Raw genomic sequence first — 113,630 nt, 5'->3', positions numbered from 1 at the left:
ACGCCGTATCCGGCGATCACCAACTCCAGTTCGGACGCCGAAGCATGCAATGAGTTGTCGATGCTCGGCAGCGCGACGTTGGTGATGAAGAAGTCCATGATCGGCAAGAACGCGCCGGCGAGGAGGATGAACACCATCTCGACTCCAACTGATTATGACTTGATAACTACTTGGCCAAAATCAGTATGCGTCCATAACTATGTCTCGACAACCATCTATGCTGGCGGTGTGACGAAGAACCCAAAGCGGGCGGACGAGGAACGCTGGGCCGACCTCGCCGATCTGGTCCTGATCATCAGCCGGGAGATCCAGTACCGCGGCTACACCGACGATCGGGCCATCTCATTGACCCAGTCCGAGGGCATCGTGACGCGGTACCTGCTCCAGAACGACCCGGCCGCCCCCAGCCAGATCGCCGCGGCCACCGGACTCCAGCGCACCAACCTCTCCACCACCCTGCGCGGCCTTGAACAGAAGGGCCTCGTCGAACGGCAGGCCAACCCCGCCGACGGCCGCGGCGTCACCGTCAGCCTGACCGAACTCAGCCGCAGCAACCGCGATCTCGTCATGCACGAATGGGCAACGACCGTCAGCGAGGCCGCCGAGCACGACACCACCAACCTCGACGCGACCCTCACCCTGCTCACCGCCATCAAGGACGGCCTGGCGAAGACGCGGCCCCCGACGCCATCCGGGCACCCACCGGCGTGATCAGCGGTTCGCAGTCAGGAACTTCTCCAGGTCGGCGGCGAGTTCGTCGGGGTACTCGCCGTTGATCGCGTGCGACGCATCGGGGTAGACCTTGACGGTTTTGTTGCGCAGGGCACGTTCCGCGGTCTCGGTCGCGGTCTTCGGGTCGTGCATCACGGAGCGCCCGGCGATGAACGCGAGCACGGGCATCCGCAGCGCCGACAGTCGCTCCTCGCTGATCCGGGTCGGCTGCGACTTGCGCAGCGTGTAGTTCTTCATCCCGGACTCGATCATGTCCGCGATCGGTTCGTCCTCCACCGGCGCGCCGCCCGCCGTACAGGAGTTGAAGCTGTCCCGCCAGGACTTCGGCAACCACTTGATCGCCGCCGAAATGGACCGGACGATCGTGCCGAACGGCATGTTGTCGTACACATAGACCGGGTCGATCGTGGTCAGGGTGGCGACGTGGCCGGGCTGCCGCACCGCGAGATTGGCCGCGGTCCAGCCGCCGATCGACAGGCCGACGACGTGGAACCGCTCCTCAGGCAGGGCATCCAGCGTCTGGTGCAACCAGCGGGCGTGGTCGTCGTCGGACACGATCGGCTTGTTCTGAATGCTCATACCGGGCTCGCCGAGCAGATCGATGGTGTAGACGTCAGCGACCTTGAGCAGCGACGGCAGGTTGCCGGCCCACACGGGCGAGGCCGACGAAGTACCGGGAAGCAGCACCAACGGCTCGGCCCGCTTGCTCGGCCCGTCGAACTTGTAGACCCGCACATAGCCGTACTCCGTCCGCACGTCGCGGGTCTCGGCGGGCTCGGGCATGCCAACTTCACGATCCAGGCCGACCCTGACCGAGCAGGCCCGGCGCGCGCAGCTGATCGACGTGACGGTCGAGCTCGTCGCCGAGCATGGGTACGGCGGGACGTCACTCGCCCGGATCGCGGAAGGCGCGGGTATCACCAAGGCGGCGGTGCTCTACCACTTCCCGTCCAAGGACGCGGTGATCGAGGCGGCCCACAAACACGTCCTCGACGCCCTTGTCGGCACGGTCGGCGCAGCCGTCGAAGCGGCCGGTCCGGCGGATCGTCCGGCCGCCTACATCCGCTCGATGGTCAGCCACGTGCGCGACCATCCCCGGCACACCAGGATGATCACCGAGGCGATGATCCACACCGGGCAGCCGACGAATCCGGCGGAGCGCTGGGGTCCACTCGCCCAGCTCCTCGCCGACGCCCGCGAGGCCCGCGGATCCACGTCCGACGTGGACCTGCGCACCCTCGCCATCCTCACCGGCGGCGCCATCGACGCCATCATCAGGGAACGCCTGGCCGACCCCGGCTACGACACCACAGCCGCCGCCGACGCCCTCGTCACCCTGATCGAGCAGGCTACTTGACCGCGCCGCCGGTGATGCCGGCGATGATGCGTCGCTGTGCGATCACGAAGACGACCAGCAGCGGAATGCTCATCAGCACCACGTAGGCGAAGATGAGGTTCCAGTTGTTCAGGTACACGCCGGCGCTGGCTACCTGGAACAGGTTCAGCGGCAGCGTGTCCATCCGCCCGCCGATGACGAAGAACGCGAAGAACACGTCGTTCCAGATGTAGAGGCAGATCAGGATGGTCGCGGTCGCGAGCACCGGACGGAGCAACGGCAGCACGATCGTGAAGAAGATCCGGACGGGGCCGGCGCCGTCGACGCGGGCCGCTTCCTCCAGTTCGTGCGGGATGGTGCGGATGAAGCCGGTGATGAAGAAGATGGCCGTTGACATGTAGATGCCGACGTACACCAGGACCATGCCGGTGAGTGTGCCGGCCAGGCTGATCTGTCGCAGCAGGAGGACGAGGGTGATCACCGCCGGCGGGATGACGATGCCGCTGATCGCGACGGCGTACACGGTCGACAGCCAGACACTCGAGCGCCGGGCCAGCACCCATGCGGCCATGGATCCGAACAGGAGCACGAGAATCACGGCCGGCACAACGATCGAGGCGCTGCCCAGAAACGCTTGAACAACCCGCCCTTCGCTGAAGGCTCTCGCGTAGTTCTCAGCGAAGTGCCATCCGTCGGCGGGCAGCGCCATGGAGGGATTCAGCGCATCGCCCTGGGACTTGGCCGAGGTCACGACGACCAGCCAGAGCGGGACTCCGATGACGACGGCGACCAGCGCCAGCGCCGCGGCGGGCTGGATCAGGCTGAGCGGTTTTCTCACAGGACACGCTCCCGGCGGCGCAGCAGGACGATCGTCGGGAAGGCCATCAGCGAGATGACGATCACCAGGACCAGGCTCATGGTGGTGGCCTGGGCGAACAGCCCCTGCCCGAACGTGCGGTAGATGAAGATGTTGAGGATCTCGGTGGTCTGGCCGGGACCGCCGCCGGTGGTGGCCTGAGCGATGTCGAAGCTGTTCATGGATCCGAGCAGGGCCGTCGCCACGTTGAAGGTGGCCGCCGGGGCCAGGAACGGGAACTTGACGTGACGGAAGGTCTGCCACCGGTTGACCCCGTCGATCCGTGCCGCCTCGAGCACCTCGGAGCTGATGGTCTTCAACCCGGCCAGATAGATGAGCATCGCCAGGCCCATCCACTTCCAGGCGTGGATGAGGGTCAGCCACACGAGGGTCCAACTGGGATCGTTCAGCCAGGCATAGGTGACCTCTTGCCCGGTGACGAACGACAGGACGGCATTGACCGAACCGTCCGGCTTGAGCAGGGCCTGGAAGGTGTATCCGACGGCGAGGGCCGACATGAGTACCGGGATGAAGATCATCGTGCGGGCGAAGCGGTTGATCCTGGTGTCGGCCTCCAGCAGCAGAGCCAGGCCGAGACCGAAGAGGTTCTGGAAGATGGCGACCAGTACGGCGTAGATGATGTTCACCTTCAGGTCACCGAGCAGCACGCCGTTGCTCAGCACGTTGCTGAAGTTGCGCAGCCCGACGAAGTTGATGGAGCTCTTGAAGCTCGACCAGTCGGTGAAGGCGTAGACCAGGTTGTAGACGCTGGGCACGAAGAAGAACACGAGCATGATCGCCATGGCCGGCACCAGGAAGGCCAGGGGCTGCGACGGTTTCTGGACTCGTCCGGTCCTCGGGGGTGCGCTGGCGCGCCGGGGCGGGCTCGGCGCGCCAACGCTCTCGGCAGACGTCCAAGTCTTCGTGGACATGCTGTTCATCCCTTCAGTTCCTTGGTCGCTGCCGTCCGGCTCAGAAGCCGGCTGCCCCGATGGCCTGGGCGAGCTGATCGAACTGCGCCTGGGTCGTCTCGGCCACCTTCTCGGGCGTGGCCTGTCCGGCCAGCATGTTGGCCAGGTTGAGGTAGAGGTCCGGGTTGACGATCGCGAGCACCTGCATCGAGCCGACGGACTCGCCGATCGAGTCGGCATTGGCCTTCAGCGCGTCCGGAACATCCGCGGGCGTCTCGACGCCGGTCTGGATCGAGACGGTGTTCAGGTCCTTGACGAACTCCGGGTAGGCGGTGCCCAGCCAGTAGGACAGGAACTGACGGGCGGCGCCCTCACGCTTGGCGTCTCCGGTCTTGAACGCGATCAGCGCGTTGGACTGGTCGGGGATGTTGGTCCCGATGTTGCCCGCCGGCGAGATGGGGAAGAAGCCGATCTTCTTGTTCAGCTCGGCGGTGTTCGACTGGGCCTGCATCTGGCTGAAGAACGTGTTGACCTGGATCGCCATCGCCGCCTCACCGGACAGTAGGGCCTTGCCCTGGTCGACGAAGGTGGCGGACGTGATGTTCTTGTTGAACAGCCCCTCGTCGACCAGACTCTTGTACTTCTTGATCGCGTCGAGGATGGTCGGGTCGGTGAACTTCTCCTCGTTCTTGTTCACCTTGTCCCACAGCCCCTGCTTCGCGGCGTCGGCGAGCTGGACCTGGACCCACCACTGGGTGGCCCACTTCTCGCCGCCCATCTCGTAGAACGGCACGCCGCCCGCGGCCTTGATCTTGCGGCCGGCGGCCACCATCTCGTCGAAGTTCTTCGGCGTGGAAGCAATGCCGTACTTCGCGAAAACCTCCTTGTTGTACCAAACACCTTCCACCGCGGGTACGGTCACCAAGGCCGCATAGCGAGTGCCATCCAGGATGCCCGTGGCGTCCTTCAAAGCCGGGGTGTACTTGTCGATGAACGGCGCTCCATCGAGGGACTGCAGGTTCTGCTTGGCGTTGATGGCGGTCAGCTGCGACGCGGTCGGCTGCCAGAAGGCCAGATCCGGTTTGTCGCCCGAGGCAACCTTCGTCTGAACGCTCTGCTCGTACGGGTCCGGGACCGTGAGGATGTTGATCTTGGCGCCGGTGGCGGCACCGAAGTCCTCGGCGACCTTCTTGGCCACGGTGTTGCTGTTCTGGGCGGCCCAGATGGTGAGGTTCACCCCATCGAGCTTCGTCGTCTCCGCCGGCCACGAGGCGGGCGCACTCGAGCCGGTGTCGCCCGAGCCGGCGCCCGGGTCACTGCAGCCCGCGGTCAGCAGCACGACCGCCGCTGCGGCGATCAAAGGTTTGCGGAGTCTGGTCATCGATCGTTTTCCTTACCCTGATGCGCTGGTTGAGCTCTCCGGTGCCGGCGGCCCGGAGGTACTGCGGTCATGTCCTTGGCGCGGGCCCGGTGCTCTCCCGGACGATGAGTGTCGGCTCCGTCAGCGGGGCGTCTTCCGGTGACACAAGCAACTCGAAGGCGCGGCGCCCGAGCGCTGCGAAGTCGAATCTGACCGTGGTCAGGGCCGGGGTGTAGAAGGCAGCTGTCGGTACGTCGTCGAAACCGACCACGCTGACGTCCTCCGGGATCCGTACGCCGCGATCGTGGGCGGCGCGTATGACACCGAGCGCCTGCTCGTCGTTTCCGCAGAGGATCGCGGTCACCGCGGGGTCCATCAGCAGCGACAGCGCTGCCTCATGTGCTCCGGCCGCACGCCAACTCCGCGGACGAATGACCTCGGGAACGGGCGCTCCTGCTGCCGACAGGGCCCGCTTCCAACCGCGTTCCCGGTCGCCGACGTTCGTCGTGGACGGGATGGCCAGGTGGTGAACGGTGCGGTGTCCAAGTTCCAGGAGGTGCTCGGTCGCGCGCTGTGCCGCGAGCGTGTCGTCGAACCAGACCCACCGAGCGCTCTCCGACTTCTGCGCACGCCGACCCAGATACGACTCGGCCGCCGCGGACGAACTCACGTTCGCTGGGAGTGCCCGGAGAGCGCGGGCCCCGGCACGATCGAAGGCCAGCACGATCACCGCGCCGGCGCGCGGGTCGCTGACTCCCTCGACAGCTGCCGCGACATCCTGATCACGATCCGACTCCAGCACCCTGATGGCGACCTGGACGCCGGCCGACCTGGCCGCCTCCTCGATCCCGCCGAGGGTCTCCGCGTATCCGTACAGGCTCGTGTTCGACGTCAGGACGGTCACCGCGCGGTCCACACCACTGGCCAGCGCTCTCGCTGCGCGGCTGGGTCGATACCCCAGTTCAGCGATGGCGCTGTTGACCTTCTCCCTGGCCTTCTGACTGACGTTCGGGTGGTCGTTGATGACCCGCGAGACCGTCTGGTAGGACACCCCGGCGGCGCGTGCGACGTCGCGGATGGAGACCGTCGCAGCGGCCGAGTTGTCTTGCTCAGAAGGATTGTGACCGGTCACAAACATGGCTAGAGTGTTGCGACAACAGAGCCAGAGCGCAAGACCCCGCCGAAAATTCGCCCCGTCCACCGCGGGCGTCCCCGCCGCTTGGAGCCCGATGCCCCCGCATGAGATTCACTGGTCCCCCGGCCCTTTCTCGCTGGTCCTCTCCCTCGCTGACGGCACCGCTCGCCTGAGCCGCGCCTCGATCAGAGGTCAGGACGTCATCCGCCCTTCGGAACCGCTTCCCCTGGTCGAGCTGGGCGTCGCCGGCTCCGGCAGGTCGTGGTCCGCGCGCCGGTACGCCGACTCAGTGGCCGGCGGGCAGCTGACCTATCGGCAGCACACGATGGAGGCCGAGACGCTCAGCATCACGAGCGTTGACGAAGGCTGCGGACTCACGGTGATCACCACGCTGTCCGCAGTACCAGGCGTTGGTGCGATCCGGACCCAGTCCAGCATCGTCAACGGCGGCGCCCAGGACATCGACCTGGAATGGGTCACCTCCGCGGTCTGGGCCGGCACCTTGGCGGGCTCGCCGCTCGAGTCTCTGCGACTGTGGTGGGCGGACAACGACTGGCTCGCCGAGAACCGCTGGCAGTCGGCGACGACCCGTGAGTTTCTCCCGGACCTCCACCGGGCGGTGCACGAGCACGACCCGCGCGGCAACTTCTCGCGGACGGCGTTGGGCGCTTGGTCCTCCGACGGCAGCCTGCCGCTCGGCGTGATCGTCGACGAGTCCACCAACACCGCCGTCGGCTGGCAGCTCGAGCACAACGGCGGCTGGCACTGGCAGGCCGGCGAGCGCTCAGATGGTCTGTACGTCAGTCTGCTCGGCCCAACCGAGACCGAGCACGACTGGTACGCGAGGCTGGCGCCCGGCGAGGAGTTCACCACTGTTCCCGCGACCATCGCGCTCTCAGCGGACGGCTTCGACGGCGTTGTCGCGGCTCTGACGACAGCTCGGCGCCTCGGCCGGCGGCCACACCACGACCACACGCGCCTGCCAGTGATTTTCAACGACTACATGAACACCCTGATGGGTGATCCGACGACGGCCAAACTGCTGCCCCTGATCGACGCCGCGGCGGACGCGGGCGCCGAAACGTTCTGCATCGACGCCGGCTGGTACGACGACGACTCCGATGGCTGGTGGGACAGCGTCGGCGCCTGGGAGCCGGCGACGAATCGGTTCCCGGGCGGCCTGGCGCAGGTCATCCAGCACATCCGGGACCGGGGCATGGTTCCCGGCTTGTGGCTGGAGCCCGAGGTCGTCGGAGTACGCAGCGCCGTCGCGGAACTCCTGCCGGACGAGGCGTTCTTCCAGCGTCACGGCCGCCGGGTCGTCGAGCACGGCCGGTTCCACCTCGACCTGCGCCACCCGTTGGCCCGCAAGCATCTGGACGAGGTGATCGACCGGCTGGTCGACGGCCTGGGAATCGGCTACCTCAAGCTGGACCACAACATCAACATCGGTGTCGGCACCGACCACGACGCTATTACTGCCGGGGCTGGAATGCTGGGCCACAACCGGGCCCTCCTGCAGTGGCTCGACAGCGTGCTCGACAACCACCCGGACCTCACCCTCGAGAACTGCGCGTCGGGCGGTATGCGCGTGGACTACGCCATGCTGTCCCGGCTGCAACTGCAGTCGACCAGCGACCAGCAGGACTTCCGCCGGTACCCACCCATCGCGGCCGCGGCGGCCGCGGCAGTCGCACCAGAGCAGGCCGCCAGCTGGGCTTACCCCCAGCCTTCGTTCACCGACGAAGAGATCGTGTTCACCATGACCGCCGGGCTGCTCGGCCGGCTGCATCTGTCGGGCCATCTGGACAAGATGAGCGCGGCCCAGCTGGCCCTCGTCACCGAGGCAGTCGACGCCTATCGGGCCTACCGTCAGTTCATCGCCACCGCCGTACCGTTCTGGCCACTCGGCCTGCCCCGGTGGGAGGACGAATGGATTGCTCACGGACTGCGCGACGACCAGCAGGCATTGGTGGCCGTCTGGCGGCGCGGCGGCGACACGGACACCTGCACGCTACGTCTGCCTGAGGCCTTCACTCGGTCTCGTGTCGACGTGGTCTACCCGGCGGAGACGGACGCGGCCTTCGAACTGGTCGAAACCGATGGCGCCCCGGCTCTGCGGATCACCCTTCCCAACTCCCATCAGGCACTGATCCTTTCCGTCAGAAGTTCAGGTCGAAGGAGCAACGAATGAAGAAAGTCGTCAAGGTAGTGGCCACCTCGGTCATCTCCGCGATCGTGATGGGCAGCCTGTCGCTGCCCGTCGCGGCCAGGGAGACGGCCACCGACACACTGAGCGTCGACTTCTCGCGGAGCACTGGTGCGTTCCGCGGCGGTGCGACCGGCACGTTGTACGGGTTCGGCGACGAAGGTGCGCCGACGCAGGCCCTGATCAACGGGGCTGCCATCACCAACACCTCGCAGAAGGCGCCGTACGGCACCCAGCATCCGAGCGGTGACTCCCTCAAGGTCGAGGACGGATTCTTCGCCAAGCACGGCAAGGACATGTACATCTATGTCCAGGACTACTACCCCGACTGGTCGTACCACGGCGGCGTACTCCCGGGCGACACCCGCACGTACGACCAAGCGACCGGCTCGTACACCAACGCACCCAACGGCATCTGGGACTACCTCGAGGTCGTCGAGTTCGTGACCGAGGCGGTCGCGACCAAGTCAGCCCACGCCAAGGACTACGTCTTCATCCCGTTCAACGAACCGGACGGCGGCAACTGGTACGCCAACTGGTCAACCATGAAGTCGACCTTCCTCGATGACTGGAAGGCCACGTACACCAAGATCCAGGAGGTGTACGCCCGCCACGGTCTTGGGCACGCCCGGATCGGCGGCCCTGGCGACACCCGCTGGCAGCCGGCCCGCTCCGCCGACATCCTCAACTTCGCCAAAGCCAACTCGGTGCTGCCCGACATCTTCATCTGGCACGAACTGGGCATCGACAACCTCAGAACCTTCCGGTCCAACGTCGCCGCCTACCGCCAGCTCGAGACGACCGTCGGTGTCGGCCCCATCCCGATCAACATCACCGAGTACGGCATGCTCCGCGACATGGGCACTCCCGGGCAGCTCATCCAATGGCTGTCGATCATGGAGGACCTGAAGGTCGACGGGCAGACCGCCTACTGGAACTACGCCGGCAACTTCAACGACAACAGCGCGCGGACCAACTCCGCCAACGCCGGCTGGTGGATGTACAAGTGGTACGGCGATCTCGCGGGAAGCCAGACCGTCAACGTCACGCCGCCCGCACTGAACACCGTCGACACGCTCCAAGGCATCGGTGCCATCGACGCCACGAACAAGCGAGCCACAGTCCTCTACGGCGGCGGCAGCAACAACGTCTCGCTGAACCTGTCGGGTCTCGACGCAGCCGTCTTCGGTAAGAAGGTCGACATCGAGGTCCGCGAGAACACCCTCTCCGGGGCCGAAGGAGTCGCCGGAACCCCACGGGTGATCAAGGTGCTCGACGGCATCGCCCTGGCCAACGGCGCTGTCTCGCTCGAGGTGCCCACCTACGACCGCTACGCCGCCTACCAGGTGGTCATCACCCCCGAGCAGGACCGCACGCCCGAGGTCGACAAGGTGTGGACAGCCGGCATCGAAGCGGAGAACACGAACCTCACCGCCGCCACGGTCTACACCCAGGACCCGCTGCAGGGCGGTGGCTGGAAGTTCCTCGCATCCGGCGGACGCGACGTCGGCTCCTTCAATCAGCCGACCTCCAAAGCGGACTGGACCGTCACCGTTCCGCGAACCGGCAAGTACCGCTTCCAGGTCATCGGCGCAACCCCCGGGACCCCCGGACGCCATGCTCTCTTCGTCGACGGCACCCAGGCCGCTCCGGTCCAATACACCGCCGACCTCGCGCTGACGACGTACCAGAAGTGGCAGTACCGGGGCAGCACCGAGGTGACGATCCCGCTGACCGCCGGGCAGCACACCCTGTCGCTGCGGTCCAGTGAGGATGGCACCACCGTGCTGCCGAACTCCGACATCACGCTGGACAAGTTCCTGCTGACCGACGTCACCGACGGCGAACCGACCGTCTACCCAGCCTCCACGCTGCGGTACGCCGGCGGTGCCCGGGTCACGTACGGCACGGCCAAGGCACGCGGATACGGTGCTGTCCGCGGCGCCGGTCAGCGCGCAGAGGTGTACGCCAATGCCTGGGAATCCGGGTACTACGACCTCAGCGTCGACTACCGAACGACGGACGCGGCGGACATCGACATCCGGGTGAACGGCCGCTCGGTCACGAAGCTCACGGCGGCGCGTGCGGGCGCATGGCGTTCCACGGCACGGGTCCACCTGGCCCAGGGCATCAACGAAGTGGAACTGAGTTCGGCCAAGGAGATCCTGCTCAAGCAGGTCACCACGACTCGGGCCGCGGCGTCCGACAGCGCCGCAGTCACCATCGAGGGCGAGAACACCGTCCGACACGGCACGACGGTGGTGAACACCTACTCGTCGGCCTCGGGCAGCAACGCCTCCGGCCTGAAGGGAATCGGCTTCATCGGCAACGGTGCCGCCAACACCTTCGAGGTGCCGCGCGGACCAGGATTCGACAAGGCCGGCGACTACGACATCGCCGTCAGTTACGCGAATGCTGAGCTCAGCGGCGCCCACGCCTACAACCCCCAGGTGGTCGACCGACGGCTCGACGTCACGGAGACCGGGGGCACCGCGAGCGCCGGCCACGCGTACTTCCGCTACACGTACGCCTGGAACAGCTTCCTGGAGCGCACGATCCCGGTGACTCTCAGCACGTCCGGTGGCTCACTGGTGTTCGGCAACGCGAGCGCATATGCACCCGACATCGACAAGATCACCATCGCCCCCGTCACGGTCGGAACACCCACCACGATCGCCACCAGCAAGTAAGCGCCGCAAAGACTGTGAACGCTAACATCGCCATCTTGACCGCTGGCTTGTTAGCGTTCACAGTATCCAGGTAGCCGAATGGAGGTGGTCATGAGCAAGAACGCGTTCCGGCCACCGGTGATGGCCGATGTGGCTCAGCGCGCCGGGGTGTCACACCAGACCGTCTCCCGGGTCCTGAACGAGCTGCCCAATGTTCGCCAGAGCACCAAGGACCGGGTCCTGCAGGCGATCGAGGAGCTCGGCTACCGTCGCAATCTCACCGCTCGCGCCCTCGTCACCCGCCACTCGCGGGTGCTCGGCGTGGTCAGTTTCGACACCACCCTGTACGGTCCCGCGAGCACCCTGCACGGCATCGAGCAGGCAGCCCGCGGCGCCGGGTACTTCGTCAGTATCGTCAGCCTCAAGGCGATCACCCACGACAGCGTCCGCGAGGCGATCGGCTACCTCGCGAGCCAGGGGGTCGACGGAATCGTCTTGGTCGCCCCACAGCGCCAGGCGGCGCAGGCGTTGTCGAGCGTGCCCGATGACATCCCCGCAGTCGCCGTCGAGGGCGGCCGCGCCCGCAAGGTGCCCGTCGTCAGCGTGGATCAGGTCGGCGGCGCCCGGCTCGCCGTCGAGCACCTGCTCGAGCTCGGCCATCGAACCGTCTGGCACATCGCCGGACCGGCTGACTGGCTCGAAGCGGAAGGCCGGATCAAGGGCTGGCAGGCGGCGCTGACCGCAGCGGACCGGGAGCTGCCTGAAATGCTCACCGGCGACTGGAGTCCACGGTCGGGCTACGAGGCCGGCCTGGAGCTGCCGGCCGACGCCACTGCCGTCTTCGTGGCCAACGACCAGATGGCGCTCGGCCTCCTCCGGGCCCTCGCCGAGCGGCGGATCAAAGTGCCGAAGCAGGTCAGCGTGGTCGGTTTCGACGACGTCCCCGAAGCCGAGTTCTTCGGCCCGCCCCTGACCACCGTCCGGCAGGACTTCAGCCTGGTCGGCCGGCACAGCATCGACCTCCTGCTCGAACAGCTCGACACCGATGGGCCGATCCGGCGACGACGGGTAATCGTCCCGGCGGAGTTGATCACCCGCTCCAGTACGGCTCCCCCACGTTCCACCTGACCTGTCCACCGATTCGACCGACCATCCCAGACCGCCCAGCGGAGCAAATTGTGAGCGCTAACAACCAAGCCGACCTCGACCGGCAGTACGCCGTAGGCATCGACTTCGGCACCCTGTCCGGGCGTGCCGTCGTGGTGCGAGTGTCCGACGGCGAAGAGCTCGGCAGCGCGGTGCACACCTACGCCCATGGCGTGATCGAGCGCGCCTTGCCGGGGACCGGGGTCTCGCTCGGCCCCAGTTGGGCACTGCAGTCGCCGGACGACTGGCGCGACGTACTGCGCCACGCAGTTCCCGGAGCGCTGGCCGCAGCCGGAGTCGACGCGGCCGACGTCATCGGTGTCGCGACCGACTTCACCGCCTGCACGGTGCTGCCGACTCTCACCGACGGCACCCCGCTTTGCGAGCTCGACGAGTTCGCAGACCGTCCGCACTCGTGGCCGAAGCTCTGGAAACACCATGCCGCTCAGCCGCATGCCGATCGCATCAACGAGATCGCCGGCCGCCGCCGGGAGGCGTGGCTGGGGCGGTACGGCGGCAAGATCTCGTCCGAGTGGGAGTTCGCGAAGGGTCTGCAGGTCCTGCAGGAGGATCCGCTGGTGTACGCGCGGACCGACCGGTGGATCGAGGCGGCGGACTGGATCGTCTGGGAGCTGACCGGTACCGAGTCGCGGAACGTCTGTACGGCCGGCTACAAGGGGATCCGGACCGAGGACGGCTACCCCTCCCCGGCGTACCTGGGTGAGCTCGACGCGGGATTCGTGACCTTCACCGACAAGCTGGCGACCGAACTGCTGCCGCTCGGAGCCCTGGCCGGTGGGCTGACCGAGCGGGCCGCCAAATGGACCGGACTGCCCGTCGGCACTGCGGTTGCCGCCGGCAACGTAGATGCCCACGTCACGGCCGCCGCCGCGGATGCGACGCGACCGGGACAGATGGTCGCGATCATGGGTACGTCGACCTGTCACGTCATGTCCTCGGACCAGCTCGCCGAGGTGCCCGGAATGTGCGGCGTCGTCCAGGGCGGCATCGTCGAAGGGCTGTGGGGCTACGAGGCCGGGCAGTCGGCAGTGGGCGACATCTTCGGCTGGTTCGTGGACACCTGCGTCCCCGCCGCCTACGAGGCGGAGGCCCAGCGACGCGGGCTCTCGGTCCACAGCTATCTCGAACTGCTCGCCGCCGACCAGCCGGTCGGAGCTCATGGTCTGGTTGCCCTTGACTGGCACAACGGCAACCGCTCGATCCTGGTCGACCACGATCTCTCCGCGGTCGTGGTCGGCCAGACCCTCGGCACCCGTCCGGAGGACACCTACCGGGCCCTGATCGAATCCACCGCCTTCGGTGCCCGCCGCATTGTCGAGGCCTTCGAGAAGGCGGGCGTCCCGGTCGAGGAGTTCATCGTCGCCGGTGGGCTGCTGAAGAACCGGCTGCTCATGCAGATCTACGCCGATGTGCTCCGCCTGCCGATCTCCACGGTCACGTCGGACCAGGGCCCGGCGCTCGGATCCGCGATCCACGCCGCCGTCGCGGCGGGCGCGTATCCCGACGTAACCACAGCCTCTGCGGCGATGGGCCGGCGGATCACTTCCGCCTACGTGCCGGACTCCGCACGCGCCGACGTCTACGACCGGCTGTACGCCGAGTACCACGAACTGCACGACCACTTCGCAGGCGAGGCCCACGGCGGTACCGGCGTACTCCACCGGCTTCGCGAACTCAGGAACGAGGTAATCGGATGAGCGACCTGAATGTCGATGAACTCCGACGGCAGGTGTGCACGTTGCACGCGGAGCTGGTGAGGAACGACCTGGTCGCCTGGACCGCCGGGAACGTGTCCGCCCGGGTCCCCGGCGAGGACCTGTTCGTCATCAAGCCCAGCGGCATCTCGTACGACGACCTGACGCCCGAATCCATTGTCGTGTGTGACCTCGACGGCACTTTGGTCGAGGGAGACCTGATGCCGTCGAGCGACACGGCAGCGCATGCGTATGTTTACCGGGCGATGCCCGAGGTCGGTGGTGTCGTGCACACGCACTCGGCGTACGCGACTGCCTGGGCTGCCCGCAACGAACCGATTCCTTGTGTGCTGACCGCGATGGCCGACGAGTTCGGCGGCGAGATCCCGGTCGGTCCGTTCGCGCTGATCGGCGACGACTCGATCGGCAAAGGCATCGTCGCCACCCTGACGAGTCACCGATCCCCCGCGGTACTGATGCGCAACCACGGCGTCTTCACCATCGGCAAGGACGCCCGGGCAGCCGTCAAAGCCGCCGTGATGTGCGAGGACGTCGCCCGGACCGTCCACATCGCCCGGACCGGCGGTCCGCTGCAGCCGATCCACCCCGACGACATCGATCACCTGTACCGCCGCTACCAGACCGCCTACGGCCAACGCTGACCCCCAGGAGCCGGAATGAAGACCCCGCGCAAATCCCAGATCTGGTTCCTCACCGGAAGCCAGGGCCTGTACGGCCTCGAAACCCTGAACCAGGTCGCGGCGCAGTCCCAGCGTGTCGTCACGGCGCTCGGCAATTCGCCCGACCTGGACGCAGAGGTGGTCTGGCTGCCGGTCCTGACCGACGCCGACGGAATCAAGGCCGTCTGCCTGAAGGCGAACGCGAGCCAGGACTGCATCGGCGTGATGGCCTGGATGCACACCTTCTCGCCGGCCAAGATGTGGATCGCCGGCCTGGAGGCCCTCCAACTGCCGTTGCTGCACCTGCACACCCAGGCCGACGCGGGACTGCCGTGGTCCGAGATCGACATGGACTTCATGAACCTGAACCAGGCCGCCCACGGCGACCGGGAGTTCGGGTACATCCAGACTCGGCTCGGTATTCCGCGCACCACTGTCGCCGGTCACGTCAGCGATCCGTCCGTCACCGCGCGGATCGGCGCCTGGGCACGAGCCGCCACCGGCCTGGCTGCCCTCCGATCCATGAAGGTCGCCCGCTTCGGTGACAACATGCGCGACGTCGCCGTGACCGAAGGCGACAAGGTCGAGGCCCAGCGCCGGTTCGGGGTCTCGGTCAACACCTATGCGGTCAACGATCTGGTCGCCGCGGTCGACGCCGTACAGGAGTCCGATCTGGACAGTTTGGTCAAGGAGTACGAGGACGCCTACCAGGTCGCACCCGAACTTCGGGCCGGCGGGGATCGGCACGATTCACTGCGGTACGCCGCCCGGCTGGAAGCGGGCCTCCGGAGCTTCCTCGACGCCGGTGACTTCACCGCGTTCACGACCAACTTCGAGGACCTCGGCGGACTCCGGCAGCTGCCCGGCCTGGCCGTTCAGAGGCTGATGGCCGACGGCTACGGCTTCGGTGGCGAGGGCGACTGGAAGACCAGCGTCCTGCTGCGCACCCTCAAGGTGATCGGCGGGGACCGCCCGGGCGGGACGTCCTTCATGGAGGACTACACCTACAACCTCATCCCTGGCGAGGAACGCATCCTCGGCGCCCACATGCTCGAGGTCTGCCCCACGATCGCCACCGGTACGCCGTCGGTCGAGATCCACCCCCTCGGCATCGGCAACCGAGAGGACCCGGTCCGGATGGTCTTCGACTCCGCCCCCGGCCCCGGCCTCGTCACCGGCCTGGCCGATCTCGGTGACCGGTTCCGCCTGGTCACCAACGAGATCGACATCGTGCCGCCCGACGAGCCGCTGCCGAACCTCCCGGTCGCCCGCGCCGTCTGGAAGCCCCGCCCCGATTTCCGCACCTCGGCCGAGGCCTGGCTCACCACCGGCGCTCCGCACCACACGGTCCTGTCCACCGCGGTGACGTTGGAAGAACTGCGCGATCTCGCCACCATGCTCCGCACCGAGCTCATCACGATCGACGCCAACACCCAGCTCCACCAACTCCAGAACGAGCTCCGCTGGAACGCGGCCTACCACCGCCTCGCCCTTGGCCTCGGCTGACGGGGTTAGGCGGCGAAGACCTGGGAGTCGTCGGCGAACGCCTTGAACTCCAGGGCGTTGCCGGCCGGGTCGAGGAGGAACATCGTCCACTGCTCGCCGGTCTGGCCCTCGAAACGGACGTAGGGCTCGATGACGAATTCGGTGTTCGCAGCGCGCAGCCGGTCGGCCAGCTTGTGGAACTCCGGGACCGTCAGGATCAGGCCGAAGTGCGGTACCGGGACGTCGTGGCCGTCAACGGGATTGTGGATCCGCTCGGCTCGGGCAGGCGCCAGGTGGGTGACGAACTGATGGCCGTGCAGGCTCCAGTCCACCCAGGTGTCGGCACTGCGGCCCTGCTCCAGGCCGAGCACCTCGCCGTAGAAGTGGCGAGCAGCGGCGAGATCGTCGACCGGCATCGCCAGATGAAACCGCGGAATCGGGGAGTCGAGAACAGTCATGCCGCAATGTTAGGTCGCGGCCCGGTGCGCGAGGCCCTGTTCCGGTTGGAGCGCGAGGGCCTGGTCCGCAGCGCATGGCATCGCGGCGCCACGGTGATGACGTTGTCCCCCCAGGACGTCGCAGAGCTCGACAGTCTGCGCGGCGCACTGGAGCAACTCGCCGTACAGCAGGTGGTCGCTCATGCCTCCGTCGATGACCTCGACGCCGTCGAAAAGGCTGTGGCCCGGATGGAACGGGCCGACGACGTACACGAGATGGTCAGCTGCGACATCGCCTTCCACGACAGCGTGTACGCCGCTGCCCGGCACCAGCGCCTACTGCAGGCCTGGGAGTCCATCCGCTCGCAGGTCCACTTGTTCCTGCTGACCCGGATCGGCCTCAACTCCCAGGACTACCTCACGCACATCCCGGCCGAGCACCGCGAACTCGTCGCCGCCCTGCGCGCCCGCGACGCCGACGCCGCCCTCGAACTCTTCGCCGCCCACCGACGAACCGCCTTCGACATCCTCGACGGCAGCGACCAACCCACCCCAGCGACCGGCCCGCCGCCGCAAACCCCGTAACGGTCACCAAGGGTCTGGCAACACGTCTCAGTCCGGGGAGGCGCCTGTACTACTGGGCGCGGGGTCGAGCATGGTGATCGCGTGCACCGGGCAGTCCAGGAGGGCGCGGCGGACTCCAGCCTCGTCCTCCTCGGCCACCTCCCCTGTGCCGATCAGCGACACATAGCCCCAGTCGTCGAGGGAGAAGGTTTTCGGCGCGTGTAGCGCGCAGGTGCCGAAACCGTCGCACAGCGTCCGGTCGAGCTTGATTCTCATGTCCGATCACTCCTCGGTCGGCAGCGTCACGGCGAAGGGTGGATCGGCGGGGTGGCGCCCGCCGTCGCAACTGTCGCAGCGGCCGTGCAGGTGAGTGGCGACGAGGTCGGGGAACTCTCGGAGCAGGCTCGCCGCGACATTGGTCGCACCGTCAAGAGTCCCGCAGGCCCCGCGACCCCGGAGCCGGACCGACCAGTCGCGCAGTCGCTCCACATCGGACTCCTCGGCCCTGTGGTCCCGGAGGGCTTCCGTGACTGCGCTCATAGCGACAGTTCCGTTGAAGCATGACCCGCACTGGCCGGCGTTCTCCCGCGCGAAGTAGGTCATGACCCCCGCCGAGACCGCCACCGGGCAGGTGTCTCGGCCGATGACCACCACAGCACCACACCCCAGGCCGCTCCCGGCTGCCGCGAAGGAGTCGTAGTCCAGCGGCAGGTCCAACGCATGCGGCCCGATCACCCCGGCGAAGTAGCCACCCATCAAGAAGCCCTTGACCGCGGAGACGTCCTCCCCGACCCAGGTCAACACGTCCCGCAAGGTCGACCCGAACGGCACCTCGTACAGACCGGACCGTGCACCGGAGAGCGTCATCAAGAACGTCCCCGGCGCCGCCCCCGTCCCGACTTCCCGGTACGCCGCCGCGCCGCGCCGCTGAACGAACGGCAGATTGGCGAGTGTCTCCACGTTGTTGATCAATGTCGGCCGGCCCGCGACCCCCGCCTCGAAGGGCCGCGGCGGTTTGTCAGTCGGCAGCGCCGCCCCGCCGTTGATCGCCTGCACCGCCGCGGTCTCCTCACCGGCAACGTACGTCGGGTCGACCCGAGTGACGGTCACGCGAAGGTCCAAGGAGCCGGACAGTTCCGCCAACGCGCGCTCGATGGCCGACGCGCTCAAAGGATCCGAGACGTACACGTACGCGTCTTTCGTCCCGACCGCGAGCGCGGCCAGCCGCAGACCGTCGAGTACCAGGTGCGGTCGGCAGCGCAGCAGCCACCGGTCCTTGACCGAAGCCGGCTCCCCCTCCTCGCCGTTGGCCACAACGACGGGGAAACCCGTCCCCGACCGGACGGTCCGTAGCTTCCGTCCGGTCGGGAAGGCGGCGCCACCACGGCCGCGGAGACCCGATTCCTCGACGGCGGCGAGAAACTGCTCCACGTCCGCCACCAGCGCGTACCCTCCGCCGGCCCGGTACGCGGCAAGGCCCTCAAGCCCGTCAGTCGCCAGCCGGGGATCGATCCCTGGATAGGCCAGACCGAGGTTGGGCACACCGGTTGTCAGGCTCATCAATGGACTCCCATCTCACGCGGTCACGATCACGTTGCGGCCCTCGACCCGGACCGGGTAGGTCCGGATCGACCATTCCGGTTTCACCGCCGTCGTCCCGGTGGCGAGCTCGAAACCCCACTGGTGCCAGGGGCAGTAGATGAACTCGCCCTCCCGGGCCTCTGCCGCGCCGCCCGGCCGCTCCGGGTCGACGACGCTCTGCCCGTGGGTCCGGCCGACACAGAGCGGGCCGCCCTCGTGTGGGCAGTAGTTGGCGATGGCATAGAACTTCCCGTTGACGTTGTAGACGCCGACCCCGTGGCGACCGATCGGCACGACCTTGGACTCGCCGGGTGCGATCTCGTCGACGGTCGCCACGACGTGCTCGCGGCCGCGAGCCAGCCGGTGCATCAGAACGCTCGCACCTGTCCCGGCAGCGCCGGCACAGTACTGGGCAGATTGAACACGTCGATCGAGTTCTGGAACATGATCCGCTCCCGCATCCGCTCCGGGATGTGCTTGGCCACCCAGCGCGGCTCGTCGAACGTCCAGTGCGGGTAGTCGGAGGAGAACAACAGGATCTTGTCCGCCTCCATCCACTCCAGCGCGTTGGTCAACTCCAGCTTGTCCTCGGGAAAGTCCAGCGGCTGGGTGGTGAACCAGATGTGGTCCTTGACGTACTCCGACGGTTTGCGCTTCAGCCCGTTCTCCGGACCGCGCGCGGCGTAGATCGCGTCCATCCGCCACATCAGCGGCAGGATCCAGGAGTAGGCGTGCTCGATGAACACGATCCTCAGGGTCGGGAACCGGTCGAACACCCCGTCGAAGACCAGGCTCATCACCTGGTTCGCCGCGAGCAGCGAGTAGGTGACCATGAAGTCGTGGTTGTACGACAGGAAGCCGACCGGTGACATCGGCAGTTCGTTGTGCTGCCCACGACCCAGGTGACAGGCCACCGGAAGGTTGTGCCGGGTGGCCGCCTCCCACACCGGGTTGTACCGCGGGTCGCCCCAGGCCGGCCGCATCTCGGCGTTGATCAGCACCTGCGCCATGTACGGATGCCCGGCCCACTGCTCGATCTCCCGAGCGGCCAGGTCGGGAGCGTCGATCGCGGCCACGATCGAGCCGCGGTAGCGCTGGTGCCAGTTGTTCTCGCTGTCCAGCCAGCAGTTGTCCTGCCACAGGTTCGTCGCGACCGCGAGCGCGTGCGTCTCCTCCTCGGTCTGGCCACCCGAACTGTTCAGCGGGCCGAGGATCGCGATGTCCGATCCCGACTCCATGATCAACTGCCGGAAGGTGAGGTGCGGGTCGGTGCCCGCGAACTCGCCGTCGGCCGGGAAGCTGTCGACCCGCATGGCGGAGGCGTGGGCGTAGTCCGGCGGGTCGTAGAAGACACTGTTGCCCACTCCCTCCCCGCGGGCCGCGAACAACTTCCGGAACTTCCCCGGGATGAACGGCGCCAGTTCTCCTCTGCGCGGGTAAGGGTGGACGTCGCTGTCCACCACTCGCACCTGCACCTGCTCGGTGCCGAGCTTGCGTTCGTCGATCAAGGTCTGGGACATGGTGGTTCTCCTCTCAGGCTCAGGCTCAGGCGGGCACGGCCGCCGGGAGTCCGTACAGACCGGCGGCGGTGCGCCACAGGACCTTCTCGCGCTGTTCGTCGGTCCATGCCGACGGCAACTTCTCGGGCGAGGCCAGCTGCCAGTCCGGGTAGCTCGACCCGAACAGGAGCATGTCCTCCTTACCCGTCATCCGCAGCCACTCGGACGCGAACTCGACGTCACCGGGACCGTCGAGCGCACCCTGGACGAAGTACACGTGCTCGGGCAGGTAGGCGCTCGGGATCCTCGGCGCCCACGGAGTCTGCTCGAGGTGCGGCCGGCCGAAGGTGTCCATCCGCCAGATCATCGGCGTCAGATGGTCGGCGGCCCCGTCGGCCCAGACCACCTTCAACTCGGGGAACTCCTCGAACACGCCCTCGGTGATCATGTTCATCAGGTGGTACAGATAGCTGATCGGCTGGAAGCTCACGTGCTGCGAGTACGTCCGGGCGATCCCGGACGGCGTCGGCGGATGAGTGATGCCCGCCCCCATCTCCAGGTGCACCGCGACCGGAAGGCTCGCGTCACACGCAGCACGCCACAATGGCTTGAAGTGCGGCCGCCCGTACGGCTCCTGTGTCTGCAGTGGCAGCCCGATCTGCACGATCCGCGGGTGATCCCGCCACCGCTTGATCTCCCGTACTGCGTTGTCGACGTCGTTCGGATCGATCCGGATCGTCCCGCGGAACCTGTCGGCATACACGCCGGTGTCCAGCCAGCGCTCGGCCATCATCTCGTTGGTGGCGGTCAGAATCGCCGCCCCCAGATGCCGGTCGGGCATCACGCCACCCGACATCGGGTGCAGGATGGCGAAGTCGAATCCGCGCTCGGCGAAGATCGCGCGACCGACCGTCTCCGGATCGGAGGCCTGGTGCGATCCGTCCGGGTTCGCCGTACCGGGTGCGTACTTCTTCCCCGGTGGGGCGAACCAGGCGACGTCCGGCTCCGGGAACCCACGGCTCGCGAACGGCTCGTGCATGTGACCGCGCAGATCCGCGTCGGACTTGAAGAAGATGTGCACACTCGCGTCGATCAGCGGATGCGGTGCAGAACTCATCAGCGTTCCTTCTCCGAGAGCTTCGGGCTGCTCCCTGTCTCGGTGCGAAGCAAATCATTGCTCCGCACGACCAACGTAACCATTCCCTTGCCCACCAACAAGACCCCGCGGCCGCCAGGCCGTTTCGCCGTGCCGTGGGATGAACCACGCCAGCACACACGCGATCAGCGCGGCCGCCGCACAGAGTACGAACGCGGTGTGGCTCGTCTGCGCCGACGGGTAGGCGCGGCCGTTCACGATCACGGACGTCGATGCGGTCAGCGCCGCGATCCCCGCCGTGGAGACGGAGGTCCCGATCATCCGGCACAGCGAGTTGACGCCGTTGGCCGAAGCCGTATGGCCCGGCGGGACTGCCGACATGATGATCATCGGCATGGCCGAGAAGGCGAGGCTCGTCCCCAGACCGACAAGGACCGCACCGATCACCACCTCGAGCACTGACCGATCGAGGAAGACCCGGGCCACGTAACTCGTGGACATCACCAGCGCACCAAGGACCAGCACCCGGCGTCCGCCGTACCGGCCGAGCAGACGACCGACAGCCGGAGCGGCGAGGACCAGGATCCCTGCCGGTGCGGCCATCACGAGACCTGTCGCCCCCGCCGATAGGCCGAACCCGCCGTCGACGAAGTCCGGTGATCCCAGCTGCTGCGAGGCGATCAGGAGATTCGCCAGCATGCCAAGCGCGATCACCGTGCCCGCGACGTTCGTCAGTACGACGCGCCGGCGCGCGGCGAGTCGCGGGTTGATCAGCGGATGGTCGGTGTGCAACTCCCACGGAATCCACGCCGCGAGTGCGACGACGGAGACAGTAGTCAGCACGCCGATCTGAAGGCTCAGCCAGCCCCATTCGCTGCCCTGCGCGATCACCAGCAGCAGCGGAGTCAACGCCAGCAGCAGGAGCAGCGCACCCAACCAGTCGAAGCGTTGCCGGGGAGAGGTCGGCGGCGAAGCAGGCAGGATCCACCATGCAGCAACCGCCACCACCACCCCGAGCGCGCCCGTCATCCAGAATAACGAGTTCCAGCCCAAGGCGCCGTACATCAACCCCGCCGTCGGCAGGCCGATCGCGGAGCCGATGCCCAAGGTCGCCGAGACCAACGCGATCCCGGAGCCGACGCGCTGCGGCGGCAGGATCTCCTTCATGATGCTCAGCGCGACCGGGAGCAGCGCCGCCGCGAAACCCTGCAGGGCGCGGCCCGCCACCGCCACGGCGTACTGCTCGATCGTTGCCAGCAGCAATGATCCCAGCACCATCACGGCCACGGTGATCAGGACCAGCCGACGCTTGCCGAACATGTCCGCCAGCCGCGCGATGATCGGTGTTGCCAGCGCGCCGGCCAGTAGCGTGCTTGTGATGATCCACGAAGCCTTGACCGGGCTCACGTGGTAGATCTCGGGCAGCTGCGACACCAGCGGCAGGAGCAGAGTGCCCTGCAGGGCGACCAGCACTCCGACCAGGGCGAGGACCCCGACCACGGCCCAGTGCGGAGCGCCGGCCGGCCTCATCAGGCCGCGGAGATCTCGTCGGGTTCATTCATGAAGTCCAGCAGTACCGGCGCGGCTTGTACCCAGGGATCGAAGATGTTGCCCGTCCCCGCATCGCGCGCGGCCGAGGAGCTTTCCCAGGCGTCCTCCGGCCACGGCGGCTCGATCAGCCTTGAACCATTGATCAGGCAGTGCACCTCCATCGACGTCCGCTTGGGGTGATCGAAGTCCCCCACTCCACCGCGGATGATCAGCGTGGGCACCCGGATCCCTTCGAACTCCCAGTCGCTCACTCCCGGGATCGGCTCGTTCGGCTTCGGGACGAACGCGTCCAGCCAGCGGTTCATCACCCGCTCGAACTCCCCGGCGCCGATCGCCAGCAGCCGATCCTTGTTCCGAGGGTTCGCGGCGATCAGATCCGGCCAGCTCCCAGCCAGGCCCGGCATCTCCATGATTCCCTCGATGCCCTTGCTCCGGACGGTCCGCAGCTCCGACAGGATGTAGACACTCGCCAGGCTCATCGTGCTGTAGACCCCGCCGACGATCGACCACACCGCCAGCCGGGTGGCGAGTTCGGGGTACATCATCGTGAAGATGATCGAGTCCCGCGCGCCACCCGATCCGCCGGTCACGACGACCGGTCCGGTGTCCAGCTCCTTGAGCATCAGCCCCAGCGTCTCGGCCCGCATGTGCGACTCCGAGCGGCCGAAGAGCTGGATGTCCGAGGCACCGCAGTTCGGCCGGTCCCACAGCAGTACCCGCTTGCCGCCGGCGGCAAGCGCCTCGGCGAGTGGACGAACGCCCGGGTAGTCCTTGCTGAATCGCCCCCCGGGCGTCAGTACGACGACCTGGCCGTCCTCGGGGCCGACGAACTCGTACACCACGCGCCCGCCGTTGACTTCGATCTCCGCCATCTCAGCTCCATCTCCTGCTTTCCTGGTCCTGGGTCATACCGGCACCGCTTCGGTGGGCCGAGCGACCGCGATCGGCTCCTCCAGCGGGAAGTGACAGGCTGCGAACCGGCCCGGCCGTACCTCGCGGATCTGCGGCTCCTCGGTCGCACAGATGTCCTGCGCAAGCGGGCACCTGGTCCGGAACCGGCAACCGCTCGGTGGGTTCAGCGGCGACGGCAGGTCTCCGGACAGCGCCGCCTCCTGGATCGGTGCGTCGGGATCCGGCTCGGGGATCGACTGCACCAAGGCCCGGGTGTAGGGATGCGCGGGCGCCGCGAACAAGTCGTCCGAGTTCGCTACCTCGCACACCTTACCGAGGTACATCACCACGATCCGGTCGCTCAGGTTCTTCACCACAGCGAGGTCGTGCGCGATGAAGACCATGGTCAGCCGGTAGCGCTGCTTCATCTCCGCGAGCAGGTTCATGATCTGCGCCTGGACCGAGACGTCGAGGGCGGAGACCGGTTCGTCGCAGATCACCAGCTCCGGATCGAGGACCATCGCGCGGGCGATGGAGATCCGCTGGCATTGGCCGCCGGAGAACTCGTGCGGGCGGTGGTCCGCGGCCGAGTCGGGATCCAGGCCGACCCGCTCGATCATCGTCCGGGTCCGGGTGCCTACCTCCTCGCTGGTCAGCCCACCATGCACTCGCAGTCCCTCGGCGATGATGTCCTTCACCTTCCGGAGCGGGTTCAGTGACGAGATCGGATCCTGGAAGATCATCTGCAGCTTCCGCCGTTGCCGCCGTAGGGCCGCACCCTTGAGCTCGGTGAGCTCGATCCCGTCCAGTACGACGGAACCCTTGGTCGGTGGCGGCAGTTGCATGATCGCCCGCGCCACACTCGACTTGCCGCACCCCGATTCACCGACCAGGCCGATGGTCTCGCCGCGTCGTGCGTCGAAGCTGACGTCGGACACGGCGAAGACCCGCTCGCCCCGGCGGCCGGCGTACTCGACGGTCAGATTGCGCACGCTGAACACGACGTCGGGGTCGTCACGCAAGTGTGCGGTTCCGCTGCCGGCCATCAGCTCACCTCCTGAGCGACTCGGGTGCCTGCCGCGGTGACGCCTGCTTCGGCGTTACTGCGACGCGCGGCGTCTCCCGCCGGCGTACCGATCGGGAAGAAGCAGGCCGCTGTGTGGTCCGGGGCATCCGCGGTGATCTGCAACGCCGGAGTCTCGTGCAGGCAGCGCTCCTGGGCGGACGGACAACGCGGCGCGAAGCTGCATCCCGGTGGTGGGTCGACGATGACGGCCGGGCGACCGGGGATCGATGCGAGACGGGTGTGGCTCGGATCGGTGAGCCGAGGGATCGCGTCGATCAGAGCTCGGGTGTACGGGTGCCTCATGTGGGAGAACAGCCGTCGAGTGGGCGCTCGCTCGACCACGCGGCCGGCGTACATCACCGCGATGGAATCGGTGCGCCCGGCAACCACCCCGAGGTCGTGGGTGATCAGGATCATCCCCATGCCCGACTTGGCCTGGAGCTCCTGGAGCAGGTTGAGGATCTGGTGCTGGACGGTGACGTCGAGGGCCGTCGTCGGCTCGTCTGCGATCAGCAGTTTGGGCGAGCAGGAGATCGCGAGCGCGATGGTGACCCGTTGCCGCATCCCGCCGGAGAGGTTGTGCGGGTACTGGTGGAAGCGCTTGGCCGGCTCGGGGATGCCGACCAGGGTGAGCAGCCTTATCGCCTCGGCCTTGGCCTGCTCGCGATCGAGGCCGAGGTGGAAGCGCAGAGTCTCGGTCAGCTGCTTCCCGATCGTCACCACCGGGGTCAGCGATGTCATCGGGTCCTGGAACACCATCGCCAGGTCGACGCCCCAGAGGTGCTTGTTCTGCTTGGGGGACACAGTGGAGAGGTCGATGCCGTTCAGCCGGATCTCGCTGCCCCGCAGGACCCGGGCAGAGGGTGCCAGGATCTTCATGATCGCGCGGGAGAGTACGGACTTGCCCGAACCCGATTCGCCCACCACACCGAGCGTTTCCCCGGGTCGCAGCGACAGATCGACACCGTCGACCGCGCGGACCATGCCACGGGACGTGTCGAACCACACCTTCAGCTCGCGAACCTCCAGCAGCGTGGCCGGCGGAGACGATTCAGCCATGCCGTTCACCCGATCGACCCGCATTCCGACACTCATAGCGACGACTCCCTCCCTACCCGGCCGCGCGCCCAGTCGCCGAGCCGGTTGAACGAGAACACGGTCAGGAAGAAGAACAGCGCCGGGACGAACATCAGGTGCGGGTGTTCGCTCAGCGACTCACGGCCGGCGGCGAGCATGCCGCCCCAGCTGGGCGTCGGCGGCGGTACGCCGAGTCCCAGGAAACTCAGGCTGCCTTCGGCGACCACCAGGGTGGCCATCACGACGAGGGCCAGCGACATCACCGGCAGCATCACGTTGACGAGCAGTTCACGGGTCAGGATCCGCACCGGCCTGGCCCCGAGCGCCTTGGCCGCGGTGACGAACTCGCGCTCGGCGAAGGCGATCGTGGTGGCGCGGGCGACCCGGGCGAAGTTCGGGATGCCGAGCAGTGCCAGGCCGAAGACCAGGGTGCTCAGGTTGGGCCGCAGCGCGGCGACCAGCGCGATCAGGAAGATGAGCGGCGGGAAGGCGAGCAGGAAGTTGATCAGCAGCGAGATCGCGCCGTCCTTCGCGCCGCGGAAGTAGCCGGCGATCATCCCGAGGGCGACCCCGATGACCAGCGACATCGCCGTCCCGCCGATCGCCACCGCCATCGAGACCCGAGCGCCGAAGATACAGCGGGACAACGTGTCCCGCCCGAGGCTGTCGGTGCCGAGCAGGTGCGATCCCCAGCTGGGCGGTTTGCTGAAGGTGTCGGTGACCTCGTTGGGATCAGGCAGCGGGAGCCAGTTCGCCGTGATGGCGGCGATCACGACCACACCGATCCAGGCCGCGCCGAGCATGGCGCCGTAGTCGCGGCGCCGCCGCCGGGTGGGCTTGAAGACCGGCGCTGTCTCCTCGGGCGGTGGAGCGGCCGCCTCGTCGCTGTCAGGGCGCTCGATCAGATCGGTCATGAGGTGGCCTTTCTCACCCGGGGATCGAGGAGCGGATAGGTCAGATCGACGAGCGTGTTCATCAGCAGGTAGATCAGCGCGGTCAGCAGGACCACCGACTGCACCACGATGAAGTCCCGCGAGATGATTGCGTTGACCACGAGCGAGCCCATTCCGGGCAGCGAGAAGATCGACTCGACGATGACGGTGCCGCCGATCAGCCGGCCGATCACCACGCCGGACACGGTGACGAGCGAGAACGACGACTGGCGGAGCGCGTGCCGGGCCAGGATGCGCCAGGTCGGCAAGCCGCGCGCCCTGGCCGACAACACGTGGTCCTGCTGCAGGGTGGCGAGCATGTCGCCTCTGAGCAGCCGGGTGAACAGCACGCACTCCCCCGCCGCCAGCGTCAGCACCGGAAGGACAAGATGGCTGAAGTGCTGGACCGGATCCTGCGAGAACGGTACCCAGCCCAGGATAGGCAAGACCTTGAGCTGGACGCCGAACACGTACACGAGCAGGATGCCGAGCACGAACGATGGTGTGGCCAGCGTCGCCGACGTCACCAGCGTCGCGACCCGGTCCACCCAGCCGCCCGGCCGGTACGCCGACCAGACGCCGACCGGTACCGAGATCGCCAGTGCCACCACCATCGCGAGCACGGCCAGTTCCAGCGAGACCGGGGCCCGTTCCGCGATTGCCTCGGCCACCGGCAGCCGGGTCTGGAACGAGCGGCCGAAGTCACCCTGGAGCACGCCTCCCAGCCACGACGCGTACCGCTGCAACAGTGGATCGTTCAGCCCGTACAGCTCCCGGACCTGCTCGCGCATCTCCGGCGTCGCGCCCTCGGGCACCAGGGCGTCGACGGGATCCCCGGGGATCAGCTCCAGCAGCATGAACACCGCGATACTCACCAGCAGGAGCAGCAGCAGGAACCTCGCCACCGAGAGCCACCTGCTGCGGCCAAAACCTCTGCGCACGGCCTTCTCCCTCTATCAGTCAGTTCCCTCGGGCGATCAGTTGTCGATCCAGACGCCTTCGATGAAAGTCGCCGAGAGCGCCGACATCTTGACGCCCTTGACGTACTTCGGCGTGTAGAGATGACCTGTCTGGTAGCGCCAGAACCGCATCGGCGCGTCCTTGGAGATCTCGCCGTTCACCACCTGGTAGGCGTCCGCGACCGTCTTCTCGTCCTTGGCGGACCGGGTGATCTCGAGCGCCTTGTCGACCTTCGGGTTGGCATAGCCCGAGTAGTTGAGGGTGCCGTCGCTGTGGAACACGTCGTAGATGTAGTCGGCCTGCTGGGACAGCACCCCGCTCATCGCCAGCTGGAAGGTGCCCGAGGACAACGACTTCTGCAGGGTCGGCGAATCCGTGGCCTTGATGTCGATCGTCAGGCCCTTGATCTTCTGCAACTGTGACTGCAGCAGTTGCGCGACCTGCTCCAGCAGCGGCACCCCGGCGTACGAGCCGAAGGTCAAGCTCAGGCTCGACTTGCCGGTCTTGGCCAGGTAGGAGTCGAACAACTTCTGCGCGCCCTCGAGGTCCTTCTTCGGATACGTGCCGACGGTGTCGTCCCGGTAGGCGTGGTCCGGTGGGAAGAACGCGTCCGCGGCCCGGTCGCCGGGGTAGACGGCGGCGTTGATCTGCTCGCTGTCGACGGCCTTGAGGATCGCCTGGCGCAGGTCGGGATCCTTCAGATCCGCGTCCTTGAAGTTGATCCGCAGGCCGGTTCCGCCGACCAGGGGCTCCTTGTAGACGTTGAAACCCTCGGCCGCCATCTTCTTGGCGTCCTTGGTCAGCAGGGACCAGTCCACATTGATCTCGCCGGCCCGCAACGCGTTCAGCCGCTGATCGTCCTGCAGGATGGTCTTGGTGACCAGGCGGTCGGCGTACGGCTTGCCCTCTTCCCAGTAGCCGTTGTTGCGCTCGTAGGTGATCTGGGTGTTGCGGGTCCAGTCCTTGAACACGAACGGGCCCGCGCCGACCGGGGCGTTGCCGAAGTCCGGTCCGGCCTTCTGGATCGCGGCCGGCGAGCCGATCATGCTCAGCGACAAGACCAGCGCCCACGGCAACTGGTAGTTGGTTTGGGCCACGGTCACCTTGACGGTCAGCGGATCGACCACGGACCACGTCATCTTCTTCGCGATACTCGCGGCCGGAGAGAGGGTCTTGGGGTCCTTGATCCGGTCCCAGTTGAAGACCACCGCCGCCGCGTCGAAGGGCGTGCCGTCGGTGAACTTCAGACCGCTCCGGAGCTTCAGGGTCCACGTCTTACCGTCCGCCGACTCGAACGACTCGGCCATCCCGGGCTCGAAGACGGCCATGTCCTGGTCGTAGCGCAGCAGCGTGCCGAAGATCGGCTCGCACCGCTCCCATCCGTACGTCGCGCAGGTCGCCGGGTCCAGCGTGGCCGGCTCGGTATTGGTGGCGAGGATCAGCTGACCGCCACGCTTCGGGGAGCCAGATCCGCCTTCGCTTCCGGTGGCGGTCCCGCCACTGCAGCCGGCGACCAGTGCCGCGGTCACCAGGCCCGCGACCAGAGGCCGTAGTCGGCATCTCATCCTCATGTGCTGCTCCTGTCTCGATGTCGGGTGGCCATGGCAGCTCTGATCGGGCGGCTGGTCGGGTGGCGGCGGCGATTGCGATCCAGCATGTTGCGCATCGGGCGCTTCCTCCAGACGCACGGTGTCAGGCGGTACGGCGTCTTGCTGACAAACTGTCAACGGGCGGCGAGGGCGTTGCCCGGTCCGCGCCGAGGCCACCGGGATCACCGGTCCGGTCGGCGCGCGGAAGGGCTTCGACCACCATGATTGCCGCGTACAACGATGTGCTCGACTCGGGATCGTCGAGATCCACCTGGAGCAGTCGCTGGATCCGCGCGAGCCGCTCGTACAAGGTCGGGCGGGAGATCCCCAGCTCCTGCGCCGCGAGCGATTTGTTGCCACGGAACTTGAAGTAGACGGCGACTGTGCGCACCCAGTCGCCGCCGTCGCGAGTGTCGCGGACCAGCAACGGTCCGAGGGTGCGCCCGACGAAAGCCTGCAGCCGCGGATCGTTGCGCATCGTGTAGAGCAGACCACGGAGCTGGATGTCGTGGATGGAGTAGCAGGTGCGCGGCCTCGTCAACCGCTCACCGGCCCGTGCCGCCTGACCGACCTCGATCGCCTCGGCGAAAGACCGGCGGACCTCGGCAATGTCGGTCACCTCGCCGCCCATGGCGAGCGTCGGCCGGCGTCCGGGAGTGCGTTGGCACAGCTCGTGCACCCGGGCGGCGAAGGGCTCGACGTGGCGCTCGAGCTGGTTCGCCCGCAACAGCAGGACGCCGAATCGATCGTCGTCGAGCCGGGCCGAAATGGCGTCGAGATTGGTGTGTACGAGCGCGTTCCGGACGATCTCGGCCAGGTCGGGGCGGTCGGAGATCACGACCATGGGCACGAGCCGGCGGTTGCGGGTCGGGTGGCCGAGCGCCAACGTTCGCGCGTGCATGGCGTCGGCGCTCGAGTACCGTCCGGAAATGATGTCCGACAGCACCGTACGCCGTGCGTTGGCGACCAGCACATCGTCGGTCTCGAGCAGCAGGCGAATCGTCAGCGCGGCGGCGGCGCGTTCGACCACCATCACCTGGGCCGCTGTCGGCGCGGTGGCGGCGAACAGGGTCAGCCGGCCCCGTTGCTGCCCGTGAACTTCAACCGGGGTGGTCACCGACCCCTCAGTCTCGTCCAGGACCGTCCCGAAGCCGGGGCTCATAGAGAACGCCATCCGCCGCCACCGGCCGAGCAGCTGCTCGGCCGGTGCGTCCCGGGCGTCCAGGGCGATCACCTGGTGCAGCAGGTTGGAGAAGATGATCTGCCCGTCCGCGAGGTCGCCGGTCGCGGCGATCAGCTCGTCCACCGACGCATCGGCCAGGCTCAGCTCGGTGAACCGCTCGTGAGCAGCCGCTGTCACCTGCAGCAGCTGCCGTTGCCCGCCGATGATCGCCGAGTGCGCCGCCTCGGTCATCATCACGAACTGCACTTCGCGCCGCAGTACGACCAGCGGCAGATCGCGACGCTCGCAGGCGCGGACCATCGCCGGGGGCGGCGCAGCGAACCGGCGGCCCAGCTCGAGCACGAGGCCGACCACGCCCTGATCGGCGAGGGCATCGATGTAGCGGGCCAGCTCCGTCTGAGACTGCGGCAACGCGATCCCCGTGGTGAGGATCAGCTCACCGCCCTGCAGGAGACCTTGGGTGTCCGCCAGCTCGGTGACATGAAGCCATCGGATCCTGCGGCCGAGCTCCCACTCCCCGGTCACGACCTCCGGTACTCCCTGGACTGTGGCCGGCATCCGCAGGAAGTCGGCAATGGTCAGCGTGCTGAGCGTGCCAATTCCGTGCCCCATCCATCAGCTCCTTCTCCCCCGAGGTGAGCAGGGCGCGGCCGGCCGCCACACCGCCGGCAGCGAGTCGCCCTCGTGTGATCCGGGTCCTGTCCCTGAGTATGCAGGCTTTCCGGCCCGCCCGTAAGAGCTCCGAACCGAATGTTTGTTCCGCTTCGCGACCGAATCTTTGTTCCAAGAAAACTGCCCTGGACACGAAATAGGGCCGGTCGAGCACTGTCCGAAGATCGTTCGGCAGCCATACTGGGAGGATGGACTCGTCGCTGGAGAAAGAGGTCGCCGTCGCGGCGCGGACGGTCAGCCCGCGCGCGGATGAGATCCGCCGGATCGCCGCGGACCTGTTCGAGCGATCGGGGTACGCGGCGACCACGATGACCGATATCGCGGACGCCGTCGGGGTTTTTCCGGGCAGTCTCTACCACCACTTCGAGTCGAAGGAGGAGTTGGCGGTCGAGATCGTTGCGGCTCTCAATCGCGAGCTCAACCGGCTGCCGGCCGTGGCGACGAGGAGACGTACCAGCGGTAACTCCTCGGCGGAGGAGCGGATCAGACAACTGGCCCGCGAGGTCACCACCGTCAGCATGCGAAACGCGGCGGCCGTTCGGCTGCTGTCGTACGAAGCACCCACGGTTGCCACGGACCGATTCCGGACGGCGTTGCAGGCGCGGGTGCCTGCCTTGGATCGAGCCTGGAAGACGGCGGTGGACGCGGTCGCGGTGACGGGGCGCGGCGCCAAGGCGGACCCGGGCCTGTTGCGGTTCACGCTGCACAACGTCTCCCTGACGGCCTCCGTCAACTACCCGCCTGGACAAGATCCGAAGAAAATCGCGGGCCAACTGTGCGACGCGCTCTTCAACGGGCTGGTCACCGACTGCCCGGACGATCGCACGCTGAACGACTCCGAGGCGAGCAGGGCCGCGAACAACGCGATCACCCGCTGGCGCTCACTCGACCGACCGTCGACTTCGGACAACCGCGCCGAGATCGTCGCGGCCGCTCTCCGGGAGTTCGCCCGCCGCGGCTACGAGGCGACTACGATCCGGGACATCGCGGACGCGGCCGGCGTCCGGATGGGCACGCTCTACCGACGGGTCGAGTCGAAGGAGGCGATCCTGCGCGACATCCTGGAGTTCTACGGGAGTTGCCTGGACCAGGCCGTCCGCGCCGTACTGACGATCGGTTCGTCGGAGGCGGAGTCACTGGATGCGCTGGGTCGCGTCTTCGTCCACGCCAAGCGGCGGTTCCGGCAGGAGTCCGAGATCGTCAAGTTCGGCTGGAGTGGCCGGGAGGCGACGACGAGTCCGTTCCACGACTACTACCTGCAGACCCAGGAGCGGCTCCGACTGCTGGAGCGAGTGCTCGGCCGCGGCATCCGGTCAGGCGCCATCCGGCACATCGGGACGCCGGCCGAGATCGCCCCGCACATCCGCACCGTTTTCTGGCTGCCGTTCCAGGACTTCGCGCGCAGCAGCGAGAACCGCTCGCACCAGTTCCTCCGGGAAACACTGCTTCGCGGATTCGTCACGTCCTGACGATCCGCACCTCGCAGTTCAGCGCTGCCTCGAGTGCGGTGTGCAGACGGCTCTCGGGAACGCGATGCAACTCCCCGCTGTCCATCGTCACGATCACGAGTTCCTCATCGGCGACGATCGACCGCGCCACTTCGCCGTGCACGCCGAAACGGCTCAGCACACCGCGTGCGTCGTCGTCCGTCCCGCGGCTGATGTAGGTGACCACGCCCAGCACCGCCTGGATGCCGAACGCCTGCCTGCACAGTTCGACGTACTCCGCGGCCCGCAGGTCCTGGTCGCTCTCGTCCACGATCAGCTCGATCTGACGCTTTCGGTCCGGCAGGTACTGCGCCGGACTGGCCACTACCTCCAGCCCGTGGGCTTCCAACTGCTTGACCCCGGCCTCGTACTCCGTCCCCGGCAGGACGCCCTCGGAATCGATCACGATGCGAATCACGGCAGTGCGCATATCGGTACGGTAGCGCGCACCGGCCCCTCGCCGTCACGACATGCGGAGCAAATCGTTGGTTCGCAGGACGGGTTTGACAGGCTGTATCCATCGTCGGCGCGGACCTGACAGTTTGGTCATTGCGACCGGATGTGGACCGACCGGACGATGTGGCAATGAGTGATCACGTGATTGGGCACTGGGTCGACAATGCCCGGTTCAGGGGCACCTCCGAGCGGTACGCCGACGTGACCAACCCCGCGTCGGGCAAGGTGACCGGGACCGTGTGCCTGGCCGGCCGGGAGGACGCCGACGCCGTGATCGCGGCCGCGTCCCGGGCCGCCCCGGCCTGGGCGGCGACCTCCCTGTCGTCGCGGGTCCGGCTGATGTTCAAGTTCCGCGAGCTCCTCGACGCCCGCAAGCACGAGCTCGCGAAGATCATCACCGCCGAACACGGCAAGGTGCTCGACGACGCCCTGGGCGAGGTGACCCGTGGGCTCGAAGTGGTCGACTTCGCCTGCGGTATCCCACACCTGCTCAAGGGCGAGTTCTCCGAAGGCGTGTCAACCGGGATCAACGTCCACTCCAAGCGGCAGCCGCTCGGGGTGGTGGGCATCATCAGCCCGTTCAACTTCCCCGCGATGGTGCCGATGTGGTTCTACCCGATCGCGATCGCCGCCGGGAACACGGTCGTCGTGAAACCCAGCGAGAAGGACCCTTCGGCCCTGGTGTGGGTCGCGGAACTCTGGCAGGAGGCCGGTCTCCCGGACGGCGTCTTCAACGTGCTCCAGGGTGACAAGGTCGCCGTCGACGCGCTCCTCGACTCCCCCGACGTCCAGTCCATCAGCTTCGTCGGCTCGACCCCGATCGCGCAGTACGTGTATCAGCGGGCGAGCGCCGGCGGTAAGCGAGTGCAGGCGCTCGGAGGGGCGAAGAACCACATGCTGGTCCTCCCCGACGCCGACCTCGAGCTGGTCGCGGACGCGGCCGTCAACGCCGCCTTCGGTTCGGCCGGTGAGCGCTGTATGGCGATCAGCGTGCTGGTCGCCGTCGGTCCGGTGGCTGACGACGTCATCACCGGGATCATGGAACGCGTCGGCAGGCTCCGGGTCGGCGACGGCAGCCTCGGCTGCGACATGGGTCCGCTGGTCACCAAGGAGCACCGCGATCGCGTCGCCGCCTTCATCGACCAAGGCGTCGCGGCCGGCGCGAAGCTCGTCATCGACGGGCGGGACCTCGAGGTCGACGGCAGGCCGGACGGCTTCTGGCTCGGCCCGACCCTGTTCGACCGGGTCACGCCCGGCATGACCATCTACACCGAGGAGATCTTCGGGCCGGTGCTGAGCGTCATCCGGGTCGACTCGTACGCCGAAGCAGTCCAGCTGATCAACGCCAACCGGTACGGCAACGGGGTCGCGCTCTTCACCACGAACGGTGGCGTGGCGCGGAAGTTCGAGCTCGACGTCCAGGTGGGGATGATCGGTATCAATGTGCCCATCCCGGTCCCGACCGCGTACTACTCCTTCGGCGGCTGGAAGAGCTCGCTGTTCGGCGACACCCACGCGCACGGGGTCGAGGGTGTGCGGTTCTTCACCCGGGCGAAGGTCGTCACCAGCCGCTGGCCGGATCCCGCGGTGTCAGCGTCCCGCGAACTCGCTCTGGCGTTCCCCACCCACGACTGACCGCCGGCGTTCCTGACCTGTGACTGAAGATTGGAGCAAGCCGGTGCCCGACGACACCCCGCATCAGGCCGTGATGGTGACGTTCTCGGCCCCCGCCGACGGCGACACCGACGAGGCATTCAACGACTGGTACGAGAACCAGCACGTTCCCGAACTCCTCGAACACGTCGACGGCATCACCGCCGTCCACCGCTACCGCCTGGCCGAGACCCAACCACCCTCACCCGGCGGGCCGTTGCCCTACCTCGCCATCTACGAGCTGGACCGGCCACCCGCCGTCGTCCTGGCCAACCTCGCGGCCGCCCACCCCAAGCTCACCCCCTCCGAGACACTCGGTCCGTCCCCGATCACATACCTCTACAGCCGCCTGTCGACTCACGGCAGCATCTCCCTCAACCGGCGGATGCGAGGGTGACCGAGGTGAAGGCTTCGAGTAGGCGCTCGGTGTCGGCCAGTTGCTCCAGCCAGATGTCGCGGACGATGTCGATCCTGTGCTCAGGGTCCTGCAACTTGGCGAAGCGTTCGGCCAAGCCTGGCTGTACGCCGTCCTCGTGCTCATACAGCTCGATCATCGTGGCGACGAGCTTGGCCTGCATGCCGTAGACCGGGAGCTGCGGACCGCGCGGGGCGATCAGACCGATGAAGTACAGCTGTTCCACGGCGTCGGGGAGGATGCCGGCGGCGTACCGGACCGGCGCTCCGCGCTCCCACGGGATCAGGTCGTCGGCGAGGAACGGCAGTCTGGCGTTGAACCCGGTCGCCCAGAGGATGTTGTCGTACTCGCCACTGCTGCCGTCGGCGAAGTGGACCATCCGGCCGTCAAACCGCTCGATCCCGGGGCGCACCTTCACCCGGCCATGCTGGATCCAGTACAGGAGCAGGCTGTTGACGGTGACGGGGCCGTCGGCAAGGGTTTTGCTGGCCGGCTCGGGCATGCCGTAGTCGCTCCAGTCGCCGAGCGCGAGTCTGGCCATCATCCGGTTGACGAAGTCCTGCTCGGCCGGGGCGAACTGACGCAGGAAGTCCAGTTGCTGCCGGGGCCTGCCGAAGTACGACTTGGCCTGGAAGTGCAGCCCCTCGATCATCACGACGTCCGCCTCCAGCCGGTGTTGGGCGACGTCGACGGCCAGGTCGCAGCCGGAGTTGCCGGCGCCCACCACCAGCACCCGGCTGCCCTCGAGATCACCGACGTTCCGGTACTCGCTGGAGTGCAGCTGGATGCCGTCGAACTCCCCCGGCACCTGCGGCACCTTCGGGTCCCACAAGTGGCCGTTGGCAACGAGTACGCCGGTGAACAGCTCGTCGCCGCCGGACGAGGTCCGGACCCGCCAGCCGTTGGTGCCGGGGCGTCCGTCGGTCGGCACGGGTTCGACCGAGACCACCGCGGTGCCGAACGAGATCACGTCGTGGAGACCATGCGCATCGGCGTACGACTCGATGTAGTCGCGGATCTGGTCGCGGCGCGGGAAATGTGGGTAATGCGCCGGCATCGGGAAGTCCTCGAACGCCGTCGTGTCGCGCGAGGTGATCAGGTGCAGGGCGTCGTAGTCGGTGTGCCAGTGGCCGCCGACGCGGTCGGTCTTCTCGTAGCAGACGACCTCGTGGCCGGCCAACTGGAGCTGCCGGATCGACGACAAGCCGGCCGCGCCGGCGCCGATGACGCAGTAGCGGGACATAGTGGTTCTCCTTTGCTGTCGTTGGGTTCAGCGGATGACGTCGCCGCCGGACAGGACGACCGTTTCACCGGTCATGAAGCCGGCCTGTGGACCGGCCAGGAGCAACACCCAGCGGGCGATCTCCTCGGGTGACGCGACCCGGCCGAGCGGGATCGAGGCGGCCGCCGCCTCCATCCGTCCGGTCTTCTGGTTGCCGGGGGTGTCGACCCAGCCGGGAGCGATGGCGTTGACCCGGATCCCACGGGGTGCGAGTTCGAGCGCGAGTTCCTTGGTGAGCATCACGACGGCCGCCTTGGAGGCGCCGTACAGGAGCTGACCGGGCGAGACCGTGAAGGCGTCGACGGAGGCGAAGTTGACGATCGTCGAGCCCTCGGTGAGGTACGCCGTTGCTTCGGCGGCGACGTTCAGTACGCCGAGCACGTTGACGTCGAAAGTCTTGCGGTAAAGGTCTTCGGTGAAGTCGGCCAACGTGCTCGGCGGGTAGACGCCGGCGATGTTGGCCACCAGCGAGATGTCGTTGCCATCCGCACCCTTCTCGAGTGCGGCCGCGACGTCGGCGCGATTGGTCACGTCGATCGGAAAGAACCGCAGGCCGGGGTGCTGCTCGAGATCGGGGACGGAGGCGGCGCGGTCGAGCGCGATGACCTGCCAGCCCTCGTCGAGCAGGAGCTGAGTGGTCGCGTGGCCCATGCCGCTGGCGGCACCGGTGACGACGGCCGTCTGCTTCATCGATCGGATTCCTTGTCTGCGTGGAGGTTCGGTCAGAGGAGGCGGGGCTCGCCGGGATCGGCCGCGGACGGGTCCATCCCGTTCTTCTCCAGGATCTTGGCCAGCTCGCCGCTCTTGCGGAGCGTCGCGATGTCCTCGTTGACGGCCTTGATCAGGTCGGTGTTCTCCTTGGCCATCGGGAAGTTCGACTGGCCGGGGCTCTGCGTCACCGGGACGTCGGCGCTGGCCTCGGCGACCTTGGTCTGGGAGTCCTTGGCGTTATAGGCGCCGGCCGCGAAGCTGTCGACGACCACATCGATCCGGCCGGCCTTGAGATCGCCGTACACGTTGGGAGTGTTGGCGTAGGTCTTCAGGCCGGCGCCGAGGTACTCGCGCAGCGCGTCGACCCAGAGGTAGCCGTCGACCGTGCCGACCTTCTTGCCCTTCAGCTCCTCGACCTTGCTGATGCCGTCCTTCGAGATCAGCGCCATCTGGTCGGCGTAGATCGGGTCGGACAGGGCGACGACCTTGGCGCGAGCCTTGGTCCTGTACCAGTCGGCAGCGGTGAGGTCGGCGCGACCGGACTGCACCATCGGGATCGAGGCCGCCGCGGTGGAGCTGATCGTGTTGAGTTTCAGGCACTCCAGCTTCGCGATCGCGTTGACGATGTCGCCGTCGGTGCCGGTCAGGTTCTTACCCTCGACCTTGGTGTAGGGCAGGACGTCGAAGCTGGCGACGGTGAGGACGCCTTCCTCGACGGTCTTGAACTGGTGCGCGGGTCTGCAGTCCTCCGCGACTGCCGAGGTCTGTGCGCTGCCGATGCCGCAGGCGGTGAGGCTGCCGGCCGCCAGCGTCGTTGCCACTAGGGCATAACTGAGCTTGCTCATGGTTCTTCTCCAATGCAGGGGTGGGACTAGACGTGTCGGGACAGGCGATGCTCGACCCGGCCGGACAACCAGCTGCCGGGGATGGTGATGGCGGCGTACATCAAGCCGGCCAGGAACAGCACGCTCAGGTACTGGAAGGTCTCCGAGCCGATCGAGTACGCCTTGCCGAGCAGTTCGGGTACGGCGATCGAGTAGACCAGTGAGGTCGCCTGGAAGATCGTGATCGAGAACCCGAGCAACGCGGGGAGGGCGACGCGCAGACCTTGCGGTATGACGATGAAGCGCAACGTGTCGCGATGGTTGATACCGAGCGCCGAACTGGCCTCCAGCTCACCCTGCGGGACCGCTTGCAGTCCGCCGCGGATGATCTCGCTGGTGTACGCGCCGGTGGTCAGCGCGAGCGAGATCCCGGCCGAGATGAAGGCGCTGAAGGTGAGACCGCCAGCCGGCAGCCCGAAGTACACGATCTGCAGCATCACCAGGGCCGGCGTACCGCGGCCGAGCTCGACCAGGCCGATGACAACGGCCCGCAGGCCTCGTCTGGTCGACGCCGCGCCGAGGGCGAGCAGCAGGCCGAGCGGTAGTCCGAGACCGAGACTGAGCGCGGTCAGCTTGAGACTGACGCCGAGCCCGCCCAGCAGGCTGGGGATCCAGTCGCCGATCATCGGGCCACCCGCTTCCGCAGTGACGCGTCGAGGGCACGGGCCGCCCAGGCGCAGGGAATTGTCATCACGATGTAGACGACAGCCGCCAGGACGAACGGCCAGAACGCGTCACTGGTCTCGCGCGACTGGTCATTGGCCCAGTACAGAATCTCCGTGACGCCGATGGTGAAGGCCACCGACGTGTCCTTGAGCAGGCCGATGGCGTAGCTCGCCGCCGCCGGGATGCAGACCCGGCCGACCTGCGGACCGATGACCCGGGTGAGCGTCGCCGTGCGTGGCATCCCCAGCGCCGCCGACGCCTCCCACTGTCCCTTCGCGATGGCCGCTAGTCCGCCTCGGTAGATCTCCGCCAGGTAGGCGCAGGAGATGAGGCCGAGGCCGATCGCCGCGGCCGACATCGCGTCGAGCCGGACATAGGTGCCCAGGCCGAAGAAGATGATGAAGAGCCAGACGATCGGTGGGATGCCGCGGAGCAGTTCGATCGTCGCTCGCGCCGGCAACCGGAGTATGGCGGCCCGCGACTGCCGCGCCGCCACCAGCGGTATGCCACCCAGTACGCCGACCACAAGCGCGCCCGCGGTGAGCAGCAAGGTGATCGGTACGCCGGCCAGGATGGTCAGCAGGATCTCGTTCATCGGTCCAGCACCGCCCGGAGGAACTGGCGCGTCCGCGGCTGCTCCGGGTCGGTGAAGATCCGGTCCGGGTCGCCTTCCTCGAGGATCGCGCCGTCGGCCATCACCACAAGGTGGTCCGACACGTCCCGGGCGAAGTGCATCTCGTGGGTGACCACGGCCATCGTCATCCCCTCGGCGGCGAGCTCGCGCATCACCGCCAGGACTTCGAGACCGAGTTCGGGGTCGAGCGCCGAGGTGGGTTCGTCGAAGAGCATGATCTGCGGTCCGAGCGCGAGGGCACGGGCGATGGCGATCCGTTGCTGCTGGCCACCGGAACACCTGCCCGGGTACTGCTTCGCCTTGTCCTTCAGCCCGACCCGGTCCAGCAGCCGGATGGCCTTCTCCTCGGCTTCCGTCCGGCTGATGCCGAGAACGCGTTCCTGCGGCAGGGCGACGTTGCGCAGTACGGTCAGGTGCGGGAACAGGTTGAAGGACTGGAAGACCATCCCGACGTGCCGCCGGAGCCTGGCGAGATCCTTGCCGCTGACCGGGGTGGCGGCGTCGAACTGGATGCCGGCGACGTCGACGATGCCGCTGTCCGGTCGCTCCAGCAGGTTGATACAGCGCAGTAGCGTGCTCTTGCCGGCGCCGCTCGGGCCGATGATGGCGACGACCTCGCCGGCGGCGACGTCCATCGAGACGTCATTGACGACCACGTGGTCGCCGAATCGCTTGACCAGCGAGGTGAGCCGAACAGCACCGGCTGACTCGCTGGGCCGGTCCGTCTGACCAGGCAGGTGTTTCGTCTCGGACACGGGGACCTCCGGCGGGAAATCGGGATCGAACTGGATCCGGTTGCAGACCAGTGTTGGGACGATCCAGATCGCCGTCCAGAGCGATATCAAGGGCTCTGCTCAAGGAATAGCCTTGATCTAGAGCCAACCGTTAAGCAGCCGTTCCGTGGCGATGACAGCCGTCGGCCTGTCAAGGAAAAGCTGTGACGATCGGGTAAATCAGGGGTTCTGCTGGCGCCAGGTGTCGGCGCGGGTCTGCAGTGCGGAGATTTGCTGACGGGCCAGCGCCATGAACTCACGCGTCGCCGGCGACAGGCTGCCGCGAGCCCGGGTGATGAGGGCGAACCGCTCCTCCAGCACCGGCTCCAGCGGCGCCCACGAGATCAGCCTGGCGAACTGCGGCAGCTGGGTCACCAGGTACGACGCCAGGGTGTCGCCCACTCCGTTGGCGGCCAGCTCCAACGCCGCGGTCTGGAACTCGACCTCGACGAACGGCCGGATCTCCAGCTTCGCCTCCCGGGCCCGCTCGGCCAGCGCCCGGCGCAACGGATCGGCCTCACCGAACCTGGCCTCGGACAGGATCAGCTGGTTGTCCGCGAGCTGCTCGATAGTGACCGGCTCCCGGGTACGGCGTGGGTCGGAGCTGACGAACACGACCGTGTCGACCAGCACCGCGCCGGTCACGTCGAGCCCGCGTTCGTCGATCGGCAGCTGCACCAGGCCGGCCTCGAGCTCCCCTCCCCTGACCATGTCGGCGACATCGGACGAATTCAGCCCCACCACCCGGATCTGGACATCTGGATGGCGGACGTGGAAGCGGCTGGTGACGGGCACCAGGAGGTAGAGGTGCGCGCTGCTGAACGTGCCGAACGAGACGGTCCCGCCCGCGAGCGTGCGCATGTCCCGCAGTCGCTCACTGAGCAGATCGGCGCTGCGCAATGTGCTCTGGGCCAGCGGGATCAGCTGCCGGCCTATGTCGGTCAGCTGGAGGTTCCGGTTCGTCCGAACGAACAACGCGCCGCCGACGGTCCGCTCCAGCCGCTTGATCTGCTCGGACAGGCTCGGCTGGGTGACGTGCTGGTGCAGCGCGGCGGCCGCGAAGGAACCGTGCTCGACGGCGGCCAGGAAGTACTCGAGCTGACGAAGACTCGGCCGTGCCGGCACCGCGGTACACCTTTCGAGCGGTCGAATGGGGTGACCAGCAGAGCCTATTCCTGCCCGGTGACGGTGTGTGAGGTGGCTGTTATGGGTACCGGTACTGCACCCAGACTGGGCAGGTAGGTGGTGACGATGTACGACGTCGTTCTGCTGGTCGAAGAGGAGCTGAGCGCACCTGACGCGCAGCGGGTGGTTGAGCTCTACGAGCACGTGCCGGACCAGGTCGGGTTCCACCTGGTCATCCCGTGCGAGGACGCGCGGGCCAGAGTGGAGTCCTCCCTGGCCAGCCTCGCCGGCACCGAGCTGTACGGCATGGCCGCCGAGCGGTACTCGATCTCGTCTGACGAGGAAGCGCTCAAGGCCCAGCAAGCAGCACAACAGGCCATCGACGCCGAGGCCACTGCCAGCCTCGATCGCAGCATCGACCGGCTGCGGTCACTCGACCAGTCCGCCGACGGCCTGATCACCCACGGTCGGCCCGTGGACGAACTGCTCGAGCAGATCAAGCGGATGAACGGCCAGGAGGTGGTCGTCCTCACCCGGCCCCACGTGGTAGCGGAGTTCTTCCACGTCGACTGGTCGGCCCAGGCCCGTCGCCACCTCGGCGTACCGGTCCTCCACCTGCTCGAGCTGCATCAGGACAGTCCGGTCGAGCCCGGCAGTTGAGCCGGGCGGCTCACGACGGTCGGCAGGTGGGGGCCTTGGCCAGCGCCGCGTCGGCCTGGGCGAAGGCGTCCAGGTTCTTCGGTGCGTTCTGCCAGGCGGCGACCCAGAGGTGCTGGGCGTGCTCGGCGCCGAAGTCGCCGGCCGCGTGGGCCTTCATCATGGCGAGGTGCGCGGCCCAGTCACCGCTCGCGGCGCGCCCGGTGGCAGCGGCTGCGGTGAGTGCGGCCAAGCGCTGCTTGCAGGCCGGTGCGGCCGCGCTGGTCAAACCCTGGCAACCACCGACGACCTTCTTCTGCCCGGCCGTGGCCGCGTCGAGGCGGGCTTGGTCGGCCGGTCCGGCCAGCCGAGTGCGTTTCCAGATCGCCTTGGTGATGGCTTCGGTGTTCTTCGCGGTCAGCAGATCCGTGCGCGCCTGCACGTGCTCTCGCCAGTGCCCGGCCGCGACGCGCGCTGCGGTCACCACTGCTTCAGTCGCGGCAATCTCGCCGCTGCAGGCAGCAGCAGCCGGATTCGCGGCGTCCCGTTGTGGCGTCGCACTCTGAACGCTCTGCGGAGTCGCGCTCTGTACGCCGGCCACCGAGGCGCCGGTCGGTGCCGATGAGGTCGTCGGCCCGCCCACCGCCGGGCCGTCGTCGGGCTGAAGCTGGGCGGCAACGACCACCAGCGCGGCGGCGATTCCGGCGAATCCCGCGGTGAGCAGAAGGCCGTTGCCCCAGCCTCTCCCGTGCGGTGACGCTCTTCTGGCTCGTGACATTTCAGCAGCCCCCAGGCTGATCGGTCAGCTCGGCAAGAAAGATGCTGCCAGAAACGAACACGGAATGGCGAATAGTTCACGTTACGGGGCGGTAGTCATACAAACGGTTGGAATTCCCGGCCGGCAATAACACATTCCGTGATTCACCGATAACGGCGAGCTTGATTGGCCCCCTTTGATTCACCCGGTTGCCAGGTGGCGATCCAGGGGCCGGTGCCTTCGGAGGGATCGATGACGCCGTCCTCGAGCCAGGTGTAGTTGCCGTCCAGGACGCTGTCGGCCAGCCGGCGGTCGCTGTCGTCGGTGTTCGCCCACAACTGGTCGAACAGGTGATCCACCCGCAGCCGCGCCTGCTCGCAGAACACACCCGCCAGCTCGTACGCCGTGTCGCCGCCGGCCGGGTCGTCGGTGCGCAGCATCTCCGCCCGCGAACAGGCCGCCGCCATCGCGAACAGTTCGGCGCCGATATCGACGATCCGGCCGAGGAATCCCTGCCGGTATTCGAGTTTCGCCTGCCACCGGCTCATCCCGTAGAACGTCTGCCGGGCGAGCTTCCGGGACGCCCGCTCGACGTACCGGAGGTGATTCGCGAGCGGCCCGAATTCGGCGTACGAGGTGGGGACGGTGCCCTTGCCGACGGCGAGTTTAGGCAGCCATTTGGCGTAGAACCCGCTGGCGTTGACGGCGGCTTTGGCCTTGGCCCGCAGGTCCGCGTCGGCCGAGGCGAGGTCGCCGGCCGCGGCCAGGTGCGCATCGACCGCCTCCCGGGCGATCAGCAGGTGCATGATCTCGGTCGACCCCTCGAAGATCCGGTTGATCCGCAGATCCCGCAGGATCTGCTCAGCCGGTACTGCGCGCTCGCCGCGGGCGGCGAGCGAGTCGGCGGTCTCGTACCCGCGGCCGCCCCGGATCTGGACCAGTTCGTCGGCGATCCGCCAGCCCATCTCGCTGGACCACAGCTTGGCCAGCGCGGCCTCGATCCGGATGTCCTTGCTGCCCGCATCGGCCAGCTGCGCGGACAGCTCGAGCACTGCTTCGAGGCCGAACGTGGTGGCCGCGATGAACGAGATCTTCTCCGCCACGGCGCCGTGCTTGCCGACCGGGCGACCCCATTGGACACGTTCGGCCGACCACTCGCGGGCGATCTTCAGGCACCACTTGCCGGCCGCGGCGCACAACGCGGGGATCGAGAGCCGGCCGGTGTTCAACGTGGTCAGGGCGATCTTCAGCCCTTCGCCCTCGCGGCCGAGGCGGTTCTCGGCCGGCACCCTGACCTGGTGGAAGCGGGTCACGCCGTTCTCGAGGCCGTGGAGGCCCATGAAGGCGTTGCGGTTCTCCACCGTGATGCCGGGCGAGTCGGCCTCGACCACGAACGCGCTGATGCCGCCGCGCTGACCGTCGTGCTCGGGGACGCGGGCCATCACCACGACCAGTTCCGCGATGACGCCGTTCGTGGTCCACAGCTTCACGCCGTCCAGCAGATACGCCGTACCGTCCTCGGTCGGGGTCGCGGTCGACGCCATCCGGGCCGGGTCGGAGCCGACATCGGGCTCGGTCAGCAGGAACGCGGTGATCGCGCCCTCCGCACACCGAGGCAGGAACCGTTGCTTCTGCTCGTCCGTGCCGAACATCTTCACCGGCTCCGGTACGCCGATCGACTGATGCGCGGACACCAGGGCCCCGAGGCTCGGGTGCACCGATCCGATCATCATCAGCGCGCGCCCGTAGTACGCCATCGTCAGGCCGAGACCGCCGTACTCGACGGGGATCTTGATGCCGAACACCCCGAGCTCGGCGAAGCCTTGCAGGTACTCGTCGGGGACCCGCGACTCCCGCTCGATCAACAGCCCGTCGAGCGTCTCGCAGTACGCCTTGAGCTTGCCGAGGAACTCCTCCCCACGGACGGCGTCATCGACCGCGGCTCGCGGATGCGGATGGATGAGCGACAGGTCGAAATCCCCCAGATACAACTGTTTGGCGAAACTCGGCCGCACCCACGCGGTCTCCCGCGCCGCCTCCGCGGTCTCCCGGGCTTCCCGCTCATCGACGTCCCTGATCACCCGCTGCTGCGTGGTCACGCCGTACCCCTTCCTTGGAAGGCTGTCCCTACCCACCAGTCTTACTCGGAAGTAGCCTCCTGTGAACCGCTGACGCCGTCCGGTCGATGGAGGGATCCTGGCCTTGATGAGCGAAGAGGTCACCATCCAGGTCCCCGGCGTCGAGCTGGCCGGGAACCTGACCGTGCCACCAGACGCCCATGGTCTGGTGGCGTTCGCCCACGGCAGCGACAGCAGTCGGCACAGTCCCCGCAACCAGTACGTCGCCCGCGTGCTCAACGAGGCGGGTCTCGCCACCTTGCTGTTCGACCTCTTGTCGACGGAGGAAGCCGCCGACCGGCGGAACGTGTTCGACATCCCTCTGCTGGCCGGACGGCTCAGCGCCGCGCACACGTGGGCGCGCGACCGAGACGATGTCGGCGATCTCGTGGTCGGGTACTTCGGCGCCAGTACCGGCGGCGCGGCCGCACTGTGGTCGGCGGGGAGCGGGTCCGACGAGGTCGCCGCGGTGGTGTCCCGAGGCGGCCGGGTCGACCTGGCCGGAGAGCGTCTGGCGAGAGTCACCGCGCCGACCCTGCTGATCGTCGGCGAGCGGGACACCGAGGTCCTCACCTACAACCAGCAGGCACAACAACAACTGCACTGCCTCAACCACCTCGAGATCGTCCCCGCCGCCACCCACCTCTTCACCGAACCCGGCACCCTGGAACGCGTCGCCACCTTGGCCCGCGACTGGTTCCACACCCACCTCCATGCCTGACTGGCCAACGGATCCTGCTCAGCTGGTCTCGGCGCAACGCCTGCTCGCTCTGGAGACTCCGGCGGCCTGGACACCTCCGGCCGACTACCTCGTGGCTGGTTGCTGGGTCTGCTTCAGTCGGGGCCTCTCGGGCCCGGGCAGAGCAGGTGATCCCGCGTGGGGTGCCGCCGTTGTGCTGGCCGGCGGCCACGTGGTCGGTCGCTCCTCGGTGGCCGGGGTCGCGACAGCCCCTTATGCCCCGGGCATGCTGGCTCTCCGCCTCGGCCCGCTGCTCAACGACGTGGTACGACGCCTCACGCCGCGGCCGGACGTCTTGCTCGTGGACGCGACGGGACGTGACCATCCTCGGCGGGCAGGCCTGGCGCTCCACCTCGGCGCGATGCAGTCGCTGCCGACGGTCGGCGTGACACATCGGCCGTTGCTTGCCACGGGCACCTGGCCGGCGGACGAGGCCGGTGCGACCGCGGCACTGATCATCGACACCGATCCGGTCGCCAGTTGGCTTCGCAGCAAGCGCGGAACCCGGCCACTCGTCGTCCACCCCGGCTGGCGAGTCGACCTGGACATCGCCGTTCAAGTCGTCCGTGACTCCCTCGCCGGACGCCGGACACCCGAACCACTGAGACTCGCCCGCCAGTCCGCCCGCCGCGCCCGTGCCGAGCAGTAGGGATTGGCACACCCGTGTTCGCGAGGGCTCGATGGTGAGACGCTGACCAGGTGGGACTGCGCCCGCTGCACGCGGTGGTGCTCGCCCTGCTGGTGGGGCCGGCCGGGTGCAGCGACACGTCGGCGCGGTCCGGACAGGAGCCGATCATGAGCATCACCGTGACGAGCACCGCGTTCTCCGAGGGCGGGCGGATCCCCAGCAAGTTCACCTGTGACAGCGACAACGTGTCGCCCCCGCTCACCTGGCGCGGCCTACCGGCGAACACGACCGCCCTCGCCCTCGTCGTCGACGATCCGGACGCACCCCGCGGCACCTATGTCCATTGGGTCCTACTCGACCTGCCCGCTGACCTCACCTCGCTCGGCGAGAACCTCACACCCCCACCCGGCACCGTCCAGGCCAAGAACTCCGCCGGCCGAGCGACGTACTTCGGCCCCTGCCCACCCAGCGGCACCCACCACTACCGCTTCACCATCTACGCCCTCTCGGCACCGACCGACCTTCCCCCCGGCGCGCCCCTCGACGAAGCCCTCAAAGCCATCAAAACCTTCACGATCGCCCAAGGCCGCCTCACCGGCCTGTACTCGCGTTAGACCGACTTCAGGAGGAAAGGACACGGCGGGCGGGTCTGTGGGAGACATCGGATCTGTGATGTGGTGGTGCCATGACGCTGTTATTGCACGCAGAAGGGGTGAGCAAGAGCTTCCCCGGGGTGCAGGCGCTGTCTGACGTGCACCTCGACCTGCGCCACAACGAGGTGCTGGCCCTGGTCGGTGAGAACGGCGCCGGGAAATCCACCCTGATGAAGTTGCTGTCCGGCATCTACGCCGCCGACGAGGGCGAGTTCTTTCTCAACGGTGAGCGCTTCGAGCCGGCCAGCCCGCGGCACGCGCAGGAGCTCGGGATCAGCATCATCCACCAGGAGTTCAACCTGATGCCCGACCTGACGGTCGCGCAGAACATCTTCATCGGCCGCGAGCCCCGCGCCGGGGGCTTCTTCCTCAGCGAGCGCAGGCTCAACACCCGGGCCGCGGACCTGATCGAGCGCCTGCAGCTCCCGCTCGAGCCCGGGTCCCCCGTCGGCGGCCTCACCGTCGCCAAGCAGCAGATGGTCGAGATCGCCAAGGCACTGTCGTACGACGCCCGCGTGCTGATCATGGACGAGCCGACGGCCGCGCTGAACGAGGCGGAGGTGGCGACGCTGCACGCTCTGATCCGGCGGTTCAAGAGCCCGGACACCGGCATCATCTACATCTCCCACCGGATGGACGAGCTCAAGAAGATCGCCGACCGGGTCACGGTCCTGCGCGACGGTCAGTACGTCGCCACGGTCGACACCGCCGCCACCAGCATGAAGGAGGTCATCGGCCTGATGGTCGGTCGTGCTCTGCGTACCGATGCCCAGCCCGAGGGCGTGCGGGAGGACCGTGAGGTCCTGCTCTCCGTCGAGGGCCTGTCCACCAGGGCACTGCTGAAGGATGTCAGCTTCGAGCTGCGCAAGGGCGAGATCCTTGGCTTCGCCGGGCTGATGGGTGCCGGTCGCACCGAGGTCGCACGCGCTGTCGTCGGCGCCGACAAGGCCGAGGGCGGCACCGTCAGAGTGCGCGGCCGGCCGGTCGGCATCCAGAGCCCGGCCGATGCCGCGAAGCACCGGATCGGTTACCTGTCAGAGGATCGCAAGCACTTCGGCCTGATGCTGGAGCAGGACGTGAATGCCAACATCACGGTCAGCTCGCTGAGCGAGCTGTTCTCGTCGTTCGGGTTCATGAAGGACCGGGCGATGCGGACGAAGTCCCGGCAGTACGTCGACTCGCTGCGGATCAAGACCCCGTCGATCCTGCAGACGGCGAAGTACCTCTCCGGTGGGAACCAGCAGAAGGTCGTGATCGCCAAGTGGCTGCTGAAGAACTGCGACATCCTGATCTTCGACGAGCCGACCCGCGGTATCGACGTCGGCGCCAAGGAGGAGATCTACGGGCTGCTCAACGACCTGGCGGCGCAGGGCAAGTCGATCATCATGATCTCGTCGGAACTCGAGGAGGTGCTACGGATGGCGCACCGGATCGTGGTGATGAGCGAGGGCCGCGTCACCGGAACGCTCAGTGCCGCCGAGGCGACGCAGGAGAGAGTCATGCACTACGCGACGCTGCGGCCGGACGAGAACCCCGAGGACGCGGCGGAACTCGGCCTCGAGCTCGACGAACCGGCCGGCACGGCTGACGAAAGCAGGTAGCGGATGACCACCCCCACGGCAACAACAGAGACGCAGCCGGTCGCGGCCAGGGTAACCGTCAGCCTGCGGGATCGCCTGCAGCAGTTCCTGGCGTTCGCCAGCCTGCTGGTCATCTTCGTCGTCTTCTCGATCGCCAACTCGAACTTCCTCACCTACGGAAACGTGCTGGCGATCCTGTATTCGACCGTGGTGATCGGCACCCTGGCACTGGGTACGACGTTCGTCATCATCACCGGCGGTATCGACCTGAGCATCGGGACCGGGATGGCGCTGTGCGCTGTGATGTCCGGCGTGATGATCGTCAACCTCGACATCCCGCTGGCGCTCGGCGTCCTCGGCACGATCCTGTTCGGCGGATTCCTCGGACTGATCAACGGATTCAACGTCGCCATCCTGAAGATCCCGCCGTTCATCGCGACCCTGGCGATGATGCTCGTCGCCCAAGGGCTGGCACTGGTGCTCTCGCACAGCACGCCGATCTACTTCAACGACGTCCCGGCGTACTCGAAGATCTCCCGCGGCAACCTGATCCCGGACTTCCCGAACGCGGTGATCGTCCTCGCGCTGATGGCGGTGATCGCGGCCGTGCTGCTGAACAAGACGATCCTCGGCCGGTACACGTACTCGATCGGCAGCAACGAGGAGGCGACCGCGCTGTCGGGTATCGACGTACGGAAATGGAAGATCATCGTCTACACCTTCGCTGGCCTGTTCATCGGCCTGGCCGGGGTGATGATCTCGGCCCGGCTGGGATCGGCGCAGCCGGCCACCGGGATGGGATACGAGCTGCAGGCGATCGCGGCCGTCGTGATCGGCGGTACGTCGCTGGCCGGCGGCAAGGGATCCATCGTGGGCACCATGATCGGCGCGCTGATCATCTCCGTGCTGAACAACGGCCTGCAGATCATGTCCATCCCGCAGGAGTGGCAGAACGTCATCCTGGGCTGCGTCATCCTGGTCGCGGTCTACGCCGACATGATGCGCAAGAAGCAAGTTTGACGAGCATCAACCGGATAGGAGCTGGATCGACATGAACAGAAGGCAGTTCGGGGCGGCACTGGTGGCCGCCACGATGACGCTGGCGGTCGCAGCGTGCGGCGGCGACGGGGACGGCGGCGCCGGTGGCGAAGACCAGAAGTACATCGCGATCGTTTCGAAGGGTTTCCAGCACCAGTTCTGGCAGGCGGTGAAGAAGGGCGCCGAGCAGCAGGCCGCGAAGGAGGGCGCCCGGATCACCTTCGAGGGCCCGGCGACCGAGGCCGACATCGAGTCCCAGGTGACCATGCTGACCAACGCGATCGCCAAGACCCCGGACGCGCTCGGGTTCGCGGCGCTGGACAGCAAGGCCGCCGCTCCGCTGCTGGAAGACGCGAAGTCGAGAAACATCCCGGTGATCGCGTTCGACTCCGGCGTCGAGGGTGACATTCCGGTCACCACCGCTGCCACCGACAACAAGGCAGCGGCCGCCGAGGCGGCCAAGCACCTGTCCGAACTGCTCGGCGGGAAGGGCAAGGTGGCGCTGGTGGTGCACGACCAGACCAGCAGGACCGGGATCGACCGGCGGGACGGCTTCACCGAATGGATGAAGGCGAACGCGCCCGGGATCACGCTGCTGCCTGCGCAGTACGGCGGCGGCGACCAGGCCAAGTCGGCCGACATCACCAAGTCGATCATCGCCGCCAACCCCGATGTCGCCGGCATCTACGGCGCCAACGAGGGCTCGGCGATCGGTGTGGTGAAGGGAGTCGAGGAGGCCGGCAAGAAGGGCATCAAGATCGTCGGCTTCGACTCCGGCAAGGCGCAGATCGACGCGATCAAGAACGGCACGATGGCCGGCGCGATCACCCAGAACCCGGTCGGCATCGGCGAGCAGACGGTCGCGGCCGCGATGAAGGTGATCCGCGGCGAGAGCGTGCCGAAGGTGATCGACACCGGCTTCTTCTGGTACGACAAGACGAACATCGACGACCCGAAGATCACCGCCGTCCTCTACCAATGAGAGATCTATGACCTCACCGTCACCTTCGACACCGGAAGCGCAGGACGAACTGGTCGACGCGTTGCTCGACGGTGGTCTGCGGATGCTGATCACGACCATCGTCGACAACGCCGGGATCACCCGGGCCAAGACCGTCCCGGCGGCGCGGCTGCGGACCGCGGTACGGGACGGGATCGGCCTGTCGCCGGTGTTCGCGTTGATGTGTACCGACGACGCGATCGCCTCGTCGCCGGCGGTGAACGGTCCGGTCGGGGACATGCGGTTGATCCCCGACCTGGCCGCGGCCGCACCCCTCGGCGTACGGGGTGATGTGGTCTGGGCACCGGCCGACCAGTTCGACCAGGAGCATCGGCCGATGGACATCTGCCAGCGGTCGGCACTGCGGCGGCAGGAGCAACGTGCTGTCGAAGCCGGGTTGACCGTTCTGCTCGGGCTGGAGCTGGAGTTCACCATGTTCACCGGGGATCCCGACGATCCCCGGGTCGCGCACATCGGTCCGCCGTACGGGGTCATTCCGACGCTTCAGCTGGAGGATTTCGCTCGCGATCTGTTCGACGCCTTCGAGGCGGCCGGGCTGATGGTCGAGCAGCTGCATCCGGAGTACGGGCGTGGTCAGGTCGAGGTCGCGCTGCCACCCGCCTCGCCGGTCGCGGCGGTGGATCAGGCCTTGCTGGCCAGGATGATCATCCACCGGCTCGCGCATCGGCACGGGCTGCTGGCGTCGTTCTCGCCGGTGACCGTGGCCGGTGCCGTGGGCAACGGTGCGCACATCCACTTCTCGGCAGCGACCGCGGACGCGCACTTTGGCGACAGCGAAGGGCAGTACGGGCTGTCGAAGCATGCCCAGCACCTGATCGCTGGGGTGCTGGCGGAACTCGATGGGCTGACCGGGGTGCTCGCGCCGAGTGTGGTCAGCGCCGACCGACGGGTGCCGGGCAACTGGGCGGGCGCCTTCACCTGTTGGGGTCCGGAGAACCGCGAGGCGGCGCTGCGGCTGGTTCCAGGCAGCATCACCAGCCGGCCAGCGTCGACGAACTGCGAGATAAAGATCGGCGACCCGTCGGCGAACCTGTATCTCGCCGCGACCGCTGTCCTCGCCTCGGCCCTGACCGGGCTCGAGGAGAAGCTTCCGTTACCGGCCCCGGCCGAGCGCGACCCAGTGATGTACACGGAGGACGAGCGCACTCGACTCGGCATCCGCCGCCTGCCGACCACGCTCGAGGCCGCACTGGAAGCGTTGGAGAACTCGCCCGTACTGCGGGCCGCGCTGGGCGAGCCGATCCTCAGCACCTTCCTCGCCGTCCGGCGGCACGATGCTGGCTCGCTCGGTGGGCTCAGCCTGGAAGACAGGGTTCGCGCCCTCCGCTGGCGCTACTAAACAGGCCGCCAGGCCCGCGGCCGGTTGGGGTCGGCGCGGGTCTGGCGTGCTCAATGCGGGACGGATCAGGTCTGCGGCATCGCCTGCTCTCCCACGGTGACCTCGGGCAGGTGTTCGCGGACCATGTAGCCGCTCGCGGCGACGATCCAGACCGCCGAGACCAGCAGCGGGATCGTGGTCATCATGACGCCGCCGGCAACGAACGCGCCGTCGCTGACGAAGATGCCGAAGGCACCGGCGAACGACACCAGCGCGGCCAGCAGGGCCAGGTAGCCGAGCCAGTCCGGCATCAGGTGGGTCCTCAGGACACCGACCCCGGCCGCAGCGAGCGGAAGCGCCGCCGCGAAACCGATCATCGTGGTGAGCACCGCGGACCACTCGAACAGCATCGTGGTGATACCCGCGTCCCGTCCTTCGACACCGTACGCCGTTGCCGCAGTCGCCCCGGCGTTGATGAAGATCGCACCGCCGACCAGTACGGAGCCGGCCAGCAGGGCCATGTGGATGTCGCTTCGCTCGTCCCGTTCCCTCATCGCCTCGGCGAAGGCGGCGGCGAACCAGATGATCAATCCGGCCGCCGCGCCCCACATCAGCGCGCCGGCAAGGATCATCGACCGGTTGTCGGTGAGGAAACTGGTAATCGCGTTCGCCGACTCGTCGACGCCTGGCGGGTTGCCGGGCAGGAACCTGCCCAGCAGAGCCAGGACGACGAACGCCAGTCCGGCGAAGCCACCCCAACGCAACTCGTGTCGCTCGGTCATGGGGAACCTCCTCAGGAAATGCACCGGGGGTTATGGTGCACCTACTGCCGATGTTCCGCTCTTATCCGTCCCCGTCAAGTGGTCGCCGACCGGCGTCGAAACGATCGTTCCAGGAGTAGATACAGAACCGGTTCAGTCCTGCGTTGTCAGGTACCGACAGCGACTGGCTCGCCGGCCGGAACAGGACGGATGAAGCCGGCGGAGTGGGCGGGGGCGAGGAAGTTGAGCAGTGGGCCATCGCGTTCGACCGAGGCGTCCGGCCAGTGCCGGCGTACCAGCCGGACGACCGGGTCGTTGGCAGCACTGACCACCACCAGGAACTGGTCAGCGCCGGCCGTGCGGGCGTCCCTCGCAGCGACGCTGATCAACTCGGCGCCGATGCCCTGCCGCTGGTCGGAATCCGCAACCACGACAGCCAATTCAGCCGTCGGTCGGGGCGTCACCATGCCCTTGGCCCAGGCCCACATCGCGTGGCCGATGATGCGGCCGGCGCGTTCGGCGACCCACGCCGTACCGGTGGGCTGGAGTAGTTGGTCGAGGACGGCCGGGCGGGGTGGGCGGCCGATCGCGGTCTGGAATCGGAAGTACAGGCTGAGATCGGACAGCGCGGACAACATCGCCGCCAACTCAGCGGCATCGCAGCCACTCGCCTTCCGGACCACCACATCCGACCGGACCATCTGAGTCTGTTTCACAGAGTCAGCCTGCCGGGACTTGGCTGAGTCTGTCAAGCAGACTTATCCTCCAGGTATGAGCGAGCAACTGACCCCGCCGGAGGCCATGCGCTGGTCGGCGGCGAACTGCACGATCTCCCGGACGATGGAGATCCTCGGCGAGAAGTGGACCTTCCACGTGCTGCGGGAGATCTTCCTCGGTGTCCGGCGGTTCGAGGACATCCGCGCTCGCACCGAGATCCCCCGCCAGGTGCTCACCGACCGGTTGAGCCGCCTGATCGACCGTGGCCTGCTGCGCCGCGTCCCGTACCGGCTGCCCGGTCAGCGCGGGCGCTACGAGTACCGCTTCACGAAGGCCGGCCTCGATCTGTACCCCGTCCTCGTCGCGCTGGTCCAGTGGGGCGACGAACATCTGCCCCTACCCGGTGGAGCGCCGATCGTCGCCCGGCACCGCGGCGACTGCGAGGAGGAGGTCCACGTCGTCATGCGCTGCGCCGCCGGCCACGAACCGCCGCCGCGCGAAATCGCCTTCCGCCCCGGCCCTACCGCAAGTCCTGTCTGATCAGAAGAAGCTTCCCGCACGGAGTTCCTGACACGGACCGTGGCGCACCGGATGCCGACAGCGAACGAATAGCCACGGGCACTGGAAAGCCATGGACGAGGAACGCCCTCGCAACTGGCTGGTGCCGGAGCTCGAAGCCGTGGTGATCGACACGGCCGGGCCGCTGCGCCTCGGCCGGTTCTGGGAGCGACTGATCGGCGGCAAGCTGATCCAGACCGAGGACGGCGGTGCGAACCTGGAGGACGGCCCGATCCGGATCTATTTCGCCTACGTCACCGACCACAAACACGGCAAGAACCGCGTGCACCTCGACCTCCGGATCCCGAGGGAAGTTCGCGAACAGGCGATCGAACGGGCCCTCGCCCTCGGCGCCACCGTCGCCCACGACGTGTACGCCGGCGGAAACTGGCAAGTCCTCCGCGACCCCGACGGCAACGAGTTCTGCCTCATCTGGCAGTGATTCAGCCGACGCGTTGGAGGGCTCGTTCGCGGCGGCTCGCGACGGTCGAGCCGGACTCACGGCGGGCCATCCGGCGCAGGACTACGGGAGCGATCAGCAGGCCCAGAATCGCCCAGACTCCCAGCACCGCAACGGTTTCCCAGTGCCGCCAGGAGTCGCCGATCTCGACCGCGACCGCTTCAGCGGGAAGCAACGCGGAACGCATCCCGAGGCCCATCCAGTAGATCGGCGAGAGCTGCGCGATCCACTGCACCCAGCCGGGTAGTGCGGTGATCGGGTAGAAGATCCCGGAGATCGCGATCAACCCCAACACGGGCAGTTGCACCAGACCTTGCCCGCGGGCGGACGTGAACAGCGATCCCAGGACCGCCCCGATCGGCAGTGTCGCGATGAGTCCGAGAACCAGCACCCAAAGCAGGGTGAGCCACGAACCCACATCGCCGATCGCGAGCCCGTCGATGATGAGCAGACCGGGGATCAGCAGGATCGCCAGATCGGCCAGCAGTCCGAGGGCAACCGAGACGACCCTGCCGATCAGGTAGCCGCGCATCCCGTTCGGTGTCGCCTTCGCCCGGAGCAGCGTGCCGTCCTCGCGGTCGGCGGTGAGCAACTGGCTCATGCTCACCATGCCCATCGCCGCGTTCATCCCGAGGATGCTCGGCAATGCCAACAGGCCCAGAGCGAAACCGGTGCTGCCGAACTCGCGATCCCGCAGGAAGAACAACGCCACCAGCATCAGCGTCGGCCAGAGGAAGTGACTGACCAGGTCCGCCCCGTTGGTGAACGACTGCCGCAGCTCGATCATCCCCCGAGCCCCTCCCGCCCGAACCGCTGCCACTCTCATCGGTCTTGCCCCTTCTCACTCGACCGGACCAAGGTGAGATACGCGTCTTCGAGCGACGCCCCGGCGATCTGGGTGGTCAGCGCGGCCGGCGTACCGCTCGCGATGATGCGTCCGCCGGACAGGATCAGGACCCGGTCGGCCAGTTTGCTCGCCTCGTCCAGGTCGTGCGTGGTGAGCAGGATCGTGGTGCGCAACTCGTCCGTGAGGCGGCGTACCAGTGCGTGGAACTCGTGCCGCGCGACCGGGTCGAACCCGGTCGTCGGTTCGTCCAGGAACAACAGCTCCGGCCGGCCGACGATGCCGATGGCGACATCCAGCCGACGGCGCTGCCCACCGGACAACGTCTTCAGCTTCTGCTCCGCCTGCCCGGTCAGGCCGACCAGCTCGATCAGTTCGTCCGCATCCCACGGCCGCGGGATCGCTGCGGTCGCGTACGGCGCGTAGTACCCGCCGAGGTGGGCGAGGAGTTCACGCACACGCCACTTGCTGTGGTCGCGCCAGGACTGCAGTACTACGCCGACCCGCGCGCGCCACGCTTCGTCGCCGTACGCGGGATCGACGCCGAGCACCTCGACCGCACCGGCCGAGCGCATCCGGAATCCCTCCAGGATCTCGATCGTCGTCGTCTTACCGGCCCCGTTCGGCCCGAGGACGGCGAGCACTTCACCCGGCTGGATCCGGAACGTCACGTCGCGCAGCACCTCGGTCGCGCCGTACCGCATCCGCAGTCCCTGGACGGCGACCACATCTTCCTCAGCCTTCAGCATGCCGTGAAAGCTACGTTGCGTTCAGAACAGCGGCAACGATCGCGCAGTCGTTCTGTCCTTGTTTTCGGCCGATTTCCGCGATTCAATGCAATGGGTTGCCGATGAACGCAACACTCCGTTGCAATGAGCTAACGGTGAACGCAACCGGCGAAGGAGAACGCATGCCAGGAGGCAGGCTCACCCACGACGATCGGCAGCGGATCGGCGTCGGCCTGACCGACGGACTTGGGTACGCCGAGATCGCGCGCCAACTGGATCGCCCGACCTCCACGATCAGCCGCGAGGTAGCCCGCAACGGCGGACCTCGGGGGTACCGTCCGGACCACGCCCACCACGCCACGGCGTACCGGGCCCGTCGTCGCGCCAACCACGTGGTGGATGCCGACGGCAACCATGAGGCGGTGGTGGACAAGTTCGCCGAGCGGTTCGGCCAGGTGATGACCGAGAACGGATTGCCGCGGATGGCGGCGCGGGTGCTGGCTCGGTTGTACACGACGGACTCACACAGCCTGACCGCCGCCGAGCTCGTGCGGATGCTGCGGGTCAGCCCGGCGTCGATCTCCAAGGCGATCGGCTACCTGGAGGACCTGGAGATCGTCAGCCGCGAACGCGATCCCCGAGGCCGGCACGAGAACTACTTCATCGCCGAAGACGTCTGGCTTCGCGCCTGGCAGGCCAGCGCCCGTACCAACGCGAGCTGGGCCGAGCTCGCCACCGAAGGCGCCGACCTCTTCGGCACCGACACCCCGACCGGGGCGCGGCTGCATCAGATGGCCGGCTTCTTCGCCCAGCTCAGCGACGACATGTCCGGCGGCCCGACCGCCGCAGCCGCCAACGACGCCGCCACCATCCTCGCCGCCTTGCTCCACGCCGGCCGCCCCCTCACAGCCACCCAGCTGGCAGCAGCCCTCAACTGGCCGAGCGACCGCATCACCACCGCACTCCAGGACGCCGAGACCTACTCCGCCTACACCGACCCCATCGTCCTGAACCGCCCAACCCCCACCACCTACACCGTCGCCGCCACCCCCACCCGCCTGACCCCAACCCAACGCCAGTTACTCACGCAGGGGCCACGGGTGTAGGCCGGGTGGGTACGCGTCGCCGTGGGTGACCATCCAGCCGACCGAGCTTGCCAATAGGGCGGCGGTGATGTCGAAGGCGTTCAGGCTGTCGCCGTCGCCCGCGGCGAGGTTGGCGACGTGGCCATCGGCGAACAGCAGCACCTCCCGACCACCGACTCGATGACTCGTCACCGCCGGGATCACCGGCTCCCCCTTGCCCAAGGCAACCAGATCGATCTCGTCGGCCGAGTGACCTGCGTTCACGAGCAGACACCCATCGGCCACCACACCGAGCACGTCGGCAGACAGCACCCCCGATCGCCCGGTCGCGGTGACCACGATGTTCGCCCGGCCGACCACCTCGCGGATTTCGCCGACACCGAACCCGTCGTACGACGCGACCGTGGCGCGGGCCGGATCCACCTCGGCCACGAGCACCTGGGCGCCGTGGTCCCGCGCGGTACGAGCCAGGCCGGCGCCGACTTCGCCGTACCCGATCACCGCGACGATCAGGCCGTGCAAGGAGAGCTGGGTGCGGGACAGGACTGTCTGCCAGGTGCTGGTGCCGACGGCGAATCTGTTGTGCAGGTGGTTCTTCAACGGCACGCTGTCGAGGTCGAACACGGGATGACGCAACCCGACCGCCGCCACCCGATTGAGCCCGGTGCGAGTGACCTCGACGCCGGCCCGGATCCCGTCGTACCCGGTCTGCGCCGCATGCACCACGATGTCGCCGCCCATCTCCAACGTGTGGGTCGGCTGCCACCCGACACACTCCTCGACGGTCGCGACCTCGATCCCGACATCGGGCTGGGTCGTCGCCGGATCGGCCGGGTGCACCATCACCTCAGCGCCCGCCGCCCGCCAGCCCTCGATGACGACCGCCATCTTCAAGTCGCAGTGCGCGGTCACGGCCAGCCGCACTCCCGCCAACGACGGCAGGCCGCGCGACGCCGCGGCGGTCCGCACCATCCATCGTCGCGTCCACCGCAGCCGCTGCTCGAGCCCGATCCCCTGCCACGCCGTCTCCGGTAGTCCCAGCATCCAGCCACGATGCCACAACAGTGTCTACGACCGCCGGAAGAGTGAACGCAGGACGGTCGAGGTGATGTGGCCGTCGGCGAGGCCGAGGGTGACGAGGTCGTCGAAGACTGCCTGGTCGGCCGCGGCCGCCCGGATACCCGCACTGAGCACGCGTTCCGATCCAGAGAGCCGGCCCGCGAGTGTCGCATGCCTGAAGTGCCGACCGAGCAGCCGCACAGCTCGCCGGTACGCCGCGCCCGCGCCGGCCCCATCCCCCGAGCGGAGCGCCGCGACGGCAGCACGCCCGGCGAGCAGGCCGGTCGCGACCGCGTAGTAGATCCCCTCGCCCGTCATCGGATTGATCAGGCCGGCCGCATCCCCCGCAAGCAGGACCCGCCCCGATCGCGGCCGCCAGAACCAACCGGACAGCGGCAGATGGTGCGCCCGCCACGAGTCCCCGCCGACCGTCGACCCCGGCAGCAACCGCTCGAGTTTGGCCAGCAGGTCCGCCCGGGTCGGATGCGGGCGCTTCGGATGCAGCGCCTCGCCGTACCCCACGTTCGACAACCCGTCGCCCCGGTCGAAGGACCACGCGTACGACGGCTGCCGGCCCTCGCCGTACACGATCACCTGCCGCGCATCCCGGCCCTGCGGAGTCGGTGCATATCCCCGCAACGCCAGCGCCGCCGGACTCGGCCGGCCACCGACAGCACGCCGTACGACGGAATTCGCGCCATCGGCGCCGACCACGACCTTCGCCGCGACCGATTCGTCCAGCAGCACCGAATCCGGCTGGACGGTCAACTCGCGGACGCGATGCCGGACCAGTTGGGCGCCGGCGGATACGGCCGCATCGACGAGCCGCTGATCGAAGACGGTCCGCGGTACGACCCACGTCGCTCGTTGCATCTCGCGATCCACCAGTTGGTCACCGCGTTCGAGGGAGAGCCGGCGGACGGGCGTCCAGTCGTCGAGGATCCCGGTGATGCCGACGTCCGCCAGCAGATCGAGTACGTGCGGCGCGATCCCGTCACCGCACGCCTTGTCCCTCGGAAAGTCCTCACGATCGAGCAGCACCACCGACAACGACGGCTCCACCGCCAACGCCCCCAACGCAACGCAGGCCCCAGCCGGTCCCGCCCCCACGACCCCGACCTCCCACACAGGTTTCACGGCACTGACCTATCGGCCGGGGCGTTTGCCTGGACGGTGAGTACGACGGGATGGCGGTACGACGGGCGCTCGGCTGGCTCGGCCCAATCGGCGGTCGGCGTGGCCGGTCCCTCCGCTGGTCGACTCGACCTCACGTGGTTCCTCGAGATCAACCACACGAGGCGGCGTTGGGACGAAAGTGGCCACCGGCTCGAACTGCTCCTCGGGCTCCTCGACCACCCGCACCGGCTTGGCCCGAGCCGCGGCCTCCTTGCTGGCGACCGGCTTCCCGACCGCGACCGCCCGCAGTGCGATCGGCGGTGGCTGCGGCTTCCGGTGCGGCCACTTGGTGCGGAGCTCGATGCCCAGAGCACCGATCAGGTTGCGGACGACAACGATGGTCACCGCGACCACGGGAATCGTGCAGGCGGCCAGCAACACCGACTGACCACCGGCGCCCCAGTTCGACGGATCGGTCCGGCGCATCGCCGAGATCATCGCCACCACGACGATGTTCGTGATGCCCAGCGCAACGACCGCGGCGATGGTCCACGTCAGCACGCGGCCCCCCAGGCCGGTGTCGTCAGCCGCCGCGACGAGCCCGGCGATCAGCCCGGCCAGCACGGGGACGGAGTACACGGCGGCGAGCAGCAGCCCCGGACTCGCGACCAGGTAGAAAATGTCGAACACCAGCGCCGTCCCGGCGAGCGCCGCACCGAAGGCAACCAGCATCGGCGGATAAGCCCGCACGACTGCGGCCACATCCGCCGGCAACGTCCGATACATCCGCTGCGGCAAGGCGTCCTTCCCCGTCATCAACATCTCTACCCTCATTCTGCCGTTCCCCGGCACCCTCCGTAACAACCAGCCCCACGCGAGTCGCCGTTCGATAGGCTCGATCGGGTGGATGAGGACGTTCAGCAGGCCGTGCACTCGGAGCTTCAGCTGCTGCTGCCGGACGTGCGCGGCAACGCCGAGCAGGTCGAGGCCCTGTTGCACCCGGAGTTCGTCGAGGTCGGTGCGTCGGGCAAGCGATGGGACCGCCCAGCGATGGTGGCCGCGCTGCGGTCCGGCGAGATCACCGACTCCGAACCGATCGAGGCGACCGAGGTCGAAGGCGTCAAACTCGCCGACGACCTGATCCTGATCCGATACGTCAGCCGTCGTACCGGCGGGGCCCCAGTACGCCGCAGCTCCCTATGGCGACGCCTCAACGGCCACTGGCAGCTCTACTACCACCAGGGCACCCCGGCGAACTGATCACCTCGTCGATCTGAGTCGATAGGCGACTGCGCCGAGCGACAGCACTCCGAGGCCGACGACGATCGACGGCCACGGCAGCGCGAAGGCAAGACCGAGACAGCCGACGAGACCAAGAACCGGTACGGCGCGAGGTGGTCGCCCTTCGCTTCGCTGGAGGGTCCAGGCCGACGCGTTGGCGATGGCGTAGTACAGCAGCACCCCGAACGACGAGAACCCGATGGCGCCGCGGAGATCGGTCGTCGCCGCAACAATCGCGACCACCGCACCGACGGCGAGCTCCGCGCGATGCGGGACGTGGTACTTCGGGTGTACCGCGGCGAGTCCGCTCGGCAGATGACGATCGCGCGCCATCGCCAGCGTCGTCCGGGACACCCCCAGGATCAGCGCGAGCAACGACCCCAGCGCCGCGATCGCCGCACCCACTCGCACGACCGGCACCAGCCACGCCAGCCCCGCGACGCGAACGGCCTCGGCCAGCGGATCCGGCGAATCACCGAGCCGCTCCGCTCCGAGGATCACCAGCAGCGCGACAGCCACCGCGGCGTACGTGATCAGGCTGATCCCCAGCGCCAGCGGGACGGCCCGCGGAATCGTCCGGCTGGGATCGCGGACCTCCTCGCCGAGCGTCGCGATCCGCGCGTACCCGGCGAACGCGAAGAACATCAACGCGGCCGCCTGCAGAATCCCGCCGGCCCCTTCACGACCAAGTTCCAACCGCCCGTACCGCGCATCGTCGGCGGTCAGCGAAACGATCACGACCACAGCCAGCAGAACCAGTACGACCGCGACGATGATCCGGGTCAACCACGCGGCCTTCTGTACACCGAAGTAGTTCAGCGTGGTCAGCGCGACGACAGCTGCGACCGCCACCACGTTCTTGTGGTCGGGCCAGAGATACGCCCCGACCGTGAGCGCCATCGCCGCACACGACGCGGTCTTGCCGACCACGAACGCCCAACCGGCCAGGTATCCCCAGAACGGCCCGAGCCGCTCGCGTCCGTAGACATAGGTCCCGCCGGACTCCGGGTAGACCGCGGCCAGGCGCGCCGACGAGGTCGCGTTGCAGTAGGCGACCACCGCCGCGATCGCGAGCCCGACCAGCAGGCCCGACCCGGCGATCTCCGCCGCCGGCGCGAACACGGCGAACACCCCCGCCCCGACCATCGCGCCAAGCCCCACCACGACTGCATCCCAGACCCCGAGCCGCCTGCGCAGTTCCTGCATTGGGTCAGTCGATCACACCAACAGGCCCCGGGACGCTCCGAGTCCCACGGTTTCGAGCCGTCCAGTCGGGTACCGGGGACGCATGGTTGAGCAGCGATCCGTGTGGTTGGCGACCGCCTCGTTTCCGGAGTACGACGTACTGCGCGCCGACGAGCAGCTACCGGCCTGATCGTCGTCGGCGGCGACCACGAGACCGGCGACGACACGAACACCGCGGCGGCATACCAGGGCCTGGTCGACTGGGCCGGCTCGGTATGGAACTTCTCGCCACAACCCGAGTACCGCTGGTCGGCCGAGGACTACAGCACCCCGGACCTGATCCCGTACGTCGGCCGGTCGCCGGGCAGCCACTCCATCCTGGTCGCCACCGGCATGCGCAAATGGGGCTTGAGCAACGGAACCGCGGCCGCCGGTGTCCTCCGCGATCTGATCCTCGACCGGCCGAATCCGGCGATCTCGCTGTACGACGCCGGCCGGATCGGCGACACGCACTCCGTCGGCAAGCTGATCGCCGACAACCTGAAGGTCGCCAAGGAGTACGCCGGCCGGCTGGTCCAGCCGTTCCGTGGCGGCCTCGACCATCTGGAGGTCGGTCAAGGCGGCCTGATCGAGGTGGACGGGCATACGGTCGGCGCTTACCGCGATTCCACCGGCGAGCTGCACACCGTCAAACCTGTCTGCACCCACCTCGGCTGTCCCTTGCACTGGAACCCCGCCGACACCACGTGGGACTGCAACTGCCACGGCTCCCGATTCACCCCGGCAGGCGACGTACTCGACGGCCCCGCCACCAAACCCCTCGGCTGACACAACCGCGTCGGCACCCGCACCGGTCCCAGGCACGCAAAAGGCGCGCGTCACCAGGACGCGCGCCTTCTGGACAGAGGGGAGGCTCAGCCCTTCTTCGCGATCCCGGCCATCAGGATGCGCTGGTAGGGCTCGAGCTCCTCCGCCGCCGGCACGTCGCCCTCGGGGTCCTCCGGGAACCAGCGGGCCAGGAAGTCCACGCCGGGCGGGACGATCGGCATACCGAGGAAGTGCTGCTCGATCCGCTCCGGGGTCCGGATCCAGCCGTTGCCCAGGCTCTCCAGGCCGGCCTTCTCCATCCCCTTCTGCAGCGGCTCGCCGGTGTCGACGAAGTCGGTGATGAACAGGTAGCTGCCCGGCACGAGCGCGTTCATGATCGTGCGGACCCACTCGTCCGGCTTCTCGTCGTCGTGGAAGTGCATGTGCAGCCCGACGACCATCAGTGCGATCGGCCGCTCGAAGTCCAGGTGATCCTGGATCTCCTTGTTCGCGAGGATGGCCTGCGGCTCGCGCAGGTCCGCGGTGACGACGATGGTGCTGTTGTTCGTCGCCAGCAACGCACGGCCGTGCGCGAGCACGATCGGGTCGTTGTCGACGTACGCGACCTTCGCCTCGGGGTTGATCTCCTGGGCCGCCTGGTGGGTGTTCTTCTGCGTCGGCAGACCACTGCCGATGTCGAGGAACTGATCGATACCCGCCTGGCGCACCAGATACTGCACGCCCTTGACCAGAGCCTCCCGGTTCTCGATCGCGCAGCGACCGGCGTCCGGAACGTACTTCAGGTAGGTCGCCGCACCCTCGCGGTCGGCGGCGAAGTTGTCCTTGCCGCCGAGCAACGCGTCATAGACGCGGGCGATGGTCGGTTGGGAAGTGTCGAACGCCGGAGCTTCATCCGGGCCGTCAGGAGTCGCCATCGGCGCAGCCTTTGTGTCGGAGGGATTCTTCTGCGTCACCCTAGTGCATTTCCATACCAGTCGTCGCCTGGTTCACCCCTGTCCGGAGTGTTTCGACGAGCAAGTCCGAAAAGCCTGATTTCTCAATAAAACAAGGGCTTCAGCCACTGAGGCCCACCACCCGCTTTGGCGACCTGCACCAGTCCAGTACGGCGGATGGTCCGCCCGGACTCATTCCCCCTAGCGACCCGGATCAACCACGATCCGCGAGCTTCGGCGCGTCGTCCGGGCCTTGTCGCTCCCCAGCGCCGAAATCGGTCACCTTCCGCGACCGGCAAGCGTGCTCCAACGAGTGTTTCACTACAGAACGTGTTGTACCGGACACAGGGCCCTCCAACGTGTACGATGCAAATGCAAGCCCAAATGCACGTGCATATGCCAAAGACGTACGGAAGGTGCAGCTGATGACTGCTGTCTACAACGGCATGCCCGGCGACGCGATGAGCGAGCTGACCTGGCGGAAGAGTCAGCGGAGTGGCCCCAACGGCAACTGCGTAGAGGTCGCGAAGCTGCCGGGCGGCGGCGTGGCGATGCGGAACTCGCGTCACACCGACGGACCGGCCCTGGTGTTCACGAAGGCCGAAATCGAGGCGTTCCTCGGCGGCGTCCAAGACGGCGAGTTCGACGACCTCGTTTAACCAGAACCAAGAGACAGAGACCCCCACACCGGGCGAGCGGTGCGGGGGTCTCTTCTTGTCCGGACGCAGGCGAAATGCGGCAGGAATGACGAAAGGCCGTCCCTTGAGGAGGAGGACGGCCTTTCGTCATACCGTCCTTGAGGAGGAGGACGGCTCTGCTGCCCGCTCCCTTGGGGAAAGGGAGCGTGTTACCACCGTCGACCGGACCCGATCACTGGCCCGGCGGACGGTCGATCAGAGGCGAACTACTGAACGGTGAGCGGCCAGAGTTGTTCGCTGCGCGGGAGTTCGGAGGCACTGCCGGGGCCGGCCGCGTTGTCCACGGTGATGCGCAGACCGGTGAACTTGGGCGTCATCACGCGCTGGTACTTCGACGCCCGGTCGGGCTCCGCGACGTACTCCGCGATCAGGTGGTCGCCCAACCAGATCCGCACCATCTTCCGGCCTCCTCCTCGATCAGTGGTCATGGCGCCAGGCTCACGATCGGATCGCCGTCGAGCTGCCGCACACCGCGCAGCCAGCCCTCGAAAGCCCAGCGCTGCTCTTCGGGGCAGCGCGCGACCAGTTCCTGGATCTCCCGCTCGGTCAACTCGCCAGGGGCACGGCCGTCGGCACGCTCGGCACGCTCGGCACGGTCCTCAGTGGGCTCTGTGTCGTGGTTGCTCATCGACTCGGGTTCCCCAACCAGTAATGCCGGCAGCGGAGCTGCCGACGGGGCCTGTAGAACCGGCCTGCCGAATCATGCGATGTCACGTTTTGCGAGATTCAGCTCACCATGTGTGCATGGAGCAATCATGGCGTCGGCACGCTGCGAATGCAAGCGCCCGATGCACGTGCATCCGCACGTTTTTGAGTTGTGACCTCCCGCGGCGGCTTCCCCGCCTCAAATCGGCCCTCGGCGGTCCCGAAACGGTCCGATCCGGCCGGTTTCAAACGCCTGATTTGTCCTGACAAACTCGCCGAGCGATCGTCGTGTGCCGCCAACACGACTCACTCTGTGTAGCCGACAGCGGTTTGCGAGGGACATGAGCCCCACGGAAGAGTGCCCGACGGCACCGCGGACGGAGTACGGGGTGGAACGGGCGGCGACGGGCCCGGAAAGCTCGGTGATGGTGTATGTAAGAAGTTCGGCAGATCGGCAGTTGAGCGTGCGATGATTTGTCGGGGTGTGCACCATGCCGTATTCGGTCGAGCTGGGGCGTCGGAGGTGAGTGGTGACGGAGTCGGGCGCGCAAAGCGGGCCGACCGCGCTTCGCATCATCCTCGGAGCGCACTTGCGGCGGATGCGGGAGGCGGCTGGGATCAGCCGGTCCGACGCGGGATGGGAGATCCGCTCGTCGGAGTCGAAGGTCAGCCGGATGGAGCTGGGCCGCGTCGGCTTCAAGGAACGCGATGTCGCCGACCTGCTCAAGTTGTACGGGATGGACGACGCCGAGGAGCACGACCGGCTGCTGGCGCTCGCCAAGGAGGCGAACAACCCGGGTTGGTGGCACCGCTTCGGCGACGTGCTGCCGAGCTGGTTCCACTCCTACCTCGGGCTGGAGGCGGCCGCCCAGCTGATCCGTACCTATGAGCTGCAGTTCATCCCCGGCCTGCTACAGACCCCCGAGTACGTGCGAGCCGTCGTCCAGCTCGGTCGCGGCCTGATCCCCGCCGAGGAGGTCGAGCGCCGCGTCGCGCTGCGGGTCAGCCGGCAGGAGGTGCTCACCCGGCCGCTCAACCCGGTGCGGCTGTGGGCGGTCGTCGACGAGTCCGTGCTGAGACGGCCGATCGGCGGCCGGAAGGCGATGCGGATGCAGCTGGAGCACCTGCTCGAGGCGACCGAGATGGGCAACGTCACGCTCCAGGTGATGCCGTTCGAGTCCGGCGGTCACGCGGCGACCGGTGGCGCGTACAGCATCCTCCGGTTCCCCGAGCAGGACCTGCCGGACATCGTCTACATCGAGCACCTGACCAGTGCGCTCTACCTGGACAAGCTCGACGACCTCGATCAGTACACGGCGACCATGGAGGCGCTCTGCGTCGCCGCTCCCCCGCCGAACAAGACGCCCGACCACATCCACCGCATCCTCAAGGACTTCGACGACTGACCCCGTACGGCCGTCAGGCGTTGGCGGTGATCCACTCCAGGAACGGTTTGGTCGCTCGCCAGTCGACGCGGATCCGGTCGAGCAGCTCGGGCGTGTGGATGACCGGCTCGAAGCCGTACTTCTTCATCAGCGTGATCGACTTGTGCCGGAGCAGCTCGATCCGCGGGTGCGTGGTGTCGTAGCCGCGGGGTGACGTCTTCAGCTTGTCGCCACCAAGGGTCCAGCCCTCGGTCTGCAGATCGGCCAGCAGCTTCTCCAGTTCGGTGCCGCGGCGCTCCTCGTCGATCGCGACCCGGATCCGGGCCAGCCGGTCCGCCGATGCCTCGTAGAACCCGGCCCCGACCCGTACGCCGGGGGCCGCGACCTCGACGTACCAGCCGGTGGATGGGCCGCAGCCGATGAACGCGCCCTGGTTCGTCTTGTACGGCGTCTTGTCCTTGGCGAAACGGACATCGCGGTACGGGCGGAACACCTTGGCCGGGCCGAACTCCGGTTCGAGCGATTCCATCAACGCGGTCATCGGCGCCCGAACCGACTCCTCGTAGACCTGTTTGTGCGCCGTCCAGAACGTCTTGGAGTTGTCCATCTCCAGGTCGTCGTAGAAGTCCAGCGCGGCAGCGGGAAACCCGGTGAAGCTCATGGCGCAACGATAGTTCGCCCGATCCGGGCTGCTGGACCGGATGGGTGCTACGCGTCGGTCAACCAGTGGGTTTCTCATGGTGCGGTGGTGACCCCAGCCACTACAGCGGACCGGCCGGTCGAGCCGAGGATGTGCGCGGAAGCAGACAAAATCCGGAGGGAGATGGCACTGATGGCACTTCTCGATCTGCAGGGTCTCACGGTTCCCGGTGGCTACGGCGGCGGCAGTGGATTCGGTGGCAGCACGCTGACCATCCTGGGGTGTGGCTCGCATCGGCCGAGCAACCTCAGCCTGCTGCTCTGTCACTGACGGGCAGCGAGGGGTCTGACGGCGCTTGGACCCGTCAGACCCCGGCCCGCCCCGGTCGGGCCGGGTCAGATCCAGCCTTCTTCCTGGGCTTTGCGGATGGCCTCGATGCGGCTGCGGGAGCCGGTCTTGGTGAGGATGTGGGACAGGTAGTTGCGGACCGTGCCCGCGCTCAGGCAGAGCTTGCGGGCGATCTCTTGTGCGGTCGCCCCCGTCGTCACCATTCGGAGCACCTCGCACTCGCGATGGGTGAGCGGATTCTCGCCGGCCCGCAGTGCCGCCATCGCCAGCTCGAGGTCGAGGACGGGCAGGCCGCCGGCGATCCGCCGGACTGCTTCGACCAGTTCCTCCGGCGACGCGTCGGTCGCGATCAGGCCGACCCGCGGCGCCATCCGGACCAGCGCGAGACTGGCCGCGGCGGAGGCCTCCCGGTCGACCAGGAGGAGCACTCCGAGGGAGGTGAGCTCGCGGCAGACCTCCTCGAGACCGACCTGGCCATGCATCGCCGGATCGAGTACGAGCACATGCGGATCCGCTCGCGCCGCGGCCGGCAGTACTTCGTCGGCACAGTCGAGCTCCGCCACGACCGACAGGTCGTCTTCCTTGGACAGCACCGCGGCCAATGCACCTCTGAGCAATGCGCCTCGATGCCCGAGTAATACCCGGATCACCGCCCCCGCCCCCCTGGTGACATCTTTTCGAGACTTACCGGTTACCGAATTCCCCAGCAATTCGAAAATTAATCACCAGACAGTCTGGTGCGAATCCGGCCAGTTGTCACCCCCTCGCGAGGAGTTGCCGATGCGCGAACACCCTAAGTAAACAAGGGCCCGTCGGTCAGCCTGACAGCTGGTTGCTCTGAGCAACGGGATGAAGTTGTCGGGCGCGAATCACCGGGTCAGACTGACACGCGGCGGTCGCGGACGACCTTGAGGGTGATGGCGGCGGCCAGGCTGACGGCGCCGAGGACCATGATCACGGTGACCAGGGTGGCGGCGTTGTTCAGGCGGCCGTCGCAGGCCATCGGGGTGATACCGCCCGCGGGCGTGAACACCGAGCCGCAGGCGGTCGAGCCGACGGAAACCGAGCGGAAACCCAGTGCGAGCCCACCGAGTAGTAGAGCCACGCCGGCGATGGCGAGGATCTTGTTCAGCGTCGTCACGAGTCCGCCGACGCTGGTGTCTGCGGGCATGCCGACGGCATGACCCGACTGCCCCGTTGCACTTCGTTCACTCCTGACCTCGACTGACACCTCTACGAACTTACGGTCCGCGGCCCGCGGATCCACATCCGGAGAGGGGTCAGCAGCGATTCTTCACAGAGTCCTTACTCAGGACAAACCTCACCGACACGTTCGGTCTCAAAGCACGATACGGCCGGTGACACTGGCATACCAGTGCCACCGGCCGTCTGGTCGATGTAAGCGATTACGCGGCTCAGAAACCGCCTGTGGTCGTTCCGCCACTTCCTGTCGCGGGCGTGGTGAAGGTGATATTCGGGTCAGGTCCCCACTGGTCGGCGGTCGACGGATAGTTCGCTTCCTGCCGTTTTACGCACTTCCACTCGACCGCGGTGTTCGGCGGCAGGTTGCTGATCGTGCCGGTCCAGGTCGGGTAGCTCGTCGGCGACAACTTCACCGCACTCGCCACCGACCACGCACCGAGCTGTGGCACATTCCCCACGACGTACACGGACTGGCCGGCCACCGTGGTCCCGTTCGAGCAGCTGAACGTCTTCGACACGACCGCCTGGCCGAGGGTGAACACGAACGTCTTCACCGATCCCACCGACAACGAGGCCGACTTCGCCACGACCAGGTTGCCACCCGCGTTGTACCAGCCGCTCGCGGCCGCGTCGAAGGCCGCCTTGTTCGCGTACTGCGTGAGCGCGGTCCCGTTGAGCGTGACTCCCGAGGCCTGCGTGTCCGCCACCAGCTCGACCACGTTCGCGCGGGAGGCAGGCGCACCGGAGTACGTCCCGGACGAGGCCGCGATCCCGACGGTCGCCGTTGAACCGACCTGCTGTTGGGTGAGGTCCGTGGTCCGTTTCGAACCGGACTGGTATCCGATGGTCGATCCGTCGTCCTCGGCCAGCGTGAAGGACGACGCGGTGGTGTCGGAGTAGACCCGGGCGACGAGCTCGTTGCGCGTCGAGGAGTCGGCGCGTTTGCCGAGCACGTTCATCGTCTGGTCGTCGACCACCATCTTCGGCAGGATCGCGCCTGCCCGGGCGTACGCGGGCAGCTGGAACTTGCCGTTGCGCCACAGCGGCACGTTGGTGAGGTTCTGCCCGGTGCTGACCGTCTTGGTGTTGGTGTAGTAGTCGAACCAGGTCCCCGCGGGCAGGTAGACATCGCGCTGCCGCTGGTTCGCGCCGGCCACGACGCCGACGAGCAGGTCCTTGCCGATCAGCTTCTCGTGGCCGGCCTCCCGCACGTTGGGGTCGTTCTGGTACTGGTACACGAGCGGCGGCATCAGCGGTTCGCCGGTGGTGTAGGCGCGATGCGCGAGCGAGTAGTAGTACGGCGTGAGCTCGTACCGCTGACGTAGATTCGCGAGGTTGCTCGGGACGTCACCGATCGAGTCGGGCGAGGTCTCCAGGCAGTCGCACAGGTTCTCGGTGTGCGGCCGGATCGGTACGTCGAACCAGGCCGAGTTCGCGAACCACTGGGTGTAGAGCTCGTTCAGGTCCGAGTTGAGCATCTCCCGCCGGAACCCGCCGATGTCCGACCCGAAGTAGTCGATCCCGGACATCGACATGTGCATCTGGACGTTCTGCTGCGACGCAAGGGCCGTGAGCTTCGATCCGATGTCGCCGGACCACATCGCCGTACCGGTCCGTTGGATACCACCTGCCGCCGAACGAGCGAGGAGAAACGGACGCTGCTGTACGGCGTTGTCCGTGTATCCCTTGGCGATGCCGCGGGACCATTCGAGGTTGTAGAGGTTGTGGTAGTCCGAGTGCGCATGCTTTCCGGGGAGGAGTCCCGCGGTCCAGTCGTTGCCGTCGTACATCTCCGGCTCGCCGAGGTCGAGCCAGTGACCCATCACCCCGGCGTTGACGAGCGGCTGCCGTTGGTCGTTGTGCCATTGGGCGCTCGCTGCCGGCTGGGTCCAGTCGATCATGCCGCCGCGACCCCACCAGTCGTTGCCGGTCAGGTAGACCGGGCTGCAACTCGAGCACCCGGCGCGGATCAGGTAGCCCGCCGACGCCATCGACGAGTGCTCGGGCAGGTTCTTCCCGATGTATGACTCCTCGATCGTCATCACGCCGACGCCGTTCGTGTCCCGGTACTGCGCCAGCTTCGTCGCCGGACTCGGGAAGTTGGTGGAGTCCCACTCGAGCGTGCCCATCCGGGTGTTGTCCGAGCCGGCCGTGACTCCGCCGAACCAGTTCACATCCAGCATCACGCCGTCGGTCGGGAACTTGTTCGCCCGCAGTCCACTCAGTGTGGTGTCGATCTCGGACCAGTTGTCATAGCCGTACTCCGACATCCACAGGCCGAACGCCTTCTTCGGCGGCACCGGCGGACGACCGGTCAGCTCCAGGTAGTCCTTGCGCACATCGGGCAGATCCGGCCCGGACATCACGTACCAGCGGAGCTGATCGCCGAAGGTGTCCATCGTCCACGGGTCGCCGGTCAGATCCCACTGCTGCTTGTAGACCTGGTCGACGAACATCCCGTAGTTCGTGGTGTTCGCGCCGACCGCGAACAGCACCGGGATCTGCGCGTTGCCGACCGGACCGTTGTCCGTGTCGTAGAGCATCGCGTTGCCGTAGGTGCCGCCCGTTCGCTGCCGGCCGACCCAGTCGCCGTCGGCGCTGCCGCCCATGAAGAACTGCTCCCCCAGGCCGTACGCGTTCTGCATCGACGACTTGGTGAAGCTCAGTCCTTTCCATGCCTGGCTGAGGTTTCTCGGACAGGTTGTGTTGAGCAACAACTCCGGCGTCCGGGCGGTGTCGTAGACCGTGGCGCACAAGGTGGTCTGGTTGACGTCGACCTTGATGCCCGGAGTGGTGAGGACCCCGCCGTTCTGGGTGAGGCTGGTCGGGCCGGGGTAGTCCGTCTTCGCGACCTGGGTGGTGTTGAAGATCGGCGTACCGGTGCCTGGTCCGGCGCCGGCCCCCATTTCGAAGTGGACGAGGTCGTTGTCGAGGAACTCGACCACCAGATAGTTGCCTCCGGCAGTGAACTGCACTCGTTGTACGGCCGCACGGGCAGCCGTGGTCGGGAGTACGACCAGCAAAGGCAGTAACAGAAGGAAAGCCACTAGTCGTTTCATGGCCGGGCCACCGTGATGTTGTCGAGGTTGATGCCGCCACTGGCGTAGATGGCCTTGACCACGCGTTTCCCGGCGGTGAGGTTGGTCGTCAGGGTTGCCGTCCCCCAGGTGTCCCAGTTGCCGGTTGACGGCAGGTTGAGGGTGCCGACGGTGACGCCGTCCACCTGGATGGTCCGTGTCGCCGCCGTTGCCGCGCCGTTCGAGTAGCGGAACTTGAGCACGTGGCTGCCTGTGGTCGAGGCGTTGGCGTCCACGGACACGGCGTCACCGGCGGACTCGAACCCGTCGACGAATCCCGTGCCGGTGTATCCGGGGTGGTCGGTGTTGGTCGACGTACCGGTGTTGTCGCCGAACTCGGCCTCGTACCCGGCCTTGTCCACGCCGTTCAGTACGACGCTGCGCGCTGCCGCGCTGGACGCGGTCTTGACGTGGGTGAGCTGCTGGATGGAATCCCAGTACCAGCCCTCGGTCGCCGCCTGCAACGCCGCGAGGGTCGCGTGGGCCGTCATCGTCGCGCCGTCCTTGGTGACCGAGGTCGGCTGGGTCGATGCCACTTGCAGGGTGCTCTTGGTGGCGAGCGGCGGAACGCTGACCGTCACCTGATGGCCGGCGAAGTTCTCGGTGGACGTGACCGTACGGGTCTGGTTCGCCGAGTCCTCGAAGTACGCGTAGTTGGTCGTGCCGGACGGGTACACCCGGAACGTGAGGTTGGTGTAGGTGTCGACGCTGTTGCCGATCGTGCCGCCCAGTTCGTAGTTCGCGTTCAGGTTGAGCGGGACGATCGCGCCGGCCTTGGCGTAGACCGGGATGGTGCTGGTGTCGGCGTTGTAGACCTTCGTGCCGGCACCCTGCGCGCGGCCGCCGTTCCAGAAGTCGTACCACTCGCCGGCCGGCAGGTACACGCTCTTGCTGGTCGCGCCCTGCGTGGTGATCGGTGCCACCAGCAACTGACGGCCGAACATGTACTGCTGTTCCTGCGCGGCCGCGGTCGTGTCCGTCGGGAACGCGACACTCATCGACTGCATCATCGGCAGCCCGGTCGTGGACGCGTTCTTGGCCTCCGTGTAGAGGTACGGGATCAGGTTCATCCGGGTGTTGGCGAACTTCCGGAACTTCGGGATCACCGTGCTGTCACCGGTCCGGGCCTGGACGTTCCACGGGGTTCTCGCCTCGGACGTCCCCGGGTTCGACTTCTCCGAGTGGTACTGCATGACCGGCGAGAAGGTCGCCTGCGCGGCCGATCGGAGGTAGAGCTCGCTGCTCGGGAACGTTCCGGTGAATCCGGCCATATCCCAGGACCAGAAGGGAATCCCGGACTGGCCGGCGCTCTGACCCGCGCGGACTGCTTGCTGGAAGGCGTCGAACGTGGACGCCTGATCGCCGGCCCAGAAGATCGAGTTTGCCTGGGCGCCCGCAGTACCGCCGCGGCTGAACAAGACGCCCTGGGTACCGAGCTTCGATTCGACCAGTTCTTTGTAGCTGCGGGTGTACTCGTTCGGGTAAGCGTTGTGGAGCTCGTCGCCCTTGCGGCCGCTGGCGCTGGTGACGTTCCGGCCGAAGACCGCCTCGCTTCCGTCGGTCTTGAAACCGTCGACGCCGACCTCGTCGATCAGGTAGGAGCGTTTGCTCATCCACCAGTTCGTGGCCGCCGTACTGGTGAAGTCGGGCACCGTGCTGTTGCCGAACCACTGGCCGGACGGGATCCGATAGGGGCCGCCGGCACCGTCACCGAGAACGTAGCCCTGGGCAACGGCGTAGTCGCGATCGTTGACGTGCTGTTGTGGTGCGGTCGGTGGGTTGGTGTCGAAGTCCTGTTTCAGTACGGGGATCTGCCAGAGGACCATCTTGATCCCCTGGTTGTGGGCGGCCGTGACCATCGCCTTCGGGTTCGACCACGCCGTACCGGCCGGGAAGGTCAGGTCGTTGTAGGTGAGCGCCTGGTTGCCCGGCTTCGGCGTGTACGTCGCGCCGTGCCAGAGGTAGAAGGTCGCCTCGTCACTCCACTGCTCGAGCACCATCGCGGAGTGCGGGATGTTGTTGTTCGTGACGTTCGCCAGTTCGGCGTTGACCTCGGCCTGGGTGTTCCACTCGTTGGCCGACATCCACAGGCCGAAGGACCACTTCGGCGGCAGCTTCGGCCGGGCCGTGACGGCGGTGTATTGGTCGACGATCTCCGCGCGGGTGCCGGTGAAGAAGTGGTAGTCGACGGTGGAGTTCAACGCGCCGCCGGTGTCGACCGTGAACCCGGCCATGTCGCTGAGATGGGTGCCGAGGTTGAACACGGAGTACCGGGTGCTCGGAACGTAGATGCCGTAGCCGGCCGAGTTGGTGAAGAACGGGACGCTGAGATAGGTCCTCGCGGTCGGCCCTTGGTCCTGGTACTGGTTGTAGACGTAGTTGTGGACGTCCTTGCCTCGCTGGTTCAGCGCGTCGTACCGCTCGCCTAGTCCTTCGAAGCGTTCGCTCGTTGGTGAGAGCCAGTGGTCCTCGACCTTTGTCACGGTCGTGCTGCCGTCACTCGCCCAACCGGTGTTGCGGAAGGTCGCGGGGTCGTACTGCCTGGCGATCAAGGTGGTCCCGTCGCCCTTGTAGACGGCGACCCGGTACGGCGTCTTCTGGATTTTGACCACCACGTTGGTGGTCGCGATTTGCAGGGTGCCCGCGCTGTCGGTCACGGTGTAGGACGACGATCCGCTGATGTTCAGGCCGGTTCCTCGTGGCGCGACCTGGACGTGGAATCGGTTGGTCGCGGGGAAGGCGAACCGGATCTTCGGCGTACTGCCGCCGCCTGCCGTGTCGGTGGTGGTCACGTCGACGCTGGTGCCGTTGTTGACGAACCCGGTCACGTTGCCGGCGCCGCTGAAGCTGGTGACGGAGAAGGAGAACGGGCCGATCGTCTTCTGGTTCGCGCCATCGACGTCCGCGTTGACGGTGTACGTGATCTGATCGCCGCGGACGAAGCTGCCCATCGGGATCTTCCAGTACGTGTTGTTGCCGCTGTTGTAGTCGAAGGCCGCGCCGATCGGGGTCTGGTTCACGCCGTTCTTGGTCCAGGTGATCCAGACCGTCTGCCCGGACGAGACCGGCCAGGTGGTGGTCTTGAGTTCGACGGCCTGCCCGGCCATCGGATCACGCGGGGCCCGCTCGGTCGCTGCGGTGTTGTACAACTCGTCGGCGCCGTACGGGGCGTGGAAAACACCTGTCAGGGTGCCGGCCCAGGCCGGGGTCGGGGTGAACTGGAAGAGGACTGCCGCGAGCACCAGGAGCGCGGCGATCCAACGTTTTTTGGGCATGACGGCGTACCTCATCACAGCCTCACTTCTCTCCGGCCACCGACCGGATGTATGAACGATCAGCTAGCTTGCGGATCGGGCGGTCAGGGAAGGGCGGTCCGCCTCGTCGGGTCTCAGGTTGGGCTGGAAGAGCTCGGCCAGGAAGAGTCCCGCTGCTCCCTGCGCCCAGGCCTCGTCGTCCCAGTCGTCCACCACGATCTCCAGGTCCCGCTGGAGTCCGTCGAAGACCGCGTTGCGTAGTGCGTCGTCGAAGCCGGGCAGGAACAGGTCGCTTTCCCGCGTCCCCTCACCAGCGAGGACGATCAGCTTCGGGTTCAACAGGTTGACCAGATTGCCGACGGCCGTCCCCAGGACCCGGCCGACTTCGTCGAACACTTCTGCGATCTCCCGATCACCGTTGCGGGCGCGGTCGGCGGCTTGCTCGATGTCTTGTGTCTTGGTTCTCTTCAGGATCGCGGGCTCGCCGATCACCGTTTCCAGGCAGCCCCGCCCGCCACACGCACACAACGGGCCGTCGGCAACCACCTTGGTATGACCGAACTCGCCCGCTCCACCACCGGCGCCGCGGTACAGCCGTCCGTCCAGCACCATGCCGAGCCCGACACCACGGCCGATACTGACCACCGCAACATCGGACACACCCCGTCCGGCCCCGAACCACTGCTCGTTCGCCACCAAGGTGTTGACGTCGTTGTCCACGACAACCGGCAGCCCGATCCTCTTGGCGAGCAGGCCGGCGAGGTCCACGTCATGCCAGTCCGCATACGTCGCATGCCGGACGACTCCGCTCGCCCGATCGATCACACCGGCCAGGCCGACGCCCACGCCGTACACCTGCCTGCTCTTGCCCTGCTTGCTCCTGCCCAGCCGGCGTACCACCTTGGCGACAGCCCGTACGACGGTGCCGACGTCGCCACCACTGACCGTCTCCGTCGCCCGCTCGACGATCTGCGCGCCCAGATCCGTGAGCACCGCGATCACCCGGGTCTCGGTCACCTTGATCCCGATCACGTACCCGGCATCCGCCTTCAACCCGAGCAACACCGGCCGCCGACCACCCCCGGACGAACCGACTTCGCGCTCCTCGACAACGCCGGTGTTGAGCAGGTCCGCGACGATCTCGGAGACGGTAGGCAGACTCAACCCGGTCCGCTTGGCCAACTCAGTCCGCGAAACGAGGCCTTGGCGCAACTCGGCCAGCACCAGCGACGCGTTGATCTCCCGGATCAACTCCTTACTCCCAGCCCGAACCGGCTGCACCCGCCCACCTCCCATCCCGAGGGCTTCCTAAGGTCACCGAAGGAAGTGGTTCCGGACGCTAACCCCACGACAGGACACCGGTCAACACCTCAAGCCCCAACAACCCACCGGGTACGCCGGGCCGGGTGCAACTGGTTCGCCAGCGCCGAGCGCGGGTGGTTCGCCCGGGATAGGCGCGAGTGGTTCGGTTGGGATAGGCGCGAGTGGCTCGGACACCTGGCCACGCCCACGAAACCCGACCCGGCGACCACCGAACAACCCACCGACGCGGCACACCGGACCACGACCCGGCAGCGCGCTCGACCCGTCCACCTCGTACGCCGGACTGCCGAACAACCCGCCGGGCGTGGACCACCGGACCACGACCCCGACGCAACACGAGAACCCCTCCGACCCGACCACTGTGGCTGACACGTCTGAGCGGGCTCCGCATAGCTGCGCAACCACTTCCGCCAGCCCACGGAATCACCCGACCCGGCGACCGAATCACCCGCACCCGTCGCGGAATCACCTGCACCCCGCCGCATCACCCACCCTGCCGCCGAGTTCTACATCAAGCAGCCGGACAACGAATCAGTCGCGCTCGTCCCGGGGCGAACCACGTGCACTCGTTCCGGCGGAGCAACGCGCGCTTATCTCCGGCGTGCTCGGCCGCACTCGCCCTCGCGAACCACCCGCACCACGCCCGGCGTACCCACGCGCGTCTGTCCCCGCGTACCCAACCGTCCTCGTCCTCGCGGATCACCTGCGCTCGGCCTCGGCGTACCCGGTGGATTGTCGCCACCCACCCACTTGCGCTAAGGCCCGGCCAACCGCATGCTGCCCCGTCCCGCCCGCGGACTGCCTGCGCCGCCGCCGGGGAGTCGTCGACCCGTTTGGGGAGGTTGGGATCTTGACAGGTCCGATGAGGGGGCTTAGTTTTTGACTAAATTTAGTGGTGAAGTAAGTCGAGAGGTCATTCTGTGGTCAACGTGCAAGGGCCGGCTCCTCGGGGGGATCTGGTGCCGTCGGGGATTGTTGGGTTGCTGGGGACCCAGGGGCCGATCTCGCGGGTGGAGATCGCGCGGGTGCTGGGGTTGAGTCCGGCGACCGTGACTCAGGTGACGAAGGATCTGATCGGGCGCGGGATCGTCGAGGAACTGGAGTCGGTGCCGTCGAAGGGCGGGCGGCCGGCGCGGTTGCTCGGGCTGGTGGCGGACGCGGGGGTCGCGATCGGCGCGAAGGTGACCGCGGATCACGTCGCGATCGTGACGGTCGAGCTGGATGGGACGGTGCGGTCGTCGACCGAGCATGAGTACGACCCGGGGGCGACCGACGCGCTCGACCGGCTCGGGCAGATCCTGGCGAAGGAGGTCGCCGAGCTCGACGATCGGCTGCTTGGCGTCGGGGTCGGCGTACCGGGTGCGGTGGATTCGCAGGCGTCGGGGATCGTGGACGCACCGACGCTTTCGTGGCAGGCGGCTCCGGTGGGACCGGTACTGCGCGCCGCGATCGGGACGCCCGTGCTCGTCGACAATGACGTGAACACGTTGGCCGCCGCGGAGCGTTTGTACGGGATCGGGCGCGACCATTCGGCGTACCTGGTGGTCACGATCGGGCGCGGGATCGGTTGCGGGATCGTCGTCGACGGCGGGATCTACCGAGGCGCGAACGGGGGCGCCGGCGAGATCGGCCACATCCCGGTCTGGTCATCGACGGCCGGGACCACCAAGGCGACCGGTTCCGGCCAGTTGCTCGGAGTGGAAGAGCCACCGTGCACCTGTGGGTCGACCGGGTGCTTGGAGGCCCACATCGGGGCGGCCGGGCTGGTGCGGACGGCGCGGGCGACCAACGTGATCGGGCCGCGCGGCACGCTGGCCACCTTGTTGCGCGCGGCAACCACTGGGGACAGCAGAGCGCGGCAGATCTTCGCGGACGCCGGCAGCATGCTCGGACGAGCACTGGCCGGGGTGATTCACACGGTCGACCCCGAGGTCGTCGTACTGATGGGTGAAGGGGTGGACGGATGGGAGTTCTGGCAGACCGGATTCGAGCCGTCGTTCCGGCGATCGTTGCTTCCGGCCCGCAAGGGCGTGCCCGTGGTGGTGGAGCCGTGGACAGAGGTTCAGTGGGCCCGGGGCGCGGCGTCGCTGGTGCTGGCGAGTCCGTTCGACAGCGCGGGCAACGGGGGCGAGCAGAGCCGCCTGGTCCGGGCCCGGCTGGGAGCCCCAGGCATAAACCAAGGAATGAACCAAGCAACAAACACAGGAACAACCCCATGAACGGCACGATGGACCGCACCGAGGACCCCACCGTGAGCCGCCCGGTCGAAAGCACAGCGAACCGGACCACGACCACCAGGCGGCCGCGGAACTGGAAGACCCTCGGCTGGGTGCTGTTCTTCCTGCTGCCGAGCGCGATCCCGCTGTTCGTCTTCACCCTGGTCCCGATGGTGTCCAGCCTCTGGGTCAGCCTGCACAAGTGGAACCTGATCTCCCCGATGGAGTGGGTCGGATTCCGCAACTACACCAACCTGCTCACCGACGAGACGACCCGGCGGGTGTTCCTGCACACGCTGATCTACGTCGCCGGTTACCTGCCGATCGTGTACGCCGGTGGGCTGGTCCTCGCGCTGGCCCTCAACCAGAAGCTGAAGGGACGTGCGTTCCTGCGGGCCACGTACTTCCTCCCCGTCGTCACCAGCTGGGTCGTCGTCGCGCTTGTCTGGAAGTGGTTGCTCAATCCAACGAACGGTCTGGTCAACCAGCTGCTCGGCGCGGTCGGTCTGCCCGAGCCGGGCTGGTGGACCGATCCGCAGTGGGCGCTGCCGGCCGTCATCCTGTCGTCGGCCTGGAAGGACCTCGGCTTCGTCATGGTGATCCTGCTCGCCGGGCTCCAGTCGATCCCGAACGACTTCTACGAGGCCGCCAAGGTGGACGGATCCAACGCGTGGCAGAGGTTCTGGCGGATCACGCTGCCGCTGCTCTCCCCTTCGACCTTCTTCGTGGTGGTGATCTCGCTGATCAACGGCTTCCAGGTGTTCGACCAGGTCTACGTGATGACCGCGGGCGGCCCGTCCGGGTCCAGCCAGGTCGTGGTCGGGCAGATCTACGACCTCACCTTCAGGTACGGACGCGCCGGTGAAGCGTCCGCGCTCTCCTGGATCCTGTTCGCGCTGATCCTGGTGATCACCGTGATCCAGATCCGCGGCCAGCGGAGGTGGGTCCACTATGCGTGACACCCGCTCGCTCCCCGCCCGGATCGCCTTGTACTGCGCTGTGCTGGCGGGCGCCGCGATCATGCTGTTCCCGTTCCTGTGGACGGTGATCACCTCGATCACGCCGGAAGGATCACTGGCCGACGGTCCGACGTTGATCGTCGACGACCCGACACTGGGCGCTTATCGGACCCTGCTGGACGCGATGCCGATCTGGCGGATCCTGGTCAACTCGCTCGCGATCGCGGTCGCCTCGACCGTCCTCCAGTTGATCACCGGCTCGATGGCGGCGTACGGGTTCGCCCGACTGCACTTCCCGTTGAAGAACGTGGTGTTCGGGTTCTACCTGGCCACGTTGATGGTGCCGTTGCAGGTGCTCGTCGTACCGCTGTTCATCGAGATGAAGACGTTCAACCTGCAGGACACGTACTTCGCGCTGCTGGCCCCGACGATCGCGTCCGCGTTCGGGGTGTTCCTGCTCCGGCAGGCGGTCACCGCCGTACCGCTGGAGCTGGACGAGGCGGCCACCATCGACGGCGCCGGGCACCTGCGGATCTTCACCACGATCGTGTTGCCGCTGATCCGGCCGGCGCTGGCGACCGTCGCGGTGTTCGCGTTCATGGGCAGCTGGAACAGCTTCCTCTGGCCGCTGGTGGTGATCCGGTCGCCGGAGTTCATGACCCTGCCGCTCGGCCTGTCCACGCTGCAAGGCCAGTTCACAACCCAGTGGGACGTCGTGATGGCGGGTTCCGTCGTCTCGATCGTGCCGATCGCCATCGTCTACCTGCTCGCGCAGCGCCACATCATCGCCGGTGTCGCACACACCGGTATCAAGTGAAGGGATCCCCTCGAATGCGCATCATCAAAACAGCGGTCGCCGCGGCCGCACTCACCGCGCTACTGGCCGCCTGTGGCCAGGGCTCGGCGACGAAGGAAGCCGCCGCACCTGACGGCAAGACCACTGTCCGGTACATGAACTTCTCCGCCAACGACGGCCATGAGAAGGACCTGACCGCGATCGTCAACGCGTTCCAGACGGCCAACCCGGACATCACCGTCCAGGTCGAGACCGTGCCGTACGCGAACTACTTCACGAAGCTGCAGACCGCGGTTGCTGGTGGCACCGCGGCCGACGCGTTCGAGCTGAACTACGAGAACTTCGTGACGTACGCCAAGAACGGCTCGCTGGCCGAACTCAAGGAGGTCGACGCAGCGGCGTACAAGAAGTCTCTGTACGACGCGTTCACTACCGACGGCAAGCAGTACGGCGTACCGGAGTCGTTCTCGAACGTCGTGCTGTTCTACAACAAGGACCTGTTCAAGAAGGCCGGGGTGGCCGAGCCGAACGCCGACTGGACCTGGAAGGACGAGCAGGCCGCGGCCGAGAAGCTGACGAACAAGGGCGCGAAGGTCTGGGGCGACTACCAGCCGGTGTCGTACAACGAGTTCTACAAGGTGCTCGCGCAGACCGGTGGCGAGTTCCTGAACGCGGACCGGACCGAGGCCACGTTCAACTCGCCGCAGGGTGTCGAGGCGGCCAAGTTCCTGGTCGGCAAGGTGGGCAAGACGATGCCGACCGAGGCGGACGGGGCCGGTACGCCGGACTTCGACTCCAAGCTGTTCAAGTCGGGCAAGCTGGCGATGTGGCACACCGGGATCTGGATGTTCAGCGGGATGGCCGACGCGCCGTTCAACTGGGACGTGGCGGTCGAGCCGGGTAACACCCAGAAAGCGTCCGCGATGTTCGTCAACGGGCTGGTCGTCAACGCCGCCTCGAAGAACGCCGAGGCCGCGCAGAAGTGGATCACCTACCTGGCCGCGTCCGACAAGACCACCGAGACCCGGCTGGCCACCTCCTGGGAGCTGCCGCCGGTCGCCGACGAGGCCAAGCTGGCGCCGTACCTGCAGCAGCCGAAGCCGGCCAACCGCAAGGCCGTGTTCACCGCGCTGGAGGAGACCGTGCTGCCGCCGGTGATCGAACGCCAGCAGGAGATGCAGGACATCGTCACTCAGGAGCTCACCTCCGCCGCGGCCGGCCGCAAGCCGGTCGAGAAGGCGCTTGCCGATGCCCAGACCAAGGTCAACGGCCTGCTGAAGAAGTGAAGGACCCGATGATCACCTCCGCCCCGGGCCTGTCCGAACTGATCCCGCCGCAGGAGCTGGCTCAGCTGCGGGCTCTGGCCCAGCACAGCCACGCCGTCATCACCGAGCACCAGGACTCCGGTGGTGCGTACCCGGCCGCGCCGACCTTCTCGGCGTACCGGGGGTACGCGTGGCTGCGGGACGGCTCCTTCACCGCCGAGGGGATCAGCCGGTACGGCGATGTCGCATCGGCCGAGCGGTTCCACGACTGGGTGGACCGCGTACTACGGGGCCGCCGCGCGCAGGTCGATGAGCTGCGCGCGGCGGTCGCACGGGGTGAGACCCCGCCGGTCGAGTCAATGCTGCCGACCAGGTTCACGTTCGACGGGCAGGACGGGTCGGACCCGTGGTGGGACTTCCAGACCGACGGCTACGGGATGTGGTTGTGGGCCGTCGTCACCCATGCGCGGCGGCACGGGCTGGACCTGGAGCGGTGGCGGGGTGGCATCGACGTGGCGGTCGACTACTTGGTCGCGTTCTGGGACCGGGCGTGTTACGACTGGTGGGAGGAGCACGTCGAGCATCGGCACGTCTCCACGCTCGGGGCGATCCACGCCGGGCTGGTCGCGGTCGGTACTCCGGAAGGTCTGGAAGTTGCCGCGAGCATCCGTTCGCTGGTGGATGCGGAAGGTGTGGTGGACGGTCACCTGACCAAGTGGCTGGGTTCTGCGGCCGTCGACGGGTCGCTGCCGGCCTGCGTCGTACCGTTCGGATTGGTTGCTCCCGGCACTGCTCTGGCGGTCGGGACGTTGGCCGCGGTCGCGCGTGATCTCGATGCGGATGGTGGGGTGCACCGATTCACCGCGGACGTGTTTTACGGAGGTGGACAGTGGATTCTGCTGTCGGCTCTGCTTGGCTGGAATCTGGCCGCGGCCGGCGATACGGCTGGTGCACTCCGGCATTTGCGGTGGATCGCGGAGCAGGCCGATGAGCAGGGTGATTTGCCCGAGCAGGTCCCGCACCATTTGTTGCATCCCGGTTCGCGCGACGAATGGATCGCCCGGTGGGGGACCGTGGCGACGCCGTTGCTCTGGTCGCACGGGATGTATCTGATCCTCGCCGACGAGCTCGGCATCATGACTCAACGAGGGAACGCCTGACATGATCACGCATCGCCCGTACGGCATTGAGCACCCGTACGCCGTATCGCCCGACCAGCGGGTCCCGGTCCTGCCGTTGACCGGAGAACCGGTCCGCCTCGGCGTGGTCGTCTCCCCCGACGTCGAGCGCGTGGTCTGCGAATGGGGACCGGTCGAGTTGACGCTCTCCCCCACGCAGACGACCGCTGCCGACGCAGCCGCACTGGCCGGAGGTGAAGGCCACTTGAGCGATGCCCAGGCGAACGCGCTCGGCGGCGACGGCGGCTGGTCCGTCGTCACGCCGCCGGTGGTGGAGCCGGTGAAATACCGGTTTCATGCGTTCGGAGCGGTTGAGGAGACGACCGATTGGTTCGAGGTCTATCCGGCTGCGTGGACGTCCTCGGGCGGAGAACTTCGCGGTGGCGGCGATCGGGCACTTGGGATCGAGTGGCTCGTGTCGGCGGCTGGGGTGCACCGGGCGCGGTTCTCGTTCGAGCTCGGGCCGGACGATCACCTGGTCGGCTTCGGCGAGCGGTACGACGCACTCGACCAGCGCGGGCGGTCGCTCGATGCCGTGGTGTTCGAGCAGTACAAGTCGCAGGGGGTCCACGGGCGGACGTATCTGCCGATGCCGTTCGCCCACGTGGTGGATGCCTCGGGCAACGGCTGGGGATTCCACGTCCGCACCTCCCGGCGTACGTGGTACTCGTCGACCGCCGACACGTTGACGATCGAGGTGGCGCTCGGCGACGAACCCGTCGTCGACCTGGCGATCTACGAGGGCGGGCCGACCGCAGTACTGAAGGCGTTCCTCGACGAGGTCGGGCGGGCCGAGGAGCTGCCGTCGTGGGTGTTCCGGTTGTGGGCCTCTGGCAACGAGTGGAACACCCAAGAGCTGGTGATGGCCCGGATGGACGCGCACCGCGACCTGGAGATCCCGGTCGGCGCTGTCGTGATCGAGGCGTGGAGCGATGAGGAAGGCATCACGATCTGGCGCGACGCGCAGTACCAGCTGAATGCCGACGGGCGTGCGCATCAGGCCGCCGACTTCAGCTACCCGGCCGATGGTGCCTGGCCGACGCCGCAAGCGATGATCGAGGAGTTGCACGCGCGCGGGATCAAGGTGATCCTCTGGCAGATCCCATTGCAGAAGACCGAGTACACCGAGGGCCAGGTCGCGGCCGACGCCGACGCGATGGTGCGCGACGGACACGCGGTACTGGAGGCCGACGGTACGGCGTACCACAATCGCGGCTGGTGGTTCCCGCAGGCGTTGATGCCCGACCTGTCGGTGCAGCGGACCCGGGATTGGTGGACGGAGAAGCGTCGGTATCTGGTCGAGGACTTCGGAGTGGACGGGTTCAAGACCGACGGCGGCGAGCACGCGTGGGGCCACGATCTCGTGTACGCCGACGGGAAACGGGGGGACGAGGGCAACAACCTGTTCCCGGTTCACTATGCGCGTGCGTTCGGTGATCTGCTCCGATCGGCGGGCAAGGCGCCGGTGACGTTCTCGCGAGCCGGGTTCACCGGATCCCAGGCGCATGGGATCTTCTGGGCCGGCGACGAGGACTCGACCTGGGAGGCTTTCCGCTCATCCGTCACCGCGGGGTTGACGGCTGCCTCGTGCGGAATCGTCTACTGGGGTTGGGATCTGGCCGGCTTCTCCGGCCCGGTCCCCGACGCCGAACTCTACCTCCGCGCCGCGGCCGCGTCGGCGTTCATGCCGATCATGCAGTACCACTCGGAGTTCAACCACCACCAACTCCCCCTCCGCGACCGCACCCCCTGGTACGTCGCCGAATCCACCGGCGACGACCGAGTGATCCCCCTCTTCCGCCGCTTCGCAGTACTCCGCGAGAACCTGGTGCCCTACCTCGCCGGGGAAGCCGCCAACACGATCACCACTGACCGTCCCCTGATGCGGCCCCTCTTCTTCGACCACCCGGATGACCCCGAGATCTGGAACCACCCCCACCAGTGGCTCCTGGGCAACGACCTCCTGATCAACCCCGTGCTCGAACCAGCCGCGACCACCTGGACGACGTACCTCCCACCCGGCGACTGGATCGACGTCTGGACCGGCGACCCGACCCCTGCCGGTCTCGTGGTCCGCGACGTACCCCTAGACATCCTCCCCGTCTACTGCCGAACCCCACGGTGGCCCGCCCTACGCAACCTCTTCTGACGGTTCACCGCCTGCCGTTCAGCTCTAACGTGCTTAGCAGGTTCTGCAAGGTCGCGAACCCACCCACGCAATCCGGCTCGCACCCCTTCGTCGCCTGCACCTGCAGGTCATCCGCCAGGTCCTTCTGGCTAGCCGCCGACAGCACCCACCCAAGCGGCGCGGACAATGACGGCTGAGCGCTCTGATGGATGACGAAGATGCGGTCCTGGATTCGAGGGTGATCGCGAAGCCGCCGGCAGCCGACGCTGTCCGTACAGAGGTTTTCGCCCGCCACCACCTTCGCCGCCTCCCCCAGCAACGGCAAGCTTTCAGCCTTGTTGTTCCTGGCGGTATAGAACTTCGTGACCGGCGGAACCAGACTCTCCGGCACCTGCATCCAGTCGAGGTCGTGGTCGGCCTCCGTCCCCGGAATGACCCGGTGGTCAGGCCCGACGACTTCGTCCTTCCTGGTGCTGAAGTCGGGCCCGGTCCCGTTCTCGATGTAGACGACGAGGGGCACCACGAAGTCACCGGTGCCGGCGGCAACCACTTGATCGTTGTGACGGCGTACCGGCTCCTGCCAGGACGGGCCAAGATCGACGATCGTGCTCAGACCCGTGTTGTCCGTGTAGCCGCCGTCGACCAGTTGAGCCGCCTCAAGACCACGACAATCCGAGACCACCCCCGACGGCGTGACATACGGAAACCGGCTCGCCAGTAGCCCCGCGGTAAGAGCCGGAACGTTGCCCAGACACTCGTCCGCGGCATCCTCAGCTGTCCGTCCGTAGGAGCCGAAGAGATCGTAATTATGCGCCCCAGCCGCGCCAACACCGCACACTGGCGACCCCTCGACCGCCGCGGCGCCCTCACTGAGATCCACCTGACTCACCAGCGCGTTACACCCGTCCCGAACAGCCGTCGACGTCAAAATGAGCTGCCCAGTCACCGCACCAGGCACCTCAACGCTCCCCGGCAGGAACGGCGTCCGAAGGTCGGCCAACTCGCGTTCCCACGAGGTCTCCATCAGCTCGGCCCGGTCGAGCGGTTGCCTCACCGGCTCGCGATGCGCGGCCTCGGCATTGAACCGCACCCCTGTAGCACTAGCCAGCAGATCGCCCGACAGCAACGAGATCGTGGCGGCTCCCAGCGCGTGGTGGCTGGTGATGGCTTCGACCGCGCCAAGTGGCTGATCGGTGAACCTGGCGACCGTCAGCCCCAGCGCACCTCCACTGGCCCCGGCCGAGAACAGCGCCGCCCGCCGACCACACCCGCCACCGGCCGCACTGATCCGCTGCAGCGCCGAAGCAGTCCAGTACGTCGCCCGGATGCCGCCGCCTTCCGCCGCCACCATCAACATTGGCCGGAGCCTCAACCCCGCTGAGCCCTCCACCGGAACGGCACAACCGTCGTCCTGGGCCACCCACGCTTCGAAGGCCTCCTGCATGGTCGGCCGATCCGGGACCGCACCACCCGCGTCGACCGGATGGATGTCCGTCTTCCCGCCGACCAGCCCGGTCACCAGCAGGGCCAGGACGAGCAGCCCGATGATCGGTGTCGCCCGCCGGCGCAACCGCTGCGGACCCCACTGGAACACCTCGGGCGGCTGCCGTTCCTGGGCGTAGACGACCACCACGCCGACCATCACCACCAACGTGGTGAGGGACAGCATCGTGGCCGCCAGGACGCCGAACACGTCGGCCACCGGTCGCGGCCAGATCGCGAGCGCGACGAATCCGGCGATCGAGGCACCGAGGAGGACGGCCCGGAGGACCTTCCGTGGTTCGGCGTTGACGTCCTCGTTCCCGGTGAGGTCCACACCGGGCGTCGCGAGGCGGCCGATCCATTTCCGGACGCGCTTGCTCTCGGGGAAGCCCGGCGCACCCCAGTCGGCGACCGCCCGCAGAACAGGGCGCGCCGCGAACCACGGCAGGACGGCAAGCAGTACGCCGACCAGCAACGCGATCCCCGGGACCACGACGTACGAGGCGTTCAGGAGCCCGACCGCCTCGAGCGAGGCGAGACCCGCGAACGCACGGACCATCCCCAGTCCGGCGAGTGACAACGCAGCGACCGTCAGGACATCGCCGACCGCCATCACCTCACCGGGGAAGGCGTCGTCGACCGGGCTCAGCGGCTTCGGCGCGGTGTTCGGCTTGCCCCGTCGCCACCTCGAGAGCACGATCACCGCGATCGGGATCGCGCTGAACACCACCAGTCGTGGCCAGAAGATCTTGCCGCCGTCCAGTACGTCGACCAGGCCGGCGACGACCAACAGGACCAGCGGACCGAGCACCCACAACCAGATCACCTGGCGCCGCGGCTGCTGGTGCTCGGCATCGTCGTAGAAGGGCCAGTGGCCAACGCCGCGGACCCGGCGCAGCGCCCAGTCGGCGCGGATCCGGCCGAGCACGAAGATCGCGGGCAGCAGCACGACGAAATAGGTGAGCCCGGCAACGATCGCGTGCAGGATGCCGGACGGCTCATCCAGCCAGCGACGCTGGACGTCCGGCAGTTGGTCGAACACACTGCTGCCCGGCACGATCGTCAGCGCCGCGATCGGGAGGAACGCGAGCAGGCCGAATCGCTGGATCCACAGCGCCCGCCCGATTCGCCGTACCAGAGTGGAGCGGACCGTGGCGATCGCACCGGCGATGACGAGCATCAGAACGCCCGCCCACTTCAGTGAGGTGAACACGGCGACAGCTGCGACCAACGGATCCGAGACGCAGTCGCCGCCCGCACACCGCTGGCCGCCGAGCACGAGCATGCCGACGGTCTCGAGCGCGTCGAACGCGGCGATGGCGATCACGAACGTCCGCACCCAGGAAAGCGTGCGGGTGAACAGGAACGCGGCCGCCACGTACCCGGCGATGAAGAGGGCGTCGAGTGGAAGGTAGAGGAAGAGAAGTTCCTCCCACTGGTCCAGCTGGTTGACGTCGAGGACGCCGTGCCAGTCGTCCTGCAGCCGGGCGCCGAACGGACCGCTCATCCCGTTGAACGACCAGGTCGACTCGTTGTCCGCGAGGAAGCCGCCGGACAACAGGCTGATCTCGTTCATCGCCAGCCAGAGCGCGACGAGCGCCGCCAGCAGCGCGCCGGGCATTCGCGTCGCTACCGGCTGGGGCGCCGGCGGCCACGGGGTGCCGGCCGGTTCTGGTGATGCGGTGTCGCTCGACATACGGAGAATCCCCCTGGTACCGGCCGGACAGTGCCCTGATCGCTTGATCGCCCCGTGGGGGCACAGTCTGTTACACCGAGTGACCGAACGCCAGACCCGGCGCCACGCCCGGTGTGCTGGTCAGGACACTGGGCGATGCTCTAAGGTCTGACGTATGAAGAGTTCTGCAGATGTTCAGTCGGCTACCTCGATCGACGCCTGTGCGGTCCGGCTGGTCGATCCGGAGCGGGTGGCGGCCGTCAATGCCAGGATGCCGTCGGAGCAGGACGTCGTCGACACCGCCGACGTGTTCGGCCTGCTCGGCGACCCGCGTCGGTTGAAACTGCTGGTCGCCCTGCTGGACGGCGAACTCTGCGTCTGCGACCTGGCCGCGGTCACCGGCATGAGCGAATCGGCGACCTCCCACGCACTCCGGCTACTGCGCGCCCACCGGGTGGTCTCGGTACGACGGGACGGCCGGATGGCGTTCTACCGGCTGGACGACGCCCACGTCCGGATGCTCGTCGACCTCGCCGTCGCCCACACCGAGCACACCGAGGCCATCCACCCGGAGCGTGACCGATGAGCGCGAACCACGACCACGGACACGGACATGGGCACGCGGTGAACGCCTCGGCTGATCGACGGCTGCTGAGCGGGGCGCTCGCGTTGATCGTCGGGTTCATGGCGGTCGAGGTGATCGTCGGGTTCGCGGCCGGATCGCTGGCGCTGATCACCGACGCGGCGCACATGCTCACCGACGCGATCGCAATCGTACTGGCCCTGATCGCGATCCGGCTGGCGGCGCGTCCACCGGCCGGCGGATTCACCTACGGCTTCAAGCGGGTGGAGATCCTGTCCGCCCAGGCCAACGGGATCACCCTGCTGCTCCTGGCCGCGTACTTCGTCTACGAGTCGGTCGACCGAATGATCGACCCGCCCGAGGTGAAGGGCGCGCTGGTCCTGATCACCGGTGTGGTCGGCATCTTCGTCAACCTCGCGGCCACCTGGCTGATCAGCAAGGCGAACCGCTCCAGCCTGAACGTCGAAGGCGCCTACCAGCACATCCTGAACGACCTCTTCGCGTTCATCGCAACCGCGATCGCCGGTCTCGTCGTACTGCTGACCGGGTTCGCCCGGGCCGACGCGATCGCCGCGCTGATCGTGGCCGCGCTGATGCTCAAGGCGGGGATCGGCCTGGTCCGCGACTCCGGCCGCATCTTCCTCGAAGCGGCTCCCGCCGGACTCGACCCGGCTGCCCTCGGCACGGAGCTGTGCGCAGTACAGGGTGTGGTCGAGGTCCATGATCTGCACGTCTGGGAGATCACCTCAGGCGAGCCGGCCGCGTCGGCGCACGTACTGGTCCGCGAGGGTTTGGACTGTCACCAGATCCGCGAGGAGATCGAGGTTCTGCTCGCCGAGCGGCATCACCTCACCCACTCGACGCTTCAGGTCGACCATGCTTCCGGCGACGTGGAGGAGGCGCACTGCAGCGACGCTCACGGTGCTGTCCATCGGGCCGTCACAGCCGCTGGATCAGCACCTGACCAGGCCATTCCGAATCCTTGACCGGTACGGCGAACGGCTCGGCGCGGGTGAATCCCTGCCCTTCGTAGTACCGGATCAGGGCCCCGTCGCCGCCGGCGAAACAGTCCACCCTGAGCAGCCCGACGCCGAGGTCCTTCGCCAGCACCCGGGAATGGTCGAGCAGCCTGGATCCGACCTGTTGCCCACGAACCGACGGATCGGTCACCAGCAGCCGGACGTACAGCTCCGGCTCGGTTGCCGGCGGCACATACGGCATCGCGTCGCCGACCGCGAGCGCGCCGACCACCCGGCCGCCCAGCTCGGCGATCCAGAGACCACCGGACTCGGCGAACGCGGTGATCTGCTCGACCCGGCGCGGGTTCGTCGAGTGCGGCTCGGTGCCCCACTGATCGGTCCGCCCCTGGGCCACCAGCCACTCGGTGGCGCGGTCGAGCATGCCGAGGACCGCCCCTACTTCCGCCTGGCCACCCGGCCGAATGAACGTCACTTCAACATCTTGCCAGGCTGGTCCGAAGAATATTCTGGGCGCGATGTCGAAAGCCGCTCCGTGGCTTCTACCTCCAGGGTGTAGGCACTCACTTGAGGAGAGGGATCGAGATGACCAAGCACGCCGAAAAGCTCGACAAGGAGTTCACTGCGCCGCTGCAGAAGAGTGACGCCAAGGGCGGCTGGACGTACGTCGTGATGCCGGGCTCGGCCGAGTTCTTCGGCACCCGCGGGCTGGTCAGGGTGCGCGGGACGATGGACGGCCACCCGTTCGTGACCTCGTTCATGGCGATCGGCGACGGTACCCACAAGCTCCCGGTGAAGGGAGACTTGCGGGACCGTCTCGGCAAGAACCCCGGCGACGAGATCACCGTCCACCTGCACGAACGCCTCTGACGTCAGGCGGGCCAGGTGAAGGCGGGGTCGCGGCGGTAGTCGTCGCGGCGGTCGGCGAGCGCCATCCGGACCATCTCGTGCGCGCCGGCGCCGATCACCTTGCGCAGCGGGGGTTCCGGCTCGTCCAGGAACGCCAGCAACGCCTCCGCCGCCACCCGTGGCGACTCTTCGGTAGCGGCCTCGGCCGACGCCTCGGCAATGAGCTCCGGGGTCGGGTAGGCCGGCATGCCGAGGATGGCCGCGCGGGTTTCGTCGTACGCCGGGTTCGCGGTGGTGAAGCGCATGCTCGAGCCGGCCCAGTCGGTGGCGAATCCGCCGAGCTGGAGCAGGTGGACCCCGATCCCGAGCGGTGCGACCTCGGCCGCGAGCGAGGCACTCAGCCCTTCGAGCGCCCACTTGGTCGCGTTGTAGGCGCCGAACAACGGCAGATACCCGACCGCGCCGACGCTGGAGACCTGCACGATCCGCCCGGACCCACGCGCCCGCAGATGCGGCAGCACCGCCTGCGTCACCCAGACCGCGCCGAACAGATTCACATCGAACTGGTCCCGGATCTCCTGCTCGGACAACTCCTCGATCGCCCCGACCAGCCCGTACCCGGCGTTGTTCACCACCACGTCCGGCGTACCGACCGTCGACACGACCTCGGCCACCACCGCCTCGACCTCGGACCGGACGGAGACGTCGAGCCGGCGCGTGACGAGCCGATCGCCGTACTCCTTGACCAGGTCGTCGAGTACGCCGTCCTGCCGGATCGTCGCCACCACGCGGTCGCCGTGCTCCAGCGCCACCTCGGCGAAGGCCCGGCCAAGTCCACGGCCCGCACCGGTCACGAACCACAGGCGTTCAGTCATCTCACGGTCTCCCTCTTGCGGAATCAACGAGACGAACCGTAACGTCTCGTCTGTGAATAGTCCAGACCAGCGCCGCCGCAGTGACCGGGCGCACACCGCGATCCTGACCGCGGCCGCCGAATCAGTCAGCGAGATCGGCTACGCGAAGACCACTATCGAAGGCATCGCGGCCCGCGCCGGGGTCGGCAAGCAGACGATCTACCGCTGGTGGTCGTCGAAGGGCGCAGTGGTGCTCGACGCTCTGCTGACCGAGCACACCGTTGACGAGTGGCCCGACACCGGCGAGCTCGAAACCGATCTGCGGTTGGTGCTGCGGGCAACGGCCGCCGAGTTCGCCGACGCCCCGATCTCGGCGACCTTCCGGGCGCTGCTGCTCGACATGCAGCACGATCCGGCGCTCCGCGAGAGTGTGATGACCCGGATGCTCGGGCCGCAGTTGGAGGCGACCAAACGAAGGCTGGTGTCCGCGCAGAAGGGCGGCCAAGTCGACGCCGACCTCGACCTGGACGTGGCTGTCGAGGTGCTCTTCGGGCCTATCTACCACCGCTGGATCCTGCAGACCCACCCGTTCGACCAGACCTACGCGGACGCCATCACCGACCTCGCCATCCGTGCTCTCAGACCAACCGGGAAGGCAGGCCGAAGGCGGCGAACAACCCCGGATCGCCGAACACCGTGATCCGCGCGATCCCGTCCGTGCTCACCGTGAGGACCGCGATACCGAAGGCCTCGTAGGAGCCCGAGGCGGTACGCCGGTACGCCGCTGCCGCGGGTTGCCCGTTGGCGCGGAGCGGGGTCATCCGCCAATCGCCCGGCGAGCCGAGCGCCGCGGACTCGAAGTACGGCAGGCAAGTGGTCAGGCCGGCGAACCAGGTCCGCGACGGCGTGAACTCGAGCACCGTGTCGGCCCGGAGTGCCCGTTCGAGCGCGGCCAGGTCGGAGTTCTCGAAGGCGGTGATGTACTGGTCGAGCAACGCCTTCGCCCGGGCGTCGGACGGCTCGACGATCTCGTCGCCGTCAGCATCGAGTTCGGCGAGTCTGGCGCGGGCCCTTTGCAGGCTGCTCTTCACGGCCGCGACGCTGATCCCGAGCATCCCGGCGACATCGGCGGCCGGGAAGGCGAGCACTTCGCGCAGGATGAGGACCGCCCGCTGGGACGGTGGCAGGTGTTGCAGGCTGACGATCAACGCCAGCCGCAACTGGTTGCGCTCGGCCACCACCTCGGCCGGATCCGCCAGCGAGTCGGGGATCGGCTGGACCCACCGGATCTCCGGCCCCGCGAGCACGACTTCGGCGTACGGGTCGTTGCCGGGCGCACCCAGTCCGGACGGCACGTACCGGCGATCCCGGTGCCCGAGCGCCGACAGGCAGGCGTTGGTCGCGATCCGGTACAGCCAGGTCCGCAACGACGCGCGCCCCTCGAACCCGCCGTACGAGCGCCAGGCGCGGACGTAGATCTCCTGCACGACGTCCTCGGCGTCGTCCACCGAGCCGAGCATCCGGTAGCAGTGCGCCAGCAACTCCCGCCGGTACACCTCGGCCCGCTCCGCGAACTCCTCCGCACCCACGACCACCGCCACAGTCTGCCTCCTCAGCATCGAACGTCGAGAAGGCAGACCGCGACGGCAGCCGAAAGGAATCGGTCCCCAGCAGGATCAGGCCAGCAAGATCAGGCCAGCGAGACCAGCTCCAGGTAGTCGTCGGTCCAGAGGTCCTCGGTCGCGTCGGGCAGGAGCAGGACGCGGTCGGGGCGCAGTGCCTCGATCGCACCTTCGTCGTGGGTGACCATGACGATCGCGCCCGGGTAGCCGCCGACCGCGCCGAGCACCTCGTCCCGGGAGGCCGGGTCGAGGTTGTTCGTCGGCTCGTCCAGCAGCAACACGTTCGCGCCCGAGTGGACCAGACCGGCCAGCGCCAGCCGGGTCTTCTCACCACCCGACAACACCCGGGCCGGCTTGTCCGCGTCGTCCCCGCTGAACAGGAACGACCCGAGCACCGACCGCACCTCGCCGTCGGTCAGCCGGGGCGCCACGGACGCCAGGTTCTGGCGGACCGTGACCGCCAAGTCCAGCGTGTCGTGCTCCTGGGCGAAGTACCCGAGCCGGAGCCCGTGCCCGTGGATCACGCGACCGCCGTCCGGCTGCTCGTGACCCGCGAGGATCCGAAGCAGGGTGGTCTTGCCCGCGCCGTTGAGCCCGAGGATCACGACCCGGCTGCCCCGGTCGACGGCCAGGTCGACACCCGTGAGCACGTCCAGCCCGCCGTACGACTTGGTCAGGCCGGCTGCGCTCAGCGGGGTCCGTCCGGACGGCGCCGGCTCGGGCAGACGGATGCGGGCCACCCGGGCGGCGCGGCGTACCGGCTCGAGGCCGTTGAGCAGGTTGTCCGCCCGGCGGGCCATGTTGCGTGCGGCAACGGCCGTGTTGGCGCCCGCCTGCATCTTGGCCGCCTGCGCGTGCAACACGGCTGCCTTGCGTTCCGCCGTACTGCGCTCCCGGGCGCGCCGCCGAGCGTCGACGTCCAGCTGTTCCAGGTACTTGGCCCAGCCCGTGTTGAAGATGTCGATCGTCACGCGCTGCGGGTCGAGCTGGAACACCCGGTTGACGGTGCCGGCGAGCAGTTCGCGATCGTGGCTGATCACCACCAGCCCACCGGAGTAGCCGAGCAGGAACGAGCGCAACCAGAGCACGGAATCCGCGTCCAGGTGGTTCGTCGGCTCGTCCAGCAGCAGGGTGTCGTGGTCCGCGAACAGGATCCGGGCCAGCTCGACGCGACGCCGCTGCCCGCCGGACAACTCCCCGACCGGCTGCTCCAGCGCACGCGCCGGCAGCCCGACACCAGCCGCCAACCGGGCAGCCTCCGCCTCGGCCGCGTACCCGCCGGCGGCCTGGAACTGTGCGTCGGCCCGCGCGTAGGCCGCCATCGCCCGCTCCAACGCCTCACCACCCAGCGCATCCCTGCCCGACGTCTTGCTGCCCGGCGCCCCGCCGCCCGGCGCCGCGCTGTCTGGCTGGGAGCTCGCGCGCTCCATCGCCGCCTCGGCCTTCCGCAGTTGCGCGATTGCGACGTCCAGTCCGCGCGCCGACAGAATCCTCGCCGTCACCGTGATCGAGGGATCGGCCGCCCGAGGGTCCTGGGGCAGGTAGCCCACCGACCCGGTGGTCAGGATCGTCCCGGCCGCCGGACGTTCTTCGGCGGCCAGGGTTTTCATCAACGTGGTCTTGCCGGCGCCGTTCCGGCCGACCAGCCCGATCCGGTCCCCCGGGCTGATGTGGAACGCCAGGTCCGACAGCAACAGCTGCGCGCCGACGCGAATCTCTACACCGCGAGCGGTGATCATGATGGTTACTCTCCGTGATAGCTGATGGACACACTTCTGCTGCGGAAGCGGGTCGTGCAGCTAGACACAGAGGCAAGTAGCCATGCACCCAGGGTAAAGGCAGCCGTCGGTGATCGTCAGCCGAATTTCGGAGGCTAGCCTCTGAGACGCATGGTTACCCCTTCAGAATCCGATGGGGCAACCATGCACCCGGGAGGTTGGCCTCTGAGATTTGCCGGGAGGTCGACGGTGAAGCGGGCGCCGCCGTCGGGGTTGTCGGTGACGACAATCGTGCCGTGGTGCCACTGGACGTGACGGGCCACGATCGCGAGCCCCAGGCCGGTACCGCGGGTCGGGGCGGCGTCCGAGCCGCGTCCGAACCGCTCGAAGATCCGGGCGCGATCGGCGAGCGGCACACCAGGTCCGGCGTCGTCGACGTGGATGGTGACACCCAATCCGCCGGCCTCGACGAAGACGCCCTTGCACCCGCCGGCATGGTCTTCGGCATTCTCGACCAGGTTGGCGATCACCCGTTCGAGCCGGCGTTTGTCCGCCTGCAAAACCAGGCCCGCGGCGTCCGCTGCGACCGTGGTGACGGATCGACCGGCCGTGGCATCGGCGGCTGCCTGGACGAGTTCCGCGATCATGACGAGCTCGCGGCTCCCCCGGTCGCCGCCGTCATCGCGGGAGATCTCCAGCAGATCGACGACCAGCCGCCGGAACCGCTCCAGGTCGTCACCAAGCAACTCGACCGGCTCGCGGACGACCTCGGGTAGCTCGCCGCGATGGTTCTGGATCAGCTGCATCGAGTTGAGCATCGTCATCAGCGGCGTCCGCAGTTCGTGGCTGACGTCGCCAGCGAAACGCGCGTCGGCCGCGACCCGCTGCTCCAGGGCGGCCGCGGTCTGGTTGAACGAAGTCGCCAGCCCACCGAGATCCCGGTCGTCCTCCGCCTGCAGCCGCGCATCCAGCCGACCGCGCGCCACCGCCGACGCCGCGTACGTCAGCTCGGCCAGCGGCCGCAACGCGAGCGTGCTGGCCAGCCGCCCGACCGCCAGCCCGAGCAACAGCGTCACCAGTACGGCGAACAGCAGCGTGATCCGCAGTGTTCGAAGGGTTCCGTCAAGCCCGTCAAGCGGATGCCATTCGAAATAGGCGTCGCCCGGACGGCTCAGTGGTACCCCGACCGCGAGCACATGTTGCCCGGCGACCTGGAGTTGCTGGTCGGACTCACCACCCGCACGAGCGTTCGCAACGAGTTGGGGCGGAAGATCGGCCGGGCTCCCGACCGCGGCGTACCACTGGTTCTCGAAGTAGACCAGCGAGGCCGCCCGATCGGTGGACGGCAGGGAGTCGAGCAACTTCCCCACCGCCGGGTGGACCCTGGACAGGCCGTAATGCAAGGCGGCCGCGTTGTCGGTCGTCTCCACGATCGCCGAGTCGGTGCGCTGCTGGATCAGGTAGTGCGAGACCACACCCCAGGTGACGAGCGCGAGCACCACCGACAGACCGAGGGCGAGCAGTCCGTAGGCCAGCATCACCCGGTCCCGCAGCCCGAAACCACGCAGGCCGAACCGCCGCATGTCACCCTGCCAGGCGATAGCCCAGACCGCGGGCGGTGACCACGTGCTGCGGGTTCGCCGGATCGCGTTCGACCTTGACCCGGAGTCGGCGGATGTGGACGTCGACGATCCGGCTGTCGCCGAAGTACCCGTAGCCCCAGACCTTGTTCAGCAGGTGTTCCCGGCTGCAGATGCGGCCCTCGACACCGGCCAGCTCGGCCAGCAGCTTGAACTCCGTCCTGGTCAGCGGCAGCGGTACGCCGTCCCGCCTCACCTCGATGGCAGACAGGTCGATCTGCAGGTCGCCGAGGACGAACCGCTGAGACTGCGGCGTCGTGGCCGGCTCGACCCGGCGGAGCAACGCGCGGATCCGGGCCGACAACTCCTTGGCCACCAGCGGTTTCGTCACGTAGTCGTCCGCGCCTGCCTCCAGACCGGCGACCACATCGTGGCTGTCGGTCCTGGCCGTCACCATGATCACCGGGACGGCACTGGCCCGGCGGATCTCACGGCAGACGGTGAAGCCGTCCCGGTCCGGCAGCATCAGATCCAGCAGGACGACGTCCGGGGGTTCGCGGCGGAACGCGGCGAGCGCGTCCACCCCGTTGGCGGCTTCGAGGACCTGATAGCCCTCGTCCTCCAACGCGAGACGCAGTACCCGCCTGATCCGCGGTTCGTCATCCACCAAGAGCAGATTGTGTGCCACTTTTCCAGTCTTGCTCGGCGGATCGGCCGGCATAGGTGACTTCTGTCATGACTTTTTCATCGGCCCGCAGGTAGTGGATGACGCCTTCTTGACGTTCACGTTGACCCGGCCGGTTCGTGCTCCAGGCCGGCCTACGGTCCGAATCATCGAGTGTTCCGAGGAGGATCCCATGGTCAAACGAAGGCGTTTCGCGATCGTGACGGCAGCCGTCGCGAGTCTCACGCTGGTGGCTGCCTGTAACAACAACAGTGGCTCCGGTACGGCGTCTGGCGGATCCGGTACGACGGGCACCGCGGTGACCGGCGGAACCCTGAACCTGCTCGGGTCCGGTGACGTCGACTACATGGATCCGAACATCAGCTACTACTCGAGCGGGTACCTGAACCTGCGGATGTGGAGCCGGCAGCTGTTCACCTATCCGGCCGAGCAGGGCCAGACCACCAACCCGGTTGCTGATCTGGCCACCGAGCTCCCGACCGCCGCGAACGGCGGGATCTCCGCCGACGGCAAGACGTACAAGATCAAGATCCGCACCGGCGCGAAGTGGAACACCAGCCCGGCCCGCCAGGTCACCGCGGCCGACCTGGTCCGCGGCGTGAAGCGGACCGCGAACCCGGTCCAGCCGTTCGGCGGCATCCCCGACTTCGCGAGTCTGATCGTCGGATACCAGGCGTTCCAGAACGGTTTCGCCAAGGTGGCCAAGACCCCGCAGGCGATCGCGGACTACATCGAGAAGACGCCACTGCCCGGGGTGGAGGCGAAAGACCAGACCACCGTGGTGTTCCACCTGACGCACCCCGCGACGTACTTCGTCGACATGCTCACGTTGCCGGCCTTCTCCCCCGCGCCGGTCGAGGTGCTGAAGTACCTGCCGGCCAGCACCGAACTCGGCAACCACGAGATCTCCGACGGCCCGTACCAGGTGGACTCCTGGGTACCGACCAAGTCGATCAACTACTCCCGCAACCCCGCGTGGGATCCCGCGACCGATCCGATCCGCAAGGCGTACGTGGACAAGATCGTGGTGAACGAGACGGTCAGCCAGGAGTCGATCCAGCAACAACTGCAGACCGGTACGGCGAGCGCGGACCTGGAGTTCGACATGAGCCCGGCGCCGTCCCAACTGCCGGCCCTGATCGCGAAGAAGGACCCGAACCTCAACCTCGGCGACACCTCTTCCTCGAACCCGTACGTCGTCTACAACACCGTGTCGCCGAACAACACCAAGGCGCTCACCGACGTCCGGGTCCGGCAGGCGATCAGCTACGCGATCAACCGGGACCACATCATCCAGGTACTGGGCGGCCCGACGGTCAACCCGCCGCTCAGCCACGTCCTGCCCGACGCCATCACCGGTTCGAAGCAGAACGACCCGTATCCGTACAACCCGGACAAGGCCAAGCAGTTGCTCGCGGCCGCCGGTCACCCGCACCTGACCTTGAAGTTGCTCTACCGGAACTCGTCCGAGGGCGGCAGCAAGGCGTTCCAGACGATCCAGCAGGATCTGGCCAAGGTGGGCATCACCGTCGTCGGCGTACCATCCCCGAACGCGGACTTCTACGTGAAGTACCTGCAGGTGCCGACTGTCGCCCAGCGCGGGGTCTGGGACCTCTCGCTGGCCGGCTGGGCCCCCGACTGGTACGGCAACGCGGCCCTGTCGTTCTTCAACCCGCTGTACTTCGGCCAGCCGTCCTTCCCGCCGATCGGCAGCAACTTCGGGCTCTACAACAACCCGGCGGCGACCGCGCTGATCAAGCAGGCGACGGACGCGCCGACCACTGACGCGGCGGCAGCGCTCTGGGCCCAGGCGGACGCCAAGGTGATGGCCGACGCGCCGTTCTTCCCGATCACCAGCCCGAAGAACGCGAACTACCACGCGGCCCAGGTGAACAACGCCGTCTACATCCCGGCGATACAGAACTTCGACCCGACGAACGTCTGGCTGGCCTCGGGCAAGCAGGGCTGACCGATGAACTTGCTGGACGTGCGGGATCTCCGGGTCTCGTTCGGCACCCCGGACGGCGTGGTTCGCGCCGTCCGCGGGTTGTCGTTCTCGGTCGATCGGGGCCGGACGCTGGCCGTGGTCGGTGAGTCGGGCTCGGGCAAGAGCGTTGCGACGCAGACGATCACGGGTCTCACCCGGGGTGCGGAGGTGTCCGGCTCGGCGAGGTTCGACGGTACAGAACTGCTCGGCGCGGATCCGGCCACCCTGCGACGGTTGCGGGGGGCAAGGATCGGGATGATCTTCCAGGATCCACTGTCCAGCCTGCATCCGCAGTACCGGATCGGTTGGCAGATCGTGGAGATGATCCGGGCGCATCAGCCGCAGACGTCGCGACAGGCGGCGCGGCGGCGGGCGGCCGATCTGCTCACGCTGGTGGGGATTCCCCGCGCGGCCGAGCGGATCGACGACTACCCGCACCAGTTCTCCGGCGGGATGCGGCAGCGGGTGATGATCGCGATGGCGATGGCGCTCGATCCGGACCTGCTGATCGCCGACGAGCCGACCACGGCGCTGGACGTGACCGTGCAGGCGCAGGTGCTGTCCGTGATGCGGAAGCTGCAGCAGGAGTTCGGTACCGCGATCATCCTGATCACACACGATCTCGGGGTGGTCGCGGAACTGGCCGACGAGGTGATCGTGATGTACGCCGGCTCGGTGATGGAACGTGCACCGCGGCGTGACCTCTTCTACCGCAACCATCATCCTTATACCCAAGGGCTGCTGGCCTCGTTGCCGTCGCAGACCGGGCGTCGGCTGACCCCGATCCCGGGCAGCCCGCCGAGCCTGATCAACCCTCCGCGCGGTTGCCCGTTCGCTGCCCGATGCCCACACGTCTTCGACCGTTGCCGGGCCGTGGCACCGCCATTGGTGGAGGTCTATGGCGATACGCGGCACCAATCCGCCTGCTGGCTGGGCGACGGAGAGGCGGTGGCCGCATGACGCCGTTGCTTCGGATCGAGGACGTGCACAAGGAGTTCCCGACCCAGCGCCGCGAGGTCGTGCACGCGGTCGACGGCGTCTCGCTGGAGGTACGCCGGGGCGAGACGCTCGGGCTGGTCGGCGAGACCGGTTGCGGCAAGTCGACCCTGGCCCGCTGCATCGCCCGCCTGTACGACGTGACGTCGGGCTCGGTGTGGTTCGACGGGCACGACATCACCTCGTCTTCCCGCCGGGAGCTGCGCGCGCTTCGCCGATCGGTCCAGGTGATCTTCCAGGACCCGTACGGCTCGCTCAACCCGCGACGCCGGGTCGGCTCGATCATCGGGGATCCGTTCGCCATCCACGGGATCGCGGCCGGGCCGGAACGGAAGAAGAAAGTCCAGGAGTTGATGGAACTGGTCGGGCTGAATCCCGAGCACTACAACCGGTTCCCGGCCGAGTTCTCCGGTGGCCAGCGGCAACGGATCGGGGTGGCCCGGGCCCTTGCGCTGCGGCCGAAGCTGGTGATCTGCGACGAACCGGTGTCCGCGCTGGACGTGTCGATCCAGGCGCAGATCATCAACCTGCTGGCCGATCTGCAGCACGAGTTCGACCTGACGTACGTGTTCATCTCGCACGATCTGTCCGTCGTACGGCATGTCAGCGACCGGATCGCGGTCATGTACCTGGGGAAGATCGTGGAGGTCGCGCCGACGGAGGAGTTGTTCGGGCAGACGCGGCATCCGTACACGCGGGCGCTGCTGTCGGCGCTGCCGGTGGCCGACCCGGATACGGCCGACAGCCGGGAGCAGATCATCCTGGCCGGTGACATCCCATCGGCTGTTGGCCCACCCACCGGTTGCAGGTTTCACACCCGCTGTCCGAAGGCAGGCGCTGTGTGCGGCAGCTCCGAGCCGCCATTGGAACCGGTCCTCGACGATGGGCCTGAGCACCGGACCGCCTGCTTCTTCCCGTTGACGATCGGCGAGAACCTGTCGGCCGCAGTACTGAAGGCATCATGACCGCGATCATGGAGGTGGTGGAGGCGCCTCAGATCCAGGGGCGGAGCCCGTTCACGCTCGCGATGCGGCGGCTGCGGCGGGACAAGGTGGCGATGGTGTCGCTCGCGGTGATCGCGCTGATCGTGCTGATGGCGGTGTTCGCGCCGGTCTTCGCGCATCTCACCGGGCACCCGCCGAACGAGCAGTATCGAGACACCGGGCTGACCCCGGACGGCTTGCCACGTGGACCTGACGGGACGTTCTGGCTCGGCACGGACGATCTGGGCCGGGACGTGCTGGTCCGGATCGCGTACGGCGCGCGGGTGTCGCTGCTGGTCGGAGTAGCGGCGACGGCGATCACGGTTGCCGTCGGCATCGTTCTTGGGCTGGCGGCGGGTTTCCTCGGCGGCATCGTCGACACGGTGCTGGCGCGGTTGATCGATGTGGTGCTGTCGGTGCCGTTCCTGCTGGTCGCGATCGCGCTGGTGTCGGTGACCGGGCCGAGTCTGACGATCACGGTGCTGGTGATCGGGTTCTTCAGCTGGGCGTCGGTCGCGCGGATCGTCCGCGGGCAGGTGTTGTCCTTGCGGGAACGGGAGTTCGTCGAGGCGGCGCGATCACTGGGCGCCGGCGATACGCGGATCATGTTCGTCGACATCCTGCCGAACGTGCTGGCGCCGGTGATCGTGTACACCACCCTGCTGGTCCCGGTGGTGATCGTGACCCAGGCGACGTTGTCCTTCCTCGGTCTCGGGTTGCCGCCGCCGACGGCCGACTGGGGCGGCATGATCAACGAGGCGCAGGCCTACTACACGACCGCCTGGTGGTTCATCCTCTTCCCCGGTCTGGCGTTGCTGATCACGACGCTCGCGTTCAACCTGTTCGGCGACGGCGTACGGGATGCCTTTGATCCGCGCGCGGATCGGTCGTGAGGAGGTTGCCATGGTCGTGTTTCTGATCCGCCGGCTGTTGCACGGGTTGCTGGTGCTGTGGTTGATCACGGTGGCCGTCTTCGCATTGTTCTTCATTGCCCCGAGCAACGTCGCGCAGTCGTTGGCGGGGCGGCAGGCGACACCCGAGACGATTGCCTTGATCAAACACCGGTTGGGACTGGACCAGCCGGTGTGGAAGCAGTATCTGCACTTCGTCTGGAACGCGTTGCACGGCAATCTCGGGTACGACTATTACCACCAGGTGCCGGTGACGGCGATCATCGGTCAGGCATTGCCGATCACGGTGTCCCTCGCGCTGGGCGCCGCCATACTGTGGCTGTTGCTCGGCGTCTTCAACGGGGTGATCTCCGCTGTGCATCCGCGGTCGCTGGCCGATCGCGGGCTGACCTTGTTCTCGTTGTTCTTCTACTCGTTCCCGTCGTTCCTGCTCGGGTTGCTGTTCCTCTACTTCGTGTATTTCAAGCTGACCTTGGCGGGGTTCAACTGGTTCCCGGCTGGTGGTTATTCGCCTTTGGCACAAGGGATCGGTGGCTGGTTCGACCACCTGACGTTGCCGTGGCTGACCCTCGCATTGCTGCTGGCGGCGACGTACACCCGGTTGACGCGCGGCGCGATGCTCGACGTACTCGGCGAGGATTACATCCGGACCGCGCGATCGAAAGGACTCCGGGAGAGCCGGGTGATCGTGCGGCACGGGCTGCGGAGCGCGCTGACGCCCGTGGTCACGCAGTTCGGGATCGACCTCGGGCAACTGGTCGGCGGCGTCGTGGTGACCGAGACGGTCTTCAGCCTGCCCGGCCTCGGCCAGACCGCGGTGACCGCGATCAACCAGCAGGATCTGCCCGTCATCATCGGCATCGTCCTGTTCGCCTCGGCCGCCGTCGTGGTCGCCAATCTCCTGGTCGACATCATGTACGCCGTCCTGGATCCACGCGTCCGCCTGCACTGAAATAGGCTTCAGTGGCCACTTGAGCGGAGGAGGGCGACGACGTGACGATCGCTGTGTACGGCGCCGGGGGCATCGGCTGCTACGTCGGCGGCAGACTGGTCGCCACCGGCACCGATGTGGTCTTCGTGGGGCGGCAGCGGATACGGGACGAAGTCGCGGCGCACGGGCTCCACCTGACCGACTATCTGGGCGCCGACCTGCGCGCCGAGAAGGTCCGCTTCGAGATCACGCCGGACGCCGCGGCCGAGGCCGACCTGGTGCTCGTGACGGTGAAGTCGGCGGCGACCGAAGCAGCCGCGGCCGAGCTGGCCGGCGTACTCCGGCCGGGTGCGCTTGTGGTCAGCTTCCAGAACGGCATCCGCAACGGTGAACTGCTCCGCGACCGGTTGACTCAGCAGACCGTGGTGACCGGGATGGTCCCGTTCAACGTCCTGAACCGCGGCGACGGCAGCTTCCACCAAGGCACCGAGGGCGGCCTCGACATCCAGGGACACCCGGACCTCCAGCCGTTCACGGAGGCATTCCGCCGCGCCGGTCTGCCGCTGACCCAGCATGCGGACATCCTGTCCGTACAGTGGGCGAAGCTGCTGCTCAACCTGAACAACCCGGTCAACGCCCTGTCCGACCTGCCATTGCGCGACCAGTTGTCCCAGCGCGACTTCCGCCGATGCCTGGCCGCCGCCCAGTCCGAGGCGCTCGACCTGCTGACCGCGAAGGGCATCACGCCGGCCAAGCTGATGGCGCTGCCGCCGAGCCGGCTGCCGGCGATGTTGCGGCTGCCGGACTTCCTGTTCCGCCGGCTCGCGAGCAAGATGCTGGCGATCGACCCGCTGGCCCGGACCTCCATGTGGGAGGACCTGCAGGCGGGCCGGCGTACCGAGGTCGACTACCTGAACGGCGAGGTGGTCCGCCTGGCCGAGTCACTCGGCCGCACCGCCCCCGTCAACGCCAAGCTGATCGAGCTGATCCGCGCTGCCGAAGCAGGTCCACGCAAAGCTTGGACCGGCGCGGACCTGTTCGCCCAACTCACCCGCTGATGGACCGGGCGGCCGGCGGGAGCAGCGCGGGATCCGCGATCGGCCAGGCGGACGGATTCTCACCGAGACGCGCCAGCTCCGTCACCTGCAGCACGCACCACGGCGACAGACCGGTCCGTACGGCGACCTCCGGCCAGGCCACCCACTCGTACGTCGCGACTTCGTCCGGATCCGGATCCGGCGTACCGGTGCAGGTGACCCGATAGACCGGGCAGAGCTCGTTCTCCACGATCCCCTCCGGCATCTCGGCGCGGTACCGGAACTCCGGGAGCACCAGGTCGACCCGGTCCGCGGACAGGCCGAGCTCATCCGCCAGCCGGCGGCGTACGGCGTCCTCGACCGGCTCACCGGGGAGTGGATGCCCACAGCAACTGTTCGTCCAGACGCCGGGCCAGGTGGTTTTGCTGTGCGCGCGCTGGGTCAGGAGGAGGCGGTTGCGGTCGTCGAACACATAGCTGGAGAAGGCGAGGTGGAGCGGGGTCGATCGGTGGTGGACCGTGGCCTTCGCGTGGGTACCGACCGCCCGGCCGGCCTCGTCGAGCAGCACCACCATTTCTGTCTCCACCCGCCTGAGCCTAAACGGTGGGCAGATTGGCCGTGAGGGCTGCTAGCCTGAAGACGTGATGAAGCAGCGAGTGGTGTATCTGCCGGCTCTGGGAGGAGCCGGTAGTTCGTAGTACCCAATGGCGCTTCACACCCAGAGCCTCCGAGGCAGGAACCACTTCCGGTTCCTGCCTCTTTCCGTTGCCGGGAGGCTCGCACGTCTCTCGTGCTGTCTTTCGAGAGGACGTTCCAATGACCCACGCAGTGCTCCAACGGCTACGGCGAACTACCGACGCCATCATCGGCGAGGACGATCTGCTCGACCGGCTGAGATCCGGTCGCCGATTGCGGATCAAGTACGGCGTGGACTGCACCGCACCACACCTGCATCTCGGGCATGCGGTGAACCTGTGGATGATGCGCGCGCTGCAGGATCTCGGCCACCGGGTGGTGTTCCTGCTCGGCGACCTGACCACCCGGATCGGCGACCCGACCGGGCGGAGTGAGACCCGGCCCATGCTTTCGCCGGAGGAGATCGAGGCCAATGCGGCCGCGTTCCTCGACCAGGTTTCGCTCGTACTGCGGACCGAGCCGGACGTGTTCGAAGTACGCCGGAACTCCGAGTGGTTCGGCACGATGGATGTCGCCGAGTTGCTCGGGTTGTTCAGTCAGGTCACGCATGCGCAACTGATGGCGCGGGACATGTTCCGCGCCAGGATCGACGCGGGCCGGGAGATCGCGTTGCACGAACTGATCTACCCGGTGCTGCAGGGCTACGACAGTTTCGCGATCGGCAGCGACCTGACCATTGTCGGGTCGGACCAGCTGTTCAACGAGCAACTCGGCCGGCACTTCCAGCAACGGCTGGGCGCGGACCCGCAGGTCGTCATCACCACCATGATCACGCCCGGGATCGACGGCGGGCCGAAGCAATCGAAGTCGCTGAACAACTACATCGCGCTGACAGACACACCGCGAGACAAGTTCGGCAAGGTGATGAGTCTGCCGGACTCGCTGGTGGAGACGTACGCCCGCGTCTACACCGAACTCCCGCTGGACACCGTCGCCGGGCTCGGCAGCTCCGCGGCCCACGGTGGACCGGCCGCGCGGGACGCCAAGCTCCGGCTCGCGGCTGCCGTCGTCACCCGGTACCACGGTGCCGGCACCGCGAAGGCCGAACTGGATGCCTTCACTCGGATCTTCTCCGAACGGAACGAGCCGGCGGACATGCCAGAAGTGCTGCTCGACTCGCCGACTGCAAACGTGCTGGATCTGCTCCAGGCGGCGCGACCGGCGGACAGCAAGTCCGACCTGCGCCGACTGATCCGTCAGGGCGCGGTCTCGATCGACGGTACGAAGGTGACCGACGCGGAACAAACCGTTCGCGTCGACGGCGGCGTAGTGCTGAGATCAGGACGACGCACTTGGCACCGGATCAAGTGCCGCTGACGGGGGTGCGGGCATGAGGTCAGTGGAGGCATTGGTCAGCCTCGGCGACCGGTACCTGGGCAAGGCACCGGTCTTCGAGGTCGACATCCCGTGGTGGAACGAGATCGAGTCCGTGACGACACCACTCGAAGCCCTCCTCGGTACGCCGGTCGTCGTGCTGCGACTCGTGCACGCCGACGAGCACGAGATCGGTCGCGGCGGCCGCGTCGTCTACCACGTCCAGGCCGCCGGCGAACCGAGACCCGGCGTACTCGATCCCACGCCCTCCCCCGACTGGTCTGCGGTGATCAAGCCGCACCCACTCCGCGCAACCTGGGCCGAAGTCGACGGCCCGCAACGCCTGATCGACTGGGCCACCAGCCACCTCGGGCCGCTCACCCCGACCCAGGTGAAGACGTGGAACCTCTCCTGCCTGATCCGCTTCCCCGGCGCCTGGGCCAAGGCAACCTGCCGCTTCTGCACGGTCGACGGCGCCGTGATCCGCCGCGTCCACCAATACGACGCGGCGCTGGCGCCGACGGTGCTCGCCGTCGACCACGAACGCGGCTGGTCCCTACTAGCGCACGCACCCGGAATCGACTGCTGGCAGCCGGATCGGGCGACGGTAGAAGACGTCGTCACCCGCTGGGTCGCAGTACAAGCAGGTCTTGCCGGTGAGGAGCTCGAAGATGTTCCTCGCATGCTGCCTCGCGATCTACCGGCGGAACTCGACGGCCTGCTGGCTGGTGAGGCCGGCCGCAAGTTGTCGGCAACGGAGCTGACCCAAGCTCGCATGTTGATGGACGAGTTACCCGAAGTCATCGCCGAGCTGGAGTCGGCCGGCCTGCCGAACACGCTGGTGCACGGCGACTTCCATCCAGGCAACTGGCGATCGGACGGGACGAACCGCCTCATCGTCGACTGGGCCGACAGCTATCTGGGCCACCCCGCCACCGATATCGAGCGCCTCCGCGGCTGGCTACCCGTCGAGAAACAGGATCACGCCGTCTCCATCTGGCTGGACGCTTGGCGTTCGTGTCTGCCGGACAGCCGCCCCGAACGTGCGCTCCGCCCGATCACCGTGATCGCCCGCCTGCTGGGAGCCCTTACGTATCAACGCTTTCTGGACAACATCGAACCGGACGAACGCGTCTACCACGAGGACGATCCGGCCAGCGAAATCCGCGCGGCGATAGCGGCTCAGAGTTGACTCCGCGGCGGGAGCGGGTGGCTCGGCGGGCCGGGCGCAATTGGTTCGGCGCCGGATGAGACCGATGGGGTCCGGGGACGTTGGACGGTGATTTTTGGTCGCCATGTGGCAATTCGTTACCGCGCTTCGGCGTTGGCGGGGGTTTCGCGGTACCGGGGGTGTTGAGTCGTGGATTTGGGGGTGGGGAATCTGTTTCCCGGGCCGGTTTTCCACGACTCGATGCACCATTAGTTGTTGGCAGCGCTCTGGTTCGTCGGGTCTGGCAGTGTTGCACCGGTGAAGCAGTTACTGAAGGCGTGCTTGAACGGGGATCGCACGCGGGCCAACCATCCCGGAGTACCGATCGCGCCTGATGAGCTTGCCGAGGCGGCGTTTGCGGCGCAGGCGGCGGGGGCGGGGGCTGTGCGCTTCCATCCGCGGGGTGCGGACGGGCGGGAGAGTTTGCTGTGGTCCGATGTCGAGCCCGCCGTGGCCGCAGTCCGGGCGCGCTGTCCTGGGCTTCCACTCGGGGTTGCCACTCGCGAGGAGATTGTTCCGGAGCTGGCCGCCCGACTCGGCGTACTGCGGGAATGGGCGGCCGGGCCGGACTTCGCCAGCGTCAACTTCCACGAGGACGGCGCCGAACAGGTCGCGGACCTGCTGCTCGAGCGGGGTATCGGGATCGAGGCGGGTCTGTTCACCCCTGATGCGGCGCGCAAGTTCGTCAGCTGGTCGGGTCCGGTGGTGCGGGTGCTGATCGAGGCGTTGCCCGGTATCTCGCCCGGCGCCACCGGCATCGAGGCAGCCCGCGCGACGTTGGCCGAGCTGCCCGACGGGTTCGACCTCGTGGTCCATGGCGAGAACGAATGGGCGTGGCCGGTACTCCGGTGGGCCCGCGCGCAGGGTTACGGACTCCGCGCCGGCCTGGAGGACATGCTGACCGGGCCTACCGGCGAACCCATCACAGGCAACGCCGAACTCGTCACGCTGGCGCAGCAGAGCTAGGCCCCTGAGCTCTGACAGGGCCGGGCGCGGAGAGGGTTGCCGGAGCCCAGATTCCGTCGGCGGGGCTAAGGCGTCGTCGTCTCCGGGTTGACCGGGGCCTGCGTTGCCGGGGTGTCGGTGGCCGGGTTGTCGCTGGGGGTCGGGGTCTCCGGGTCCGGCGTGGGTGTCGGGGTCGGGGTCTCCGGGTCGGGCGTCGGGGTGGGGGTCGGTGTCACCGGGTCCGGGGTCGGCGTCGTGACCGTCGGGGTCGGGGTGTAGGGGTTCAGCGTGGGCGAAGGCTTGGTTGTCGGCGGCTGCTGCGTGGTCGGCGGCAACCAGGGCGGCTTGGTCGACGGGGTGGGTGTCGTCAGGACCAGACCCGGCGGGGTGACGGTCGGGCGGGTGGTTCCCGGAGCCAGGGTCGGCGTCGGGGTCGGCACCACCAGCGTAGAAATCGGCGTGGGAGTGAGACCCGGCGTTGGCTTGATCTCCTGCTCCGGGTCGCCACCCTTCTTGACGTTCCCATCGTCGTCGGACGCCGGGGGGATGACGCCGTCGCCGTCCGGCAGCGTCGCGGTGGACTGGCTGTAGGTCTGCATCCAGCGCAGCACCGTGGACACGTAGTCCATCGAGTGGTTGTACCGGAGTACCGCCTGCACCAGGCCTTGCGGATCGCGGAGGTTCGAACCACCCGAGCACAGGTACTCCGCCGCCGCGCGGGACGCGTCGAAGATGTTGTGGGGGTTCTTCAGCCCATCACCGTTGCCGTCGGCACCAAACGCCTGCCAGCTCCCCGGAATGAACTGCATCGGCCCGACCGCCCGATCCCACTGGGTGTTCCCGTCGAATTGCCCCTGATCGGTGTCACTGATCGCGGCCATCCCCGGACCACCGTCGAGCACCGGACCGAGGATCTGCCCGCGGGTGTTGCCTGCGGCATCGACCCGGCCACCGGACGCGTGCGACGACTCGACCTTGCCGATCCCGGCCAGCAACGGCCAGGTGATCCCGCAGCCCGGGTTCGCGGCGGTCACGTCGTTCGCCGCCTTCTGGTACGCCGCGAGCACGGTGCCGGGGATCCCCGCCGTGTTCGGGCCGACCGGGGTACCAGGCGGATGAGGTTTGCCGTCCGTCGTACCGGTGATCGGGACCTCGATCGAGGAGCGCTTCTCGGTACCGAGGCTGCCGTCCACGCCGGGCAGGTTCGGTACGTCGTTCGCGAGGTCGTCGAACACCGAGTCGAGCCGCGGCTGCGCGATCGCTCGTGAATCGACCACGAACTGGTTCGCCGAACCGCTGCCGCTGATCGCGACGACCAGCACCATCGCGCCGACCGGAGCCAGCAGGGCCCAGCCCGCGACCACCTTGACCCGCCAGGCGTCTCCCGCTCCGAACGCCTTCGGCTTCGGTGCAGGGGTTGGCTGTGCGGTTGGCTCCGGCGTCCACTCCGGGTTCATCCGAACCGTCCTTCCACGTAGTCGGCCGTGCGCGGATCCTCCGGCGTGGAGAAGATCTGCGCGGTCGGCCCCGCCTCGACGATCACACCGGGCGTGCCTTGCTCGGCCAGAAAGAACGCGCAGCTCTGCGAAACCCGCGCGGCCTGTTGCATGTTGTGCGTGACGATCACGATGGTCACCTCACGGCGGAGTTCGTGGATGGTCTCCTCGATCCGCCGGGTCGAGGTCGGGTCGAGCGCCGAGCACGGCTCGTCCATCAGCAGCACGTCCGGCCGGACCGCCAGCGACCGGGCGATGCAGAGCCGCTGCTGCTGACCACCCGACAAGGCCCCACCGGGCTGGCCGAGCCGGTCGCGGACTTCCTTCCACAGCCCCGCCTTGGTCAGGCACTCCTCGATCAGCTCGCGCTTCTCGCTGCCGCCGACCCGGGTACCGGTCAGCTTCAGCCCGGCCGTGACGTTCTCGGAGATGCTCATCGCCGGGAACGGGTTCGGCTTCTGGAACACCATGCCGATCCGCTTCCGGGTGTCGGTGATCCGCCGCTCCGGCTCGTAGATGTCGTCGCCGTCGAGCAGCACCTTGCCGGCCAGCGACGCACTCGGCACCAGCTCGTGCATCCGGTTCAGGATCCGCAGGAAGGTCGACTTCCCACACCCAGACGGCCCGATCAGCGCCGTCACCTGCCCCGACTCCATCCGCAACGAGATGTCCTCGAGCACCTTCCTGCTACCGAACCAGGCGGCCACCCTCTCGCTCTCCAGCAAACTGCCGCCACTGACGGGCGGCAGTACAGCGGTCTCATCCTCCGCCGCGGTCGGGACAGCAGGCAGTACGGACGTCATCAAGCAGGTCCTTCCGGTCGAATCGGAGTCTGGTCAGCCGCTGCGGCGGCGGCCGCGGCGGACCAGGCTGGCCACGTAGGAGCCGCCGGCAACTATTCCGCGGCGGACCGGGTGGTCGGGCTGGGCGATCAGGCGGATGCCGGGTGAGGCGACACCTGCTGCGAGGCCGGCCACGAGTAGGGCCGGGATGCCCCAGGAGAGCCAGCCGAGGGAGTCGCCTTGAGTGGTTTCGGAGGAGGCCGGCTTGGTTTTGCCGGCGGCCTGGATCGGGGCCTTGCCCTGGCCGGGCGTGGGCGTCGCGCCTGGTGTCGTTGGCGTGCTGCCCGGCTTCTCGGTGCCGTTGGATCCGGTGGTGGAGGTGCCGCCGGGCTGGTTCGTGCCGTTGCCGCCGCCGTTGCCATCCCCGTTTCCATTGCCATTGCCGTCGTCGCCGTTCTGGGGCGGCGTCGTGGTCGACGAGCCGCCAGGCAGGTTCGGGTCCTGGGTGCTGGGCGGGTCGTCTGGCGTCTCGTCGTCTTCGTCGTCGATCGGGTCTTGGTTCTTCGGCGGAATCACCGGAGTACCGGTCTGCTTCTCGACCGCGTCGGCCACCTTGGACGCCTGGGTCTGCATCGTTTCCGTCAACGCGAGGTAGCCGTCGGCCAGCTGGCCGGACTCCTGCCCGTACTGCTGCCCATCCGTCGACATCCAGCGGATCGTGTCGGCGTACTGCTTCGCCTCGATCTCCTTCAGCGTCGTCGTCGGCACCTCGGCGTAGCTGATCATCGTCCCCGGGTACCCGCGCTTGTCCATCGAGGTGTAGTCGATCTTCCACACCCCAGTCGACTGGTCGGGGGTGGCGCCGTCGAGTGCATAGGTCATACTCTCGACACTCGGCGCGACGTACTCGCCCTGTACGTTTTGAAGCGACGCGGTGCGCATGCCCACCTTCGTCAGCTCGGACGTCGTCGACAACGCGATCATGTGCCGGAAGCCGGGCTGCTGGGCGAGATCACGCTTCGGCACGAAAGGGAGCCCCTGACCGGGTGATATGGGGGCCTGGCTCAGCGGCCAGGCTGTCATCAGGGCGTCCGAACCGTTGGCCCAGGACGTCGAAGGCTGAGACCACATCTGCTGTGGTGCGAAGCCATCCCATGCGCTGTCGCTCCCAGCTGGTAGCACCCAGCCGTCTCTCAGGTCGTAGTCGTAGCGTGGCAGTTCCCAGCCTCTGTACGTCTTGTTGACTGTCATCCCCCACTGGTCCGCCTTGCCCTGCAGGAATGCCTTCGCCGACGGATCCGACCAGATCCACTGCGTCAGCGCCCTCATCACGTCGGTCCGCGCCGTGGGGATGATCAGTTGGGTACCGACGGCATCGGATTCGCCGGTCCACTGACCGGCATCGGGGTTGAGCTGGAGGAACTCCGGGTCTTTCAGGATGTTCGCAGGGTTGGTCGGCGCATTCGGATTGACTACCGGACTGAGTCCTGACTTCCACTTGCCTGGATACGACTGGGTAAGCAGCTTTGCCACCAAGCGAGGACTGAACTTCATGTCGGTCACCTGGCCACCACCGGCGGCCTCGCTCTTCTCCCAGTTGAAGCCGATCGCGAATCCCGAGACCCCAATCGGAGCGTATGCGGGCTTTCGCGCAGTCTTCACCGACTGCTCCTGGGAGGGATCAGTCACCACCGCCGCGTCCGCAACATAGCCGGACGGCGCGATCGGGTCGGTCTGCCCGATCTGAGTCCGGGCCTCGGGTTCCCAGGCGCGGGTGTAGTCAAGACCCACCGGGCTGGACTGCTGACAGCGCGCCGGCACCCAACGCCGCATCGCCTCACCCATCAGTTCTGACCCCAGGAACTCGGCCGAGTCGTCACGCTGTTCGCAAGCAGTACCCGCTGGAGCGAACGACATCTTGAACACGTATCGCTGGTACCAGTTCGCCAGCAGCTGCCAGTAACCCGCTGTGGCGTTGCTCTGAGAAGCGGTCGCTGCGATGCATCGGTCGAGCTCGGTTTGCGTCACGGACGGCGTCGTCCGGCATGGGTGTTGGTTGATCGGCACCACCACCAACGAACAGCCGCTGGTGGTCGAGCAACCGAGGGACGGGTTGTCGGCCTTGGTGTTCGCCCAGGTCTGCACCTCGCCGGTGCCGTTCGACCGGGTGAAACCAAGGCGCTGGTTCACATTGCCAGGCGTGTAGTCATCGACCGTCGACCCCGACGGAAGCTTCGTCCCCAGACCGCCCACCAGCCAGGCGCCAGGGATGTTCGCATTCGGCTCCGCGTGATAGGTGCCGTCCACCTTACGGAAGGGAATCCGGTACTGCATGCCGGTCGTGACCGGGCGGGTCTGTTTCCATTGGGAGTCTTCCGGCGGCAGGTAACTGCTACCGACGAAGGTCAACGCGCTGCCACCGATCGGCGCCGCCATCCAGCAGTCGGACCTGTCCGGGTTGTAACCACGACACTGCATCACTGCGACCAGCAATTTGGTTGCATCCGTATTGCTCGGAGTCATGCCCGTCCAGGACACGTTCAGCATCTGGCGGGTGAGGTCAGCGGTGCGCGACACAGTGACCGTGCTGCCACCCCGGCTCAGAGATACCGGCGAGGTTGAGGGATCGGCAGAAACAGCAGCGTCCGTTGGAGGAACCTCTTCCGCGGCAGCGGCTTGCGATCCGTCGTCTGGTGGAACTGCTGCCGCGGCGTACGAAGCGGACAGGGCGAACAGGACCGCGACCGCCAAGAGCGCGGCTCCGGGCCGGCGCCTGCGGATCAGCCTCACGATGACCTCCAGGAATGACTGCGAGCATGCCGAACCAGGCGGCATAAAGTCGACTGCGCTGAGCCTTCCCTGGGGTCGGTGCCCAGAGTTCGCCAGCAGATGAACTGGACATGAATCGGTTAATTAACCACCGAAGTACGAGACCGGTGGGCGAGAGAAAACCTCTCGCCCACCGGCTTCGAGTCAACTCACGAACGCCGAGGCGTCGAGGTCAGCTCACGGATCTGTCAGGGAACCTCGACACCACAGTCACCGGCCGGCAGCTCGAGGAAGCCGTTGGCCTTGATGATGTCGCCGGCCGTGGTGGTGGCCGGGTCGGTGTCGGACGGCTCGCAGATGTACGGCGTGCCGCCGTCGGACGAGAAGCCGAAGCCGTCGCCGAACAGGTCAGCCAGGTAGGCCGGCACGTTGCCGGCGCCGCCCGGAGCCTTCACGACCTGGAACAGCGTGCGGTCGTAGGCGTTCGAGTCCGGGGTCGGGATCGCACCCAGGACGGTACCGGCCTGCTGCGCCGGGGTGAGCAGGTTGTAGCGACCGGTCGAGACCGGCGCGATCGAACCAGCGGTCGCGGCCACCGGAGCCGGGTCGTGCTCCTGGACCAGCGAGCCGTTCACGGTGTCCTTCACGCACGACGGCGGGGTGCTGGAGCTGATGCCCACCAGGCCGGCGAAGAAGTTCCGGGTGCCGGAGTTCGGCTGCGGGATGAGCGGCACGATGGCCAGGTTCGGGCCGCCGAGCTGGCTCCAGTTGGTGAGGTTGCAGTTGTAGATGCTGGTCAGCTGCGCGTCGGTCAGCGAGCCGACGCCGGTGACGTCGTCGTTGGCCATCCACCGCAGCTGGTCCTTCGCGTACTGCAGGAACGTCGCGTCAGCGCAGTCCGACGCACCCCGCGGGCGCGACGAACGGGCCGAGTCGATGTCGGTCCGCGAGCACAGCGCGTTGATACCGGCGCT

106 protein-coding genes (2 of these 106 cut by a window edge) are annotated in these 113,630 nt (G+C 67.5%); 47 read left to right on the top strand and 59 right to left on the bottom strand.

The window, feature by feature from the left end; genetic code table 11:
* On the bottom strand, positions 1 to 137 hold the 5' portion of the coding sequence (locus EV643_RS23600; RefSeq protein WP_133802287.1) for an MFS transporter. The gene continues 1,225 nt to the left of window position 1, outside the view; the window shows 137 of its 1,362 coding nt (coding positions 1–137); it begins with the start codon at positions 135 to 137; its stop codon lies beyond the left edge, outside the window.
* 91 nt (positions 138 to 228) lie between these two features.
* Between EV643_RS23600 and EV643_RS23595 the strand changes: the two genes are divergently transcribed.
* Positions 229 to 711, top strand: coding sequence for a MarR family winged helix-turn-helix transcriptional regulator (locus EV643_RS23595; RefSeq protein WP_202869718.1), 483 nt, complete (start codon positions 229 to 231; stop codon positions 709 to 711).
* Here EV643_RS23595 and EV643_RS23590 read toward each other — a convergent pair whose 3' ends face one another.
* The gene (locus EV643_RS23590; protein ID WP_133802286.1) at positions 712 to 1,515 is read right to left on the bottom strand and encodes an alpha/beta fold hydrolase; all 804 of its coding nucleotides are present in this window, start codon (positions 1,513 to 1,515) and stop codon (positions 712 to 714) included.
* Between EV643_RS23590 and EV643_RS23585 the strand changes: the two genes are divergently transcribed.
* Entirely contained in the window at positions 1,514 to 2,089 is a 576-nt protein-coding gene (locus tag EV643_RS23585; protein WP_133802285.1) for a TetR/AcrR family transcriptional regulator, read from the top strand. The two genes, EV643_RS23590 and EV643_RS23585, sit on opposite strands and share 2 nt — an antisense overlap.
* Here EV643_RS23585 and EV643_RS23580 read toward each other — a convergent pair.
* The 4 genes from EV643_RS23580 to EV643_RS23565 all read right to left on the bottom strand — a co-directional run bounded on the left by EV643_RS23580 (position 2,082) and on the right by EV643_RS23565 (position 6,333).
* Positions 2,082 to 2,906 carry a carbohydrate ABC transporter permease gene (locus EV643_RS23580; RefSeq protein ID WP_133802284.1) on the bottom strand — a complete coding sequence of 275 codons (825 nt, stop codon included), beginning with the start codon at positions 2,904 to 2,906 and terminating at the stop codon, positions 2,082 to 2,084. The two genes, EV643_RS23585 and EV643_RS23580, sit on opposite strands and share 8 nt — an antisense overlap.
* A complete protein-coding gene (locus EV643_RS23575; RefSeq protein WP_166665543.1) occupies positions 2,903 to 3,856 on the bottom strand; it encodes a carbohydrate ABC transporter permease in 954 nt (317 codons plus the stop codon). The genes EV643_RS23580 and EV643_RS23575 overlap by 4 nt, the downstream gene beginning before the upstream one ends.
* Positions 3,857 to 3,896: 40 nt before the next feature.
* Entirely contained in the window at positions 3,897 to 5,216 is a 1,320-nt protein-coding gene (locus EV643_RS23570; RefSeq protein ID WP_133802283.1) for an ABC transporter substrate-binding protein, read from the bottom strand.
* 67 nt (positions 5,217 to 5,283) lie between these two features.
* Positions 5,284 to 6,333, bottom strand: coding sequence for a LacI family DNA-binding transcriptional regulator (locus EV643_RS23565; RefSeq protein WP_133802282.1), 1,050 nt, complete (start codon positions 6,331 to 6,333; stop codon positions 5,284 to 5,286).
* Between the two features lie 91 nt (positions 6,334 to 6,424).
* Between EV643_RS23565 and EV643_RS23560 the strand changes: the two genes are divergently transcribed.
* From EV643_RS23560 to araA, 6 genes are all read left to right on the top strand, one after another.
* Positions 6,425 to 8,524, top strand: a complete 2,100-nt coding sequence (locus EV643_RS23560; RefSeq protein WP_133802281.1) for an alpha-galactosidase — start codon at positions 6,425 to 6,427, stop codon at positions 8,522 to 8,524.
* A complete protein-coding gene (locus EV643_RS23555) occupies positions 8,521 to 11,229 on the top strand; it encodes a CBM35 domain-containing protein (protein ID WP_133802280.1) in 2,709 nt (902 codons plus the stop codon). The genes EV643_RS23560 and EV643_RS23555 overlap by 4 nt, the downstream gene beginning before the upstream one ends.
* A gap of 90 nt (positions 11,230 to 11,319) precedes the next feature.
* Positions 11,320 to 12,336, top strand: a complete 1,017-nt coding sequence (locus EV643_RS23550; protein WP_133802279.1) for a LacI family DNA-binding transcriptional regulator — start codon at positions 11,320 to 11,322, stop codon at positions 12,334 to 12,336.
* Positions 12,337 to 12,386: 50 nt separating this feature from the next.
* Complete coding sequence (gene araB / locus EV643_RS23545; RefSeq protein ID WP_202869717.1) at positions 12,387 to 14,072, top strand: ribulokinase; 1,686 nt, start codon at positions 12,387 to 12,389, stop codon at positions 14,070 to 14,072.
* On the top strand, positions 14,069 to 14,731 hold the full coding sequence (locus tag EV643_RS23540) for an L-ribulose-5-phosphate 4-epimerase (RefSeq protein ID WP_133802277.1): 663 nt from the start codon (positions 14,069 to 14,071) through the stop codon (positions 14,729 to 14,731). The genes araB and EV643_RS23540 overlap by 4 nt, the downstream gene beginning before the upstream one ends.
* A 15-nt stretch (positions 14,732 to 14,746) precedes the next feature.
* The gene (gene araA / locus EV643_RS23535; RefSeq protein WP_133802276.1) at positions 14,747 to 16,255 is read left to right on the top strand and encodes an L-arabinose isomerase; all 1,509 of its coding nucleotides are present in this window, start codon (positions 14,747 to 14,749) and stop codon (positions 16,253 to 16,255) included.
* Positions 16,256 to 16,260: 5 nt separating this feature from the next.
* Here the strand turns inward: araA and EV643_RS23530 are convergent, their stop codons facing one another.
* A complete protein-coding gene (locus tag EV643_RS23530) occupies positions 16,261 to 16,692 on the bottom strand; it encodes a VOC family protein (protein ID WP_133802275.1) in 432 nt (143 codons plus the stop codon).
* Between the two features lie 24 nt (positions 16,693 to 16,716).
* On the opposite strand from EV643_RS23530, the gene EV643_RS23525 reads away from it, so the two are divergent.
* Positions 16,717 to 17,256: a GntR family transcriptional regulator gene (locus EV643_RS23525; protein WP_202869716.1), complete on the top strand. Its 540-nt coding sequence runs from the start codon at positions 16,717 to 16,719 to the stop codon at positions 17,254 to 17,256.
* Between the two features lie 27 nt (positions 17,257 to 17,283).
* Here the strand turns inward: EV643_RS23525 and EV643_RS23520 are convergent, their stop codons facing one another.
* The 13 genes from EV643_RS23520 to EV643_RS23460 form a co-directional block, all read right to left on the bottom strand.
* Complete coding sequence (locus EV643_RS23520) at positions 17,284 to 17,511, bottom strand: ferredoxin (RefSeq protein ID WP_133802273.1); 228 nt, start codon at positions 17,509 to 17,511, stop codon at positions 17,284 to 17,286.
* 6 nt (positions 17,512 to 17,517) lie between these two features.
* Positions 17,518 to 18,795 (bottom strand): NADH-ubiquinone oxidoreductase-F iron-sulfur binding region domain-containing protein, encoded by a 1,278-nt coding sequence (locus EV643_RS23515; protein WP_133802272.1) that lies wholly within the window; start codon positions 18,793 to 18,795, stop codon positions 17,518 to 17,520.
* Between the two features lie 15 nt (positions 18,796 to 18,810).
* Positions 18,811 to 19,185, bottom strand: a complete 375-nt coding sequence (locus EV643_RS23510) for a Rieske (2Fe-2S) protein (protein WP_133802271.1) — start codon at positions 19,183 to 19,185, stop codon at positions 18,811 to 18,813.
* Positions 19,185 to 20,336: an amidohydrolase family protein gene (locus EV643_RS23505; protein ID WP_133802270.1), complete on the bottom strand. Its 1,152-nt coding sequence runs from the start codon at positions 20,334 to 20,336 to the stop codon at positions 19,185 to 19,187. The genes EV643_RS23510 and EV643_RS23505 overlap by 1 nt, the downstream gene beginning before the upstream one ends.
* Positions 20,337 to 20,361: 25 nt before the next feature.
* Positions 20,362 to 21,432 (bottom strand): amidohydrolase family protein, encoded by a 1,071-nt coding sequence (locus EV643_RS23500; RefSeq protein WP_133802269.1) that lies wholly within the window; start codon positions 21,430 to 21,432, stop codon positions 20,362 to 20,364.
* 54 nt (positions 21,433 to 21,486) lie between these two features.
* The gene (locus tag EV643_RS23495) at positions 21,487 to 22,941 is read right to left on the bottom strand and encodes an MFS transporter (RefSeq protein WP_133802268.1); all 1,455 of its coding nucleotides are present in this window, start codon (positions 22,939 to 22,941) and stop codon (positions 21,487 to 21,489) included.
* Positions 22,941 to 23,834 (bottom strand): alpha/beta fold hydrolase, encoded by an 894-nt coding sequence (locus tag EV643_RS23490; protein ID WP_133802267.1) that lies wholly within the window; start codon positions 23,832 to 23,834, stop codon positions 22,941 to 22,943. Before EV643_RS23490 ends, EV643_RS23495 begins: the two co-directional genes overlap by 1 nt.
* 33 nt (positions 23,835 to 23,867) lie before the next feature.
* A complete protein-coding gene (locus EV643_RS23485) occupies positions 23,868 to 24,899 on the bottom strand; it encodes an ABC transporter ATP-binding protein (RefSeq protein WP_133802266.1) in 1,032 nt (343 codons plus the stop codon).
* Positions 24,899 to 26,014 carry an ABC transporter ATP-binding protein gene (locus tag EV643_RS23480; protein ID WP_133802265.1) on the bottom strand — a complete coding sequence of 372 codons (1,116 nt, stop codon included), beginning with the start codon at positions 26,012 to 26,014 and terminating at the stop codon, positions 24,899 to 24,901. Before EV643_RS23480 ends, EV643_RS23485 begins: the two co-directional genes overlap by 1 nt.
* A complete protein-coding gene (locus EV643_RS23475) occupies positions 26,011 to 26,910 on the bottom strand; it encodes an ABC transporter permease (protein ID WP_133802264.1) in 900 nt (299 codons plus the stop codon). Before EV643_RS23475 ends, EV643_RS23480 begins: the two co-directional genes overlap by 4 nt.
* Positions 26,907 to 27,833 carry an ABC transporter permease gene (locus EV643_RS23470; RefSeq protein WP_202869715.1) on the bottom strand — a complete coding sequence of 309 codons (927 nt, stop codon included), beginning with the start codon at positions 27,831 to 27,833 and terminating at the stop codon, positions 26,907 to 26,909. The genes EV643_RS23475 and EV643_RS23470 overlap by 4 nt, the downstream gene beginning before the upstream one ends.
* A gap of 72 nt (positions 27,834 to 27,905) precedes the next feature.
* Entirely contained in the window at positions 27,906 to 29,459 is a 1,554-nt protein-coding gene (locus tag EV643_RS23465) for an ABC transporter substrate-binding protein (protein WP_133802263.1), read from the bottom strand.
* A 121-nt stretch (positions 29,460 to 29,580) separates the two neighbouring features.
* Complete coding sequence (locus EV643_RS23460; RefSeq protein ID WP_133802262.1) at positions 29,581 to 31,272, bottom strand: PucR family transcriptional regulator; 1,692 nt, start codon at positions 31,270 to 31,272, stop codon at positions 29,581 to 29,583.
* A gap of 248 nt (positions 31,273 to 31,520) precedes the next feature.
* On the opposite strand from EV643_RS23460, the gene EV643_RS23455 reads away from it, so the two are divergent.
* Positions 31,521 to 32,801 carry a TetR/AcrR family transcriptional regulator gene (locus tag EV643_RS23455; RefSeq protein ID WP_133802261.1) on the top strand — a complete coding sequence of 427 codons (1,281 nt, stop codon included), beginning with the start codon at positions 31,521 to 31,523 and terminating at the stop codon, positions 32,799 to 32,801.
* On the opposite strand, the gene EV643_RS23450 is transcribed toward EV643_RS23455, so the two are convergent.
* Positions 32,791 to 33,249 (bottom strand): hypothetical protein, encoded by a 459-nt coding sequence (locus tag EV643_RS23450; RefSeq protein WP_133802260.1) that lies wholly within the window; start codon positions 33,247 to 33,249, stop codon positions 32,791 to 32,793. The two genes, EV643_RS23455 and EV643_RS23450, sit on opposite strands and share 11 nt — an antisense overlap.
* A gap of 155 nt (positions 33,250 to 33,404) precedes the next feature.
* Between EV643_RS23450 and EV643_RS23445 the strand changes: the two genes are divergently transcribed.
* Both EV643_RS23445 and EV643_RS23440 read left to right on the top strand, forming a co-directional pair.
* Positions 33,405 to 34,910 (top strand): CoA-acylating methylmalonate-semialdehyde dehydrogenase, encoded by a 1,506-nt coding sequence (locus EV643_RS23445; protein WP_133802259.1) that lies wholly within the window; start codon positions 33,405 to 33,407, stop codon positions 34,908 to 34,910.
* Positions 34,911 to 34,953: 43 nt separating this feature from the next.
* Positions 34,954 to 35,325 (top strand): DUF4286 family protein, encoded by a 372-nt coding sequence (locus EV643_RS23440; RefSeq protein WP_133802258.1) that lies wholly within the window; start codon positions 34,954 to 34,956, stop codon positions 35,323 to 35,325.
* Here EV643_RS23440 and EV643_RS23435 read toward each other — a convergent pair.
* The 7 genes from EV643_RS23435 to EV643_RS23405 form a co-directional block, all read right to left on the bottom strand.
* Positions 35,303 to 36,586 (bottom strand): flavin-containing monooxygenase, encoded by a 1,284-nt coding sequence (locus tag EV643_RS23435; protein WP_133802257.1) that lies wholly within the window; start codon positions 36,584 to 36,586, stop codon positions 35,303 to 35,305. The genes EV643_RS23440 and EV643_RS23435 overlap by 23 nt on opposite strands.
* Before the next feature lie 27 nt (positions 36,587 to 36,613).
* Positions 36,614 to 37,315, bottom strand: coding sequence for an SDR family NAD(P)-dependent oxidoreductase (locus EV643_RS23430; RefSeq protein WP_133802256.1), 702 nt, complete (start codon positions 37,313 to 37,315; stop codon positions 36,614 to 36,616).
* A 32-nt stretch (positions 37,316 to 37,347) separates the two neighbouring features.
* Positions 37,348 to 38,181, bottom strand: coding sequence for a substrate-binding periplasmic protein (locus EV643_RS23425; protein WP_133802255.1), 834 nt, complete (start codon positions 38,179 to 38,181; stop codon positions 37,348 to 37,350).
* A gap of 26 nt (positions 38,182 to 38,207) precedes the next feature.
* Positions 38,208 to 38,846 carry an amino acid ABC transporter permease gene (locus EV643_RS23420; protein ID WP_133802254.1) on the bottom strand — a complete coding sequence of 213 codons (639 nt, stop codon included), beginning with the start codon at positions 38,844 to 38,846 and terminating at the stop codon, positions 38,208 to 38,210.
* Positions 38,843 to 39,481 (bottom strand): amino acid ABC transporter permease, encoded by a 639-nt coding sequence (locus tag EV643_RS23415; protein WP_133802253.1) that lies wholly within the window; start codon positions 39,479 to 39,481, stop codon positions 38,843 to 38,845. Before EV643_RS23415 ends, EV643_RS23420 begins: the two co-directional genes overlap by 4 nt.
* On the bottom strand, positions 39,478 to 40,275 hold the full coding sequence (locus EV643_RS23410; RefSeq protein WP_305000409.1) for an amino acid ABC transporter ATP-binding protein: 798 nt from the start codon (positions 40,273 to 40,275) through the stop codon (positions 39,478 to 39,480). The genes EV643_RS23415 and EV643_RS23410 overlap by 4 nt, the downstream gene beginning before the upstream one ends.
* A gap of 198 nt (positions 40,276 to 40,473) precedes the next feature.
* Positions 40,474 to 41,418, bottom strand: a complete 945-nt coding sequence (locus tag EV643_RS23405; RefSeq protein ID WP_133802252.1) for a LysR family transcriptional regulator — start codon at positions 41,416 to 41,418, stop codon at positions 40,474 to 40,476.
* A gap of 126 nt (positions 41,419 to 41,544) precedes the next feature.
* Between EV643_RS23405 and EV643_RS23400 the strand changes: the two genes are divergently transcribed.
* Positions 41,545 to 42,078 carry a hypothetical protein gene (locus tag EV643_RS23400; RefSeq protein ID WP_133802251.1) on the top strand — a complete coding sequence of 178 codons (534 nt, stop codon included), beginning with the start codon at positions 41,545 to 41,547 and terminating at the stop codon, positions 42,076 to 42,078.
* Positions 42,079 to 42,088: 10 nt separating this feature from the next.
* Here the strand turns inward: EV643_RS23400 and EV643_RS23395 are convergent, their stop codons facing one another.
* Positions 42,089 to 42,832 (bottom strand): hypothetical protein, encoded by a 744-nt coding sequence (locus EV643_RS23395; RefSeq protein ID WP_133802250.1) that lies wholly within the window; start codon positions 42,830 to 42,832, stop codon positions 42,089 to 42,091.
* 143 nt (positions 42,833 to 42,975) lie between these two features.
* On the bottom strand, positions 42,976 to 44,910 hold the full coding sequence (locus EV643_RS23390) for an acyl-CoA dehydrogenase family protein (protein WP_133802249.1): 1,935 nt from the start codon (positions 44,908 to 44,910) through the stop codon (positions 42,976 to 42,978).
* Between the two features lie 106 nt (positions 44,911 to 45,016).
* Between EV643_RS23390 and EV643_RS23385 the strand changes: the two genes are divergently transcribed.
* From EV643_RS23385 to EV643_RS23355, 7 genes are all read left to right on the top strand, one after another.
* The gene (locus EV643_RS23385; RefSeq protein ID WP_133802248.1) at positions 45,017 to 45,649 is read left to right on the top strand and encodes a dienelactone hydrolase family protein; all 633 of its coding nucleotides are present in this window, start codon (positions 45,017 to 45,019) and stop codon (positions 45,647 to 45,649) included.
* Positions 45,642 to 46,316, top strand: coding sequence for an endonuclease V (locus EV643_RS23380; protein WP_133802247.1), 675 nt, complete (start codon positions 45,642 to 45,644; stop codon positions 46,314 to 46,316). The genes EV643_RS23385 and EV643_RS23380 overlap by 8 nt, the downstream gene beginning before the upstream one ends.
* 50 nt (positions 46,317 to 46,366) lie before the next feature.
* The gene (locus EV643_RS23375; RefSeq protein WP_202869714.1) at positions 46,367 to 46,909 is read left to right on the top strand and encodes a YbhB/YbcL family Raf kinase inhibitor-like protein; all 543 of its coding nucleotides are present in this window, start codon (positions 46,367 to 46,369) and stop codon (positions 46,907 to 46,909) included.
* 71 nt (positions 46,910 to 46,980) lie between these two features.
* A complete protein-coding gene (locus EV643_RS23370) occupies positions 46,981 to 48,549 on the top strand; it encodes a sugar ABC transporter ATP-binding protein (protein WP_133802246.1) in 1,569 nt (522 codons plus the stop codon).
* Positions 48,550 to 48,552: 3 nt separating this feature from the next.
* Complete coding sequence (locus EV643_RS23365) at positions 48,553 to 49,548, top strand: ABC transporter permease (protein ID WP_133802245.1); 996 nt, start codon at positions 48,553 to 48,555, stop codon at positions 49,546 to 49,548.
* Between the two features lie 31 nt (positions 49,549 to 49,579).
* A complete protein-coding gene (locus EV643_RS23360; protein WP_133802244.1) occupies positions 49,580 to 50,548 on the top strand; it encodes an ABC transporter substrate-binding protein in 969 nt (322 codons plus the stop codon).
* Between the two features lie 7 nt (positions 50,549 to 50,555).
* Positions 50,556 to 51,926, top strand: coding sequence for a glutamine synthetase family protein (locus EV643_RS23355; RefSeq protein ID WP_133802243.1), 1,371 nt, complete (start codon positions 50,556 to 50,558; stop codon positions 51,924 to 51,926).
* A 65-nt stretch (positions 51,927 to 51,991) separates the two neighbouring features.
* On the opposite strand, the gene EV643_RS23350 is transcribed toward EV643_RS23355, so the two are convergent.
* Both EV643_RS23350 and EV643_RS23345 read right to left on the bottom strand, forming a co-directional pair.
* Entirely contained in the window at positions 51,992 to 52,687 is a 696-nt protein-coding gene (locus EV643_RS23350) for a DUF4386 family protein (protein WP_133802242.1), read from the bottom strand.
* 146 nt (positions 52,688 to 52,833) lie between these two features.
* The gene (locus EV643_RS23345) at positions 52,834 to 53,382 is read right to left on the bottom strand and encodes a GNAT family N-acetyltransferase (RefSeq protein ID WP_238165746.1); all 549 of its coding nucleotides are present in this window, start codon (positions 53,380 to 53,382) and stop codon (positions 52,834 to 52,836) included.
* A gap of 55 nt (positions 53,383 to 53,437) precedes the next feature.
* Between EV643_RS23345 and EV643_RS23340 the strand changes: the two genes are divergently transcribed.
* Entirely contained in the window at positions 53,438 to 53,923 is a 486-nt protein-coding gene (locus EV643_RS23340; RefSeq protein ID WP_133802241.1) for a winged helix-turn-helix transcriptional regulator, read from the top strand.
* 91 nt (positions 53,924 to 54,014) lie between these two features.
* Positions 54,015 to 54,383, top strand: coding sequence for a VOC family protein (locus EV643_RS23335; protein WP_133802240.1), 369 nt, complete (start codon positions 54,015 to 54,017; stop codon positions 54,381 to 54,383).
* A gap of 1 nt (position 54,384) precedes the next feature.
* On the opposite strand, the gene EV643_RS23330 is transcribed toward EV643_RS23335, so the two are convergent.
* Together EV643_RS23330 and EV643_RS23325 are read right to left on the bottom strand one after the other, a co-directional pair.
* Entirely contained in the window at positions 54,385 to 55,188 is an 804-nt protein-coding gene (locus EV643_RS23330; protein WP_238165745.1) for an ABC transporter permease, read from the bottom strand.
* A 35-nt stretch (positions 55,189 to 55,223) separates the two neighbouring features.
* Positions 55,224 to 55,994, bottom strand: coding sequence for an ABC transporter ATP-binding protein (locus EV643_RS23325; protein ID WP_133802238.1), 771 nt, complete (start codon positions 55,992 to 55,994; stop codon positions 55,224 to 55,226).
* A gap of 161 nt (positions 55,995 to 56,155) precedes the next feature.
* Between EV643_RS23325 and EV643_RS23320 the strand changes: the two genes are divergently transcribed.
* Positions 56,156 to 57,079, top strand: a complete 924-nt coding sequence (locus EV643_RS23320) for a MarR family transcriptional regulator (RefSeq protein ID WP_133802237.1) — start codon at positions 56,156 to 56,158, stop codon at positions 57,077 to 57,079.
* Here EV643_RS23320 and EV643_RS23315 read toward each other — a convergent pair.
* The 3 genes from EV643_RS23315 to EV643_RS23305 are packed head-to-tail and all read right to left on the bottom strand — an operon-like array spanning position 57,053 to position 60,055.
* Positions 57,053 to 58,102 (bottom strand): NAD(P)-dependent oxidoreductase, encoded by a 1,050-nt coding sequence (locus EV643_RS23315; protein WP_133802236.1) that lies wholly within the window; start codon positions 58,100 to 58,102, stop codon positions 57,053 to 57,055. The two genes, EV643_RS23320 and EV643_RS23315, sit on opposite strands and share 27 nt — an antisense overlap.
* A gap of 24 nt (positions 58,103 to 58,126) precedes the next feature.
* Positions 58,127 to 59,254 (bottom strand): NAD(P)/FAD-dependent oxidoreductase, encoded by a 1,128-nt coding sequence (locus EV643_RS23310; RefSeq protein WP_133802235.1) that lies wholly within the window; start codon positions 59,252 to 59,254, stop codon positions 58,127 to 58,129.
* A gap of 9 nt (positions 59,255 to 59,263) precedes the next feature.
* On the bottom strand, positions 59,264 to 60,055 hold the full coding sequence (locus EV643_RS23305) for a hypothetical protein (protein WP_238165744.1): 792 nt from the start codon (positions 60,053 to 60,055) through the stop codon (positions 59,264 to 59,266).
* A gap of 81 nt (positions 60,056 to 60,136) precedes the next feature.
* On the opposite strand from EV643_RS23305, the gene EV643_RS23300 reads away from it, so the two are divergent.
* A complete protein-coding gene (locus tag EV643_RS23300; protein ID WP_133802234.1) occupies positions 60,137 to 60,493 on the top strand; it encodes a nuclear transport factor 2 family protein in 357 nt (118 codons plus the stop codon).
* Here the strand turns inward: EV643_RS23300 and EV643_RS23295 are convergent, their stop codons facing one another.
* Positions 60,494 to 61,720, bottom strand: coding sequence for an APC family permease (locus EV643_RS23295; protein WP_133802233.1), 1,227 nt, complete (start codon positions 61,718 to 61,720; stop codon positions 60,494 to 60,496).
* 102 nt (positions 61,721 to 61,822) lie between these two features.
* On the opposite strand from EV643_RS23295, the gene EV643_RS23290 reads away from it, so the two are divergent.
* Positions 61,823 to 62,527 (top strand): FAD-dependent oxidoreductase, encoded by a 705-nt coding sequence (locus EV643_RS23290; RefSeq protein ID WP_238165743.1) that lies wholly within the window; start codon positions 61,823 to 61,825, stop codon positions 62,525 to 62,527.
* A gap of 86 nt (positions 62,528 to 62,613) precedes the next feature.
* Here EV643_RS23290 and EV643_RS23285 read toward each other — a convergent pair whose 3' ends face one another.
* Positions 62,614 to 63,441 carry an SAM-dependent methyltransferase gene (locus EV643_RS23285; RefSeq protein ID WP_133802231.1) on the bottom strand — a complete coding sequence of 276 codons (828 nt, stop codon included), beginning with the start codon at positions 63,439 to 63,441 and terminating at the stop codon, positions 62,614 to 62,616.
* Between the two features lie 443 nt (positions 63,442 to 63,884).
* On the opposite strand from EV643_RS23285, the gene EV643_RS23280 reads away from it, so the two are divergent.
* The gene (locus EV643_RS23280; RefSeq protein WP_133802230.1) at positions 63,885 to 64,118 is read left to right on the top strand and encodes a DUF397 domain-containing protein; all 234 of its coding nucleotides are present in this window, start codon (positions 63,885 to 63,887) and stop codon (positions 64,116 to 64,118) included.
* 245 nt (positions 64,119 to 64,363) lie between these two features.
* On the opposite strand, the gene EV643_RS23275 is transcribed toward EV643_RS23280, so the two are convergent.
* Together EV643_RS23275 and EV643_RS23270 are read right to left on the bottom strand one after the other, a co-directional pair.
* Positions 64,364 to 64,585 carry a hypothetical protein gene (locus EV643_RS23275; RefSeq protein ID WP_238165742.1) on the bottom strand — a complete coding sequence of 74 codons (222 nt, stop codon included), beginning with the start codon at positions 64,583 to 64,585 and terminating at the stop codon, positions 64,364 to 64,366.
* Complete coding sequence (locus EV643_RS23270; RefSeq protein ID WP_133802229.1) at positions 64,582 to 64,785, bottom strand: hypothetical protein; 204 nt, start codon at positions 64,783 to 64,785, stop codon at positions 64,582 to 64,584. Before EV643_RS23270 ends, EV643_RS23275 begins: the two co-directional genes overlap by 4 nt.
* Before the next feature lie 547 nt (positions 64,786 to 65,332).
* On the opposite strand from EV643_RS23270, the gene EV643_RS23265 reads away from it, so the two are divergent.
* A complete protein-coding gene (locus EV643_RS23265; RefSeq protein ID WP_133802228.1) occupies positions 65,333 to 66,208 on the top strand; it encodes a Sco1979 family transcriptional regulator in 876 nt (291 codons plus the stop codon).
* Between the two features lie 13 nt (positions 66,209 to 66,221).
* On the opposite strand, the gene EV643_RS23260 is transcribed toward EV643_RS23265, so the two are convergent.
* Entirely contained in the window at positions 66,222 to 66,848 is a 627-nt protein-coding gene (locus tag EV643_RS23260; RefSeq protein WP_133802227.1) for a DUF2461 domain-containing protein, read from the bottom strand.
* 171 nt (positions 66,849 to 67,019) lie between these two features.
* Between EV643_RS23260 and EV643_RS23255 the strand changes: the two genes are divergently transcribed.
* The gene (locus EV643_RS23255) at positions 67,020 to 67,157 is read left to right on the top strand and encodes a SapB/AmfS family lanthipeptide (RefSeq protein ID WP_133802226.1); all 138 of its coding nucleotides are present in this window, start codon (positions 67,020 to 67,022) and stop codon (positions 67,155 to 67,157) included.
* 65 nt (positions 67,158 to 67,222) lie between these two features.
* Here EV643_RS23255 and EV643_RS23250 read toward each other — a convergent pair whose 3' ends face one another.
* The 5 genes from EV643_RS23250 to EV643_RS23230 all read right to left on the bottom strand — a co-directional run bounded on the left by EV643_RS23250 (position 67,223) and on the right by EV643_RS23230 (position 75,990).
* Complete coding sequence (locus tag EV643_RS23250; RefSeq protein WP_238165741.1) at positions 67,223 to 67,768, bottom strand: response regulator transcription factor; 546 nt, start codon at positions 67,766 to 67,768, stop codon at positions 67,223 to 67,225.
* Between the two features lie 284 nt (positions 67,769 to 68,052).
* Entirely contained in the window at positions 68,053 to 68,346 is a 294-nt protein-coding gene (locus EV643_RS23245) for a hypothetical protein (protein WP_133802224.1), read from the bottom strand.
* Positions 68,347 to 68,590: 244 nt separating this feature from the next.
* Positions 68,591 to 71,437 (bottom strand): TIM-barrel domain-containing protein, encoded by a 2,847-nt coding sequence (locus EV643_RS23240; RefSeq protein WP_133802223.1) that lies wholly within the window; start codon positions 71,435 to 71,437, stop codon positions 68,591 to 68,593.
* Complete coding sequence (locus EV643_RS23235) at positions 71,434 to 74,730, bottom strand: TIM-barrel domain-containing protein (RefSeq protein ID WP_238165740.1); 3,297 nt, start codon at positions 74,728 to 74,730, stop codon at positions 71,434 to 71,436. Before EV643_RS23235 ends, EV643_RS23240 begins: the two co-directional genes overlap by 4 nt.
* A gap of 63 nt (positions 74,731 to 74,793) precedes the next feature.
* Entirely contained in the window at positions 74,794 to 75,990 is a 1,197-nt protein-coding gene (locus EV643_RS23230) for an ROK family transcriptional regulator (protein ID WP_133802221.1), read from the bottom strand.
* Between the two features lie 1,001 nt (positions 75,991 to 76,991).
* Here EV643_RS23230 and EV643_RS23225 point away from each other — a divergent pair.
* The 6 genes from EV643_RS23225 to EV643_RS23200 are packed head-to-tail and all read left to right on the top strand — an operon-like array spanning position 76,992 to position 84,595.
* Positions 76,992 to 78,251, top strand: a complete 1,260-nt coding sequence (locus EV643_RS23225; protein WP_238165739.1) for an ROK family transcriptional regulator — start codon at positions 76,992 to 76,994, stop codon at positions 78,249 to 78,251.
* Complete coding sequence (locus tag EV643_RS23220; RefSeq protein WP_238165738.1) at positions 78,248 to 79,207, top strand: carbohydrate ABC transporter permease; 960 nt, start codon at positions 78,248 to 78,250, stop codon at positions 79,205 to 79,207. Before EV643_RS23225 ends, EV643_RS23220 begins: the two co-directional genes overlap by 4 nt.
* Positions 79,200 to 80,024: a carbohydrate ABC transporter permease gene (locus tag EV643_RS23215; protein WP_133802219.1), complete on the top strand. Its 825-nt coding sequence runs from the start codon at positions 79,200 to 79,202 to the stop codon at positions 80,022 to 80,024. Before EV643_RS23220 ends, EV643_RS23215 begins: the two co-directional genes overlap by 8 nt.
* A gap of 14 nt (positions 80,025 to 80,038) precedes the next feature.
* Positions 80,039 to 81,289 carry an ABC transporter substrate-binding protein gene (locus tag EV643_RS23210; RefSeq protein WP_133802218.1) on the top strand — a complete coding sequence of 417 codons (1,251 nt, stop codon included), beginning with the start codon at positions 80,039 to 80,041 and terminating at the stop codon, positions 81,287 to 81,289.
* A gap of 8 nt (positions 81,290 to 81,297) precedes the next feature.
* Positions 81,298 to 82,428: a glycoside hydrolase family 15 protein gene (locus EV643_RS23205; RefSeq protein ID WP_133802217.1), complete on the top strand. Its 1,131-nt coding sequence runs from the start codon at positions 81,298 to 81,300 to the stop codon at positions 82,426 to 82,428.
* 1 nt (position 82,429) lies between these two features.
* Complete coding sequence (locus EV643_RS23200) at positions 82,430 to 84,595, top strand: glycoside hydrolase family 31 protein (protein WP_133802216.1); 2,166 nt, start codon at positions 82,430 to 82,432, stop codon at positions 84,593 to 84,595.
* 4 nt (positions 84,596 to 84,599) lie between these two features.
* On the opposite strand, the gene EV643_RS23195 is transcribed toward EV643_RS23200, so the two are convergent.
* Entirely contained in the window at positions 84,600 to 87,752 is a 3,153-nt protein-coding gene (locus EV643_RS23195) for a hypothetical protein (RefSeq protein WP_133802215.1), read from the bottom strand.
* A gap of 154 nt (positions 87,753 to 87,906) precedes the next feature.
* On the opposite strand from EV643_RS23195, the gene EV643_RS23190 reads away from it, so the two are divergent.
* Positions 87,907 to 88,317 (top strand): ArsR/SmtB family transcription factor, encoded by a 411-nt coding sequence (locus tag EV643_RS23190; protein WP_133802214.1) that lies wholly within the window; start codon positions 87,907 to 87,909, stop codon positions 88,315 to 88,317.
* Positions 88,314 to 89,300, top strand: coding sequence for a cation diffusion facilitator family transporter (locus EV643_RS23185; RefSeq protein ID WP_133802213.1), 987 nt, complete (start codon positions 88,314 to 88,316; stop codon positions 89,298 to 89,300). The genes EV643_RS23190 and EV643_RS23185 overlap by 4 nt, the downstream gene beginning before the upstream one ends.
* Here EV643_RS23185 and EV643_RS23180 read toward each other — a convergent pair.
* A complete protein-coding gene (locus EV643_RS23180; protein ID WP_238165737.1) occupies positions 89,254 to 89,766 on the bottom strand; it encodes a GNAT family N-acetyltransferase in 513 nt (170 codons plus the stop codon). The genes EV643_RS23185 and EV643_RS23180 overlap by 47 nt on opposite strands.
* A gap of 110 nt (positions 89,767 to 89,876) precedes the next feature.
* On the opposite strand from EV643_RS23180, the gene EV643_RS23175 reads away from it, so the two are divergent.
* Entirely contained in the window at positions 89,877 to 90,161 is a 285-nt protein-coding gene (locus EV643_RS23175; protein WP_133802212.1) for a DUF1905 domain-containing protein, read from the top strand.
* Positions 90,162 to 90,163: 2 nt separating this feature from the next.
* On the opposite strand, the gene EV643_RS23170 is transcribed toward EV643_RS23175, so the two are convergent.
* The gene (locus tag EV643_RS23170; protein ID WP_133802211.1) at positions 90,164 to 91,015 is read right to left on the bottom strand and encodes an SDR family NAD(P)-dependent oxidoreductase; all 852 of its coding nucleotides are present in this window, start codon (positions 91,013 to 91,015) and stop codon (positions 90,164 to 90,166) included.
* 52 nt (positions 91,016 to 91,067) lie between these two features.
* Between EV643_RS23170 and EV643_RS23165 the strand changes: the two genes are divergently transcribed.
* The gene (locus tag EV643_RS23165; RefSeq protein WP_133802210.1) at positions 91,068 to 91,694 is read left to right on the top strand and encodes a TetR/AcrR family transcriptional regulator; all 627 of its coding nucleotides are present in this window, start codon (positions 91,068 to 91,070) and stop codon (positions 91,692 to 91,694) included.
* Here the strand turns inward: EV643_RS23165 and EV643_RS23160 are convergent.
* The 4 genes from EV643_RS23160 to EV643_RS23145 form a co-directional block, all read right to left on the bottom strand.
* A complete protein-coding gene (locus tag EV643_RS23160) occupies positions 91,633 to 92,595 on the bottom strand; it encodes a sigma-70 family RNA polymerase sigma factor (protein ID WP_238165736.1) in 963 nt (320 codons plus the stop codon). The two genes, EV643_RS23165 and EV643_RS23160, sit on opposite strands and share 62 nt — an antisense overlap.
* A gap of 89 nt (positions 92,596 to 92,684) precedes the next feature.
* Positions 92,685 to 94,355, bottom strand: coding sequence for an ABC-F family ATP-binding cassette domain-containing protein (locus EV643_RS23155; RefSeq protein ID WP_133802208.1), 1,671 nt, complete (start codon positions 94,353 to 94,355; stop codon positions 92,685 to 92,687).
* 134 nt (positions 94,356 to 94,489) lie between these two features.
* A complete protein-coding gene (locus tag EV643_RS23150) occupies positions 94,490 to 95,917 on the bottom strand; it encodes a HAMP domain-containing sensor histidine kinase (RefSeq protein WP_133802207.1) in 1,428 nt (475 codons plus the stop codon).
* Between the two features lies 1 nt (position 95,918).
* Positions 95,919 to 96,602, bottom strand: coding sequence for a response regulator (locus EV643_RS23145; protein WP_133802206.1), 684 nt, complete (start codon positions 96,600 to 96,602; stop codon positions 95,919 to 95,921).
* A 169-nt stretch (positions 96,603 to 96,771) separates the two neighbouring features.
* On the opposite strand from EV643_RS23145, the gene EV643_RS23140 reads away from it, so the two are divergent.
* From EV643_RS23140 to EV643_RS23115, 6 genes are read left to right on the top strand one after another with little or no spacing between them, the layout of a single operon-like run.
* Entirely contained in the window at positions 96,772 to 98,568 is a 1,797-nt protein-coding gene (locus EV643_RS23140; RefSeq protein WP_133802205.1) for an ABC transporter substrate-binding protein, read from the top strand.
* Positions 98,569 to 98,571: 3 nt separating this feature from the next.
* Positions 98,572 to 99,546 carry an ABC transporter ATP-binding protein gene (locus EV643_RS23135; protein ID WP_133802204.1) on the top strand — a complete coding sequence of 325 codons (975 nt, stop codon included), beginning with the start codon at positions 98,572 to 98,574 and terminating at the stop codon, positions 99,544 to 99,546.
* Complete coding sequence (locus EV643_RS23130) at positions 99,543 to 100,547, top strand: ABC transporter ATP-binding protein (RefSeq protein ID WP_133802203.1); 1,005 nt, start codon at positions 99,543 to 99,545, stop codon at positions 100,545 to 100,547. The genes EV643_RS23135 and EV643_RS23130 overlap by 4 nt, the downstream gene beginning before the upstream one ends.
* Positions 100,544 to 101,458: an ABC transporter permease gene (locus EV643_RS23125; RefSeq protein WP_133802202.1), complete on the top strand. Its 915-nt coding sequence runs from the start codon at positions 100,544 to 100,546 to the stop codon at positions 101,456 to 101,458. Before EV643_RS23130 ends, EV643_RS23125 begins: the two co-directional genes overlap by 4 nt.
* A gap of 10 nt (positions 101,459 to 101,468) precedes the next feature.
* Positions 101,469 to 102,428 carry an ABC transporter permease gene (locus tag EV643_RS23120; RefSeq protein WP_133802201.1) on the top strand — a complete coding sequence of 320 codons (960 nt, stop codon included), beginning with the start codon at positions 101,469 to 101,471 and terminating at the stop codon, positions 102,426 to 102,428.
* A gap of 41 nt (positions 102,429 to 102,469) precedes the next feature.
* Positions 102,470 to 103,465, top strand: coding sequence for a 2-dehydropantoate 2-reductase (locus tag EV643_RS23115; RefSeq protein ID WP_133802200.1), 996 nt, complete (start codon positions 102,470 to 102,472; stop codon positions 103,463 to 103,465).
* Here the strand turns inward: EV643_RS23115 and idi are convergent.
* On the bottom strand, positions 103,455 to 104,018 hold the full coding sequence (gene idi, locus EV643_RS23110) for an isopentenyl-diphosphate Delta-isomerase (RefSeq protein WP_133802305.1): 564 nt from the start codon (positions 104,016 to 104,018) through the stop codon (positions 103,455 to 103,457). The genes EV643_RS23115 and idi overlap by 11 nt on opposite strands.
* Before the next feature lie 242 nt (positions 104,019 to 104,260).
* Here idi and tyrS point away from each other — a divergent pair, with 242 nt between their 5' ends.
* The 3 genes from tyrS to EV643_RS23095 all read left to right on the top strand — a co-directional run bounded on the left by tyrS (position 104,261) and on the right by EV643_RS23095 (position 107,630).
* Positions 104,261 to 105,457 carry a tyrosine--tRNA ligase gene (gene tyrS / locus EV643_RS23105; protein ID WP_133802199.1) on the top strand — a complete coding sequence of 399 codons (1,197 nt, stop codon included), beginning with the start codon at positions 104,261 to 104,263 and terminating at the stop codon, positions 105,455 to 105,457.
* A gap of 13 nt (positions 105,458 to 105,470) precedes the next feature.
* Positions 105,471 to 106,646, top strand: a complete 1,176-nt coding sequence (locus EV643_RS23100) for an aminoglycoside phosphotransferase family protein (protein WP_133802198.1) — start codon at positions 105,471 to 105,473, stop codon at positions 106,644 to 106,646.
* A 276-nt stretch (positions 106,647 to 106,922) separates the two neighbouring features.
* A complete protein-coding gene (locus tag EV643_RS23095) occupies positions 106,923 to 107,630 on the top strand; it encodes a 3-keto-5-aminohexanoate cleavage protein (RefSeq protein ID WP_166665541.1) in 708 nt (235 codons plus the stop codon).
* Positions 107,631 to 107,695: 65 nt separating this feature from the next.
* Here the strand turns inward: EV643_RS23095 and EV643_RS23090 are convergent, their stop codons facing one another.
* The 4 genes from EV643_RS23090 to EV643_RS23075 form a co-directional block, all read right to left on the bottom strand.
* A complete protein-coding gene (locus tag EV643_RS23090; RefSeq protein WP_133802196.1) occupies positions 107,696 to 109,066 on the bottom strand; it encodes a lytic transglycosylase domain-containing protein in 1,371 nt (456 codons plus the stop codon).
* Entirely contained in the window at positions 109,063 to 109,908 is an 846-nt protein-coding gene (locus EV643_RS23085) for a phosphate ABC transporter ATP-binding protein (RefSeq protein WP_133802195.1), read from the bottom strand. Before EV643_RS23085 ends, EV643_RS23090 begins: the two co-directional genes overlap by 4 nt.
* A gap of 33 nt (positions 109,909 to 109,941) precedes the next feature.
* A complete protein-coding gene (locus EV643_RS23080) occupies positions 109,942 to 112,464 on the bottom strand; it encodes a hypothetical protein (protein WP_133802194.1) in 2,523 nt (840 codons plus the stop codon).
* Positions 112,465 to 112,904: 440 nt separating this feature from the next.
* Positions 112,905 to 113,630 carry the 3' portion of a substrate-binding domain-containing protein gene (locus tag EV643_RS23075; protein ID WP_133802193.1) on the bottom strand. The gene runs 285 nt beyond the window's last position, so only the last 726 of its 1,011 coding nucleotides appear in the window; its start codon lies off the right edge, out of view; it ends in the stop codon at positions 112,905 to 112,907.

The organism is Kribbella caucasensis, assembly GCF_004361855.1.
Classification (GTDB): Bacteria; Actinomycetota; Actinomycetes; order Propionibacteriales; family Kribbellaceae; genus Kribbella; species Kribbella caucasensis.
The sequence above is the reverse complement of the archived record's forward strand: the minus strand, read 5'-3'. Positions and strand labels throughout refer to the sequence as shown.

Excerpts from the sequence above, each read along its gene's own strand:
- EV643_RS23305 (WP_238165744.1), bottom strand. The coding sequence starts at position 60,055 with ATGTTGATGACGGGGAAGGACGCCTTGCCGCAGCGGATGTATCGGACG.
- EV643_RS23510 (WP_133802271.1), bottom strand. The coding sequence starts at position 19,185 with ATGCACCGGCTGGCTCGCGGCCGCGAGCACGTCGTGGCGACCGTCGAC.
- EV643_RS23575 (WP_166665543.1), bottom strand. The coding sequence starts at position 3,856 with ATGTCCACGAAGACTTGGACGTCTGCCGAGAGCGTTGGCGCGCCGAGC.
- EV643_RS23140 (WP_133802205.1), top strand. The coding sequence starts at position 96,772 with ATGGTCAAACGAAGGCGTTTCGCGATCGTGACGGCAGCCGTCGCGAGT.
- EV643_RS23380 (WP_133802247.1), top strand. The coding sequence starts at position 45,642 with ATGCCTGACTGGCCAACGGATCCTGCTCAGCTGGTCTCGGCGCAACGC.
- EV643_RS23090 (WP_133802196.1), bottom strand. The coding sequence starts at position 109,066 with ATGAACCCGGAGTGGACGCCGGAGCCAACCGCACAGCCAACCCCTGCA.
- EV643_RS23560 (WP_133802281.1), top strand. The coding sequence starts at position 6,425 with ATGCCCCCGCATGAGATTCACTGGTCCCCCGGCCCTTTCTCGCTGGTC.
- EV643_RS23515 (WP_133802272.1), bottom strand. The coding sequence starts at position 18,795 with ATGAGCCTGACAACCGGTGTGCCCAACCTCGGTCTGGCCTATCCAGGG.
- EV643_RS23355 (WP_133802243.1), top strand. The coding sequence starts at position 50,556 with ATGACCTCACCGTCACCTTCGACACCGGAAGCGCAGGACGAACTGGTC.
- EV643_RS23400 (WP_133802251.1), top strand. The coding sequence starts at position 41,545 with ATGTACGACGTCGTTCTGCTGGTCGAAGAGGAGCTGAGCGCACCTGAC.
- EV643_RS23120 (WP_133802201.1), top strand. The coding sequence starts at position 101,469 with ATGGTCGTGTTTCTGATCCGCCGGCTGTTGCACGGGTTGCTGGTGCTG.
- EV643_RS23590 (WP_133802286.1), bottom strand. The coding sequence starts at position 1,515 with ATGCCCGAGCCCGCCGAGACCCGCGACGTGCGGACGGAGTACGGCTAT.
- EV643_RS23200 (WP_133802216.1), top strand. The coding sequence starts at position 82,430 with ATGATCACGCATCGCCCGTACGGCATTGAGCACCCGTACGCCGTATCG.
- EV643_RS23270 (WP_133802229.1), bottom strand. The coding sequence starts at position 64,785 with ATGAGCAACCACGACACAGAGCCCACTGAGGACCGTGCCGAGCGTGCC.
- EV643_RS23415 (WP_133802253.1), bottom strand. The coding sequence starts at position 39,481 with ATGAACGAGATCCTGCTGACCATCCTGGCCGGCGTACCGATCACCTTG.
- EV643_RS23340 (WP_133802241.1), top strand. The coding sequence starts at position 53,438 with ATGAGCGAGCAACTGACCCCGCCGGAGGCCATGCGCTGGTCGGCGGCG.
- EV643_RS23155 (WP_133802208.1), bottom strand. The coding sequence starts at position 94,355 with ATGATCACCGCTCGCGGTGTAGAGATTCGCGTCGGCGCGCAGCTGTTG.
- EV643_RS23475 (WP_133802264.1), bottom strand. The coding sequence starts at position 26,910 with ATGACCGATCTGATCGAGCGCCCTGACAGCGACGAGGCGGCCGCTCCA.
- EV643_RS23360 (WP_133802244.1), top strand. The coding sequence starts at position 49,580 with ATGAACAGAAGGCAGTTCGGGGCGGCACTGGTGGCCGCCACGATGACG.
- EV643_RS23420 (WP_133802254.1), bottom strand. The coding sequence starts at position 38,846 with ATGATCGGCGACTGGATCCCCAGCCTGCTGGGCGGGCTCGGCGTCAGT.
- EV643_RS23205 (WP_133802217.1), top strand. The coding sequence starts at position 81,298 with ATGATCACCTCCGCCCCGGGCCTGTCCGAACTGATCCCGCCGCAGGAG.
- EV643_RS23335 (WP_133802240.1), top strand. The coding sequence starts at position 54,015 with ATGGACGAGGAACGCCCTCGCAACTGGCTGGTGCCGGAGCTCGAAGCC.
- EV643_RS23395 (WP_133802250.1), bottom strand. The coding sequence starts at position 42,832 with ATGTCACGAGCCAGAAGAGCGTCACCGCACGGGAGAGGCTGGGGCAAC.
- EV643_RS23085 (WP_133802195.1), bottom strand. The coding sequence starts at position 109,908 with ATGACGTCCGTACTGCCTGCTGTCCCGACCGCGGCGGAGGATGAGACC.
- EV643_RS23550 (WP_133802279.1), top strand. The coding sequence starts at position 11,320 with ATGAGCAAGAACGCGTTCCGGCCACCGGTGATGGCCGATGTGGCTCAG.
- EV643_RS23325 (WP_133802238.1), bottom strand. The coding sequence starts at position 55,994 with ATGCTGAAGGCTGAGGAAGATGTGGTCGCCGTCCAGGGACTGCGGATG.
- EV643_RS23540 (WP_133802277.1), top strand. The coding sequence starts at position 14,069 with ATGAGCGACCTGAATGTCGATGAACTCCGACGGCAGGTGTGCACGTTG.
- araA (WP_133802276.1), top strand. The coding sequence starts at position 14,747 with ATGAAGACCCCGCGCAAATCCCAGATCTGGTTCCTCACCGGAAGCCAG.
- EV643_RS23450 (WP_133802260.1), bottom strand. The coding sequence starts at position 33,249 with ATGCGCACTGCCGTGATTCGCATCGTGATCGATTCCGAGGGCGTCCTG.
- EV643_RS23530 (WP_133802275.1), bottom strand. The coding sequence starts at position 16,692 with ATGACTGTTCTCGACTCCCCGATTCCGCGGTTTCATCTGGCGATGCCG.
- EV643_RS23385 (WP_133802248.1), top strand. The coding sequence starts at position 45,017 with ATGAGCGAAGAGGTCACCATCCAGGTCCCCGGCGTCGAGCTGGCCGGG.
- EV643_RS23175 (WP_133802212.1), top strand. The coding sequence starts at position 89,877 with ATGACCAAGCACGCCGAAAAGCTCGACAAGGAGTTCACTGCGCCGCTG.
- EV643_RS23435 (WP_133802257.1), bottom strand. The coding sequence starts at position 36,586 with ATGTCCCGCTACTGCGTCATCGGCGCCGGCGCGGCCGGCTTGTCGTCG.
- EV643_RS23490 (WP_133802267.1), bottom strand. The coding sequence starts at position 23,834 with ATGGCGGAGATCGAAGTCAACGGCGGGCGCGTGGTGTACGAGTTCGTC.
- EV643_RS23150 (WP_133802207.1), bottom strand. The coding sequence starts at position 95,917 with ATGCGGCGGTTCGGCCTGCGTGGTTTCGGGCTGCGGGACCGGGTGATG.
- EV643_RS23220 (WP_238165738.1), top strand. The coding sequence starts at position 78,248 with ATGAACGGCACGATGGACCGCACCGAGGACCCCACCGTGAGCCGCCCG.
- EV643_RS23350 (WP_133802242.1), bottom strand. The coding sequence starts at position 52,687 with ATGACCGAGCGACACGAGTTGCGTTGGGGTGGCTTCGCCGGACTGGCG.
- EV643_RS23280 (WP_133802230.1), top strand. The coding sequence starts at position 63,885 with ATGACTGCTGTCTACAACGGCATGCCCGGCGACGCGATGAGCGAGCTG.
- EV643_RS23210 (WP_133802218.1), top strand. The coding sequence starts at position 80,039 with ATGCGCATCATCAAAACAGCGGTCGCCGCGGCCGCACTCACCGCGCTA.
- EV643_RS23295 (WP_133802233.1), bottom strand. The coding sequence starts at position 61,720 with ATGCAGGAACTGCGCAGGCGGCTCGGGGTCTGGGATGCAGTCGTGGTG.
- EV643_RS23565 (WP_133802282.1), bottom strand. The coding sequence starts at position 6,333 with ATGTTTGTGACCGGTCACAATCCTTCTGAGCAAGACAACTCGGCCGCT.
- EV643_RS23195 (WP_133802215.1), bottom strand. The coding sequence starts at position 87,752 with ATGTCGAGCGACACCGCATCACCAGAACCGGCCGGCACCCCGTGGCCG.
- EV643_RS23495 (WP_133802268.1), bottom strand. The coding sequence starts at position 22,941 with ATGAGGCCGGCCGGCGCTCCGCACTGGGCCGTGGTCGGGGTCCTCGCC.
- EV643_RS23285 (WP_133802231.1), bottom strand. The coding sequence starts at position 63,441 with ATGGCGACTCCTGACGGCCCGGATGAAGCTCCGGCGTTCGACACTTCC.
- EV643_RS23365 (WP_133802245.1), top strand. The coding sequence starts at position 48,553 with ATGACCACCCCCACGGCAACAACAGAGACGCAGCCGGTCGCGGCCAGG.
- EV643_RS23135 (WP_133802204.1), top strand. The coding sequence starts at position 98,572 with ATGAACTTGCTGGACGTGCGGGATCTCCGGGTCTCGTTCGGCACCCCG.
- EV643_RS23255 (WP_133802226.1), top strand. The coding sequence starts at position 67,020 with ATGGCACTTCTCGATCTGCAGGGTCTCACGGTTCCCGGTGGCTACGGC.
- EV643_RS23570 (WP_133802283.1), bottom strand. The coding sequence starts at position 5,216 with ATGACCAGACTCCGCAAACCTTTGATCGCCGCAGCGGCGGTCGTGCTG.
- EV643_RS23430 (WP_133802256.1), bottom strand. The coding sequence starts at position 37,315 with ATGAAGCAGACGGCCGTCGTCACCGGTGCCGCCAGCGGCATGGGCCAC.
- EV643_RS23370 (WP_133802246.1), top strand. The coding sequence starts at position 46,981 with ATGACGCTGTTATTGCACGCAGAAGGGGTGAGCAAGAGCTTCCCCGGG.
- EV643_RS23320 (WP_133802237.1), top strand. The coding sequence starts at position 56,156 with ATGCCAGGAGGCAGGCTCACCCACGACGATCGGCAGCGGATCGGCGTC.
- EV643_RS23585 (WP_133802285.1), top strand. The coding sequence starts at position 1,514 with ATGCCAACTTCACGATCCAGGCCGACCCTGACCGAGCAGGCCCGGCGC.
- EV643_RS23185 (WP_133802213.1), top strand. The coding sequence starts at position 88,314 with ATGAGCGCGAACCACGACCACGGACACGGACATGGGCACGCGGTGAAC.
- EV643_RS23445 (WP_133802259.1), top strand. The coding sequence starts at position 33,405 with ATGAGTGATCACGTGATTGGGCACTGGGTCGACAATGCCCGGTTCAGG.
- EV643_RS23555 (WP_133802280.1), top strand. The coding sequence starts at position 8,521 with ATGAAGAAAGTCGTCAAGGTAGTGGCCACCTCGGTCATCTCCGCGATC.
- EV643_RS23260 (WP_133802227.1), bottom strand. The coding sequence starts at position 66,848 with ATGAGCTTCACCGGGTTTCCCGCTGCCGCGCTGGACTTCTACGACGAC.
- EV643_RS23520 (WP_133802273.1), bottom strand. The coding sequence starts at position 17,511 with ATGAGAATCAAGCTCGACCGGACGCTGTGCGACGGTTTCGGCACCTGC.
- EV643_RS23245 (WP_133802224.1), bottom strand. The coding sequence starts at position 68,346 with ATGCCCGCAGACACCAGCGTCGGCGGACTCGTGACGACGCTGAACAAG.
- EV643_RS23125 (WP_133802202.1), top strand. The coding sequence starts at position 100,544 with ATGACCGCGATCATGGAGGTGGTGGAGGCGCCTCAGATCCAGGGGCGG.
- EV643_RS23455 (WP_133802261.1), top strand. The coding sequence starts at position 31,521 with ATGGACTCGTCGCTGGAGAAAGAGGTCGCCGTCGCGGCGCGGACGGTC.
- EV643_RS23505 (WP_133802270.1), bottom strand. The coding sequence starts at position 20,336 with ATGTCCCAGACCTTGATCGACGAACGCAAGCTCGGCACCGAGCAGGTG.
- EV643_RS23100 (WP_133802198.1), top strand. The coding sequence starts at position 105,471 with ATGAGGTCAGTGGAGGCATTGGTCAGCCTCGGCGACCGGTACCTGGGC.
- EV643_RS23500 (WP_133802269.1), bottom strand. The coding sequence starts at position 21,432 with ATGAGTTCTGCACCGCATCCGCTGATCGACGCGAGTGTGCACATCTTC.
- tyrS (WP_133802199.1), top strand. The coding sequence starts at position 104,261 with ATGACCCACGCAGTGCTCCAACGGCTACGGCGAACTACCGACGCCATC.
- EV643_RS23465 (WP_133802263.1), bottom strand. The coding sequence starts at position 29,459 with ATGAGGATGAGATGCCGACTACGGCCTCTGGTCGCGGGCCTGGTGACC.
- EV643_RS23425 (WP_133802255.1), bottom strand. The coding sequence starts at position 38,181 with ATGAGCAAGCTCAGTTATGCCCTAGTGGCAACGACGCTGGCGGCCGGC.
- EV643_RS23480 (WP_133802265.1), bottom strand. The coding sequence starts at position 26,014 with ATGAGTGTCGGAATGCGGGTCGATCGGGTGAACGGCATGGCTGAATCG.
- EV643_RS23315 (WP_133802236.1), bottom strand. The coding sequence starts at position 58,102 with ATGCTGGGACTACCGGAGACGGCGTGGCAGGGGATCGGGCTCGAGCAG.
- EV643_RS23170 (WP_133802211.1), bottom strand. The coding sequence starts at position 91,015 with ATGACTGAACGCCTGTGGTTCGTGACCGGTGCGGGCCGTGGACTTGGC.
- EV643_RS23130 (WP_133802203.1), top strand. The coding sequence starts at position 99,543 with ATGACGCCGTTGCTTCGGATCGAGGACGTGCACAAGGAGTTCCCGACC.
- EV643_RS23235 (WP_238165740.1), bottom strand. The coding sequence starts at position 74,730 with ATGCCCAAAAAACGTTGGATCGCCGCGCTCCTGGTGCTCGCGGCAGTC.
- EV643_RS23330 (WP_238165745.1), bottom strand. The coding sequence starts at position 55,188 with ATGATCGAGCTGCGGCAGTCGTTCACCAACGGGGCGGACCTGGTCAGT.
- EV643_RS23460 (WP_133802262.1), bottom strand. The coding sequence starts at position 31,272 with ATGGGGCACGGAATTGGCACGCTCAGCACGCTGACCATTGCCGACTTC.
- EV643_RS23485 (WP_133802266.1), bottom strand. The coding sequence starts at position 24,899 with ATGGCCGGCAGCGGAACCGCACACTTGCGTGACGACCCCGACGTCGTG.
- EV643_RS23190 (WP_133802214.1), top strand. The coding sequence starts at position 87,907 with ATGAAGAGTTCTGCAGATGTTCAGTCGGCTACCTCGATCGACGCCTGT.
- EV643_RS23240 (WP_133802223.1), bottom strand. The coding sequence starts at position 71,437 with ATGAAACGACTAGTGGCTTTCCTTCTGTTACTGCCTTTGCTGGTCGTA.
- EV643_RS23275 (WP_238165742.1), bottom strand. The coding sequence starts at position 64,585 with ATGACCACTGATCGAGGAGGAGGCCGGAAGATGGTGCGGATCTGGTTG.
- idi (WP_133802305.1), bottom strand. The coding sequence starts at position 104,018 with ATGGTGGTGCTGCTCGACGAGGCCGGCCGGGCGGTCGGTACCCACGCG.
- EV643_RS23215 (WP_133802219.1), top strand. The coding sequence starts at position 79,200 with ATGCGTGACACCCGCTCGCTCCCCGCCCGGATCGCCTTGTACTGCGCT.